This window comes from Amycolatopsis sp. NPDC004378 (genome assembly GCF_053602455.1).
In genome coordinates this window covers 53806-161564 of sequence record NZ_JBSGDR010000012.1, presented here as the reverse complement: position 1 = coordinate 161564, position 107759 = coordinate 53806, and the positions used below count along the sequence as shown (strand labels likewise).

At 73.2% G+C, this 107759-nt stretch carries 118 protein-coding genes and 2 pseudogenes (2 of these 120 only partly in view); 57 read left to right on the top strand and 63 right to left on the bottom strand.

Features of this window, described 5'->3' with window-relative positions; translation table 11 throughout:
- The 5 genes from ACWEN0_RS30695 to ACWEN0_RS30675 form a co-directional block, all read right to left on the bottom strand.
- Window positions 1-112: the 5' end (the start) of an amidohydrolase family protein gene (locus ACWEN0_RS30695; RefSeq protein WP_451981221.1), read on the bottom strand. The gene continues 755 nt to the left of window position 1, outside the view; 112 of the gene's 867 nt are visible here — the first part of the coding sequence; it begins with the start codon at window positions 110-112; the stop codon falls past the left edge of the window.
- A 22-nt stretch (window positions 113-134) separates the two neighbouring features.
- Window positions 135-1394, bottom strand: coding sequence for a hypothetical protein (locus ACWEN0_RS30690; protein ID WP_451981218.1), 1260 nt, complete (start codon window positions 1392-1394; stop codon window positions 135-137).
- Window positions 1395-1578: 184 nt separating this feature from the next.
- The gene (locus ACWEN0_RS30685) at window positions 1579-2985 is read right to left on the bottom strand and encodes an SdrD B-like domain-containing protein (protein WP_451981215.1); all 1407 of its coding nucleotides are present in this window, start codon (window positions 2983-2985) and stop codon (window positions 1579-1581) included.
- A gap of 137 nt (window positions 2986-3122) precedes the next feature.
- Window positions 3123-3998: an LLM class F420-dependent oxidoreductase gene (locus tag ACWEN0_RS30680; RefSeq protein WP_451981212.1), complete on the bottom strand. Its 876-nt coding sequence runs from the start codon at window positions 3996-3998 to the stop codon at window positions 3123-3125.
- 75 nt (window positions 3999-4073) lie between these two features.
- Window positions 4074-5132, bottom strand: a complete 1059-nt coding sequence (locus tag ACWEN0_RS30675) for an aldo/keto reductase (protein ID WP_451981209.1) — start codon at window positions 5130-5132, stop codon at window positions 4074-4076.
- Between the two features lie 115 nt (window positions 5133-5247).
- Here ACWEN0_RS30675 and ACWEN0_RS30670 point away from each other — a divergent pair, with 115 nt between their 5' ends.
- Entirely contained in the window at window positions 5248-6081 is an 834-nt protein-coding gene (locus ACWEN0_RS30670) for a helix-turn-helix domain-containing protein (protein WP_451981206.1), read from the top strand.
- A gap of 165 nt (window positions 6082-6246) precedes the next feature.
- On the opposite strand, the gene ACWEN0_RS30665 is transcribed toward ACWEN0_RS30670, so the two are convergent.
- Together ACWEN0_RS30665 and ACWEN0_RS30660 are read right to left on the bottom strand one after the other, a co-directional pair.
- The gene (locus ACWEN0_RS30665; RefSeq protein WP_451981203.1) at window positions 6247-7518 is read right to left on the bottom strand and encodes an alpha/beta hydrolase fold domain-containing protein; all 1272 of its coding nucleotides are present in this window, start codon (window positions 7516-7518) and stop codon (window positions 6247-6249) included.
- 44 nt (window positions 7519-7562) lie between these two features.
- Window positions 7563-7820: pseudogene (locus ACWEN0_RS30660) on the bottom strand (hypothetical protein); the annotation flags it as partial.
- Window positions 7821-7878: 58 nt separating this feature from the next.
- Here ACWEN0_RS30660 and ACWEN0_RS30655 point away from each other — a divergent pair.
- Window positions 7879-8457 (top strand): TetR/AcrR family transcriptional regulator C-terminal ligand-binding domain-containing protein, encoded by a 579-nt coding sequence (locus tag ACWEN0_RS30655; protein ID WP_451981200.1) that lies wholly within the window; start codon window positions 7879-7881, stop codon window positions 8455-8457.
- On the opposite strand, the gene ACWEN0_RS30650 is transcribed toward ACWEN0_RS30655, so the two are convergent.
- On the bottom strand, window positions 8433-9212 hold the full coding sequence (locus tag ACWEN0_RS30650; RefSeq protein ID WP_451981197.1) for a helix-turn-helix transcriptional regulator: 780 nt from the start codon (window positions 9210-9212) through the stop codon (window positions 8433-8435). The two genes, ACWEN0_RS30655 and ACWEN0_RS30650, sit on opposite strands and share 25 nt — an antisense overlap.
- A gap of 79 nt (window positions 9213-9291) precedes the next feature.
- Here ACWEN0_RS30650 and ACWEN0_RS30645 point away from each other — a divergent pair, with 79 nt between their 5' ends.
- The gene (locus ACWEN0_RS30645) at window positions 9292-10365 is read left to right on the top strand and encodes an alcohol dehydrogenase catalytic domain-containing protein (RefSeq protein ID WP_451981194.1); all 1074 of its coding nucleotides are present in this window, start codon (window positions 9292-9294) and stop codon (window positions 10363-10365) included.
- Window positions 10366-10378: 13 nt separating this feature from the next.
- On the top strand, window positions 10379-11332 hold the full coding sequence (locus ACWEN0_RS30640; protein WP_451981191.1) for a hypothetical protein: 954 nt from the start codon (window positions 10379-10381) through the stop codon (window positions 11330-11332).
- On the opposite strand, the gene ACWEN0_RS30635 is transcribed toward ACWEN0_RS30640, so the two are convergent.
- Window positions 11329-12867, bottom strand: a complete 1539-nt coding sequence (locus tag ACWEN0_RS30635) for a GMC oxidoreductase (protein WP_451981188.1) — start codon at window positions 12865-12867, stop codon at window positions 11329-11331. The genes ACWEN0_RS30640 and ACWEN0_RS30635 overlap by 4 nt on opposite strands.
- Window positions 12868-12969: 102 nt before the next feature.
- On the opposite strand from ACWEN0_RS30635, the gene ACWEN0_RS30630 reads away from it, so the two are divergent.
- Both ACWEN0_RS30630 and ACWEN0_RS30625 read left to right on the top strand, forming a co-directional pair.
- Window positions 12970-13575, top strand: a complete 606-nt coding sequence (locus tag ACWEN0_RS30630; RefSeq protein ID WP_451981185.1) for a TetR family transcriptional regulator — start codon at window positions 12970-12972, stop codon at window positions 13573-13575.
- 24 nt (window positions 13576-13599) lie between these two features.
- Entirely contained in the window at window positions 13600-14256 is a 657-nt protein-coding gene (locus ACWEN0_RS30625) for a hypothetical protein (RefSeq protein WP_451981182.1), read from the top strand.
- Between the two features lie 249 nt (window positions 14257-14505).
- On the opposite strand, the gene ACWEN0_RS30620 is transcribed toward ACWEN0_RS30625, so the two are convergent.
- The gene (locus tag ACWEN0_RS30620) at window positions 14506-15387 is read right to left on the bottom strand and encodes a LysR family transcriptional regulator (protein ID WP_451981179.1); all 882 of its coding nucleotides are present in this window, start codon (window positions 15385-15387) and stop codon (window positions 14506-14508) included.
- Window positions 15388-15538: 151 nt separating this feature from the next.
- Here ACWEN0_RS30620 and ACWEN0_RS30615 point away from each other — a divergent pair, with 151 nt between their 5' ends.
- The 5 genes and pseudogenes from ACWEN0_RS30615 (at window position 15539) to ACWEN0_RS30595 (ending at window position 20115) form a co-directional block, all read left to right on the top strand.
- On the top strand, window positions 15539-16432 hold the full coding sequence (locus ACWEN0_RS30615; protein WP_451981176.1) for an LLM class flavin-dependent oxidoreductase: 894 nt from the start codon (window positions 15539-15541) through the stop codon (window positions 16430-16432).
- Between the two features lie 88 nt (window positions 16433-16520).
- Window positions 16521-16865 carry a hypothetical protein gene (locus ACWEN0_RS30610; RefSeq protein ID WP_451981173.1) on the top strand — a complete coding sequence of 115 codons (345 nt, stop codon included), beginning with the start codon at window positions 16521-16523 and terminating at the stop codon, window positions 16863-16865.
- A gap of 155 nt (window positions 16866-17020) precedes the next feature.
- On the top strand, window positions 17021-18163 hold the full coding sequence (locus ACWEN0_RS30605; RefSeq protein ID WP_451981170.1) for an acyl-CoA dehydrogenase family protein: 1143 nt from the start codon (window positions 17021-17023) through the stop codon (window positions 18161-18163).
- 6 nt (window positions 18164-18169) lie between these two features.
- Window positions 18170-19324: pseudogene (locus tag ACWEN0_RS30600) on the top strand (acyl-CoA dehydrogenase family protein).
- Window positions 19321-20115 carry an FAS1-like dehydratase domain-containing protein gene (locus ACWEN0_RS30595; RefSeq protein WP_451981167.1) on the top strand — a complete coding sequence of 265 codons (795 nt, stop codon included), beginning with the start codon at window positions 19321-19323 and terminating at the stop codon, window positions 20113-20115. The pseudogene ACWEN0_RS30600 and the gene ACWEN0_RS30595 overlap by 4 nt, the downstream one beginning before the upstream one ends.
- A 6-nt stretch (window positions 20116-20121) precedes the next feature.
- Here the strand turns inward: ACWEN0_RS30595 and ACWEN0_RS30590 are convergent, their stop codons facing one another.
- From ACWEN0_RS30590 to ACWEN0_RS30580, 3 genes are all read right to left on the bottom strand, one after another.
- Window positions 20122-21183: a hypothetical protein gene (locus ACWEN0_RS30590; protein WP_451981163.1), complete on the bottom strand. Its 1062-nt coding sequence runs from the start codon at window positions 21181-21183 to the stop codon at window positions 20122-20124.
- 206 nt (window positions 21184-21389) lie between these two features.
- The gene (locus ACWEN0_RS30585) at window positions 21390-22433 is read right to left on the bottom strand and encodes an amidohydrolase family protein (protein ID WP_451981160.1); all 1044 of its coding nucleotides are present in this window, start codon (window positions 22431-22433) and stop codon (window positions 21390-21392) included.
- Between the two features lie 34 nt (window positions 22434-22467).
- The gene (locus ACWEN0_RS30580) at window positions 22468-23157 is read right to left on the bottom strand and encodes a GntR family transcriptional regulator (RefSeq protein WP_451981157.1); all 690 of its coding nucleotides are present in this window, start codon (window positions 23155-23157) and stop codon (window positions 22468-22470) included.
- A gap of 165 nt (window positions 23158-23322) precedes the next feature.
- Here ACWEN0_RS30580 and ACWEN0_RS30575 point away from each other — a divergent pair, with 165 nt between their 5' ends.
- The 6 genes from ACWEN0_RS30575 (at window position 23323) to ACWEN0_RS30550 (ending at window position 29427) form a co-directional block, all read left to right on the top strand.
- Window positions 23323-24165 (top strand): fumarylacetoacetate hydrolase family protein, encoded by an 843-nt coding sequence (locus tag ACWEN0_RS30575; protein WP_451981154.1) that lies wholly within the window; start codon window positions 23323-23325, stop codon window positions 24163-24165.
- Entirely contained in the window at window positions 24162-24683 is a 522-nt protein-coding gene (locus ACWEN0_RS30570; protein WP_451981151.1) for a flavin reductase family protein, read from the top strand. The genes ACWEN0_RS30575 and ACWEN0_RS30570 overlap by 4 nt, the downstream gene beginning before the upstream one ends.
- A 26-nt stretch (window positions 24684-24709) precedes the next feature.
- Complete coding sequence (locus ACWEN0_RS30565; RefSeq protein ID WP_451981148.1) at window positions 24710-25897, top strand: acyl-CoA dehydrogenase family protein; 1188 nt, start codon at window positions 24710-24712, stop codon at window positions 25895-25897.
- Window positions 25898-25914: 17 nt separating this feature from the next.
- Window positions 25915-26835 carry a VOC family protein gene (locus tag ACWEN0_RS30560; RefSeq protein ID WP_451981145.1) on the top strand — a complete coding sequence of 307 codons (921 nt, stop codon included), beginning with the start codon at window positions 25915-25917 and terminating at the stop codon, window positions 26833-26835.
- A gap of 82 nt (window positions 26836-26917) precedes the next feature.
- Window positions 26918-28219, top strand: a complete 1302-nt coding sequence (locus tag ACWEN0_RS30555) for a DUF1800 domain-containing protein (RefSeq protein WP_451981142.1) — start codon at window positions 26918-26920, stop codon at window positions 28217-28219.
- On the top strand, window positions 28216-29427 hold the full coding sequence (locus ACWEN0_RS30550; RefSeq protein ID WP_451981139.1) for a DUF1501 domain-containing protein: 1212 nt from the start codon (window positions 28216-28218) through the stop codon (window positions 29425-29427). Before ACWEN0_RS30555 ends, ACWEN0_RS30550 begins: the two co-directional genes overlap by 4 nt.
- Before the next feature lie 4 nt (window positions 29428-29431).
- On the opposite strand, the gene ACWEN0_RS30545 is transcribed toward ACWEN0_RS30550, so the two are convergent.
- The 7 genes from ACWEN0_RS30545 to ACWEN0_RS30515 all read right to left on the bottom strand — a co-directional run bounded on the left by ACWEN0_RS30545 (window position 29432) and on the right by ACWEN0_RS30515 (window position 35117).
- Window positions 29432-30739: a sensor histidine kinase gene (locus tag ACWEN0_RS30545; protein ID WP_451981136.1), complete on the bottom strand. Its 1308-nt coding sequence runs from the start codon at window positions 30737-30739 to the stop codon at window positions 29432-29434.
- Entirely contained in the window at window positions 30736-31416 is a 681-nt protein-coding gene (locus ACWEN0_RS30540; RefSeq protein WP_451981133.1) for a response regulator transcription factor, read from the bottom strand. The genes ACWEN0_RS30545 and ACWEN0_RS30540 overlap by 4 nt, the downstream gene beginning before the upstream one ends.
- Before the next feature lie 64 nt (window positions 31417-31480).
- Window positions 31481-31729 (bottom strand): ATP F0F1 synthase subunit C, encoded by a 249-nt coding sequence (locus tag ACWEN0_RS30535; protein ID WP_451981130.1) that lies wholly within the window; start codon window positions 31727-31729, stop codon window positions 31481-31483.
- Between the two features lie 198 nt (window positions 31730-31927).
- Complete coding sequence (locus ACWEN0_RS30530; RefSeq protein WP_451981129.1) at window positions 31928-32287, bottom strand: nuclear transport factor 2 family protein; 360 nt, start codon at window positions 32285-32287, stop codon at window positions 31928-31930.
- The gene (locus tag ACWEN0_RS30525; RefSeq protein WP_451981126.1) at window positions 32284-32727 is read right to left on the bottom strand and encodes a cupin domain-containing protein; all 444 of its coding nucleotides are present in this window, start codon (window positions 32725-32727) and stop codon (window positions 32284-32286) included. Before ACWEN0_RS30525 ends, ACWEN0_RS30530 begins: the two co-directional genes overlap by 4 nt.
- Window positions 32728-32740: 13 nt before the next feature.
- Window positions 32741-34228, bottom strand: coding sequence for a flavin-containing monooxygenase (locus ACWEN0_RS30520; RefSeq protein ID WP_451981123.1), 1488 nt, complete (start codon window positions 34226-34228; stop codon window positions 32741-32743).
- A gap of 97 nt (window positions 34229-34325) precedes the next feature.
- A complete protein-coding gene (locus ACWEN0_RS30515; protein ID WP_451981120.1) occupies window positions 34326-35117 on the bottom strand; it encodes an IclR family transcriptional regulator in 792 nt (263 codons plus the stop codon).
- A 41-nt stretch (window positions 35118-35158) separates the two neighbouring features.
- On the opposite strand from ACWEN0_RS30515, the gene ACWEN0_RS30510 reads away from it, so the two are divergent.
- The 6 genes from ACWEN0_RS30510 (at window position 35159) to ACWEN0_RS30485 (ending at window position 40008) form a co-directional block, all read left to right on the top strand.
- Complete coding sequence (locus tag ACWEN0_RS30510) at window positions 35159-35950, top strand: SDR family oxidoreductase (protein ID WP_451981117.1); 792 nt, start codon at window positions 35159-35161, stop codon at window positions 35948-35950.
- Between the two features lie 11 nt (window positions 35951-35961).
- Window positions 35962-36444 carry a cupin domain-containing protein gene (locus tag ACWEN0_RS30505; protein WP_451981114.1) on the top strand — a complete coding sequence of 161 codons (483 nt, stop codon included), beginning with the start codon at window positions 35962-35964 and terminating at the stop codon, window positions 36442-36444.
- A complete protein-coding gene (locus ACWEN0_RS30500; protein WP_451981111.1) occupies window positions 36441-37337 on the top strand; it encodes an alpha/beta fold hydrolase in 897 nt (298 codons plus the stop codon). Before ACWEN0_RS30505 ends, ACWEN0_RS30500 begins: the two co-directional genes overlap by 4 nt.
- A complete protein-coding gene (locus ACWEN0_RS30495; protein WP_451981108.1) occupies window positions 37337-38263 on the top strand; it encodes a DODA-type extradiol aromatic ring-opening family dioxygenase in 927 nt (308 codons plus the stop codon). The genes ACWEN0_RS30500 and ACWEN0_RS30495 overlap by 1 nt, the downstream gene beginning before the upstream one ends.
- A gap of 94 nt (window positions 38264-38357) precedes the next feature.
- Window positions 38358-39326, top strand: a complete 969-nt coding sequence (locus tag ACWEN0_RS30490) for a hypothetical protein (RefSeq protein WP_451981105.1) — start codon at window positions 38358-38360, stop codon at window positions 39324-39326.
- A 10-nt stretch (window positions 39327-39336) separates the two neighbouring features.
- On the top strand, window positions 39337-40008 hold the full coding sequence (locus ACWEN0_RS30485) for a glycerophosphodiester phosphodiesterase (RefSeq protein ID WP_451981102.1): 672 nt from the start codon (window positions 39337-39339) through the stop codon (window positions 40006-40008).
- Between the two features lie 5 nt (window positions 40009-40013).
- Here the strand turns inward: ACWEN0_RS30485 and ACWEN0_RS30480 are convergent, their stop codons facing one another.
- From ACWEN0_RS30480 to ACWEN0_RS30465, 4 genes are all read right to left on the bottom strand, one after another.
- The gene (locus tag ACWEN0_RS30480; RefSeq protein ID WP_451981099.1) at window positions 40014-40850 is read right to left on the bottom strand and encodes an SAM-dependent methyltransferase; all 837 of its coding nucleotides are present in this window, start codon (window positions 40848-40850) and stop codon (window positions 40014-40016) included.
- Window positions 40851-40921: 71 nt separating this feature from the next.
- The gene (locus ACWEN0_RS30475) at window positions 40922-41842 is read right to left on the bottom strand and encodes an ABC transporter substrate-binding protein (RefSeq protein WP_451981097.1); all 921 of its coding nucleotides are present in this window, start codon (window positions 41840-41842) and stop codon (window positions 40922-40924) included.
- 74 nt (window positions 41843-41916) lie between these two features.
- Window positions 41917-43206, bottom strand: coding sequence for an NtaA/DmoA family FMN-dependent monooxygenase (locus tag ACWEN0_RS30470; RefSeq protein WP_451981094.1), 1290 nt, complete (start codon window positions 43204-43206; stop codon window positions 41917-41919).
- Window positions 43203-44339: an LLM class flavin-dependent oxidoreductase gene (locus ACWEN0_RS30465; protein WP_451981091.1), complete on the bottom strand. Its 1137-nt coding sequence runs from the start codon at window positions 44337-44339 to the stop codon at window positions 43203-43205. Before ACWEN0_RS30465 ends, ACWEN0_RS30470 begins: the two co-directional genes overlap by 4 nt.
- Window positions 44340-44461: 122 nt before the next feature.
- On the opposite strand from ACWEN0_RS30465, the gene ACWEN0_RS30460 reads away from it, so the two are divergent.
- On the top strand, window positions 44462-44929 hold the full coding sequence (locus ACWEN0_RS30460) for a winged helix-turn-helix domain-containing protein (protein WP_451981088.1): 468 nt from the start codon (window positions 44462-44464) through the stop codon (window positions 44927-44929).
- 4 nt (window positions 44930-44933) lie between these two features.
- Here the strand turns inward: ACWEN0_RS30460 and ACWEN0_RS30455 are convergent, their stop codons facing one another.
- Both ACWEN0_RS30455 and ACWEN0_RS30450 read right to left on the bottom strand, forming a co-directional pair.
- Window positions 44934-45107: a hypothetical protein gene (locus ACWEN0_RS30455; protein ID WP_451981085.1), complete on the bottom strand. Its 174-nt coding sequence runs from the start codon at window positions 45105-45107 to the stop codon at window positions 44934-44936.
- Complete coding sequence (locus ACWEN0_RS30450) at window positions 45104-46303, bottom strand: MFS transporter (protein WP_451981082.1); 1200 nt, start codon at window positions 46301-46303, stop codon at window positions 45104-45106. Before ACWEN0_RS30450 ends, ACWEN0_RS30455 begins: the two co-directional genes overlap by 4 nt.
- A 71-nt stretch (window positions 46304-46374) precedes the next feature.
- Between ACWEN0_RS30450 and ACWEN0_RS30445 the strand changes: the two genes are divergently transcribed.
- Window positions 46375-46830: a winged helix-turn-helix transcriptional regulator gene (locus ACWEN0_RS30445; protein WP_451981080.1), complete on the top strand. Its 456-nt coding sequence runs from the start codon at window positions 46375-46377 to the stop codon at window positions 46828-46830.
- A gap of 22 nt (window positions 46831-46852) precedes the next feature.
- Here the strand turns inward: ACWEN0_RS30445 and ACWEN0_RS30440 are convergent, their stop codons facing one another.
- Window positions 46853-47866, bottom strand: a complete 1014-nt coding sequence (locus ACWEN0_RS30440) for an amidohydrolase family protein (RefSeq protein WP_451981077.1) — start codon at window positions 47864-47866, stop codon at window positions 46853-46855.
- Between the two features lie 151 nt (window positions 47867-48017).
- Between ACWEN0_RS30440 and ACWEN0_RS30435 the strand changes: the two genes are divergently transcribed.
- The 3 genes from ACWEN0_RS30435 to ACWEN0_RS30425 are packed head-to-tail and all read left to right on the top strand — an operon-like array spanning window position 48018 to window position 50385.
- A complete protein-coding gene (locus ACWEN0_RS30435) occupies window positions 48018-48605 on the top strand; it encodes an RNA polymerase sigma factor (protein WP_451981074.1) in 588 nt (195 codons plus the stop codon).
- The gene (locus ACWEN0_RS30430) at window positions 48598-49479 is read left to right on the top strand and encodes a CU044_5270 family protein (RefSeq protein WP_451981071.1); all 882 of its coding nucleotides are present in this window, start codon (window positions 48598-48600) and stop codon (window positions 49477-49479) included. The genes ACWEN0_RS30435 and ACWEN0_RS30430 overlap by 8 nt, the downstream gene beginning before the upstream one ends.
- Before the next feature lie 48 nt (window positions 49480-49527).
- Window positions 49528-50385, top strand: coding sequence for a S1 family peptidase (locus ACWEN0_RS30425; RefSeq protein ID WP_451981068.1), 858 nt, complete (start codon window positions 49528-49530; stop codon window positions 50383-50385).
- Window positions 50386-50551: 166 nt separating this feature from the next.
- Here the strand turns inward: ACWEN0_RS30425 and ACWEN0_RS30420 are convergent, their stop codons facing one another.
- Entirely contained in the window at window positions 50552-50932 is a 381-nt protein-coding gene (locus ACWEN0_RS30420) for an ATP-binding protein (RefSeq protein ID WP_451981065.1), read from the bottom strand.
- Between the two features lie 211 nt (window positions 50933-51143).
- Here ACWEN0_RS30420 and ACWEN0_RS30415 point away from each other — a divergent pair, with 211 nt between their 5' ends.
- Both ACWEN0_RS30415 and ACWEN0_RS30410 read left to right on the top strand, forming a co-directional pair.
- Window positions 51144-51383 (top strand): hypothetical protein, encoded by a 240-nt coding sequence (locus ACWEN0_RS30415; protein WP_451981062.1) that lies wholly within the window; start codon window positions 51144-51146, stop codon window positions 51381-51383.
- Between the two features lie 73 nt (window positions 51384-51456).
- On the top strand, window positions 51457-52602 hold the full coding sequence (locus ACWEN0_RS30410; protein WP_451981059.1) for an NAD(P)/FAD-dependent oxidoreductase: 1146 nt from the start codon (window positions 51457-51459) through the stop codon (window positions 52600-52602).
- Between the two features lie 104 nt (window positions 52603-52706).
- Here the strand turns inward: ACWEN0_RS30410 and ACWEN0_RS30405 are convergent, their stop codons facing one another.
- Window positions 52707-53489 carry an FkbM family methyltransferase gene (locus tag ACWEN0_RS30405; RefSeq protein ID WP_451981552.1) on the bottom strand — a complete coding sequence of 261 codons (783 nt, stop codon included), beginning with the start codon at window positions 53487-53489 and terminating at the stop codon, window positions 52707-52709.
- Window positions 53490-53608: 119 nt separating this feature from the next.
- Here ACWEN0_RS30405 and ACWEN0_RS30400 point away from each other — a divergent pair, with 119 nt between their 5' ends.
- From ACWEN0_RS30400 to ACWEN0_RS30380, 5 genes are all read left to right on the top strand, one after another.
- Entirely contained in the window at window positions 53609-54022 is a 414-nt protein-coding gene (locus tag ACWEN0_RS30400) for a hypothetical protein (protein ID WP_451981056.1), read from the top strand.
- A gap of 111 nt (window positions 54023-54133) precedes the next feature.
- A complete protein-coding gene (locus tag ACWEN0_RS30395) occupies window positions 54134-55324 on the top strand; it encodes a sialidase family protein (RefSeq protein WP_451981053.1) in 1191 nt (396 codons plus the stop codon).
- Between the two features lie 14 nt (window positions 55325-55338).
- A complete protein-coding gene (locus ACWEN0_RS30390; RefSeq protein WP_451981050.1) occupies window positions 55339-56232 on the top strand; it encodes an isocitrate lyase/PEP mutase family protein in 894 nt (297 codons plus the stop codon).
- A gap of 36 nt (window positions 56233-56268) precedes the next feature.
- Window positions 56269-58260 (top strand): NAD-dependent DNA ligase LigA, encoded by a 1992-nt coding sequence (gene ligA, locus ACWEN0_RS30385; RefSeq protein WP_451981047.1) that lies wholly within the window; start codon window positions 56269-56271, stop codon window positions 58258-58260.
- A gap of 58 nt (window positions 58261-58318) precedes the next feature.
- Window positions 58319-58711, top strand: coding sequence for a hypothetical protein (locus ACWEN0_RS30380; protein ID WP_451981044.1), 393 nt, complete (start codon window positions 58319-58321; stop codon window positions 58709-58711).
- Window positions 58712-58715: 4 nt separating this feature from the next.
- On the opposite strand, the gene ACWEN0_RS30375 is transcribed toward ACWEN0_RS30380, so the two are convergent.
- Window positions 58716-58856 (bottom strand): hypothetical protein, encoded by a 141-nt coding sequence (locus ACWEN0_RS30375; protein WP_451981042.1) that lies wholly within the window; start codon window positions 58854-58856, stop codon window positions 58716-58718.
- A 41-nt stretch (window positions 58857-58897) separates the two neighbouring features.
- The gene (locus ACWEN0_RS30370; protein WP_451981039.1) at window positions 58898-59725 is read right to left on the bottom strand and encodes a phytanoyl-CoA dioxygenase family protein; all 828 of its coding nucleotides are present in this window, start codon (window positions 59723-59725) and stop codon (window positions 58898-58900) included.
- 83 nt (window positions 59726-59808) lie between these two features.
- On the opposite strand from ACWEN0_RS30370, the gene ACWEN0_RS30365 reads away from it, so the two are divergent.
- Complete coding sequence (locus tag ACWEN0_RS30365; protein WP_451981037.1) at window positions 59809-60780, top strand: LacI family DNA-binding transcriptional regulator; 972 nt, start codon at window positions 59809-59811, stop codon at window positions 60778-60780.
- Window positions 60781-60783: 3 nt separating this feature from the next.
- Here ACWEN0_RS30365 and ACWEN0_RS30360 read toward each other — a convergent pair whose 3' ends face one another.
- A complete protein-coding gene (locus ACWEN0_RS30360) occupies window positions 60784-61233 on the bottom strand; it encodes a hypothetical protein (protein WP_451981034.1) in 450 nt (149 codons plus the stop codon).
- A 132-nt stretch (window positions 61234-61365) separates the two neighbouring features.
- Between ACWEN0_RS30360 and ACWEN0_RS30355 the strand changes: the two genes are divergently transcribed.
- A complete protein-coding gene (locus tag ACWEN0_RS30355; RefSeq protein ID WP_451981031.1) occupies window positions 61366-62547 on the top strand; it encodes a sensor histidine kinase in 1182 nt (393 codons plus the stop codon).
- 16 nt (window positions 62548-62563) lie between these two features.
- The gene (locus ACWEN0_RS30350) at window positions 62564-63214 is read left to right on the top strand and encodes a response regulator (RefSeq protein ID WP_451981028.1); all 651 of its coding nucleotides are present in this window, start codon (window positions 62564-62566) and stop codon (window positions 63212-63214) included.
- Here the strand turns inward: ACWEN0_RS30350 and ACWEN0_RS30345 are convergent.
- The gene (locus tag ACWEN0_RS30345; RefSeq protein WP_451981026.1) at window positions 63095-63655 is read right to left on the bottom strand and encodes an RDD family protein; all 561 of its coding nucleotides are present in this window, start codon (window positions 63653-63655) and stop codon (window positions 63095-63097) included. The genes ACWEN0_RS30350 and ACWEN0_RS30345 overlap by 120 nt on opposite strands.
- 153 nt (window positions 63656-63808) lie before the next feature.
- Between ACWEN0_RS30345 and ACWEN0_RS30340 the strand changes: the two genes are divergently transcribed.
- Both ACWEN0_RS30340 and ACWEN0_RS30335 read left to right on the top strand, forming a co-directional pair.
- On the top strand, window positions 63809-64399 hold the full coding sequence (locus ACWEN0_RS30340) for a hypothetical protein (RefSeq protein WP_451981023.1): 591 nt from the start codon (window positions 63809-63811) through the stop codon (window positions 64397-64399).
- Window positions 64390-65481 carry an alpha/beta fold hydrolase gene (locus tag ACWEN0_RS30335; protein ID WP_451981020.1) on the top strand — a complete coding sequence of 364 codons (1092 nt, stop codon included), beginning with the start codon at window positions 64390-64392 and terminating at the stop codon, window positions 65479-65481. Before ACWEN0_RS30340 ends, ACWEN0_RS30335 begins: the two co-directional genes overlap by 10 nt.
- Before the next feature lie 44 nt (window positions 65482-65525).
- Here the strand turns inward: ACWEN0_RS30335 and ACWEN0_RS30330 are convergent, their stop codons facing one another.
- From ACWEN0_RS30330 to ACWEN0_RS30315, 4 genes are all read right to left on the bottom strand, one after another.
- Window positions 65526-66143: a hypothetical protein gene (locus ACWEN0_RS30330; protein WP_451981017.1), complete on the bottom strand. Its 618-nt coding sequence runs from the start codon at window positions 66141-66143 to the stop codon at window positions 65526-65528.
- Between the two features lie 141 nt (window positions 66144-66284).
- Entirely contained in the window at window positions 66285-66854 is a 570-nt protein-coding gene (locus tag ACWEN0_RS30325; RefSeq protein ID WP_451981014.1) for a DUF5947 family protein, read from the bottom strand.
- Between the two features lie 26 nt (window positions 66855-66880).
- Window positions 66881-67321: a NifU family protein gene (locus ACWEN0_RS30320; RefSeq protein ID WP_451981011.1), complete on the bottom strand. Its 441-nt coding sequence runs from the start codon at window positions 67319-67321 to the stop codon at window positions 66881-66883.
- Window positions 67318-68319, bottom strand: coding sequence for an NADH-quinone oxidoreductase subunit B family protein (locus ACWEN0_RS30315; RefSeq protein WP_451981008.1), 1002 nt, complete (start codon window positions 68317-68319; stop codon window positions 67318-67320). Before ACWEN0_RS30315 ends, ACWEN0_RS30320 begins: the two co-directional genes overlap by 4 nt.
- A gap of 162 nt (window positions 68320-68481) precedes the next feature.
- On the opposite strand from ACWEN0_RS30315, the gene ACWEN0_RS30310 reads away from it, so the two are divergent.
- On the top strand, window positions 68482-68991 hold the full coding sequence (locus tag ACWEN0_RS30310; RefSeq protein ID WP_451981005.1) for a helix-turn-helix domain-containing protein: 510 nt from the start codon (window positions 68482-68484) through the stop codon (window positions 68989-68991).
- A 15-nt stretch (window positions 68992-69006) separates the two neighbouring features.
- Here ACWEN0_RS30310 and ACWEN0_RS30305 read toward each other — a convergent pair whose 3' ends face one another.
- From ACWEN0_RS30305 to ACWEN0_RS30290, 4 genes are all read right to left on the bottom strand, one after another.
- Window positions 69007-69927: an anti-sigma factor RsbA family regulatory protein gene (locus ACWEN0_RS30305; RefSeq protein ID WP_451981002.1), complete on the bottom strand. Its 921-nt coding sequence runs from the start codon at window positions 69925-69927 to the stop codon at window positions 69007-69009.
- A gap of 270 nt (window positions 69928-70197) precedes the next feature.
- Window positions 70198-70866, bottom strand: a complete 669-nt coding sequence (locus tag ACWEN0_RS30300; protein ID WP_451980999.1) for a hypothetical protein — start codon at window positions 70864-70866, stop codon at window positions 70198-70200.
- 20 nt (window positions 70867-70886) lie between these two features.
- Complete coding sequence (locus ACWEN0_RS30295) at window positions 70887-71252, bottom strand: hypothetical protein (protein ID WP_451981549.1); 366 nt, start codon at window positions 71250-71252, stop codon at window positions 70887-70889.
- A 39-nt stretch (window positions 71253-71291) separates the two neighbouring features.
- A complete protein-coding gene (locus ACWEN0_RS30290) occupies window positions 71292-71660 on the bottom strand; it encodes a roadblock/LC7 domain-containing protein (protein WP_451980996.1) in 369 nt (122 codons plus the stop codon).
- Between the two features lie 482 nt (window positions 71661-72142).
- Between ACWEN0_RS30290 and ACWEN0_RS30285 the strand changes: the two genes are divergently transcribed.
- The 3 genes from ACWEN0_RS30285 to ACWEN0_RS30275 all read left to right on the top strand — a co-directional run bounded on the left by ACWEN0_RS30285 (window position 72143) and on the right by ACWEN0_RS30275 (window position 76628).
- Window positions 72143-73339, top strand: coding sequence for an amidohydrolase family protein (locus ACWEN0_RS30285; RefSeq protein ID WP_451980993.1), 1197 nt, complete (start codon window positions 72143-72145; stop codon window positions 73337-73339).
- A gap of 128 nt (window positions 73340-73467) precedes the next feature.
- On the top strand, window positions 73468-76209 hold the full coding sequence (locus ACWEN0_RS30280) for a helix-turn-helix transcriptional regulator (RefSeq protein ID WP_451980990.1): 2742 nt from the start codon (window positions 73468-73470) through the stop codon (window positions 76207-76209).
- 20 nt (window positions 76210-76229) lie between these two features.
- The gene (locus ACWEN0_RS30275; RefSeq protein WP_451980987.1) at window positions 76230-76628 is read left to right on the top strand and encodes a DUF6924 domain-containing protein; all 399 of its coding nucleotides are present in this window, start codon (window positions 76230-76232) and stop codon (window positions 76626-76628) included.
- 4 nt (window positions 76629-76632) lie between these two features.
- Here the strand turns inward: ACWEN0_RS30275 and ACWEN0_RS30270 are convergent, their stop codons facing one another.
- Genes ACWEN0_RS30270 through fae form a run of 5 tightly spaced genes read right to left on the bottom strand, consistent with a single transcriptional unit; the run spans window position 76633 to window position 81817 of the window.
- A complete protein-coding gene (locus ACWEN0_RS30270) occupies window positions 76633-77769 on the bottom strand; it encodes an iron-containing alcohol dehydrogenase family protein (protein ID WP_451980984.1) in 1137 nt (378 codons plus the stop codon).
- 11 nt (window positions 77770-77780) lie between these two features.
- Window positions 77781-78698: an NAD(P)-dependent oxidoreductase gene (locus ACWEN0_RS30265; protein ID WP_451980981.1), complete on the bottom strand. Its 918-nt coding sequence runs from the start codon at window positions 78696-78698 to the stop codon at window positions 77781-77783.
- A 1-nt stretch (window position 78699) separates the two neighbouring features.
- Window positions 78700-80190, bottom strand: coding sequence for an aldehyde dehydrogenase (locus ACWEN0_RS30260; RefSeq protein ID WP_451980978.1), 1491 nt, complete (start codon window positions 80188-80190; stop codon window positions 78700-78702).
- Entirely contained in the window at window positions 80178-81287 is a 1110-nt protein-coding gene (locus ACWEN0_RS30255) for a mandelate racemase/muconate lactonizing enzyme family protein (protein WP_451980975.1), read from the bottom strand. Before ACWEN0_RS30255 ends, ACWEN0_RS30260 begins: the two co-directional genes overlap by 13 nt.
- Entirely contained in the window at window positions 81284-81817 is a 534-nt protein-coding gene (fae, locus tag ACWEN0_RS30250; RefSeq protein WP_451980972.1) for a formaldehyde-activating enzyme, read from the bottom strand. The genes ACWEN0_RS30255 and fae overlap by 4 nt, the downstream gene beginning before the upstream one ends.
- Window positions 81818-81981: 164 nt before the next feature.
- Between fae and ACWEN0_RS30245 the strand changes: the two genes are divergently transcribed.
- Window positions 81982-82785: an IclR family transcriptional regulator gene (locus ACWEN0_RS30245; RefSeq protein WP_451980969.1), complete on the top strand. Its 804-nt coding sequence runs from the start codon at window positions 81982-81984 to the stop codon at window positions 82783-82785.
- A gap of 166 nt (window positions 82786-82951) precedes the next feature.
- Here ACWEN0_RS30245 and ACWEN0_RS30240 read toward each other — a convergent pair whose 3' ends face one another.
- The gene (locus ACWEN0_RS30240; RefSeq protein ID WP_451980966.1) at window positions 82952-84064 is read right to left on the bottom strand and encodes an MFS transporter; all 1113 of its coding nucleotides are present in this window, start codon (window positions 84062-84064) and stop codon (window positions 82952-82954) included.
- A 163-nt stretch (window positions 84065-84227) separates the two neighbouring features.
- Complete coding sequence (locus tag ACWEN0_RS30235) at window positions 84228-84947, bottom strand: SDR family NAD(P)-dependent oxidoreductase (protein ID WP_451980964.1); 720 nt, start codon at window positions 84945-84947, stop codon at window positions 84228-84230.
- Window positions 84948-85003: 56 nt separating this feature from the next.
- Here ACWEN0_RS30235 and ACWEN0_RS30230 point away from each other — a divergent pair, with 56 nt between their 5' ends.
- Together ACWEN0_RS30230 and ACWEN0_RS30225 are read left to right on the top strand one after the other, a co-directional pair.
- A complete protein-coding gene (locus ACWEN0_RS30230; RefSeq protein WP_451980961.1) occupies window positions 85004-85570 on the top strand; it encodes a MarR family winged helix-turn-helix transcriptional regulator in 567 nt (188 codons plus the stop codon).
- Between the two features lie 50 nt (window positions 85571-85620).
- Window positions 85621-85779 (top strand): hypothetical protein, encoded by a 159-nt coding sequence (locus tag ACWEN0_RS30225; protein WP_451980958.1) that lies wholly within the window; start codon window positions 85621-85623, stop codon window positions 85777-85779.
- Here ACWEN0_RS30225 and ACWEN0_RS30220 read toward each other — a convergent pair.
- Entirely contained in the window at window positions 85751-86692 is a 942-nt protein-coding gene (locus ACWEN0_RS30220) for an RNA polymerase sigma-70 factor (RefSeq protein ID WP_451980955.1), read from the bottom strand. The two genes, ACWEN0_RS30225 and ACWEN0_RS30220, sit on opposite strands and share 29 nt — an antisense overlap.
- 72 nt (window positions 86693-86764) lie before the next feature.
- On the opposite strand from ACWEN0_RS30220, the gene ACWEN0_RS30215 reads away from it, so the two are divergent.
- Complete coding sequence (locus tag ACWEN0_RS30215) at window positions 86765-87517, top strand: SDR family oxidoreductase (RefSeq protein ID WP_451980953.1); 753 nt, start codon at window positions 86765-86767, stop codon at window positions 87515-87517.
- An 80-nt stretch (window positions 87518-87597) separates the two neighbouring features.
- Here ACWEN0_RS30215 and ACWEN0_RS30210 read toward each other — a convergent pair whose 3' ends face one another.
- Complete coding sequence (locus tag ACWEN0_RS30210) at window positions 87598-89256, bottom strand: TIGR04141 family sporadically distributed protein (protein ID WP_451980950.1); 1659 nt, start codon at window positions 89254-89256, stop codon at window positions 87598-87600.
- Between the two features lie 450 nt (window positions 89257-89706).
- On the opposite strand from ACWEN0_RS30210, the gene ACWEN0_RS30205 reads away from it, so the two are divergent.
- A complete protein-coding gene (locus ACWEN0_RS30205) occupies window positions 89707-90246 on the top strand; it encodes a Uma2 family endonuclease (protein ID WP_451980947.1) in 540 nt (179 codons plus the stop codon).
- Between the two features lie 7 nt (window positions 90247-90253).
- Here ACWEN0_RS30205 and ACWEN0_RS30200 read toward each other — a convergent pair whose 3' ends face one another.
- Genes ACWEN0_RS30200 through ACWEN0_RS30185 form a run of 4 tightly spaced genes read right to left on the bottom strand, consistent with a single transcriptional unit; the run spans window position 90254 to window position 92448 of the window.
- Window positions 90254-90565 carry a hypothetical protein gene (locus ACWEN0_RS30200; protein ID WP_451980944.1) on the bottom strand — a complete coding sequence of 104 codons (312 nt, stop codon included), beginning with the start codon at window positions 90563-90565 and terminating at the stop codon, window positions 90254-90256.
- 39 nt (window positions 90566-90604) lie between these two features.
- Window positions 90605-91345, bottom strand: a complete 741-nt coding sequence (surE, locus tag ACWEN0_RS30195; RefSeq protein ID WP_451980941.1) for a 5'/3'-nucleotidase SurE — start codon at window positions 91343-91345, stop codon at window positions 90605-90607.
- Window positions 91346-91364: 19 nt separating this feature from the next.
- Window positions 91365-91841, bottom strand: a complete 477-nt coding sequence (locus ACWEN0_RS30190) for a DinB family protein (protein WP_451980938.1) — start codon at window positions 91839-91841, stop codon at window positions 91365-91367.
- Between the two features lie 16 nt (window positions 91842-91857).
- Complete coding sequence (locus tag ACWEN0_RS30185; RefSeq protein WP_451980935.1) at window positions 91858-92448, bottom strand: class I SAM-dependent methyltransferase; 591 nt, start codon at window positions 92446-92448, stop codon at window positions 91858-91860.
- A gap of 67 nt (window positions 92449-92515) precedes the next feature.
- Between ACWEN0_RS30185 and ACWEN0_RS30180 the strand changes: the two genes are divergently transcribed.
- Window positions 92516-93103, top strand: coding sequence for a helix-turn-helix domain-containing protein (locus ACWEN0_RS30180; RefSeq protein WP_451980932.1), 588 nt, complete (start codon window positions 92516-92518; stop codon window positions 93101-93103).
- Window positions 93104-93201: 98 nt separating this feature from the next.
- On the top strand, window positions 93202-93972 hold the full coding sequence (locus ACWEN0_RS30175; protein WP_451980930.1) for a DUF4097 family beta strand repeat-containing protein: 771 nt from the start codon (window positions 93202-93204) through the stop codon (window positions 93970-93972).
- An 8-nt stretch (window positions 93973-93980) separates the two neighbouring features.
- On the opposite strand, the gene ACWEN0_RS30170 is transcribed toward ACWEN0_RS30175, so the two are convergent.
- The 5 genes from ACWEN0_RS30170 to ACWEN0_RS30150 form a co-directional block, all read right to left on the bottom strand.
- The gene (locus ACWEN0_RS30170) at window positions 93981-94559 is read right to left on the bottom strand and encodes a LutC/YkgG family protein (protein ID WP_451980927.1); all 579 of its coding nucleotides are present in this window, start codon (window positions 94557-94559) and stop codon (window positions 93981-93983) included.
- Window positions 94556-95962 (bottom strand): lactate utilization protein B, encoded by a 1407-nt coding sequence (locus tag ACWEN0_RS30165; protein WP_451981546.1) that lies wholly within the window; start codon window positions 95960-95962, stop codon window positions 94556-94558. Before ACWEN0_RS30165 ends, ACWEN0_RS30170 begins: the two co-directional genes overlap by 4 nt.
- A 17-nt stretch (window positions 95963-95979) precedes the next feature.
- Window positions 95980-96699, bottom strand: a complete 720-nt coding sequence (locus ACWEN0_RS30160) for a (Fe-S)-binding protein (RefSeq protein WP_451980924.1) — start codon at window positions 96697-96699, stop codon at window positions 95980-95982.
- 203 nt (window positions 96700-96902) lie between these two features.
- Window positions 96903-98813, bottom strand: a complete 1911-nt coding sequence (locus tag ACWEN0_RS30155; RefSeq protein WP_451980921.1) for a potassium transporter Kup — start codon at window positions 98811-98813, stop codon at window positions 96903-96905.
- 102 nt (window positions 98814-98915) lie between these two features.
- A complete protein-coding gene (locus ACWEN0_RS30150) occupies window positions 98916-99140 on the bottom strand; it encodes a DUF5808 domain-containing protein (RefSeq protein WP_451980918.1) in 225 nt (74 codons plus the stop codon).
- A 132-nt stretch (window positions 99141-99272) separates the two neighbouring features.
- Between ACWEN0_RS30150 and ACWEN0_RS30145 the strand changes: the two genes are divergently transcribed.
- Window positions 99273-99425 carry a hypothetical protein gene (locus tag ACWEN0_RS30145; RefSeq protein ID WP_451980915.1) on the top strand — a complete coding sequence of 51 codons (153 nt, stop codon included), beginning with the start codon at window positions 99273-99275 and terminating at the stop codon, window positions 99423-99425.
- 118 nt (window positions 99426-99543) lie between these two features.
- Complete coding sequence (locus ACWEN0_RS30140; protein WP_451980912.1) at window positions 99544-100266, top strand: SDR family NAD(P)-dependent oxidoreductase; 723 nt, start codon at window positions 99544-99546, stop codon at window positions 100264-100266.
- A 7-nt stretch (window positions 100267-100273) separates the two neighbouring features.
- On the opposite strand, the gene ACWEN0_RS30135 is transcribed toward ACWEN0_RS30140, so the two are convergent.
- Window positions 100274-100543: a helix-turn-helix transcriptional regulator gene (locus ACWEN0_RS30135; protein ID WP_451980909.1), complete on the bottom strand. Its 270-nt coding sequence runs from the start codon at window positions 100541-100543 to the stop codon at window positions 100274-100276.
- 188 nt (window positions 100544-100731) lie between these two features.
- Between ACWEN0_RS30135 and ACWEN0_RS30130 the strand changes: the two genes are divergently transcribed.
- Window positions 100732-101670 (top strand): TerC family protein, encoded by a 939-nt coding sequence (locus ACWEN0_RS30130; RefSeq protein WP_451980906.1) that lies wholly within the window; start codon window positions 100732-100734, stop codon window positions 101668-101670.
- Here ACWEN0_RS30130 and ACWEN0_RS30125 read toward each other — a convergent pair.
- Window positions 101639-102634 carry a zinc-binding alcohol dehydrogenase family protein gene (locus ACWEN0_RS30125; protein WP_451981543.1) on the bottom strand — a complete coding sequence of 332 codons (996 nt, stop codon included), beginning with the start codon at window positions 102632-102634 and terminating at the stop codon, window positions 101639-101641. The genes ACWEN0_RS30130 and ACWEN0_RS30125 overlap by 32 nt on opposite strands.
- Before the next feature lie 35 nt (window positions 102635-102669).
- Window positions 102670-103230 (bottom strand): TetR/AcrR family transcriptional regulator, encoded by a 561-nt coding sequence (locus tag ACWEN0_RS30120; protein ID WP_451980903.1) that lies wholly within the window; start codon window positions 103228-103230, stop codon window positions 102670-102672.
- Between the two features lie 37 nt (window positions 103231-103267).
- On the opposite strand from ACWEN0_RS30120, the gene ACWEN0_RS30115 reads away from it, so the two are divergent.
- Window positions 103268-104305, top strand: a complete 1038-nt coding sequence (locus ACWEN0_RS30115; RefSeq protein WP_451980900.1) for an epoxide hydrolase family protein — start codon at window positions 103268-103270, stop codon at window positions 104303-104305.
- A gap of 4 nt (window positions 104306-104309) precedes the next feature.
- Here the strand turns inward: ACWEN0_RS30115 and ACWEN0_RS30110 are convergent, their stop codons facing one another.
- Window positions 104310-105752 (bottom strand): aromatic amino acid ammonia-lyase, encoded by a 1443-nt coding sequence (locus ACWEN0_RS30110; protein WP_451980897.1) that lies wholly within the window; start codon window positions 105750-105752, stop codon window positions 104310-104312.
- 42 nt (window positions 105753-105794) lie between these two features.
- Between ACWEN0_RS30110 and ACWEN0_RS30105 the strand changes: the two genes are divergently transcribed.
- Both ACWEN0_RS30105 and ACWEN0_RS30100 read left to right on the top strand, forming a co-directional pair.
- A complete protein-coding gene (locus tag ACWEN0_RS30105) occupies window positions 105795-106655 on the top strand; it encodes a MurR/RpiR family transcriptional regulator (protein ID WP_451980894.1) in 861 nt (286 codons plus the stop codon).
- Window positions 106656-106659: 4 nt separating this feature from the next.
- On the top strand, window positions 106660-107759 hold the 5' portion of the coding sequence (locus ACWEN0_RS30100) for an MFS transporter (RefSeq protein WP_451980891.1). It continues 196 nt past the right edge of the window; only the first 1100 of its 1296 coding nucleotides appear in the window; its start codon is at window positions 106660-106662; its stop codon lies off the right edge, out of view.

The window sequence follows — 107759 nt, the reverse complement described above, 5'->3', positions numbered from 1 at the left end:
CGTGCGCGTGGGTGTCGACGGAGCCGGGCGGCACCACGACCCGGACCGGGGCGCGAGGCCGCGGGTCCGGGCCGGGGCAGCGGGCGTACTTCCGCTCGGGAGCGAATTCCACGCCGCTTATTGTGCCTGCTTGCTTACTTGGCGGCAGTGGCTGTCGCGGTGGCCGAGGCCGACGCCGCGACGCACTTGACCGCGGCCGCCGCGGCCGCGTTCTTGTCGGCCTTGCCCTTGGCTTTCTGCTGCTTCTGTTCGGTGGCCATGCCCTGCTGGCCGGCGGCCGCGTTCGGGTCGGCGGACGCCTGGGAGACGCAGTCGAGGAGGGCAGCGCAGTTCTGCTCGGCGGCCTGGTTCTGGGCCGCGTTGCCCTGGTCGGCCATGCCGTTCTGCGCCGCCATGCCGTTCTGGTCGGATGCACCGTTCTGGTTGGCCATGCCGTTCTGGTTCGCCATACCGTTCTGGTCCGCCGCGCCGTTCTGGCTGGCCATGCCGTTCTGGCTGGCCATGCCGTTCTGGTTCGCCATGCCGTTCTGGTCGGCCATGCCGTTCTGCGCCGCCATGCCGTTCTGGTCGGATGCACCGTTCTGGTTGGCCATGCCCTGCTGGTCGGCCATGCCGTTGGCGCCGGTGGCCTGGGTCAGGCATTTCTGGACCACCGCGCACGCCTGCTCGGCTACCGCATTCTGGTCGGCGGCGTTCTGGTTCGCCGCGCCGTTCTGGTCGGCGGCGCCGTTCGCGCCGGCCATGTCCTTCTGTTTGGCCTTGCCGTGGTGGGCAGCGGATCCGCCCTTGCCGGAAGCCATCCCGTTCTGATCGGCCGTGCCGTTCTGGTCCGCCATGCCGTTCTGGTCCGCCATGCCGTTCTGGTCCGCCGTGCCGTTCTGGTCCGCCATGCCGTTCTGGTCGGCCGAGCCGTTCTGGCCGGCACCCTGCTGATCGGCGCCCTGCTGGTCGGCACCCTGCTGATCGGCCGTACCGTTCCCAGCCGCGCCGTTCTTCTTGGCTCCCTGGCCGACCTTGGCCTTTCCGGCACCCATCCCCTTCTTCTCGGCTGCGGCCTGATCCGCCAGCGCCGCGCAGGACGCCACCGCCGCGTTCGCCGCCACCGCTCCTCCGCAACCCGCTGCTGCCCGGCGTTGCTGGATCTGGTTCACCACCGCCTGGCGGTTGGCGATTCGGGCCACCGATTGGGCGTCCGGGGCTTCCTGCTGGCTCTTGATGAACGTCAGGTTGTTCTGCAACGCCGTGTCCAAGCCACTGCAGTTCTCCGTCGCCGCGTTGCTCGCCGGGCCGCTCAAGGCTATTGCCGTCGCCGTTGCGGCTGCCACTCCCAGCAGCGCTGCGAGTCCGATCGTCGCCGGTTTGCGGTGTCGTCCGGCCGTGCGCTCGTGGGGCATCAGCCCCTCCTCTCGGGTCGCCACCTCACCACGGCACACGGGACGCCGCGGTCGATGGTTCACCGGAACGGAAACCGGATGTCCACAGTGGACAAATGTGCGTGACGGCACCCCGGTCCGGCGGTCTCGCCGGGTCGGGGTGCCGTGCTTACCAGGCCGCGTGTGATCCCGGTGTCAACGGACGTCAGCGAGGCGCGACCTGCACGCTCCAGTCGCCGTAGCCGTACGGCGGTGCGATCACCGGCACGCCCGCGTCGCCGACCGTCGTCCACGGGCCGACCGGCCGCAGCACGTAGCTGCCGACCGGGACCTTCGTGAACGTCGCGTAGCCGTTCGCGTCGGTCTGGGCCAGCGCGACGACGTGCGTGCCGTCCACGCTCAGGGTGACCTTCGTCTTCGCGAGCCCTTCACCGGCGTCCGGCTGCCCGTTGTGGTTGCGGTCCACCCAGAGCTGCCCCTTGGCGTCGGCCGTCATGCCCGGCACCTCGGCTTCGGCGTAGGTGTAGGGACCCGAGCCGTACGTCTTGCCGTCGTCGAAGGAGCAGTCGAGGAAGGTCCGGCCGAAGTGGGCCGCGACCTCGGGCACCTTCCCCGACACGTGCAGCACGACGCGCTGGCCCGGGGCCAGCTGCCCGGCCGGGTGCAGCGGGGAGAACGCGCCCCACTGGTCGGCGGGCACCTGCAGGCCCTGGCCGGAGCCGGCCGGGTCGCAGCCCGCGTACAGATCGGTCAGCGGGCGGTCGCCGGTGTTGGCGAGGGTGACCGTCGCGGTCCCGACTTCGCCGACGGCGTAGCTGACCTTGTCGAGGCTGATCGACGCGGTGAGGACGTCGGAGAGCGGCCGGATGGCCTGGGCCTCGAGGGCCGTGTTCGCGCCGCTGCCGTCCAGGCGCAACGCCGGGAGGGTCGGCGGCACCACCCAGCCGCCCGGCACCTTCTCGAAGTGCCAGCTGAAGCCGTTCCCGACGGGCAGGCCGTCGATCGCGAACCGGCCGGCCGCGTCGGTCGTCGCGACGACGTCGTGCGCCATCCCGGTGCCGATGACGTGGACTTCGGCGCCGGCGATGTCCTCACCGGGCGACGGCTTCCCGTCCCGGTCGCGGTCGCCGTAGAGGTGCCCGGCGATGCGGTCGGTGGTGCCCGCCGGCACGAGCGGGACGGTCACCTGCGCCGTGTTGTCGGTCCAGTCGGCGTCCCCGTCGACGTACGCGCTGAACTCCACCACCGGGTTGCCGTTGGCGGGCATGGCGACGGTCCCGTGCAGGTGGTACATGCGGGTCTCCCCCGGCGCGAACGACGCGCCACCGGCCGCGTGGAGGTCACCCCACTCCTCGTCCTTGACGGAGAAGTAGGGCCCCGACTGCGTCATGCCGGACCCGGTGACGTGCGTCGCCGCGGTGTCGCCGAGGTTGCTGATCGTCAGGTCGACCGGGATGGCGTCCCCCGGCAGCCACCGGCCCGGCAGGGCGGTGGCGGTGACCTTGAGGTTCGGCCCGGTCTCGGCGGAGGCGGGTGCGGCGGTGACGCCGGTGAAGACGAGCGCGGCGGTCAACGCGCCGCAGGCCGTCAGCGTGAATCTGCCCGTGGGCATGGTGTTCCCCCTGTTCTTCGGTTGTCCGACAGAAGTTAGGACTCCGGCCGGACAACCGGCAGGGCGGAACGTTCCGGGAACCGGGCCGGGCAACCCGGGCGGGTGGCTCGCGCGTCTTCGCCCGCCCGGGGCCCGGCCTACCCGAGGTCGGCCAGCTGCGGCACGGCCGGGGCCATGCCCTCGATCCACGCGGCGGGTGAGCCGGTGGTCGGCGTGACGATCGCGGTCTGCACGCCGAGCTTCGCGTAGTCCGCCATGGCGCGGACGAAGTCGTCGCGGGTGTCCGGCGTCGGACGCGGGTTGTTGGCCAGGATCGTCTTGCGGATCTCGTCGTAGTCGCGGCCGACGTCGTCGCAGTGGCGGCGCAGCACGTCCAGCTTGTGCGCGACGTCGTCGGGCGAGCTGCCGAACAGGTTGCACGCGTCGCCGTACTGGGCGACCAGGCGCAGCGTCTTGCGTTCCCCGCCACCGCCGACGAGGATCTTCGGGCGGCTGATCGGCTGGGGTGAGCAGAGCGTCTCGGCGAGCTGGTAGTGCTTGCCTTCGAACGGCCCGTTGTTCTCCGGGTCCCACATCTGCCCGCAGATCCGCAGCGTTTCTTCCAGCCGTTCGAACCGCTCGGCGATCGGCGGGAACGGCACGCCCATCCCCCGGTGCTCGCGTTCGAACCAGGCCGCGCCGGCGCCCAGCACGGCCCGGCCGCCCGAAAGGACGTCCAGCGTGGTGACGATCTTCGCGAGCAGGCCGGGGTGCCGGTAGGTGACGCCGGTGACGAGCAGGCCGAGGTCGATCCGGGACGTGTGCGCGGCGAGGTAGCCCAGCGTCGTGTAGCCCTCCAGCATGTTCGACTCGGCGGGCAGGCCGGTCGGCTCGATCTGGAAGTAGTGGTCCATGAAGGACAGCCAGGTCGCCCCGGCTTCCTCCGCCGCGGCGCCCACCCGGGCGAGCTCGCCGGCGATGGCGGTGGTGCCGCCTTCGATGTCGAAAATGGGGAGGTGGAAACCGAGTTCCATGGAGCTTTCTCCTGACGTGCGGTCGAAGTGCCCCCACCGTAGGACCTGGAGCGCGCTCCAGGGCAAGCCCCGGGATCAGCGCCGCGCCTCGATCGTCAGGTCTCCCCTGGTCACCGCCCGGAGGTGGGCGCCGGCGAGCTGCTCGTGCGGGTAGCCGAGGTCGATCGACGCGGCTTCGCCGAGCCGCGCCACCTGGGCGTCGGTGAAAGTCACTTCCAGCGCGCCGAGGTTGTCCTGCAACTGCGCGGGCGTGCGGGCGCCGAGGATCGGGGCCGTCACGGCCGGGTTGAGCAGCGTCCAGGCCAGCCCGACCTGGGCGGGCGTGCGTCCCAGCTCCGCGGCGACCTCCCGCACGACGTCGGCGATGCCGAGGGTGCGTTCGGTGAGCAGGCCGATTCCGGAGTTGAAGCTCTTGCGGGTGCCGTCCGCGACGTTCGCCGAGGTCAGGTCGGCGCGGCGGTACTTGCCGGTGAGCAGCCCGCCCGCCAGCGGCGAGTAGGGCGTAACGCCCAATCCCATCGCCCGCGCCATCGGGATCAGGTCGCGTTCGGCGGCGCGGTTGGCGAGGTTGTACTCGATCTGCAGCGCGACCAGCGGCGCCCAGCCGCGCAGGTCGGCGATCGCCTGCATCCGCGAGACCTCCCAGGCCGGGACGTTCGACATCGCGACGTAGAGGACCTTGCCCTGGCGGACCAGGTCGTCCAGGCCGCGCAGGATCTCCTCGACCGGCGTCGTGAAGTCCCAGACGTGCAGGTAGAGCAGGTCGAGGTAGTCCGTGTCCAGCTGCCGCAGGCTGGCTTCCACCGACGAGAACAGGCTCTTGCGGTGCGGTCCGCCGGAGTTCGGGTCGCCGGGCCGGCGCAACGTCGTGTACTTCGTCGCCAGCACCAGGCTTTCGCGCCGGTCACGGGCGAACTCGCCGAGCAGGCGCTCGGCGCTGCCGTCGGTGTAGGTGACCGCCGTGTCGACGAAGTTGCCGCCGCGCTCGACGTAGGTGTCGAACAGCTTGCGTGCGTCGTCGCGCCCGGCGCCCCAGCCCCACTCGGTGCCGAAGGTCGCGGTGCCCAGCGCCAGCGGCGAGACCCGCAGGCCGGAGCGGCCCAGCAGCCGGTAGGTGTCGAGGGTGAGCGGCATCGTGTCCTCCTGGGTCGGTGGTCCGTCGGGCTCCAGCCTCGCCCGGCCGCCGGCCGGGGGTAAGGGAAGACGCTGCCTGGGAACACGAGTCCCACCCCGGCTGTTGGAACCGGGCATGATCACCCCGACCGTGGAGCTGGCCGCGTTCCTGCGGACCCGGCGCGAGCGTCTCGACCCGCGGGACTTCGGCCTGCCGGCGCGGCGGCAGGCCCGCCGGACCCCGGGCCTGCGCCGCGAAGAGGTCGCCGAGCTGGCCGGGGTCAGCATCGACTACATCGTGCGGCTGGAGCAGGGGCGCGGGTTGCGTCCCTCGGCTGACGTCGTCGAGGCGCTCTCGCGGGCGTTGCGCCTGACGCCCGACGAACGCGGCTACCTCTTCGACCTGACCCGGCAGCGTCCGCGCACCACCGGCGAACCCGCCACCGCCGCGGAGCCGTCGCTGGCCGGGCTGGTCGCCGACCTGTCGCCGCTGCCCGCCATGCTGATGAACCACCGGTTCGACATCCTGGCCTGGAATCCGGAAATGGCCGCGCTGCTGCTGGACTTCGCCACTTTGCCGCCGCCGCGGCGCAACGCGATGTGGCTGTGCCTGCTGCACCCGGAGATCCGCGAGTGCTATGTGGACCGCGAGCGCGTCGTGCGGGAGGGTGTCGCCCACCTGCGCGCCGCGTGGGCCGCCCATTCCGACGACCGGGCGCTGAGCGGCCTCATCGCCGAATGCCTCGGCGACGAGGAGTTCGCCCGGCTGTGGGCCGAGCGGGACGTCAAGGTCAACGGCCGCGGCAGCAAGGCCTTGCGCCGCCCCGGCGCAGGCGTGCTCTCCGTGCGGTTCGAGGTGCTCGCGCCGCTCCAGGACACCGACCAGCGGGTGATGATCTGCCGCCCCGCGGACGACGGCAGCCGGTCGGCCCTGGACCGGCTGCTGGCCCAGGCGCGCGACGAGGTCTGACGCGATCCGGCTGGACCCCGGCCGGTGAGCAGCGCCCAGAGAGTCCGGGAAGACATGACTTTCCCTGCGGTTGAACGAAAACGGTACCGGAGCGGGTTCGGTCAACCGTGGAAGTCGCTGCGGTACGAGTGATCGCCGAAGATCGCCCGTCCGCTCATGCCCCACCTACCGCACGCCCGCGAGGAACTCCGCCACGTCGGCGTCGGTGGTCACCGGGATGCCCGCGGCCCGCAGGTGGCCGGCGAACTCGGCCGACTTCCGGCCGCCCTGCGCGATGAGGAACGGCGGCGCGCCCGCGGCCGGGTACGCCAGCGGGCTCGCCGAGCGGAGCGTCTCCGGCGCGCGGCCCAGCGCCGTCAGGATCGACGCGCGCGTGAGCGGATCCAGCCCGGCGAGGTCGAAGTCGGCCGGCGCCGCCAGGGCCGCGACGGCCCGGACGGCGGTGCCGGGTTCCCGGGCCACGCCGAGCAGCGACGCCAGGGTGCCGCCGGTTCCGGTGCCGACGGCGGAGACGCGCGCCGGGTCGACGTCCAGCGCGGCCGCGTTGGCCTTGAGGAACCGGACCGCGCACTTCGCGTCGTCCAGTGGCGCCGGCCACCGCGCGGCGGGCGCGAGGCGGTAGTCGATCGACGCGACGGCGAAGCCGCGGGCCGTCAGCGCGTCGCGCAGCGGACCGAGCCGGGACCCGGCGAGCAGCGCGCCCGGGCCGGTCGGCTTGCGGTTGCCGTCGAGCAGCCCACCGCCGTGCAGGAAGAGCGCCACCGGGGCGCCCCGGCTGTCCGGGCGCGGACGCGAGATGTCCATGAGCAGCGGGATCCCGTCCGGGTGGCAGTACTCGACCGTGCTGCTGTCCAGCAGCGGCGAAACCGTGGTGCCGGTCAGGTTGTCGCCGGCCGCGACCGTGCCCGCCGCGCCGGCCGCGAGCACCAGCAGCAGCACCGGGAACAGCACGATCCACGCCGAGACGCGCCGGACCGCGGACGGCCGTGGGTGCGCCCGCCGCCGCGCCACGACCAGGAACCCGAGCACGGCGATGACCTGCAAGGACGCCGCGACGTAGTCGGTGAAGCCGACGACCGTGTCGGCCGGCTGCCAGGGGTCGAGCCGCGCGAGCAGCCCGAGCGGGCGGCTGGCCACCCACAACGCGAGGCTCGCCGTGGCGACCAGCGCGCCGGCGTGCGCGGTCTTGCGCGTCGGCCAGCCGAGGACGATGACGGCGGCGACGAGCTCGACGGCGGCGAACAGGCCGAACAGCATCGCGTAGAACTGCCAGATCCGCCAGAGCGCGGCCACCGCGGCGGCCGGGATCAGGGCCCCGCCGAGCGCGGCGAACGCGGCCGTGACCAGCACCGGACCGCGTCGCAACGGCAGCGGGACGGCGTAGCGCGAGGTCGTCGACGGGCGGCGTGTGCCGGAGTGCCCGTCGACGACCTTCATAGCGCCAGTGTCACCCTGGACGCGGGCCGGCGCACCTACTTGCGCGCGAGGAGTGCCAGGACCTCGTCCTGCGTGCGGTCCCACGGGAACGGCGAGAACCACACCTCCAGTCCGAGGCCGGCCGCCTCGCGGGCGGCGGACTCGATCCGGTCCAGGTCGGTGCCGATCAGCCGCACGGCCGTGCAGTGCAGGTCGTCGCGGATGATCGTCAGCTCGCGGCGGACCAGGTCCGGGTCGAACGGCCGGTTGAACCGCCCGCCCCGCTCGAAACCCGTGTCGTAGCCGATGCCTTTGGCCCGCATGATGCCTCCGAAATTAGGGTACGGTCCGTACCGTACCCTAGTGCGGTAGAGTGGCGCCATGGCCGAGAAGACCCGGCGGCGGGGCGCCGAACTCGAGGACGCGATCCTGCGCGCCGCCGCGGAAGAACTCGCCGGCGCCGGCTACCCCGGGCTGACCGTCGAACGGGTCGCGCAGCGAGCCGGTACCAACAAGAACGCGATCTACCGCCGCTGGCCGAACCGCGCCGCGCTCGGCGTCGCCGCCTACCGCCACCTGGCCGAGGACACCCTCGAGCCGCCCGACACCGGCACCCTCCGCGAAGACGCGCTGGGCCTGCTGCGCGCGATCAACTGCGGCCAGACCTCCCCCGCCGCCCGGGTCCTGCGCGGTCTCCTGACCGGCGTCGGCGACGAGCCGGAGTTGCGGCGGCAGCTGCACGAAATGGCCGCCGAGGGCGGCGCGAAAAGCTGGCTGACCATCCTCGACCGGGCCATCGCGCGCGGCGAGGCGCGGCCCGGCGCTCGCACGCCGCGCGTCGCGACCGTGGCACTCGTGCTGCTGCGCAACGAATACCTCACGCGCGGCCTGACCACAGTGGACGAAGACGTGCTCGTCGAGATCGTCGACGACGTCTACTTGCCCTTGGCGGGCGCGTAGATCGTCACGCGCAGGGCCGGGTCCTCATTGGCCTGGAAGGTCGCGTAGTCGAAGACTCGCGGCTCCGGCAGGCACAGCGTCTTCCGGCCCGATCCACCGTGGACGACCTCGTGGTTTTCCCACCACGCCGCGAACTCCGGACAGCCGGAACGCAGCCGCGTCGCCAGTTCGGTGAACGCCGGGTCGCCGGCCCACAGGTCGTGCGCGGCGTGGAACTGCGCCACGACGTGCTCGGCCTGCCCGGCCCAGCCGGCGCCGAACAGGCGCCGCGCCCGCGCGTCGAGCAGCATGAAGACCAGGATGTTCCGGTCGGCTTCCGGCACCGCGCCGAAGTCGACGAACAGTTCGGTCACCGCCCGGTTCCAGACCAGGACGTCCCAGCGGCGGCCGGTGACGTACGCCGGCTCGGCCAAGCCCTCGACGAGCCGTCGCGTGGCTTCGGGCACTTTCTCGCGGGTGAACGCCGTGCGAGCCGGGTTGCGCGCCAGGGCCCGCAGGTGGGCGCTTTCGGTGTCGTCCAGACGCAGGGCTCGGGCAAGTGCTTCGACCGTCGAGGACGACGGGCTCACCGTGCGGCCCTGCTCGAGCCGGATGTACCAGTCGACGCCGATGCCGGCCAGCTCGGCGACCTCTTCGCGGCGCAGCCCCGGCGTCCGGCGGCGGCGCCGGTCCGGCAGCCCGAGCGCCGCCGGGCTCAGCCGCTCGCGCCGCGACCGCAGGAACTCCCCCAGCCCCGCCCGTGCCGCGTCCGGCATGACCGCCTCCCTGACCCTGGACAGTCCCAGGATAATACCAGGTCTGGATAGCCTCGCCGGATTCCCCGACGATCGGGGCATGAAAGCCGCGATCCTCGAAGAATTCGGAAAACCCCTGTCGGTGCGCGAAGTCCCCGAGCCGGTGCTCGGCACGGGCGAGGTGCTCGTCGACGTCGTCGCGGCCGGGGTGCTGCCCTACGCGGCGGAGGTGTTCCGCGGCGAGCGGAACTACGCGCTGACGCTGCCAGTCGTGCCCGGCGCGGGCGCCGTCGGCCGGGTGCGCGCGACCGGCCCGGACGCGACCCGCCTGGCTCCCGGCGACTGGGTGCTGTGCGACCCGACCATCCGCTCCCGCGACGACGCCCTCACCCCGGACATCACGCTCCAGGGCCTCAGCGCCCGCGGCGAGGGCGGGTTGTTCCTGCAACGCCACTACGGCCACGGCGCGTACGCCGAACAGCTGCTGCTCCCGACCGAGAACGCGATCCCGCTCGGGCCGATCGACCCGGCCGACGCCGGCCGGTGGACCGCGCTCGTCCTCTGTCTCGTCCCGTACGGCGGCCTGCTCGCCGCGGACCTGCGTCCTGGCGAGACGGTGCTGGTCAGCGGGGCCACCGGGAACTTCGGGAGCGCGGCCGTCGCGGTCGCGCTCGCCATGGGCGCGGCCCGGGTGGTGGCGCCGGGCCGGAACGAAGCCGCCCTGGCCGACCTCGACCGCCGGTTCGGCGACCGCGTCCGCACCGTGCGGCTCACCGGCGACGGCGACACCGCCCGCATGCGCGAGGCGGCCGGCCGGCCCGTCGACGTCGTCCTCGACCTGCTGCCGCCGTCGGCGAGCACCGCGCCGGTGCGGGCCGCCGCGATGACGGTCCGCGAGTTCGGCCGCGTCGTGCTGATGGGCGGGGTCGGCATGCTCGGCGGTGACGACCTCGCCCTGCCGTACCCGTGGCTCATGCGCAACAGCGTCACCGTCCGCGGGCAGTGGATGGCCCCGCGGACAGCGAGCGCGAGCATGATCGCGCTCGCCCACGCGGGTCTGCTCGACCTCGGCCGGTTCTCGGTGACCGAGTTCGGGCTCGACGAGATCACGGCCGCGCTGGACCACGCGGCGAGCACCTCGGCGCGGTTCGCCCTCACGGTCGTCCGGCCTTGAGTAGCTTCGAAGCATGACCCGACTCGCCCGCCACGCCACGATCGCCGCCGCCCTCGACGAGGCCGCGGACGCCCTCCTCGACACCGCACGCCCGCTCGGCACCGGGATCGGCGGATCGACCTGGCTGCTGGAGGTGGCGGCCGAGCCGGTCTTCGTCAAGCGGGTCGCCCTCACCGACGTCGAGCGGCGGCACGAAGGCTCGACCGCCGACCTGTACGGCCTGCCACCCTGGTCCCACTACGGCGTGGGTTCGGCCGGGGGCGGCGCCTGGCGGGAGCTCGCCGCCCACCGCGCGGCGAGCGAATGGGTCCACACGGGACAGTGCGAGAACTTCCCGCTGCTGCACCACTGGCTGGTCCGGCCCGGCCTGCCGCGCCCGCACACCGACATCGAGGCGGACGTCGCGTTCTGGCACGGCGACGCGGGTGTCCGGCGGCGCCTCGAAGCGCTCGCCGCAGCGACCACCGATCTCGTGCTGTTCCTCGAGTACCTGCCGCACAGCCTCGCCGACCGGGCGGACGACGACCTGCCGCTCGAGCAGGACCTGCGCCACATCACCGATTTCCTGGCCGGGCAGGGCATCCAGCACTTCGACGCGCACTTCGCCAACATCGTCACCGACGGCGCACGGCTCTACCTCACGGACTTCGGCCTCATGGTGTCACCGCGGTTCGAGCTGTCGGACGCGGAGGCGGAGTTCCTCGCCGACCACGCCGACCACGACCGGGCCTACGTCCGGACCCACCTGGTCAACCGGGTCCTGCGCGGCCTGCGCACGTGGCCGGACGCCCGCACCCGCAACACCTTCGTCCGCGAACACGCGGCGCAGTCCGGCCACCCGCTCGTGCGCCGTTACGCGCCGCTGGCCGCGGTCGTCAACGACTTCTACTTCGCGCTGCACGCCGAAAGCCGCAAGACGCCGTACCCGAAGGACGAGATCGCCCGGCAGCTGGAGCGCGTCGGTTAGAAGGCGCCGATCAGCCGGTCCATCGCGCGCTCGGCGAGGGCGGCGATCGTCATCGACGGGTTGCAGGCGGCGGTCGTCCCCGGCATCAGGGCGCCGTCGAGGACGTACAGGCCGCGGTGGCCCAGCACGCGGCCCTCGAGGTCGCAGACCGATCCCATCGCCGCGCCGCCGAGGGGGTGCCACGTGCTCGGCGAGACGGCGGTCGTGTCGAGCAGGACGCCCAGCGGGCCGGCGATGCGCGAGATGCGCTCGTGGATGCGCGCACTCAGCTTCGCGTCGGCGCCGGACGGCCAGTGCAGGACGGCGTCGTCCTTCGCGGCGTCGTAGACGAACCGGCCGCGTCCGGCGGAGATGCCGTAGCCGACGAGCATCGTGGTCCGCAGGTCCGGCAGGGGCGGCAGCGACGCCTGGATGACCGTGTTCGCCGTCGCCGGGTCGTCCCATTCCTTGCTGCCGTAGACGACCGGGCCGCCCTGCGGCGTGCCGAAGTCGCCGGCGAGGTTCGTCCAGGTGTAGATGCGGTCGCCGTTGCTGCCCCAGCCGGTGCCGAGCGCGTCGGGCAGGTCGGGGATGGCGCCCTTCGCGCCCGCGCGCATCAGCAGCCGCGTCGTGTTCGCCGTGCCGGCCGCCATGACGAGCGATTTCGCGGTGAGCACCTTCTTCTCCAGCACGGTTCCGGAAGTGTCGATGCGGTCGACGTGGATCTCCCAGCGGCCGTCCGGTGCGAGCGCGACGTCGGTGACGTTGTGCAGTGGCGCGACGGTGCAGCGGCCGGTCGCTTCGGCGGCCGCGAGGTAGGTGACGTCGACCGAGTGCTTGCCGCCGTTGTTCACGCCGAGCGCGCAGTCGCCGTTGGTGTAGGACGGTTTCATCTCGCCGCGGAGTTCACGCAGCGCGTAGTCCCAGTCGATCGGCATCGGGATCTTTTCGACGGCGTAACCCGCGTCGCGCGCGTTGCGGGCGAAGACCCGCGAAGCCTTATACGGCTTGCTTTCGACGAGAGCGTCCGGCGCGGTGGCGATCCCCAGCATCCGGGCGACGCGCGGGTAGTACTCGGCGTCCAGGCGGGCGTAGTCGAGCTGTTCGGGGAAGCAGGCGTGGAACAGCTCGGCCGTCGGCTGCAGCGTCATCCCCTGGTAGACCAACGAGCCGCCGCCGACGCCGGCCGCGCACATCATGGTCATGCCCTGGCCGCTCACCTGCTCCAGCAGCCCGGTGTAGCGCTCGAACGGCGGCAGCGACGGCAGGCCGGGCAGCGCGGGCGCGGAGCCGAGCCAGAAGATCCGCTTGTCGGGCGACGCCGTCGGGTGCGGGAACGTCTCGGCGTCCGGCCCGGTCGGCCAGCGGCGGCCGCGTTCGAGCACCAGCACCGGCACCCCGGCCCGGGCCAGCCGCAACGCCGTCACGCCGCCGCCGAACCCGGACCCGATGACGACGACCCGGTGCTCCTCCCGGGTGGTCGGGACCCGGGCCGCGCCGAGGGTCGCGAGGGCGGCCGCACCCCGGAGGACGGTCCGGCGGTTCAGGCTGGGCATCGGCGAACTCCTCGCGACGGTGACTTTGCGTCACCGTAGGAACCCGAACCGAGAGATGGAACCGATTGCCGGTCTCACTACTCACGAGTAATCTCCGGTCCCATGCGCGCTGTACGACCGTCCGCGGCCGTGCCCCGGCGCGTCGACGCCCGCCGCAACCGCGAGGCGATCCTGCGCGCGGCCGACGAAGCCTTCAGCGAGAAGGCCGACGTCGCGCTCGACGAGGTCGCGCGCCGCGCCGGCCTCGGCCGGGCCACGGTCTACCGGCACTTCCCCGACCGCACGGCGCTGGCCCTCGCCGTCGCCACGCACCACCTGAACGCGTTGAAGCACCTGGTGCGGGGCAAGGAGTCCTTCCGCGAGCTGCTGCGGATGGTGCTGGCGATGCAGGCCCGGCGGCGTCCGCTGGTCCGGCTGTTCCGCGAACTGCCGGAGCGCAGCCAGCGCCAGTACACCCAGGCGCTGGTCTCCCTGCTGCGCCCGGCGTTCGAAAAGGCGCAGCGGGAAGGCAGCGTGCGAGCGGACCTCGAGCCCGCGGATCTGGGCCTGCTGTTCGAAATGCACGAGGCCGCGCTGCTGTCGGGCCTGGCGCCGCGGGAGCCGGCGGAATCGGCGGAGCGCCTGGTGCGGGTGTTCCTCGACGGTCTCGCGGGTCACGGCCCGGTCGCGGAGGAACACCGAACCGGCGCGGCACCTTGGCGCGCCTGACACGCGTTCGGCAGGATCCGGCGGATGAACCGCCTCCGGTGGGTGCTGCTCTCCGCGTTGCTCCTCTGCGTGACCGGGTGTGACCCCGCCCAGTCGGCGGTGCCGTCGACGTGGACACCCCGGCCCGTCACCGCGACGTGGCCCCCCTCGGCGAGCGACCTCTCGTACTACCTGCCCGCCGACGCGGCCTTGGCGAAAGCGGGCTTGACGCGCCGGGGTCTCCCCGTGCCGAACCCGCGGATCGTCCTGCTGAAGCTCTGCGGCTTCACGCAACCGTGGGACGGCCTGGTGAAGCAGGGCCTCGAAGCGACCTGGCGCGTCGGCTCGACCGGGCAGGACGTCCGGCAGTACATCACCCGCTACGACCACGTGGCCGGCAAGGACGTGCTCGGGGCGATCGACGACGACCTGCTCTCGTGCGGCGCGTTTCCGTTGGACGGCAAGGAATACCACACGATCACGTCCGGGATCGGCCTGGCCGGCACCACCGCCGCCGACGAGGCCGGCACCTTCTGCGCGGAGCCGGAGCCGGGCGGCCAGCCCCGGTGTTTCCTGCTGCTGGCGAGCCGCGACCGCCTGACCGAGCTCGTCCTGCCCGGCGACGCGCCGCTGCGCGACCAGCTGGACTTCCTCGCGGCGATCGCCCCGGCGTTCTCGGTGGCGCTCGCGCGGGGCGGTTGACCGGCGGGATCCCTGGGTACTTCCGGAAAGCGCACCGGCACCCGGTCCCGCCGCCGGCCCCGCGCCCCGCCGCCCGTGACCGCGTTCACGGCACACCACTTTCGCCCACCGGAGAGCGCCATGACCAACGACTCAGGAGCCTGGCACGCCAAACTGCAGCGCCAACAGGAAGCGATCGAGCGGAAGCGGGCCGAACAGGCCTCCCGGACGCAGACCGCGCCCCGCTGACCACACTGTCCACAAAGGACGTCACGGGGTGGGTCCGGTCAGGATCGCCGCCGCGCCCTTGCGGAACGCCGCCACGAGCCGGTTGCGCTCGCCCGCACGGGTCGCCACCGCCACCTGGCTCGGCTCGACACCCTCCAGCGGTACCGTCGTCAGGTCCGGGCGGAAGCCGCTGACGACGCCCGGTCCGGCCGGGATGATCGCCACCGCCTGCCCGCTCGCCACGAGTTCGATCTTGTCTTCGATCGCGTCGATGAGCGGGCCGCCGGGCGCCGGGCGGCCGTCCGGGCGCGGGTCGACGCGCCAGAACGCGTCCCACTCCGCGTCGAGGGCGCGCGGCAGCGGCTCGTCGGCGATGTCGTCGAGGGTCACGGACTCCTTGCCCGCCAGGCGGTGGTCCCGCGGGAGCAGCAGCACGCGGGGTTCGTCGTAGAGGACCGTCACGTGCAGCTGCGCCGCGCGCAGCGGCAGCCGCACGACCGCCACGTCGACGCGGTGCTCCAGCAGCGCCGCGCGGGCGTCGTCCCAGGCGAGGTGCTGGGTGCGGACGTCGGCGTCGGGGTGGCGCCGGCGCAGGTCGCGCACGGCCGGCGTGACGATCAGGTTGCCCGTGTAGCCGATGGTGATCCGGCTGGGCCGCGCGACCGCCTGCGCGCGGGCCACCGCGTGCGCCCCCGACCGCAGCAACTCCGCGGCGAGCGGGAGGAACGCCGCGCCGGCCTCGGTGAGCCGGGTGCCCTGCGGGGTGCGGTCCAGCAGCCGGGCGCCGACCTGCTGCTCCAGCCGGATGATCTGCCGGCTCAGCGACGACTGCGTGAGGTGCAGCTCGGCGGCGGCGCGGCCGAAGTGCCGGTGCTCCGCGACGACGGCGAAGCTGCGCACCAGGCGCAGGTCGAGGTCGGACATGCTCCCAGCGTAACCCCCCGTCCTCGCGGTTGAACGCCCGCGACCTGCGGTGATGCACAAACCGCGTCACGCTTCGCGAAACGTTCATTGGACCGGGCACGCTCGGTGACGGCACGGTGGAAGCAAGCACCCCACGAAAGGGAGTTCCATGGTGACCTTGGGACCCGTCGGCGTCTACCTGCCGATCTCGTTCACCCGCACGCCCCCGGCCACGAGCCAGCGCGACGCCGTGCGACGGCTGGAGGCCGCCGGCTACCGGACGGCGTGGACGAACGAGGTCGTCGGCGGCAAGGACGCCCTGGTGCAGCTGGCGGTGCTGCTGGGCGCGACCGAGCGGCTGACGTTCGGCACCGGCATCGCCAACATCTGGGCCCGCGAACCGCAGACCCTGCACGCCGGCGCGGCCTTCCTCGCCGACGCCCACCCCGACCGGCTGGTGCTCGGCGTGGGTGTCGGCTACCCACAGCAGGCGGAGGGCACCGGCCGGGAGTTCGGCAGCCCGCTGGCGACGATGCGCGACTACGTCGGGCGGATGGACGCGGAGACGTGGCCGCCGGCACCGGACGCGAAGTACCCGCGGCTCCTGGGCGCGAACGGGCCGAAGATGCTGGCCCTGGCGGCGGAGATCGCGGACGGCGCGGTGCCGGCCAACCTGCCCCCGGCGTTCACCGCCCACGCGCGGTCGGTCCTGGGCCCGGACAAGCTGCTGGTGGTCGGCCTGGTGGTGATCCCCGACCCGGACGTCGCCCGCGCGAGGGCGGCGGCGATCGAGCGCATGACGGGAACGCTGAACCTGCCGACGTTCGCGAACGCGCTGCGCCGCTTGGACTTCGCCCTGGACGACGTGCCCCGGATCGCCGACGAGGTCGTGGCCTACGGCAGCGGCGAGGCGATCGCGGCCAAGGTGGGCGACCACCTGGCCGCGGGCGCCGACCACGTCCTGCTCATGCCCCCGACGACGGACGACTTCACCGCCGACGTCGCGGTGCTGGAGCAGCTGGCGCCGGCCTTCGCCGACTTGGGCCGGCCATCCACGACCCGGTGAGATCGGGATCACGCGTTTAGCCGGACTACCCGGGGGTAAACGCTCGTTGTTCAGGCTGTTTCAGCTTCTTCCGCCCAGGAGTAGTTTGATGACCAGCGTCCTGACCGACGGCCTCGGGAACCCCCGGCAGCTCCCCGTGCCCCGCCGCCGTCCGGTCACCCAAGACGCCCTCGCCGAGCTGGCCCGCCTCACGGCGCTGGCCGAGCTGGCCCAGAGTTCGTCACCCTCCTTGATGCACCACGCGATCCTCGGCGGCACGAGCCCGGCAACGGTCGCGGCGGCGGCGAAGATCGACGTCGCGGAGGCCCACGTCCGCTGGCACGCCTGGGCGGACACGGCGGTGGGCCTGGAGGAGTACCTCCGCGTGCACGCCGCGTTCGCCGACGCCGTCATCGCCCGTCACCGAGCCTTCGAGGAAGAACTGTGCCCGTGAAGACCGAAGAGACGACCCTCGCCGACCTGGCGGCCCTCGGCGACGCGGCCACGGAGTTGCTGAAGCAGATCAGCGAGCAGCTGGCCACGGCGGCGACGCGGCGCTGACGCCCGTCAGGACCGTGAAGGCGGGGTTCGTGGTCCATAGTGAGGGGCATGGCAGCAGCGATTACCCCCGAGGACTTCCGGCCGATCCTGGCGCTGGTGCGTGACTTCGTCCGCACGAAGGTGATCCCGCGTGAGCAGGAGATCATGGACGCCGACGCGATCCCGGACGACCTGCGCGCGCAAGCCGCCGAAATGGGCCTGTTCGGCTACGCCATCCCCGAGGAGTGGGGCGGGCTCGGCCTCGACCTGACCCAGGACGTCGAACTGGCGATGGAGTTCGGCTACACCTCGCTGGCGCTGCGGTCGATGTTCGGCACCAACAACGGCATCGCCGGGCAGGTGCTGGTCGGCTTCGGCACCGACGAGCAGAAGAAGCAGTGGCTCGAGCGCATCGCCTCCGGTGAGGTCGTCGCCTCCTTCGCGCTCACCGAGCCCGGGGCCGGCTCGAACCCGGCCGGGCTGCGCACCAGAGCCGTCCGCGACGGCGACAGCTGGGTGCTCGACGGGCAGAAGCGCTTCATCACCAATGCGCCCATCGCCGGCCTCTTCATCACCTTCGCCCGCACCGACCGCGGCATCGCCGTGTTCCTCGTGCCCGCCGGCACGCCGGGGGTCGAGGTCGGGGTCAAGGACAGGAAGATGGGCCAGGAAGGCGCTTGGACCGCCGACGTCACCTTCACCGGCGCCCGCATCCCGGTGTCGAGCCTGGTCGGGGGCGACGAGGAGGCCGGGTACCGCGCCGCGATGACGTCGCTGGCCCGCGGGCGCATCCACATCGCCGCGCTCGCCGTCGGGGCCGCGCAGCGCGCGCTCGACGAGTCCGTCGCCTACGCCGCCTCGGCCACCCAGGGCGGGACGCCGATCGGCGAGTTCCAGCTGGTCCAGGCGATGCTCGCCGACCAGCAGACCGGGGTCATGGCCGGCCGGGCGCTGGTGCGCGAGACGGCGGCCCGGTACGTCTCGGGGGAGGACCGGCGGATCGGGCCGTCCGCGGCGAAGCTGTTCTGCACGGAGATGGCCGGGCAGGTCGCCGACCTCGCGGTGCAGGTCCACGGCGGCACCGGCTACATGCGGGACGTGCCGGTCGAGCGGATCTACCGCGACATCCGGCTGCTGCGGCTCTACGAAGGCACCAGCGAGATCCAGCGGCTCATCATCGGCGGCGGGCTCGTCCGCCGGGCACGGAAGTAGGCGACGATGCTCAGCGACGACGAGAAGCAGATGGTGGCGCTGGTGGCCGAGTTCGCCGACGAGCGGGTCCGCCCGCGCGTCCGCGAGTTCGAAGCCGACGACGTCTACCCCGCCGAATTCATCGACGAGATGAAGGAACTCGGCTTCTTCGGCCTCCTGGTCCCCGCCGAGTACGGCGGTGTCGACGTCAGCACGGCGTGCTTCGCCCGCGTCACCGAAGAACTGGCCCGCGGCTGGATGAGCCTGGCCGGCGCCATCGGCGGCCACTCCGTCATCACGTACTTGATCAAGACCTTCGGCACGCCGGAGCAGCGCGCGAAGTACCTCCCGCGGATGGCCGACGGCACGGTCCGCGCGACGATGGCGCTCACCGAGCCAGGCGGCGGCAGTGACCTGCAGGCCATGCGCACCCACGCGGACCCCGCGGGCGACGGCTACGCGATCACCGGCGCCAAGACGTGGATCTCCAACGCCGCCCACTCCGGGCTCATCGGCCTGCTCTGCATCACCGACCGCGACGTGAAACCCGCCCACCGCGGGATGTCCGTCCTGCTCGTCGAACCCGGCGACGGGCTCACGATCTCCGCGAACCTGCCGAAGCTGGGCTACCGCGGCGTCGAAGCGTGCGAGCTGGTCTTCGACGACATGGCCGTGCCCGCGGACGCCGTGCTCGGCGGCACTCCGAACTAGGGCTGGGCGCAGATGATGCGCGGGCTGGAGGTCGGCCGGATCCAGGTCTCCGCGCGGGCGCTCGGCGTCGGGCAGGCCGCGCTGAACGACGCCGTCCGCTATGCGCAGGAACGGGAATCCTTCGGCAAACCCATCTGGCAGCACCAGTCCGTCGGCAACCTGCTCGCCGACATGGCCACCAAGATGCGCGCCGCCCGGCTGCTCACCCTCGACGCGGCCGAGAAGCTCGACGCCGGAGAACGGGCCGACATGGAAGCCGGGATGGCCAAGCTCTTCGCCTCCGAGACCGCGATGCAGGTCGCGCTGGACGCGATCCGTGTCCACGGCGGCTACGGCTACTCCAAGGAATACGACGTCGAGCGCTACTTCCGCGACGCGCCCCTGATGATCGTCGGCGAAGGCACCAACGAAATCCAGCGCAACGTCATCGCCGCCCAGCTGATCGCCCGCACCAAGATCTCCGGCCCGTGACGACCCTGCTGGTCGACCCGGCCCCGGTCGCGGCGCTGGCCGCACTGTTCGACAACGGCCTGCCCGCCCCGCGCCCCGGCGACGTGCTGCCGCCGCTGTGGCACTGGGTCGCCCTCCCCCGCTGGCCCGCGTCGTCGGAGCTGGGCCCGGACGGCCACCCGGCCCGCGGCGGCTTCCTGCCCGACGTCGGCCTCCCGCGGCGGATGTTCGCGGGCGGCGAAGTCGTCTTCCACCGCCCGCTGCACGTCGGTGCGCCGGTGACCCGAGAATCCACTGTGGACTCCGTGACCGAGAAGGACGGCCGGTCCGGGAGGCTCGTCATCGTCGTCGTCCGGACCACGATCACCGGACCGGACGGCCTGTGCGTCGAAGAGCGGCAGGACCTGGTCTACCGCGAGCGGGGCACGCCCGCCGCGCCGCGCCCGGCCGCCTTCGGCCCGGTGGGCGCGCCGTTCCGGCGGGTCGGGCCGGGTGCCTGGGACTTCGCCACCGACCCGGCCCTGCTCATGCGCTTCTCCGCCGCCACCGCGAACCCGCACCGCATCCACTACGACTGGCCCTACGTCACCGGCGTCGAGGGCTACCCTGGCCTCGTCGTCCACGGGCCGCTGATGACCCTCGCGCTGGCCGAGGTCCTGCGGCTCGACTTCCCCGGCACGCACGTCACGCGGCTGGCCCACCGCCACCGCGCCCCGCTGTTCTGCGGCGAGCTCGCCCGGCTGAGCGCGCAGCCGGGCGAACTCGAGCTGACCGGGCCCGACGACGAAGTCCGCACGAGCCTCGCGCACTGACGCGGGTCAGGAGCAGCGCCACAGGTACGGGTGCGAGTGGGTGGTCGCGCTGTCGTGGCGGTAGCCGCCGATCGTTCCGTCGTCGCCGACGACCGTGGGCAGGTCCGCCTTGACGTCGCCGAACTTGCCGGCGAACGTGCCCTGGTTCCAGACGCCGTAACCGGTGCCCGCCGCATCGTCGCCGCCGCCGGCCTCGTCCAGCCGGCCGACGATCAGGCCGGCCGAGTTGAGCGTGTAGCCCGGGTTGAGGTTGGCCAGGTTGTAGCTGGAGTGCGGCAGGATGTGGGCCGCGTGCTGCTGGTCCCAGTAGACGCCGACCTTCTTGCCGTCGTAGACGCCGTTGCCGACGACGCGGCCGTTCCTGATGGTGTCGGGCGACGCGTTCTGCAGGCCCGGCACCGTGCCGAGGTGGGTCAGCGTCCCGTCGCGCCAGATGTCAAGGCTGGTCAGCAGGATCGAGCCGTCGCTGTCGACCGAGACCGGGCCGATGCCGGACGACGGCGCGCCGGTCAGGAGCGTCACGGTGTCCGGCTGGGCGGCGGGCCAGCGGACCGCGGTCAGCCCGGTGCCGTTCTGCTTGCGCACCACGCCGATGACGTCGCCCGAGTCGGTGATGCCGACGGCGGCCGACCGCGTGTAGCCGGCGGGCAGCTGGCTCGACGTCGGCGACGGCAGCGCCACCAGCTTGCCGCCGGAGCTCTTGAACGCCCGTTCGAAGACGAAGCCGGAGCCGAACATCGTGCTGTACGCGGTCCCGGCGACGGCACCCGAACGGTTCTCGGCGGTCACCTTCGCGCCGGGCGACCCGGCCGTGCCGAGGTCGGCGTACGTCCCGTTCGTCCAGGAGGCCGCCCGGGTGGTGTCGCCGAACTCGTCGGTCGGCAGCGCCCAGCCCGTGAAGCCGCCCTTGTCGTCGGTCGCGGTCACGCTCGCGCTCACGGCCGTGCCCGCGCCGAGCGCGGTGGGCGTCCAGGTGCACGCGGCCGCCGTCGTGGCGGCGGCCGCGACCTGGCCCGGGCCCAGCAGGCCCGCCGCGAGCAGCACGCAGCCCAGCGATCTGAAGTTCATCGTCTCCCCTTCGTCCGCGGCGGCCGGCAGCCGCCCCCGGCCGAACCTAGGGAAGGAACGATCACCGGCCCTGGCTCAGGACCGGGGACTGGGGAAACTCCCCGACCGGCGGCGTCCGGCCGAAGCCGCAGCCGGTCCGTGCCGAACGCCGGGACCTGGTGCGGGGAACGGCACTCCGTCCACAGTGGAGTAAAGCGGGTCGCCGGTCACGCGACCACCGTGCCCGCGGCCCAGACCCGGCGGATCTTCGCGGTCGCCGTGATGTCCCGGGTCGGGTCGCCGTCGACGAGCACCAGGTCCGCGCGCAGGCCTTCGCGGACCGCCCCGCGGTCGGGGAGGCCGAAGTACCGGGCGGGCAGGTCGGTCGCCGCGCGCAGGGCGTCGCGTTCGGACAGCCCGGCCGCGACCAGCAGCGCGAGCTCGTGGTGCAGGCTCGCGCCCTGGACGACCGGGAACGGCAGCATCGGCGCGGAGAACGCGTCGGTGCCCGCGAGGACCGGCACGCCGGCCGCGTGCAGCGCCGCCACCGAATCGCGGCTGAACGCGTAGCCGTCCGCGCCGAGCTTGGTCGTCAGCGCTTCCATCATCGCCAGCGTCGGCACGGCGACCTGGCCCTGCTCGACCATCCTCGACGTCGTCCCGGCGTCCAGGACACCGTCGCGCGGGACGTGGGTGACGACGTCCGCCCCGGCCCGGACGGCCCGCCGGTAGGCGTCGACGGACGAGGCGTGGGCGACCGTGAGCTTGCCGTGGCCCTTGCCCGCGGCGACCACGGCGTCGATCGTGGCCTGGTCGAGCAGGTCGCCTTCGATGACGACCTTGACGTAGTCGGCCCCCTCCGCGACGCGGCGGGCGACGAAGCCCGCGGCCTGGCCGGGCGCGGTGAGGATCGCCTCCGCGGGCATGCCGGGCATCTTCGCGTGGGTGCCGCCGGGGCCGATGGCGGGCACGCCGGCGCTGCGGATGTCGGGCACCCGGCCGCGGAAGGAGTCGACGCGCTCGCGGGGCCAGCACGCCATGTCGAGCGCCGTCGTGACGCCGTGGGCGGCCAGCGCCCGCAGGTCGTCCGGGGTGAGCAGGTGGACGTGGGCGTCGAAGAGCCCCGGCAGCAGGGTCGCGCCGGCGCCGTCGACGACCTCGGCGCCGGCCGGGTCGGTGCCGATCAGCGGGCCGTCCAGCACGACGGTGGCCGGTTCGGTCAAGCCGGTGCCGTCGAAGACGCGGACGCCGGTCAGGGCGGTCTTGGTCATGAAGCCTTCCCGGGAAGCGGAGGTGCGGTGGCCGTCAGGACGCGGGCTCGGCGCTGAAGCTGGTCTCCATCAGGATCTCCCGCGTGCGGTTGACGTGTGCCTCGAACCGGGCGACGGCCAGCTCGGGGTCGTGCGCCAGCGCGGCGTCGACCAGGCCTTGGTGCTCGCCCGCGACGTCGCGGTGGAGTTGCTCGCCGCCGGGTCCGGACCAGGCGCGGTACAGCTCCGCAGCGTCGGACAGCCGGGTGCAGATGTCGAGCAGGACGGCGTTGCCGCACGCCTTGATCAGCGTGTGGTGGAACTCCAGGTGCGCGCGGGCCCACTCCTCGTTGCGCCGCATCGACGGCCTGGGCAGGAGCATCGGCCGGCCGGCGAGCCGGTGGTGCGCGGCCAGGACTTCCGACTCCCACGTGACGCCCCCGCGCAGCACGGAAAGCCGCAGCGCCGAACCTTCGTTGACCACGCGGGCCTCGGTCAGGTCGGTGAGGGCCTGCATCGACAGCGGGGTGATCCGGAAGCCGCGGTTGCGGTCGACCTGCACGAGGTCCTGGGCGGCGAGCAGGCCGAGCGCCTCGCGCACGACGCTGAGGCTGACCTCGAACTCCGCGCTCAGCTCACCGGGCTTGACGCGCTCGCCCGGGGCCAGTTCTCCGTTGAGGATCGCCAGCCGCAGCCGGTGGTACACCGACACGGCCAGGCTCTCGCCGCCCGCTCTCTTCGCCATGCCGAAACGGTAACACACTCTCCGCGCAAGAATCGATTCTTCTCTTGACAGTCGCTTATCACCGGCAGAGTATGAGGTGACCGGCGCACCTCGCCGCCCCGGCCGGCCCGGGGGCGCGACCGAGTGGACCACGGCGCCGGGTTTCCTCGACCGAAAGGCACTCCGATGCGGATCGCCACCCTCGCCGGCCGGCTCGTCCTCCTCACCGAAGGCGGCGCGGTCGACGTCGAGCGTGCCAGCGACCGGCGCTTCTCCGCCGACCCCCACGCCGCCTACGCCCGCTGGGACGAGTTCACGGCCTGGGCTTCCGACGCCGGACCCGACGGCGCCGAGGCGTTCGACGAAGCCGGCCTCGGCGCGCCCTCCCCCACCCCGGCGCAGGTCTTCGGCGTCGGGCTCAACTACCGCGACCACGCGGCCGAGTCCGGGCTCGGCCTGCCGGACTCCCCCGCCGTGTTCACCAAGTTCCCCAGCTGCCTCACCGGGCCGACCGGGGAGATCGCGCTGACCGGGTCCACAGTGGACTGGGAGGTCGAGCTGGTCGCGGTCGTCGGCCGCGAGGCGCGCAACGTCGCGGCCGAGCACGGCTGGGACCACATCGCCGGGCTCACCGCCGGCCAGGACCTCTCCGACCGCACCGTGCAACTGGCCGGGCCCGCCCCGCAGTTCAGCCTCGGCAAGTCCGCGCCCGGCTTCGGGCCCACCGGGCCGTGGCTGGTCACGCCGGACGAGTTCGCCGACCGCGACGACCTCGCGCTCGGCTGCGAGCTCAACGGCGAACCCGTGCAGAAGGGACGCACCAGCGACCTGATCTTCCCGGTGCCCGAGATCGTCGCGCGGCTGTCGGCGATCCTGCCGCTGCGGCCCGGCGACGTGATCTTCACCGGCACCCCGGCCGGCGTCGGCATGGCCCGCTCCCCGCAACGGTTCCTGGCCGCCGGGGACGAGCTGGTGACGACCGTCGAGGGCATCGGCTCGATGCGCCACCGGTTCACGGAGCCGTCATGACCACTGTGGACGGACGCCGGTTCCGCGCGGTGATGGCGGCGGTCTGCGCACCGGTCACCGTCGTCACCGCACCGGGGCCGCACGGCGCGACGGTCAGTTCGTTCACGTCCCTGTCGCTCGACCCGCCGCTGGTGAGCGTCGCCTTCGACCGCCGTTCGGCGCTGCTGGCCGAGATCCTCGGCGCGGGCCAGTTCGGCGTCAACCTGCTCGGCGAGGGCCAGGACGACCTCGCCGTCCGGTTCGCCACGCGCGGCGCCGACCGGTTCGGCGGCGAGACCGCGTGGTTCACCGACCGCGGGCTGCCCCGGCTGCGCGACGCCGCCGGCTGGGTGGCCTGCGACCTGGACCGGGTCGTCGAAGCCGGCGACCACCTGCTGCTGTTCGGCCTGGTCACCGACCTGGGCCGGACCGACGTGCCGCCGCTCGTGTACGCCCACCGCACGTTCGGCACCCACTCGCGGTTCGCCGAGCGGCCCCGCCCGCGCATCACCGACCAGATCGCCGCCTGCGCCCGCTGACCCCGCCAGGAAAGGACACCGCCGTCATGACCCTCGCGACCGAACGCCCCACGGCCGAGCAGGTGCTCGCCCGCATCGCCGACCTCCGGCCCCTGCTCGCGAAGAACGCCGCCCAGGGCGAAGCCGACCGGCGGGTCGTCGAAGAGAGCATCGCCGCGCTGACCGACGCCGGCGCGTTCAAGATCGCCCAGCCGCGGCGCTACGGCGGGTACGGGCTGCCGGTGCGCGCGATGCTCGACGTGTCGGCCGCGGTCGGCGAAGCGGACGGCGGCACGGCCTGGGTGGTCGCGCTCAGCAACGTCTGCGGGTGGCTCGCCGGGTTGTTCAGCCCGCAGGCGCAGGACGACGTCTGGGGCGCGAACCCGGACGCGAAGGTGTCCGGTGTCCTGTCCCCGACCGCCGAGACGACCAAAGTGGACGGTGGCTGGCGCGTCACCGGGCGCTGGTACTACAACTCCGGCTCGTGGCACGCCGACTGGGCGGCCCTGGGCGTCCCGTTGACCGACGAGCGCGGCGAGGTCGTCGACCAGGGCACGGCGCTGCTCCCCCGCACGGACCTCGGCTTCGAGGACACCTGGTTCGTCGCCGGGATGCGCTCGTCGGGGTCCAACTGCCTGATCGCCGACGACGTCTTCGTGCCCGCACACCGGGTGCTGTCGGTGCCGCCGGCCATCGGCGGGCAGTACGCGAACGGCGAGCCCGAAGAAGACCTGTTCCGGGCCGCGCTCGTTCCGGTGCTGACGCTGGTACTGGCCGGGCCGCAGCTCGGGCTCGGCCGCAAGGCACTGCAGATCGTCCGCGAGAAGGCCGCGCGGAAGCCGATCTCCTACACGAACTACGCGACGCAGGCGGACTCCGTCGCCTTCCAGCTCCAGCTCGCCGAGGCCGCGATGCGGATCGACACCGCCCACCTGCACGCCTACCGCGCGGCCGACGACATCGACGCAGGCTCGGCCGGTGCCTACCCCGATCTCGAAGCCCGCGCCCGGACCCGCGCCGACACGGGCTGGGCCGTCGAGAACATCACCCGCGCCATCGACATCCTGCTCTCGGCGCACGGCGCGGGCAGCTTCGCCGAGGTCAACCCGCTGCAGCGGATCTGGCGCGACTCCGCGGTCGCCGCGCGGCACGCGATCGTGCTGCCCGCGGTCAACTACGAGGTCTACGGCAAGGCCCTGCTCGGGCGCGACGACCAGATCACCCCGCTCATCTGACTCCGGAAGGACCCGTCATGAGCCTGCACCGCCTGACCAAGATCGCCATCGGCGTCCCGGACGTCGACGAAACCGCCAAGTACTACACGGAGTTCGGCCTGACGCCGACCGCGTCCGGCTTCGCCACCGCCGACGGCGGCGAGCAGCTGGAGCTCAAGCAGACCCCGCACCGCCGGCTGCTCACCCTCGGCATCGGCGCCGACGACCCGGACGACCTCGGCCGCATCACCGCGTCCCTGGCCCGCCTCGACGTCGAGAGCCGCATCGACGGCGACGCACTGCACACAAAGGACCCGACGACCGGGCTCGACGTCGTCGTGTCGGTCGCTGCGCGGCTGAAGCAGGAACCGCCGGAACCCGTGGTGTACAACGGGCCCGGGGCCATCCGGCGGGCGAACACCCGCGCGCCCGGCATCGACCGGGAACCGGCGGTGCGGCCGCGCAAGCTCGGCCACGTCGTGTTCGGCTCGACCGACCAGGCCGCCACCCAGCGGTTCTTCACCGAAGGCCTCGGCTTCAAGGTCAGCGACGAGGCGCCGGGCCTGGCCGCGTTCATGCGCTGCTCCACCGACCACCACAACGTGCTCGTGCAGCAGGCGCCGGTGAGCTTCCTGCACCACACGTCGTGGGAGGTCGACGACGTCGACGAGGTCGGCCGCGGCGCCACCGCCATGCTCCGGGGCCACCCGGAACGCCACACCTGGGGGCTGGGCCGGCACTACATCGGCTCGAACTTCTTCTGGTACCTGCGCGACCCGGCGGGCAACTTCTCCGAGTACTACTCCGACATCGACTGCATCCTCGAAGACCAGCTCTGGGAACCGCGGGTCGTCGCGGGCGAGAAGAGCCTGTACGCGTGGGGCCCGCCGCCCCCGCCGTCGTTCCTCGCGCCGGAGGACCTGGCGGACCTGATGACCGACGCCCACGACGGTGCTTGAACCGGCCGCGTAGCTGTGGATCGCCTTAAGGAACGCGCCCGGCGGTCGCGGGCGCTCGTGCCCGGGCAGCACCATCGGAGGCATGGTGGTGCTTTCCGAACGCGCGGCCGTCCGGCGGCTGCACGACCGCCTCGGCTTCGGGCCGCGGCCCGGCGACCTCGACCGCGGGTTCGCCGAGACCCGTGACCGGCTGCTGGGCGGCGGGCCGGACGCCGGGGCGGCCGCGACGCCGATGCCCGACCCGGGCCCGCCGCCGGACAAGCCCGGCAAGCAGGCCGACCAGGCGGCGAAGCAGCAGGCCCGCAAACAGACCCAGGCCCAGGCGACGCAAGCCGTCGGCTGGTGGCTCGACCGGATGGTGGCCGCCGACCTTGCGTCCGTCGAACGGCTGACCTGGTTCTGGCACGGCCACTTCGCCACCGGTGAGCAGAAGGTGCGCAGCCCGCGGCTGATGCTCGCGCAGAACCAGGCCCAGCGGGAGCACGCGCTCGGCAGCTTCACCGACCTGGCCCGGGCGATGGTCGTCGACCCCGCGATGCTGCTGTGGCTCGACGGCAACAGCAACAAGAAGGGCAAGCCGAACGAGAACCTCTCCCGCGAGTTCATGGAGCTGTTCACCCTCGGCGTCGGGCACTACACCGAAGACGACGTCCGCGAGGCCGCGCGGGCCCTCACCGGCTGGACCGCCAAGCGCGAGGCCACCGGTTCCCAGTTCGTCGCGAAGCGGCACGACGACGGCGTGAAGCGGATCCTCGGCGCCAGTGGCGACTTCGACGCGCAGTCCTTCGTGGACCTCGTGCTGGGCCGGCCGGAGTCGGCGCCGTTCGTGACCGGGCGCGTCTGGTCCCGGCTGGTGTCCTCGGCCCCGCCGGCGCCGGACGTGCTCAACCGGCTCGTCGCGGCCTACGGGAGCCGCCGCGACATCACGGCGCTGCTGCGCGCGATCACCGACGAACCGGCGTTCCGCGACAGCGCGACGTCGCTGGTCAAGCAGCCGGTCGAGTGGCTGGCCGGGCTGATGCGGGCCCTCGGCGTCCGGCCCGGGAAGCTCGACGAGAAGACGCAGGCGCAGCTGCTGGCCGCGTTGCGCGGGATGGGCCAGGTGCCCTTCCAGCCGCCGAGCGTCGGGGGCTGGGCGGCGGGCGGTGCCTGGCTGACGACGTCGGCGGGCGTGGCGCGCCTGCACGCGGCGCAGCTGGTCGCCGCGCACGCGGACCTCGGCGCGGTCGGGCAGGCGCGCGACAAGGTCGCCGCGATCGGTGACGCGCTCGGCGTCGACGCCTGGTCGGACCGGACGCGCACCGCGTTGTCCGGCGTCGCCGGCAACGTCCGTCAACTGTCCACAGTGGCCGCTTGTGCCCCCGAGTACGCAGTGAGCGGGTGACGACCGTGCAGAAGGTGAACCGGCGCAGGTTCCTCACGGCGACCGGCGTGACCGCCGCGGCGGCGCTGGCCGCCGGCGCCACCCAGGTCGACTGGACGCGGCTGATGTCGGCCGCGCAGGAGAACCCGCTCGACCCGGACGCGGGCGTTATCGTGGTCGTCACGCTCTACGGCGGCAACGACGGGCTCAACACCGTCGTCCCGGCGAGCGACCCGGCCTACCAGAACGCCCGCGCCGAGCTGGCCTACAAGCCGGAAGAGGTGCTCGACCTCGGCGAAGGTCTCGGGCTGAACCCGGGCATGAAGGGGTTCAAGGGGCTGTGGGACGGCGGTCAGCTCGCCGTCCTGCGCGGGGTCGGCTACCCGAAGCCGGACCACAGCCACTTCCGGTCGATGGCGATCTGGCAGACGGCGTCCCCGGAGACGGCGGTCCCGACCGGCTGGCTCGGCCGCTGGCTGGACGCGACCGGCGACGACCCGCTGCGCGCGGTGTCCGTCGACCCGGTGCTGCCGCCCCTGCTCGCCGGCGAGAAGACGGCCGCGGCGTCCCTGCCGGTGGGCGGGCTCAAGCTCCCCGAGGGCGCGCTGGGCAAGGCGTTCCAGGACCTCGGCGCGGTACAGCCGGGTGAGGGGTTCTGGCAGGCGCGGGCGGCGCGGTCGGTGACCGACCTGCACCGGGCCGTCCAGACGCTGGGCGGGCCGTCTTCGCACGAGGGCAAGAAGGCCAAGGGTGAGCTGTCGGCCCAGCTCGACGTCGTCGCCGGGCTGATCGAAGCGGGGGTGCCGACGCGGGCGTATTCGGTGTCGCTGGGCGGGTTCGACACGCACGCCGACGAACGCGGTACCCAGCAGCGGCTGCTGACCGAGCTGGACGGCGCGCTGACGCCGTTCGTGCAGCGGCTGGCCAAGTCCGACCGCGGCAAGCAGGCCACCGTGCTGGTGTACTCGGAGTTCGGCCGCCGCGTGACGGCGAACGCGAGCCAGGGCACCGACCACGGCACGGCGGGCCCGGTGTTCGTCCTGGGCCCCCGGGTGAAGGGCGGGTTCCACGGCGCGGAGCCGAGCCTGACCGACCTGGACGACGGCGACCTCAAGCTGACCACGGACTTCCGCGACGTCTACGCGACGCTGGTCCAGGACGTCCTGGGCACCGATCCCGGCAAGGTGCTGGCCGGTCACAGCGGCCGGATGGACGGCCTGTTCGCCTGACCACTCACGACGGGTGCGGCAGACCGGCCAGCCGGAAGCGTGCTCCCCCGCCCGGTGCGGCCTCGCACCACAGGTCGCCGCCGTGGGCGCGGGCGAAGCCGCGGGCGATCGGCAGGCCCAGGCCCGAGCCGCCCTGGCCGCGGGCCGCGTCGAGCCGGACCAGGCGGTCGAAGATCCGTTCGCGCTCCGGTCCCGGCACACCCGGGCCGGTGTCCGTGACCGTCATGCCGTCGGGGGTGGTCTCCAGGGTGAGGGTGCCGCGGCCGGCCATCGCGCGGACCGCGTTGCCGCTGAGGTTGGCCAGGATCTGCGTGAGCCGCGCCCGGTCGCCGAGGACGACCGTGTCCGGGCCGGTGACCTCGACCGTGACGTCCGGGGCGGTCAGCCGCAGCTGCTCGGCCTGCGCGGAAGCCAGCTCCCGCAACGGAACCGGCGTCCGCTCCAGCTCGGCACCGGCGTCGAGGCGGGCCAGGTCCAGCAGGTCGGCGACGAGCCGGCCGGCCCGCTGCGACTCGCGGACCACCAGCAGTTGCAACTGCTCCCGCTGCTCGTGCGGCGTCTCCGGCGGCTGCTGCAGCAGCGCCTCGGCCGCCGCCTGCACGCCCGCCAACGGCGTCCGCAGCTCGTGGGCCGCGTCGGCGACGAACTGCCGGGTCCGTTCTTCGGACGCCCGGGCCGCCCGCTCCGCGCCCTCGAGGGCGTCGAGCGCGGAGTCGAACGCCTCCGCCGCGCGGCCCAGCTCGGTGCCGGGGCGTTCCGGGGCGAGCCGGCCGCCGCGCTTGCCGGAGACGATCGAACGCGCCAGCCGCGTCATCGCGTCCAGGGGCGCGAGCGCGAACCGGACGGCGAGCAGCAGCGCGACCGCGGCGACGACCAGCGCGGCGACCCCGGTGGCCAGCAGGACCCACCGCAGGCTCTGCTCGGCGGCGGCGATCAGGGACTCGTCCGCGGTCAGGGTCAGCTTGGCGCCGTTGATCCGCGCCGGTCCGGACAGCGTCGCGTGCACCTGGCGGATCCGGGCGTCCGGCGGCAGGTCGCCCGCGCCGAAGAACGAGCCGTCCGGCAGGGAAAGCGCGCCCTGCACCCCGCGCGTCTCGACGCGCCGCACCAGGTTCTGCGGCGCCACGTTCTGCTTGGCCAGCTGCTGCGCCAGCTGGACGCGGGCGGTGAGCACCGCGTTGACGTCCTTTTCGGCCTGGGCGCGGAACACCGTGTCGACGACGAAGCCGACCGCGACCAGCACGACGGCCAGCACCACCAGCACGGTGACCGTGACGCGGCGGCGCAGCGACACGGTCCGCAGCCCGGTCACGGCTCGCCGCGCAGGACGTACCCCTGCCCGCGCACCGTGTGCAGCACGCGCGGGCCGTGCGCTTCGAGCTTGCGGCGCAACGTGCTGACGTTGACCTCCACGAGGTTCGGCGCGTAGTCGCCGTAGCCCCACACGGCCGTGAGGATCTGCGTCTTGGAGACCACGCGGTCGCGGTGCTGGGCGAAGTACAGCAGCACGTTCCACTCGGTGGTGGTCAGCTCGACGTCGGCGGTGCCGTAGCGGGCCCGCCCGCCCTCGACGTCGATCACCAGGTCGCCGACCTCCACGGCCGGGCGGGTGCGCCCGGTCCGGCGCAGCACCGCGGTCACCCGCGCGACCAGCTCGGCGAGGACGAACGGCTTCACCACGTAGTCGTCGGCGCCTTCGCCGAGGCCGCGCAGGCGGTCCTCGACGCCGTCGCGCGCCGTCAGCATCACGACCCCGGCCGCCGACACCCGGCGGATGACGCGCAGCAGCTCGAACCCGTCCCGGCCGGGCAGCATCACGTCCAGCACCACCAGGTCCGGGCGGGCGCGGGCCAGTTCCGCCTCGAGCCCGGTGCCGTCCGGGCGGGCACGCACGGAGAACCCCGCGGTGGTCAGCGCGGACTCGACCGGGACACGGATGGCGTCCGCGTCCTCGATGACCAGGATGCGCGGCGGGGTCGGCTCGTCCACGGGACCAGCCTAGTGAAAACCGCCGCCCGTGCCCGGCGGAAGCCGGGCACGGGCGGCGGCGGTCTCACGTGGACCGCGAAGCGATGAAGTAGATCACAATGCCGATCAGGGCGAGAACTTCGGTCAGGACGAAGGTCGAGTACCCGATCGTCTGCAATTTTCCCCGAGCTTCGGGCTGCCGCGCGGAACCGTTGATGACGGCTGCGAAGATGAGTCCCACGCCGATTCCCGGGCCGATCGCGCCGAGCCCGTAGCCGATGGCGGCGAGGCCCTGGTTGATGGAGGCGGTTTCGGCCAGAACGATGTCCCTCATGGGCATTCCCCTTTACGTCGGTGCGCTGAAGCAAGGACAGGGTCGTGCGGAGGCGCCGAGAATCGACAGCTGTCGTCGGGTGAACGGAATTCACCGGGCGGAACACTCGAAGGGATTCCCCCGGAACCGAGCGGTTCCGTACCCCGAGGATATCACGGAATACGGACGTCCCGCCCGAAAGCGAAATGCGCGGGTGAATCAGGCGAGCGCCGGGGTCAGGTCCATGTGAACGCGGTAGTCGCGCACGCGGTCCCCGGCGAGCCGGATGACCGTGACGCACGGCAGGGCCAGCGGCGTGCCGTCGGGGGCCGCCGTCTCGACGGTGAAGCGGCAGAACAGCTGGTCGCCGACCGCCGCGACCTGGTCGACGACGTGGCGCACCCACGGCAGGGCTCCCGCCGCGCCGGCCGTCGCCGCGGTGATCGCGGCCCGGCCGGTCAGCGGCGGGTTGTTGCCGAACACGTACGTCGCGTCGTCGGTGAACCACGACGCGAACGACTCCGCGTCGCCCGCGTCGACCGCCGCGCACAGGGCGCGGACCAGCTCCTCGTGGCTCACTGCTGCAGCGCCAGGCCGTAGCGCGTCATCACCTCGGCGACGAGCTTCATGTCGCGCCCGGGCGGCAGCTGGGAGAGCTCCTCGTAGTAGTTCTCCAGCCCCGGCGGCGAAACCACGGCGATGACGCGCGTCTCCTCGTCGAACGGGTTGCGGAACACGTGCGGCACGCCGCGCGGCATGAGCAGCGAGTCGCCTTGGCCGAGTACGTGCCGGACGCCGTCCAGCTCCACCTCGACCCGGCCCTGGACGCAGGTGAACAGCTCGTCCTCGCGGGTGTGGACGTGGGTCGGCGGGCCGCCGAGGCCCGGCGGCACGACGTACTCGAACAGCGAGTACGCGCCGCCGGTGTCGGCGCCGGTGAGCCGGGCGTGGATGCCCAGGCCGATCGCGCCGAGGTTCGTGCCGTCGCCGGGGCGGATCACGCCGGTCGCGGTGTCCATTCGGGACTCCTTTCTACAGCGGGGCTTTCGCGGGTTCGGGGGTGTTTTCCAGCCGGGCCAGCACCTTCGGCCCGAGCGAGCGGTAGGCGGCCGGCGACACCGGGTTCAGCCAGTGCGTGAAGCGGGTGAACCGGCCGAGCTGGACGCCGAGGTCGCCGAGCACCTCGTCGACGTTGTGGATGGAGAACGGGATGATCTTCGTGCCGTGGCAGTGGTGCCCGCCCGTCGCGACGTCGAGGAAGGCGAGCTGGGCGACGACGTCCTCGCGCCGGGCCGGTTCGTCCGGCAGGGTCAGCGCGCCGCCGAGGTCCGCCGCGATCCACAGTGCCGCCATCTCGGCGTTGAGCGGGCTGAAGAACGAGGAGTTGTAGCCGTTGAAGTACAGGCCGGGCACGCCGATCGGCTGGATCTGGCGGTACAGCAGGAAGTTCCCGCGGTCGTCGAAGAGCCGGTCCCGGACCGGCGCGGGCAGGAACGGCACGCCCTGGCTGAAGCCGGTCGCGCAGACGACCAGGTCGGCGGGCAACGCGGTGCCGTCGGCCAGCTCCGCACCCGTCCGGCCGTCGGCGGTCAGCCGCGCGATCACCGTGTCGCGGTGGACGCGGATCGACCCGTCCGCGACGCCTTCGAAGAACCCTTCGGTCGCGAGGCCGATCGCGTTCTTGACGATGTCCTCCATCCGGCCGCGCGGGACGAGGTCGTGCTTCGCGAGCCCGAACTGCCGCACCGACACCGTGCCGATGGAGTTCAGCATCGAGCGCCGCAGCCGGTTTCCGGGGCCGTGCAGGAACTTCTCGAAGCCGCGCAGCCACCGGTAGCGGAACAGGGCCTCGCCCAGCCGGGTCAGCAGCAGCACCTTGAAGTTGAGCACGCCCGCGACCTTGCGCGGCACCTTCCACAGCAGCTGGCGGGCGATGACGTCGGTGCTCGCGGCGACCTCGCTGATCGCGACCGTCACGTCGCAGGCGGACTTGCCGTAGCCCACGACGAGCACGTGCCTGTCCCGCGCGGCTTCGACGTCGTGGAAGTCCGAGCCGGCCAGCAGCCGCCCGCCCGCGGACTCGAACTCCGCGCGGCCGGGGAACTCCGGGAGCGCGGGCTCGCAGAACACGCCGTTGGCGACGACGACCCGGTCGTAGGCCGCGGCCCCCTGCGCCGCGGTCGTCACCACCCAGCGGCCGCCGTCGGGCACCGCCGACGTCACCTCGGTGCCGAGCCGCAGGTGCGGGGTGACGCCGAACTCGCAGGCGTAGGCGGCGAGGTACTCCTGGATCTGCGCGCCCGTGGGCCATTCCGGGAACTCCCGCGGCATCGGGAAGTCCGAAAAGGAGTACTGCGCCTTGGGGCTCTGCGTGGTCAGCCCGGGGTAGCGCCGGGTGCGGCTCCACACACCGCCGACGTCCGGGGCCTTCTCGAACACCTCGATGTCGTGGCCGGCCTGCAGCAGCACCTTGGCCGTGGTCAGCCCGGCGAGCCCGGCCCCGATGATCGCGACGCGCATGCCTGGTCCTCCTCGTCGAGCACCCGTGCCGGTGACCCGGCTCGGCGTGCGCCACAGCCTGGATCAGCCGCCGCGGCGGACCAACGGCGAGTCCTGTTCACTGGGACGGCAGGTCGGGCCGGGGCACCGCCCACCGCCGCGCGGCGTAGGCGCGGCTCGCCGCGGCGGCCGCCATCCGCACGGCCGGCCCGATCCGGTCGGGCTGCACGGCGGCGGTGGGCCCGGTGACCGACAGGGCGGCGGTGACGTTGCCGGTGAAGTCGAAGATCGGGGCCGCGACGCAGCTGATGCCGGCGATGCCCTCCTCGCGGTCGTGGGCCCAGCCCTGCTCGTGCACGACGGCCAGTTCGCGTGCCAGCGCTTCGGCGCCGGTGATGGTCCGCGCGGTGCGCCGGGTGAGCCCGCCGGCGACGACCGCGCCGACCGTTTCGGCGTCCGACCAGGCGAGGATCGCCCGGCCCAGCCCGGAGCAGTGCGCCGGGACGAACCCGCCGACCTGGTCGAGCATCGGCAGCTGCCGGTGCCCGCTGATCTTCTCGACGACCAGCACCCGGGTGCCTTCGAGAACGCCGAGCTGCACGGTCGTCTTCGCCGCCGCGTAGAGGTCCTGCAGGTACGGCAGGACGGCCTCCCGCAGCTCGTGGCGCACCGGGACCAGGCCGGACAGCTCGAACAGGCGGTTGCCGATCCGGTACTTCTCCCCCGGCTTGTCCAGCCAGCCCAACTCGATCATCCGGGCCGCGGTGCGGTGCACGGTCGAGCGCGGCAGGCCGGAGCGCTCGACGAGCCGGGACAGCGTCAGCTCGCGGTGCGCCATGTCGAACGCGCCCAGCAACGCCGCGGCTCGTTCGAGCGCGCCGTCGTGGGAGTCCCGGGCAGTGGGACTCATCCTTGGTCACCGGGGGTCATGGCCCGAATGTAGGACACATCATGGAGACCAACCAGTCCTTCGCGAAACGCCGCCGCGTCGCGCTCGTCGGCGGCGGTGCCGGTGGCATCGGCTCGGCCTGCGCGGCCGCCCTGCACGCGAGCGGGCACGACGTCGTGCTCGCGGGCCGCACGGAGGCCACGCTCGCCGAAACGGCGATCGAGCTCGGACCCGGCGCCGGCTACGTCGTCTGCGACCTCGCGGACCCGGCCGCGGCGGCCGGCGCGGTGGCGCAGGTGCACGAGCGGCACGGTTCGCTCGACGTCGTCGTGGCCACCGCGGGCGGCCCGGCGCCGGGTGGCGTGTTCGACGTCCCCGCCGAGCAGTGGCACCACGACCTCGACCTGCTCGTCCTCGGCCCGCTGGCCCTGATGCGGGCCGCGTTGCCCGCGATGGCCGAGCGCGGGTTCGGTCGCGTCGTCGTGCTCACCTCGACCGCGGTGCGGCAGCCGCAGCCGGGGCTCGCCGCCTCGACGGTCCTGCGGTCGGCGACGACGGCCGCGGCGAAGCTGGCCGCGCTCGAGTACGCCGACCGCGGCGTCACGGTGAACTGCGTCGCCGTCGGCGCGACGCTCACCGCGCGGCGCCTCGAAGTCGTGCGCAGCCGGGCCGGCGCGGCGGGGGTCGACGTCGCGACCGCGCTGGCCGAGGACCTCGCCGCCATCCCCGCCGGCCGGGCCGCCGCACCGCGCGAAGTCGCGGCCGCGGTGGCGTTCCTGGCCTCGCCCGAAGCAGGGTATGTCACCGGATCCGTGCTGACCGTCGACGGCGGCCGCACGGAATGCCCAGCCTGAGAGGTGCGTTCATGACCGGCTTCGTCCTGACCGACTTCCTCGCGAGCCTCAGCCACACCGTCCGCCCCGGCCGGCAGCGGCCGCTCGTCGTGCACGACGGCGAACTCGAGCAGCTCCCGCCCGGCGCGGTGCCGAACCCGACGTCGCTGCGGATCGCCGGGAAGCTGCCGACCACGACGTTCGAGCTGTTCCGGCAGGTGATCCCGGCCGGCGAGAGCTCGGACATGCAGCGCCACCACCACGAGACCGTCCACTTCGTCCTGAGCGGCGACGGCCACAGCGAGATCGAAGACGAAACCGTCGGGTGGACGGCCGGCTCGTTCGTCTACACCCCGCCGTGGACCTGGCACCGCCACTTCAACGACTCGGCCGAGCACCCGGTCGAGTTCCTGACCATCGAAAACTCGCGGCTGCTGGACCTGTTCGGGCTCGGCCGCCGCCAGAGCGCGGGCCTCGCGACCATGGCCGAGGCCCGGCACCAGGAGGACCGATGACGACTTCGCCGATCCCCGGCCACGTCGGGATCTGGGGCGAGCTGGGCGAGCTCGAGCACACGCTGCGCTACGTGGACGTGCCGCTGGACGGCCGTCCGGTGCGGACGCGGGTCCTGCGGGCGGGCGCCGGGCCGGACCTGGTGCTGCTGCACGGCACCGGCGGGCACCTCGAGGCCTACGCCCGCGACCTGGCCGGGCTGGCGCGCGACTTCCGCGTCACGGTCTACGACATGGTCGGCCACGGCTGGTCGGACCTGCCCGACCGGCCGTACACGATCGACGTCCTCGCCGGGCACCTCGTGTCCCTTTTGGACGTTCTCGGCATCGACCGGGCCCACCTGTCGGGCGAGTCGCTCGGCGGCTGGGTGGCCGCCTGGACCGCCGCGCACCACCCGGACCGCGTGGACCGCCTGGTGCTCAACACCCCGGGCAACATCGCGAACAAGCCCGCGGTGATGGCCCGGATGCGCGACAGCACGATGGCCGCGGTGCTCGACCCCAGCGACGAGACCGTGCGCCGCCGCGTCGAGTTCCTGTTCCACCACAAGGAGATGGTCACCGACGAGCTGGTGAACCTGCGCCGCCGGGTCTACTCGCGGCCGGGGTTCGTCCGGGCGATCACCAACACGCTGGTGCTGCAGGACCCGGCGGTGCGCAAGGACTTCGCGTGGGACCCGGCGTGGGTGTCGCGAGTGAAGGCGCCGACGTTGCTGCTGTGGACGAGCCACGACCCCACGGGCGGGCTCGACGAGGCCGAACTGCTGCTCGGCTGGCTGCCCGACGCGCGGCTGCACGTCATCGACGACGCCGGGCACTGGCCGCAGTGGGAGCAGGTCGGGGAGTTCCTCGACGTCCACCGCACCTGGCTGCTGTCCGGAGAGGACCCGTCCTGATGGCCGGGATCGCCGGGTTCGCCGGGATGTCCCACAGCCCGTTCGCGACGTTGCTGCCGCCGCCGGCCGCGGGCGGGCCGGGCGCGAAGTTCCTCGCCGACGCTTCGCTGGCGCGCCGCGCGGTGGAAGCGCTGGCCCCGGACGCGATCGTCGTGATCGGGCCCGACCACTTCCACGGCAATTTCTACGACGTGATGCCGCCGTTCGTGCTGGGCGTCGAGCACGCGGTCGGGTTCGGGGACTTCGGCAGCACCGAAGGCCCGCTTCCGGTCGCGGGTGCCCTGGCGTGGTCCGTCCACAACGGACTGACCGAGGCCGGGTTCGACGTGTCGCTGTCGTATTCGCTGACGGTCGACCACGGAATCGCGCAGACCTACGAGATGCTCACCGGGTCCGGGGTGCCGATGGTGCCGCTGGTCGTCAACACCGCGGCGCCGCCGTTGCCTTCGCTGCGTCGGTGCGTCGCCCTGGGCGAGGCGCTGGGCGCGGCGCTGCGGTCGGCCGACGTCGCCGGGCGTGTCCTGGTGGCGGCGAGCGGCGGGCTGTCGCACTGGCTGCCCTCCAACGACCCGCGCGAAGTGGCGGGTGAACGCCGGGAGTCCCTGATCCACGGCCGCGCGGACGTCCGGGCGTTCGCCGCGGCGCGCGAACCCCGCGTCCGCGCGATGGGCGGCGACCCGGCCGCCCGGGTCAACACGGAGTGGGACCGGTGGTTCCTCGACCGCCTGTCCGAGAACGATGCCGGTTCGGTCGCCGACCTCGGCCACGAGAAGCTGGAAGACCTGGCGGGCAGCGGCGGCCACGAGGTGCGCTGCTGGCTGATCGGCCAGGTCGCCACCGGGGCACCGCTTTCGTGGACGAGCTACGAGCCGGTGCCGGAGTGGATCACCGGGATGGGCATCGGCACGACGTTCCCGGTCACCTGACCACGGCGCGGGCACGCCGAAAGAGGCCTGCGAACGGCACCGATCCTGCTACGCTGGGCAACCGACCGGTTCGGCCCGGGGGGAGGATCGTCAGGTGGTGTCCCAGGTCCTCGCGAGTACTTCGGCGCTCGACGCGGGCAGCTGGACCGACATCCTCGGCGCGGCGATCACGGTCCTCCTGGCCGCCAGCGGTCTTCTCGTCTGGGTCTTTTCGAAACGAGCCCGCGCCCGGTCCGCCCTGCGCCGCCTCGGGGTCGAGGTCTCCGACAGCTCGTTGAGCCGGCGGATCGCCGACGACGACCGGAAGGCGGTCCGGCTGCTGCTGCGGGCCGGAGTCCGCGCCGACGCCCGGGTCGACGGCCGGACACCGCTGCAGACGGCGGTCGAATCCGGTGACAAGCAGCTGATCGGCCTGCTCCTGCGGCACGCTCCCGGCGAAGCCGTCGTCGACGAGCTGCTGCGCCGCTCCCCCGGCCCGGCCGCGGCTGCCGGACCGGGCCTCACCGTGCTCGCCGGCGTCCAGGAGGTCCTCGACCACATCCAGGGGCTGATCGCGACCGACGTGGTGCCCGCCGAGCGGACGGAGGTGCTGAACCTCGGTCTCGACCTCGAAGTCGTGCAGACCTTCCTGCTCTACCGGCTGATCTTCCAGAAGAACCTCCAGAACCTCGACTACCACGGGATGCTGATCGACGGGACCGCCGAGCGGATCCGCCCGATCGTCGACGGCGGCAGCTCGATCCACACCGGGACCGCGGCCGCGGTCGTCGAGAAGGTCGGCAACCAGATCGCCGAGAACGCGGCCTTCCTCCGGCGCAGCAACATCTCGATCGAGATCCGGTCCTACGACCTGCCTCCGGTGCTGCACGGTTTCCTCGTGGACGACCGCCACCTGTACCTCGGCTTCACCGAGTTCGCGCAGGGCAAGCTGCACGGCGGTGAGTTCGGCTACCTCTACTTCGACAGCAAGGGCGCGGACCCCATGACCGCCCACCTCTTCCGGGTGTACCGCTCGTGGTTCGAACACCACTGGAAGCACGGCACTCGGCTGTGCGCCTCCTGAAAGGACGGCAATGCTGGTCATCGGGCACCGCGGGGCGGCAGGCCACGCACCGGAGAACACCCTGGTGTCGGTCGAGAAGGCGATCGGGCTCGGCGTGGACATGGTCGAGATCGACGTCCAGCCCACGCGCGACGGCCGGCTCGTGGTGTTCCACGACAAGCTCCTCGACCGCGTGACCGACGAATCCGGCTACCTCTGGGACCTCGACCACGACGAGCTGCGCGCCCGGGTCCGGGTCGGCGGCGAGCCGGTACCGCTGCTCGCCGAGGTGTGCGAACTGCTGCGCGGAACCGCGGTCCGGCTGATGGCGGAGGTCCTCACCCCCGGGACGGTCGACGCGGTGCTCAAGACGGTCCTCGAGAGCCTCCCGGCGGACCAGTGCGCGATCGCTTCGTTCCACCACGACGTGGTCCGCGAAGCCGCCGCCGGGCACCCCTACGTGGACACGATCGCCCTCGTCGAGGCGGCCCCGATCGACCCGGTGCGCATGGCCCGGGAAGCCGGCGCCCGCTGCGCCGGGCTGGGCTTCGAGTCGATCCGCCCGGAGCAGGTCACGGCGCTGCAGGAGGCGGCGATCCCGGTCTACGCCTGGACGGTCAACGACCCGCGTGAAATCGCGCGCGCGGTGCGGCTCGGCGTTGACGGCATCATCACCGACCACCCCGACCGCGTGCCCCGCTGAACCGCTCAGGGTTTGCGGGCGACGACGCCGGCGATGAGGCGCTGGGCGGTGTTGAGGGGCTTGAGGTTCGGGCCGTCCGACCACCAGTTCGCCAGCAGCACGATGCCCGGGTCCACCAGCTCCAGGCCGGGCAGCAATTCCTTGATCTCGGCCTCGGTGCGGGCGGTGGCGCCGCCCAGGGAGCCGCGGGCGATGGCGTCCTGGAAGGCCGCCATCGTGTCGTGGTCGCCGCCCTCGCCCGGGTCGAACAGGTGCGAGATCGCGACGTAGGAGCCCGAAGGCAGCGCGTCGACGTACTCGCGCATGATCTCGGCCGGGCGGTGCCGGTCGCCCTTGTGGTGGTGCAGGGTGGCCACGAACATCAGGGCGATCGGCCGCGTCCAGTCGAGGTGCTCGCGCACGACCTCGTGCCCGAGGATCGACTTGGGCTCGAAGATGTCGCCGGCGACGAACCGGGTCCGCTCGTTCTCCTCCAGCAGCGCCTGGCCGTGCGCGACCACGACCGGGTCGTTGTCGACGTAGACGACCTTCGCCAGCTTGTCCACGCGCTGCACGACCTGGTGCACGTTCTCCGTGGTCGGCAGGCCCGACCCGCAGTCGAGGTACTGGTCGACCCCGGCCCGCTCGGCGAGGAACCGGCAGACCCGGATCAGGTACCGGCGGTTCTCCAGGGCCAGGTCGGCGACCTCGGGCATGACCTGCCGCAGCCGGGCCAGCTCGTCCCGGTCGACCTGGTAGTGGTCCTTGCCGCCCAGCACGTAGTCGTACATGCGCGCGATGCTCGCCCGGCTCGGATCGACCCCGACCGGCGTGTTCGGGCCGGTCCCCACCTCGGATGCCACAACCAGCTCCCTGTCGTGCCGACGAAGACGGCACCCAGGGTAGTCGAATCACTCTATTCCGTGAAACGGGGTCACCCGGCGAGTCCTTGCTGGGAGAGCCAGTCCTTTGCTACGTCGGCGGCCTTCTCGCCGTCGGAGTCGACGCGCTTGTTCAGTTCCCGCATGCCTTCCGTCGTCAGCTTCGCGCTCACCGCGTTGACCACGGCCGTGAAGTCCGCGCCCCGCTCGTCGAGCACCTTCTTGTTCACCGCCGGGACGACGTTCTCCGTCGGCACCATGGCCAGGTCGTCCTTCAGCGCCACGTACTTGGCGTCGCCGGCCAGCGGGCTCACCGAGTCGACCGGGATGACCGTGACGGCCCCGGAGTCGAGCTGCTGGACCCGCGGCCCGAGCTCCTGGACGGTCTGGAACGTCGCGTTCGTCAGCTTGTAGACGTCCGTGAAGCCCTTGAAGCAGGTCAGCCGCTTCTCGCACTCCGGGCCGCCGGCGAGGACGACCTTGTCGAGCTTCTTGAGGTCGCCGATCGACGTGAGGCCCTCGGACTTCGCCAGGTCGGCCTTCACGATGTAGGTGTTCTTGTCCTCCGCCGCCGCGTAGTCCAGCAGCGAGACGCCGCTGGGCTCGAGCAGCTTCGCCAGCTGTTCGTGCTCGCCCTTGGCGTCCTTCACCGGGTCCTTGCCGAAGCCGGCGGCGATCGCCGAGCCCTGGTACTCCGGGATGAACTGCAGCTCGCCGCTCTTGAGCGACGGGTAGATCAGCTCCCGCGAACCGAGGTTCAGCTTGCGCGTGACCGGGTAGCCCTTGGCCTCCAGCGCGCCCGCGTAGATCTCGGCCAGGATCTGGCTGTCGGTGAAGTTGAAGGACGCGACGACGATCGGCGCCCCGCCCTTGCCCGCCGCGGCGGGTTTGCCGTCCCCGCCGCCGCACGCCGTCAGGCCCAGCGCGGCCACCGCCACCAGTGCGGCCACTCGGATGTTCCGGGTCCAGCCCACGTCCCACGCTCCTCAGTCAAGATCGGACGTGAGGACCCTAACCAGCACCACCGACAGAAACCACATGCTGGGAATCACCCGGCGAGGTGCCCACGCAACGTCGAGCCGGTGTATCCGGTCCGGTACCGGCCCTTGGCCTGCAGGATCGGCACGACGTGGTCGACGAACGCGGTCAGCTCGTAGGGCAGCGTGGATCCCATGATGGTGAACCCGTCGACGGCCCCGGCGTCCTGCCAGGTGAGCACGTGGTCGGCGAGCTGCTCCGGCGTGCCGACGAAGTGCGTCTGCCCCGCTCCCCCGGTGATCCGGGCGGCGATTTCGCGCAGCGGGGCGCCGGGACGTTCGCGGGCCGCCGCGGCCAGCTGCTGCAGGCGGCTCGACCCGCCTTCGGCCCGCAGCTCCGCGGGCAGCGGGGCGTCGGGGTCGAACGCGTCCGGGTCGAGGCCGGCGGTGTAGAGCGCGTTCTGCCAGCGGAACTCCGGGCTGGCCAGCTCTTCGAGCCGCTCGGCCCGGGCCTTCGCCTCGGCCTCGGTGCCGCCGAGGGTCACCATCAGGGCGGGCAGCACCCGCACGTCCGCCGGGTTCCGGCCCGCCGCGACGACCTGGGCGTCCAGCTCGGCGCGGAACTTCACCGCGGCTTCCAGCGACGGCGGCCCGGAGAACACCAGCTCGGCGTACCGCGCGGCGAGCCCGATGCCGGCGGCCGACTGTCCCGCCTGGACGAGCACCGGCCGCCCCTGCGGCGACCGCGGGAACGGCAGCACGCCTTCGACGTCGTAGAACTTCCCGTGGAAGCGCGGCGCGTGCAGCTTGGCGCGGTCGGCCCAGACGCCCTTTTCGCGGTCGCCCACGATCGCGTCCTCGTCCCAGCTGTCCCACACGCGGGTGACGACGTCCACGAACTCGTGGGCGCGCTCGTACCGGTCGGCGTGGTCGGGGTGGGCCTTCTCGCCGAAGTTCGCCGCGGCCAGCGACGTGATGGTGGTGACGATGTTCCAGCCGGCGCGGCCGCCGCTGAGGTGGTCGAGCGTGGCGAACCGGCGGGCGAGCTCCCACGGCTTGTTGTAGGTCGTCGAGCCCGTGCCGATCAGGCCGATGTCCGTGGTGACCGCGGCCAGGGCCGAGAGCACCGAAACCGGGTCGAACTGCGTCTGCGGCAGGTGCGTGACGCGGTATTCGGCGATCGCGATGTTGTCGGCCAGGAAGATCGAGTCCATCAGCCCGCGCTCGGCGGTGCGCGCGATGTCCGCGTAGTACGGCAGGCCGAGCACGCCGCGGACGTCGTCGCCGACGACCCGCCACGCGGACTCGTGGTAGCCGTTGGGCCAGATGAAGGCGGTGAAGTGCAGTTGGTTCGCGCTCACGGAGCGGCTCCTTCGACGGTGCTCGCGGCGTCGGCGACGCTCCGCCCGTGGACGGCGGGACGCCCGCCGTACGGGTCCTGGTCACTCCACAATGCCGTGGGCGCGGCCGCGCGCACCACCGGGACGACCTCCGAGGCGAAGCGCTCGAGCATGGCGAGCTGCTGCTCGTGCGGGATCATGGTGGGCAGGCTGAACGACTGCAGGTCGTGCCCGAACGCCTCGTGCCACCACAGGATCTTCTCGGCGATCTGCTGGGGGCTGCCGACGAGGACGGGCCCGCGCGCGATCGCGTCGTCGATCGTCGGGAACTCCATCGCGTTGCCCGGGGTGTGGTTGCCGGGCTGGTTGAAGAAGGCGACGATCTTCTCGTACGTCGGGCCGAACGCGTCCCGGGCTTCCTGGGTGGTGTCGGCCAGGTACAGGAAGCCGGCGCCCGCGCCGACGAAGGCGAAGCGCGGGTCGTGGCCGTGTTCGGCGTACAGCTTGCGGTAGTGCTCGATCAGCACGGTGTAGTTGTCGCGCGGCTGGATCGCGTTGGCGGAGAAGAGCGGGTCGCCCCACCGGGCCGCCAGCTCGGCCGAGGTCCGCGTGGTCGCCGAGCCGTGCCAGACGCGGGGCGCGCCGGCGAACGGGCGCGGCAGGCTGGTCACCTCGCGCAGCGGACCGCGGAAGCGCCCTTCCCAGGTGACGTCCTCTTCGCGCCAGAGGCGGCGCAGCAGCTCGTACTTCTCGGCGAGCGCGTCCCACTGGTCGCCGTTGCCGATGCCGAACATCGGCAGCTGGCGCAGCTCGTTGCCCTTGCCGATGACCAGCTCGAGCCGGCCGCGGGAGAGCTGGTCGACGGTGGCGTAGTCCTCGGCGACGCGCAGCGGGTCGTGGATCGACAGGACCGACACGCCGGTCTGGATCCGGACCCGGCTGGTCGTCGCGGCGATCGCGCCGAGCAGCACGGTCACGCCGCTGCTCAGGAAGTGCCCGGCGTGCCGTTCGCCGAGCGCGACGGCGTCGAAGCCGAACTCTTCGGCGTAGCGCGCGGAGGTGAGCGCCTGGGCGAAGCGCTCGTCGGTGCGGATCCGGCGACCGGTCACCGGGTTCGTCAAGTGGGGCAGGATGTCCAGCACCTGGAATCTCATCGCGGGCTCCGTCCGGCTCGTGGGACACGATCATCGTGCCGACAAGGGACACCCGTCCGTCAAGCCGTTCCAGCCACCGGGCGGACTTCGCGCGGCGGCGGTCACGGCCCAGACTCGCGGCCATGACGAGCACTGCGACGTCCGAGGTGCTGCAGGTCAGCATCCGCATCGACCTCACGGGCCCGGCCGGTGACGCGGCCCTCGTCGCCGCCCGGCTGGCCACGGCGCTGGACGGCCTGGCGAGCGTCGACGTCACCACGATCCGCCGGCCGCCGCGCCTGCGGCTGGTGTCGGATCCGGTGCTGCGCATCGAGACCGGCGCCCGGCGCGCGCTCTTGCTCGGCGCGCCGCTCGCGCTGACGCGGCTCGAGTTCGACCTGCTGCGCTTCCTGCGCGCGCACCCGGACCGCGTCTTCACCCGCGCCGCGCTGAAGACCGCGTTGTGGCCGCGGCAGGACGGCAACGACCGGACCGTCGACGTCCACGTCCGGAAGCTGCGAGCGAAGCTCGAACCGCACCTCGACCCGATCACGACGGTCCGCGGGATCGGCTACCGCTTCGAAGGTTCGGCGCCGGTGGCCCTGGACTGAGTCCTCAGTGGACGATCCGCCGGAACGCCTCGCGCTCCCGCCGTGACAACGGGACCGTCGGCGCGTCCGGCCGCGGCACCGGCACCACCGACGCGGGTTCGAACGGCGGGACCGGCGGCACGAGCACCCAGCCGATCCCGGTGAACGCCCAGCCGAGCGCGCGCACCATCCGCTTCATCGGGCACTCCTCTCGCCGTCGGGACATTCTCGGCGCACCGGCGCCGCCGCCCCAGTGCGTCCACATCCTGAAAAGACGAGCAGGGCGCAGAAGGCGAGCGCCGCCCCGAGGATCGCCGAGCCGGTCCAGCCCGCGACGTCGTACAGCGCGGTCGTCGCGGCGGCGCCGAGGGCGGAACCGACCGAGTAGAACACCATGTAGCCGCCGATCGCGCTGCTCGTGCGGTCGGCGTAGCGGTTCGTGAGGACGTGCTGGTTGCCGACGTGCACGACCTGGACGGCGAAGTCGAGCACCACCACGCCGGCGATCGGCACGAGCAGCGACCACTCGAGCTGCCCGATCGCGAGCCACGAGCCGAGCAGGAGGACGAGCGCGACGCCGGTGATCCGCCGGCCGTGCCCCGCGTCGTTCCCGCGGCCGGCCCGGGCCGCCCCCAGCGCGCCCGCCAGCCCGGCGACGCCGAAGAGCCCGATGTGCGTTTCGCTCAGGTGCCACGGATCTCCGGCCAGCGGTAGTGCCACGCCGCTCCAGAACGTGCCGAAGGAGGCGAAGAGGAAGAACGCGATCAGCCCGCGGCCGAGGAACACCCGCTGGGTGAACATCCCGCCCAGGGAACGGAGAACCCGCCCGTAGCCTCCGGTCCCGGAGCGAGCGTCGGCGGGCAGTGCGACCAGGCAGAGCACGCACAGGGCGGCGGCGAGGACCGCCAGGACGACGTACGCGCCGCGCCAGCCCCACAGATCGGCCAGGACGCCGGTGACCGTCCGCGCGCCGAGGATGCCGATCACCACGCCGGACGTGACGACGCCGAGGTTGCGTCCCCGCTCGCCGGGCGGGGACAGCGCGGCCGCGTAGGCGACGGCGGTCTGCACGACCACCGCGAAGAGTCCCGCGAGCGCGAGACCGCCGAACGCCACCCAGCCGGCGGGCGCGGTCGCCGTGACCGCCAGGCCGGCCGCCACCAGCCCGAGGTGGGCCGCGATCAGCCGGCCGCGGTCGAGCAGGTCGCCCAGCGGCACCAGCAGCACCAGCCCGACGAGGTAGCCGAGCTGCCCGGCGGCCACGAACCAGCCGACCGCGTCCCGGGCCACGCCCAGGTCGTCGCCCATCGGGCCGAGCACGGGCTGCCCCGCGTAGACGCCCGCGACCGCCACCCCGCACACGACCGCCAGCAGCAGCCTCGTCCCGCGCCCCACCACGACCTCCCGATTGGTTGCAATTTGCAACTCATCGGAGCGTAGGTGAGAATGGTTTCAAAACGCAACTCATGGGAGGGCTCGTGACGGCGTGGACGGACCCGGACTGCCCGGTCGCCCGGGCGGCCGACCTGGTCGGCGACCGGTGGAGCCTGCTGATCCTGCGCGACGCGATGGACGGCGCCCGCTCGTTCACGGACTTCCAGCAGCGCACGGGCATCGCGCGCAACATCCTCACCGACCGGCTCCGCAAGCTGACCGCGCACGGCCTGATCGCGCCGGCCGAAGCGGCGTCAGGCAAACGCCGCGGGTACGAGCTCACCCAGGCGGGCAAGGACTTCTTCCCGGTGATCGTCACGCTGCGCCAGTGGGGCGAGCGGCACGCTTTCGCGGCGGGGGAACCCCATTCGGTCCTGGTCGACGAGCACGGCGTCGTCGTCCCGCCACTCGTCCCCGCGGCTCCCGGCGGACGACCACTGACCAGCGAGACGACGACGGTGCGGAAAAGCCGTCAGCGACCCGGCTGACGCGAACGGTGTCCGCGGGGCGTCACCCGAGCTCGATGCCGAACAGCGCGGCGGCGTTGCCGTGCGCGATCTTGCGGCGGTCCAGCTCGCTGATCGGGGCGCGCTCGATCCACTCGGCGGCCCCGGCGTTCTCCGAATAGGGGTAGTCCACGGAGAACATGATGTGGTCGGCGCCGACCGTCAGCACCGCGTTGATCAGCGCGTGGTCGGAAAAGGCGCCGCTGGTGGTGATCCAGACGTTGTCCGCGACGTACTCGGGCAGCGTCCGGCGCGGCCGGTTGCCGAACGGGTTGGCCTCGAACATGGTCTGCGTGCGCCACAGCAGTGCGGGCAGCGCCTCCCCCAGGTGCCCGAGGATCAGCTTCGCCGCCGGGAAGCGGTCGAAGTGCCCGCCCAGCAGCAGCCGCACCGCGTGTGCCGCCGTTTCGGTGCCGAAGCCCCAGGTGGCGCCCTTCATCTCCGGGTGCCCGGCGTAGAGCGCCTGCCCGCCCGGCAGCGACGGCCGCGGGTGCAGGTACAGGGGCACGTCGAGCTCGCAGAGCGTCTCCCAGAAGCCGTGGTAGCGCGGCTCGTCGAGGTAGCTGCCGTGGTCTTCGTCGCCGACGTTCGTGTAGCCGTTGACGAGCACACCCTTGAAGCCGAGCTCGGTGACCGCGCGGCGCAGCTCGGCCGCCGCGTTGTCCGGCTCCTGCACCGCGACCGCGGCGAACGCCGAGTACCGGTCCGGGTGCTTCGCCACCTGCCCGGCGAGGAAGTCGTTCTGCCGCCGCGCTTCCGCCGTCGCCGCCGCGGGGTCGACGATGCCCTGGATGCCCGGCGCGGTGAGCGACAGGATCGTGTGGGCGATGCCCGCCCGGTCCATGCTGCCGAGCCGGACGTCGTCGAACTCGCGCAGCTTCTCCATCACCGGCCGGTAGAACTCGGGCGTCACACCGCCGCGGTGCGACGCGTCGGCGAGCGCTTCCTCGTCGGCCAGCAGCCGGGCGACGCGGTCCGGGTGCTCGTAGGCCTCTTCGAGCGCGATCTTCGGCAGCACCGCCCCACCCCCTTCGTGATCTTCGGCTTCGACCGTACCGCCGTCCGGACGTGAACCGGGTCACTTTTCCCGCCGGTGCCCCGGAGTCCGAGAACCCGTTCCGGGGTTCGTGCGAAGAGCAGGTGAAACTGACCGCGGCGAAAGGCGGGCGATGACCCCGGAAGAACCCGAAGACGACGACGCGAGTGTGATCGCGCGGTCGCAGCAGGAACCGAGCCTGTTCGCGGTGATCTTCGACCGCCACGCCCGGCACATCCACCGCTACCTGGCCCGGCGCCTCGGCGCGGCGGCCGCGGACGACGTCCTCGCCGACACGTTCCTGGTGGCGTTCGACAAGCGGGCCAAATTCGACCTCGCGCGGCCGGACGCGCGCCCGTGGCTCTACGGCATCGCGACGAACCTCGTGTCGCGCCACCGGCGGGCCGAGGTGCGCGAACTCAAGCTCCGCCTCGCCGTCGGACCGCAGGCGCCCGAAGAGGGCCACGCCGACCGGGTCGCCGACCGCGTCTCCGCCCAGGCCCTCGGCGCGGACCTGGACCGCGCCCTCGCCGCGCTGGGCCCGCGCGAGCGGGACGTCCTGCTGCTCGTCGCCGCCGAAGGGCTGGGCTACCAGGAGGTCGCCGAAGCCCTCGCCATTCCCGTCGGCACCGTCAAGTCGCGGCTCAGCCGCGCCCGCGGCCGCGTCCGCGCCGAGCTCGGCGCCCTCGACCCCGTGAAGGAGACCTCGAGCCATGGATGACCTCGACCTGATCCGCGAACGCGCGGAAGCCGTCGGCTTCGCGCCCGCCGAACGGCTCGCCCCGGCCCGGGACCGGCTGCTGGCCGCCGCGCGCGGCGAACGGCCGCACCGCTCCCGGCGCTGGTTCTGGGCCGCCGGCGCCTCGATCGGCCTGGCCGCGGCGATCACCGCGGTCGTCTCGTTCGCCCCGGCCGAGCAGGTGGGCATCGGTCCCGCCGTCGCGAACGCCGACCCGGTGCGGGTGCTGGCCGAAGCGGCGAGTGCGGCCCTCCAAGCGCCCGCGAAGCCCCCGCGCCCGGACCAGTTCCTCTACGTGAAGACGGAGTACCGGGACCACAGCACGCGCGAGATCTGGCTGTCGGTCGATGGCACCCGCGACGGCCTGCTCGGCAAGGACACGAAGTTCCCCGGCTGCCGCGACGGCAAAACGCCCGTCTGGGGCGCCAACGACCCGCGCAGGAACGGCACGCTGGAGGACTGTGCGCCGTCGCCCGCCTACCGGACCGACCTGCCGACGACGGCCGACGCGATGCTCGCCTACCTGAACGCCCACCACAGCGGCGAAAAGGGCGACACCAACGCGATGGGCAAGGACGTGCTCACCATGGCGAACGAGCAGGCCCTGCCCCCCGCGTCCTACGCGGCCCTGTTCCAGGCGGCGGCGAAGGTGCCGGGGCTGCGGGCCCTCGACCACGTCACGGACGCCGCCGGCCGCCCGGGCGTCGGGATCACCTGGCCCAACCCGCCGGGCTCGGCCCCGGAGGCGAAGCCGCTCGTCATCGTCTTCGACGCCACCACGCACCAGTACCTCGGCACCGAGGACAGCGCGGTGACGGTGAAGACGTTCGTCGACGAAGCCGGGCAGCGCCCCTGACGGGCCGGGTTCGCAACCATCCGGCGCTCTCATCCGTGCATTGAAGGTGTGAGGACGACTTCGGATCGACGGCGGCGGTTCCGCGCCCGCGCGGTGACCGTCGCGGTGCTGGTGGGGGCGGGTGCCGCGTTCGCCCACGCCGCGACGGGCACGCTGATCGCCGTGCCCGCCCTGGCCGCTTCGGCCGTCGGGCACAGCCTGCCCGACGCGAGCGCGCTGGGCCGCGCCCCGGCACCACCACCCCCGGCTCCGATCCTCCCGTTCAACGCGAAACTGACGTCCCGGGACATCCCGGTCCCGGGCGGCGGCGTGCGCGACGGCGCGTGCAGCGGCGCACTCGTGGCGCCGCGGTGGGTCGTCACGGCCGGGCACTGCTTCCACGACCTGCAGGACGCCCGGATCGGCGGCCGGCCGCCGTACACGATGACGGTGACGGTCGGGCGGGTGAAGGACAGCGACCCGGGCGGGCACACGGCCCAGGTCGTCGACGTCCGCCAGTCGCCGGTCAACGACCTGGCCGTGGCCGAGCTCAGCGCGCCGGTGGACGACATCACCCCGGTCGCGCTGGCCTCGACCCGCCCGGCGGTCGGCGAGGAGCTGCAGTTCGCGGGCTGGGGCTCGCACTCGGCGACCGTGCTCGGCCCGTCCGACCACCTCAAGCGCGGGCGCTTCCGGGTGTCGGGCATCGGCGGGTCCACGTTGGAGGCCCTGCCGGTGGGCACGCGCACGGTGGACAACGGCCCCTGCCCGGAGGACTCGGGCGGCCCGTTCTTCGTCTCCGGCGACGACCACACCGGGCGGCTGGTGGCCATCGTGAACACCGGGCCGCCGTGCCCGCAGCCGGGCCCCGAGACGATCGCCCGGGTGGACGTCGTCGCGGGCTGGATCCGCGAGCAGACCGGCTGACGTACTGGGACCCGCGTGCGCCGGCCGCAGCGGCCAGCCCGGCGACCCGTGCGACGCGGGCTCCGGCGCGCGGGCCGGCGCCATCGAGCGACTCGCCGACCCGTGCGACGCGGGCTCTGGCGCGCGGCCGCCGAGGGCTCCGGCGCCGCAGGACCGGCGGGCGGCTTCAGGAGGCGAGCGGGATCTCAGCCCAGACGGTCTTGCCGCCGTCGTCGCGGTGGAAGTGGCCGCGGCGGCCCGCACAGGCCGCGACCAGCGTCAGCCCCGTGCCCCTCGGGGCCGCGTCGGGGGCCGCCGGGTCGAACCACGCCGAGCCGCCCGCGTCCTCCACGCCGATCCACACCGCGTCGTCGGTGCAGACCAGCACCGCCCGCAGGGGCCCGGCCGCGTGCCGGACCGCGTTGCCCGCCAGTTCGCCCGAGATCAGCACCACGTCGGCGGCCACGTCGTCCGGGACGGCGCCCGCCGCCAGCCGGTCGCGCACCCACGACCGCACCAGCCTGACCTGCGCCGCCTCCGCCGTGAACCCGAAACTTTCGCGTGTCATCCCTCGCCACCCCCAGATCGCTTCGGGTGCCGGATTCCCGGCGGCGCGGTTTTCACACCCGGGTTAGCACGAACGGACGCACCCGATCGCCGCTCAACCACCATTTACCGGGCGATTCCGGCCGTTCACCGCAGACCTCGGCGCCAAGCTGTTACACCGCACGCCCGGCGCGCGACAACACCGTGGAACATCCGAGGGGAAAGCGGGGTCGATGACGGGCGAACGAAAGGTGCGGTTGCAGCTGGGCACCCGCGCGGTCTCGGTCCCCGCCGGGCACGGCCACGAAGTGCTGGAGTACGCCGGGGTGACGGTGCTGCGCGTCGAAGACGGCGAACCGGTCGGGCAGGCGTGGATCCCGGTCGGGCAGTGCCCGAGCTTCGCCGACGACGAAGCGCTGATCGCCGCGTGGCACGAAGCCGTGGTGTGGAGCCGCTCCCCCAGTGACGCGTGAGGCCGCTCACAGCTGTCACAGCGTCCGGGCACGCGGTGTCTCTGGGCCGAACCCGTTCAGCTGAGGAGACACCATGGCCGTGCCCACCGAAGTGGTCGTGATCGGCGGCGGATACGCCGGCGTCATGGCCGCCAACCGCCTGACCCGTCGCGACGACGTCGCCGTGACCCTGGTCAACCCGCGTCCGCACTTCGTCGAGCGGATCCGCCTGCACCAGCTCGCCGCCGGCACCCACGACGCCGTCACCGGCTTCCGCGACGTCCTGGCCGAGCGCGTCCGGCTGGTCGTCGGCACCGTGACGACGATCGACCCGGCCGCGCGCGAGGTCCGGCTGTCCGAGGCGGACGTCCTCGGCTACGACTACCTCGTCTACGCGGTCGGCAGCGGCCGCCCGGACGTGCCCCGATTCGCCTATCCCGTCACGACGTTCGAAGAGGCCCGGCGACTGCGGCCGGTCGTCGCGGCCGCCGCCACCGTGACGGTCGTCGGCGCCGGCCCGGCCGGGATCGAGACCGCGGCGGAACTGGCGGAGACGGGCCGTGACGTCACGCTCGTGTGCGGCGGCGAACTGGGGCCGTACCTGCACCCGAAGGGGCGCCGCGCCGTGGCCGCGCGGCTCGCTTCGCTGGGTGTCACGGTGCTCGCCGACGCCGTGGCGAGCGAGGTGACGCGCGACGCCGTGCGGCTCGCCGACGGCCGCGAGCTGCCGAGCGAGGTGACCGTCTGGACCACCGGGTTCGGCGTGCCGGACCTGGCCGCGCGCAGCGGGTTGAGCACCGACGCGCTGGGCCGCCTCCGCACCGACGAGACGCTGACCAGCGTCGACGACGACCGGGTCGTCGCGGCCGGCGACGCGGCGGCGCCGTCGGACCTGCCGTACCGGATGGGCTGCCAGTCCGCGGTCCAGCTGGGCCCGCAGGCGGCCGAAACCGTGCTCAGCCGGATCGCGGGCACCCGGCCCGCGCCCGCCGACGTCGGGTTCGCCGGAGTCTGCCTGAGCCTGGGCCGGCGCGCCGGGGTCTTCCAGTTCGCCCGCCGCGACGACACCGCGGTCCGCTTCCACCTCGGCGGCCGGCTGGGCGCGAAGGTGAAGGAGCTCGTCTGCCGCGGCACGGTCAAGCAGCTGGCGGGCGAGGCCCGCAAGCCCGGCGCCCGCAACGTCTGGCTCAAGGACACCCGGCGCCGGGAACTGCTGCGAACGCCCTCGGTCGACGCCTGACGGCCCGGGGTGCCGAGGCGCGCGCCTCGGCACCTCGCGCCGCGACTCCGGACTTTTCACCCGATCGACCCAAGTCCATTGTGGACACAAAGGTCAGGCGGCGCTCACCGCAGCGCGAACACCATGCCGATGTCGGCCGCCTGCTGGACCGGGTCCTGCACGGCCTCGACCGCGAACCCGCGCTCGCCGAACACCTCGCGGACGCGGTCGCGGTTCTCCGTCCAGCGTTCCACCTCGACGACCGCCTGCCGGACCAGTGGCCAGTGCCGGTCCTCGATGCCGCGCAGGACCTCCAGCTCGGCACCCTCGACGTCGACCTTGAGCAGGTCGACGCGGTCGATGCCCTCCTCGTCGAGCACCGGGGACAGCGGCCGGACGCGGACCCGGTGCGTCTCGAGCTGCCGCATCACCTTCAGCTTGCGGCCGACGAGCCCCCGCAGCACGGGGGCGGGGACACGGCGTGCCGCCGGGCCGAGGCCGCCCTGCCGGATCATCTCGACGATGCTGGCGGTGACCCGCCGCCGTTCCGCTTCGACGTTGCCCGAGTCCCGCCACGACGACGAGAAGATCGTCGCGCCCGGGAAGTAGCTGAAGTCGAGCTCGTCCTCACCGGACGCCAGCCCGAAAGGCAGCGCTTTCAGCTTGCCCGCGAAGAAGTCGCGGCCGTTGCGGTCGAGCTTCTCGTGGAGCGGGGGCAGCGGCTCGAAGGCGTAGATCCGCACGTCGCCGTCCAGCCGTTCGTACACCGCCGCGGAGAAGACGCCGACGTTGGCCCCGACGTCCAGGACGGTCGCGCCGGGCGTGAGCTCGATGCCGTGCGCGAAGTAGCCGCCGACCTCTTCGCGCAGGAACGACACTTCCCACGGGTTGATGCTGTGCAGGTCCATCGTCACGGGCAGAGGCTTATCAGCCCTCGCACCGGAGGTCCAGACCCATTGGTAGGTCGCTCGATCGTGGCGCGGCCGCTCCGGCCACACTGGGAGCCCGCCGATCCGAAGGGACGCCCATGACCGCGACGCCGATCTCCCGGGTGCACGACCTGCTGTTGGCGCGCGGCTGGCGGCTCGACGGCGAAACCCCGCCGGCGGACGCCGGGTTCCTCGACGACCCGGCCGCGGGCTGGTCCTACCCCGCCAGCTTCGGCGGCGAACGGACGAACGAGGTCGCGGACGCGACGCCGACCCCGCTGCGGTGCCACTTCACCTTCGGCGACGACGGCGAAGTCGTGTTCGCGGTCGTCCCGGCGGGCAACCCGCGCGGCAGCGGCTGCGCGAAGCACGACACCGCCGAGCGGCAGTTCGCGGGCCCGATCGATCTCGGCGCGCTCACCGCGTTGCTCGACGAGCTGGAGTCCCGGGCGCGGGCGCACGACGTCCGCGCGCTGGTGGAGTGCCTCTACTTCGGGCCCTGCGCGGCCTGACCGGACAGACCCCGGCGCGTTCCTTGACGAACGGGCCCGGCCTCCTTAGGTTGTCGAGACATAGGACGTCAGACATCCCATGTCCTACCTCGACGAGGAGGTCGAACCCCGGTGTCCCCCCTGCGCAGGTTCAGCACGATCTTCCTGGCGGCGGCCACGACCGCCGTGTCCCTCACCCCCGCGGCCCTCGCCGGCCCGGCGCACGGCTGCACGTCCTCCGTCGCGTTCACCTCCGGCACCGAGGGCTACGACACCTTCCGCATCCCCGCGGTGGTCCGCGCCGCGAACGGGTCGCTGGTCGCGTTCGCCGAGGGGAGACGGGATTCCGCCGGCGACTCCGGAGCCATCCGGACCGTGTCGCGCACCTCGGCCGACGGCGGCTGCACCTGGGGTCCGCTGTCCGTGGTGGACAGCAACGGCGACGCCACCGCCGGCAACCCGGCACCCGTGGTCACGCGCGACGGTGAGCTCGTTCTGCTGACTGTCCACAACGGACTCGTCTCGGAGAGGCAGATCATGTTCGGGCAGGCGTCCGCTCGGGACACCCGCCGCGTGTTCGTCCTGCGCAGCCGCGACAACGGGCGCACCTGGAGCCCCGCGCGCGACATCACGGCCGGCACCAAGCTGCCCGGCTGGCGGTGGTACGCCACCGGGCCCGGGCACGCCACGCTGCTGCGGCACGGCCCGCACGCGGGCCGGATCGTCGTGCCCGCCAACCACTCCGGCTCGCCGCCCGCGGGCTCGGCCGACGTCGGCACCGAGGCGAAGTACTACGGCGGCCACGACCTCTACAGCGACGACGACGGCCGCACCTGGCACCTCGGCTTCACCGACGACCGCACCGACGGCGTCGTCGCCGCGAACGAGACGTCGGCGACCGAGCTGCCCGACGGCACGCTGTACTTCTCCAGCCGCAACCAGGGTTCGGCCGCCGCGCACCGCGTCGACGGCTACAGCACCGACGGCGGGAAGACCCTCGTCGAGCCGTACCGGGTGCAGCCGTCGCTGTCCGGGACGAAGGTCGAGGGCAGCGTGCTGCAGACGACGATCCCGTGGCTGCTGCTGTACTCCGGACCGGCGGACCCGGCGACGCGCGCGGTGATGCGGCTGCGGCTGAGCACCGACCGCGGGCGCACGTGGCGCCCGGGCCCCACGCTGACCGGTGGCCCGGCGGCCTACTCCGACCTGGTGCAGACTGACCCCGGCACGGTCGGGCTGCTGTACGAGACGGGCACGGCCGGCCCGTACGAGAAGATCGTGTTCGAGCGGCTCTCCCTGGGGAGCCTCGCCTCGGACCACTGACGGAGGTGAGCGCCGTGGCCGACCTGCTGGCACCGCGGGTACCCGGACCGGCACGGCTGCGGGAACTGCTGGCCGGGGACGACCTGGTGGTCGCCCCCGGCGCGTACGACGCGCTGAGCGCCCGGCTGGTCGAGGCCGCCGGGTTCCCGGCGGTGTACATGACGGGCTTCGGCACGACGGCGTCGCTGCTCGGCCGCCCCGACGTCGGGCTGCTGACGATGACGGAGATGGTCCAGGCGGCGGGCCGCATCCGGTCGGCGGTGGAGGTCCCGGTCATCGCCGACGCCGACACGGGGTACGGCAACGCGCTCAACGTGATCCGCACGGTCCGCGAGTACGAAGCGGCGGGCGTCGCGGCCATCCACCTGGAGGACCAGGTCGCGCCGAAGCGCTGCGGCCACCTCGAAGGCAAGCGCGTCGTCCCGGCGGAGACGATGACCGACCGCGTCCGGGCGGCCGTCGCGGCCCGCACCGACCCGGACTTCGTCCTGATCGCCCGGACCGACGCCCGGGCCGTGGAGGGCCTCGACGCGGCGATCGACCGGGGCCACCGGTACCGCGACGCGGGCGCGGACATGCTGTTCGTCGAAGCCCTGCAGTCGGAAGCGGAGATCGAACGGGTGGCGGCGGAGTTCCGCGACGTGCCGCTGCTGTTCAACTGGGCCGAGGGCGGGAAGACGCCGCCCCTGGGCCGGGACCGCCTGCGCGCACTCGGGTTCCGCCTGGTGATCTGTCCGATCTCGACGTTGCTGGCGGCCACCGAGGCGATGCGCGCGGTCCTCGGCCGGATCGCCGCCGACGGCACGCCGGTGCGGGCGGTCCGCGACCTGCCGGGCCTGACCGACTTCGCGGACCTGGCCGGGCTGCCGGAGATCGAGGCGATCGGCGACCGGTTCGGCGACGGCTGAGCGGTTTTGTCGGTGCTGCCCGGTAATGTCCTGGCCGTGGAAGCACCGGAACGCATTCAGGAACTCGCCGATCGCATCGTGGCGCTGCGCGACGCCTACTACCAGGGCTCCCCCTTGGTGGCCGACGCCGAGTACGACGCGGTCGAAGACGAGCTGCGCGCCCTGGTCGAGGCGAACCCGGAGCTCGCCCCGGACCCGAACCCGCTCGAGCAGGTGGGCGCGCCCGCGGTGCTGCACGCGCCGATCCGGCACTCGCGGCCGATGCTCTCCCTGGAGAAGGCGACCAAGCCCGAGCAGGTCGAGGCCTTCTTCGACCGCTTCCCCGGCCAGCCGGTCGTCGTCATGCCGAAGCTGGACGGCCTTTCGCTGGCCGTCGTCTACGAGAACGGCCGGCTGAGCCGGGCCGTCACGCGCGGGGACGGGACGACCGGCGACGACGTCACGATCCTCGCGCGCGCCCTCATCGACGGCATGCCGGACCGGCTCGACGCCCCGGGGCGCGTCGAGGTGCGCGGGGAGGCCGTCATGCTGCGGTCCACCTTCGCCGCCTACAACACCGCACACCCGGACAAGCCGCTGATCAACCCGCGCAACGCGGCCGCCGGCACGCTGCGCGCCAAGGACCCGGCCACGGTCGCCGAGCGGCGGCTCCGGTTCTTCGCCTTCGACCTCGACACCGACCCCGACAGCGCGGAGACCGACCTGGGCAGCGCGCTGCACACCCTCGGCTTCACCGCGGCCGACATGCGCCGCTGCGCCGGCGCCGCGGCCGCGCAGGCGGTGATCGCCGAGATCGAGCAGCAGCGCAACACCTTGGACTACGACCTCGACGGCGCGGTCCTGCGGCTCGCCGACCGCGACGCGTACGCCGCCGCCGGCACCCGGTCGAGCTCGCCGCGCGGCGCGCTCGCCTACAAGTTCGCCGCCGAGGAGAAGACCACCGTGCTGGCCGACGTCGTCTGGGACGTGGGCAAGACCGGCAAGATCGCCCCGGTCGCCTGGCTGGAACCCGTGTTCGTCGGCGGGACCACCGTCACCCGCGCGACGCTGGCCAACCAGGAGGTCATCAAGGCGCGCGGCATCAAGATCGGCGACACCGTGCTGGTGCGCCGCGCCGGCGACGTCATCCCGTTCGTGGCCGGTGTGCTCGACGCCTCGAAGCGCACCGGGGACGAGCGGGAGATCGTGCCGCCCAGCGCGTGCCCGTCCTGCGGGCAGCCGCTGACCGAGCAGGGCAACAGCCGCGAACTGTTCTGCACCAACGTCTCCTGCCCGGCGCAGACCGTGCGGCGGCTGATCCACTGGGCGTCGCGGGCCGCGGCCGACATCGACGCCATCGGCGGCGTCTGGATCGAGCGGCTCGCCGAGTCCGGCGACCTGGAGCACCCCTCCGACTTCTACCGGCTGACCAAGGAGCGGCTGCTGGAGTTCGACCGCATCGGGGACGTCTCGGCCACGCGCATGATCGAGTCGATCGACGGGAGCCGGGCGGTCGGGCTGCGCCGGGCGCTGATCGGGCTCGCCATCCCGATGGCGTCCGAGGGCACCGCCGCCCGCCTGTGCCGGGCCGGGTTCGGCTCGCTGGAAGCGGTCGCCGACGCGGGGGTCGACGGGCTGGTCGCCGTGGAGGACATCGGGCCGAAGGTCGCCGCTTCGCTGATCGAGCACCTCACGAGGCTGCGGCCCGAGCTCGAGCGGCTGCGGGAGCGGGGCGTGTCGCTGGACGTCCGCGAGGAGGACCTGCCGCCGGTCGTCGCGTCCGGGGCGCCCCTGGCCGGCAAGACCGTGGTGGTCACCGGTTCGATCAGCGACCCGCGCTCGGGCGAGAAGGTCCCGCGGCCGACCTTCCAGCGGCTGTGCGAGCGAGCCGGTGCGACCATTGCGTCCTCGGTCTCGGCGAGCACGGACCTGCTCATCACGGGCGCCGACGTCGGCGCCGCGAAGCTGACGAAGGCCGAGAAGCACGGCGTCGAGGTCGTCGACCAGAGCGAAATCTGGCCCCGGCTGATCGAAGCCGGAATCATCTGACGCAGCGGGGCGTGAGATGCTGCGACCGCGCAGCAGGCCCGAGGGAGAGGCGGAGCGGGTGACCACCTGGACCGATGTGATCAACTATGTCCGGACGCGGTACGAGGTCCTGGAGGACACCGACGGCTGGCTCCGGTTCCGCCTGCAGGGCCCGGACGGCCGGACGCAGCAGGTGACCGTGCACCACGTCGCGGAGCTGCACGGCGGCTCGTGGGTCGAAATCTCCTCGCCGGTCGGCTGGGCCGACAAGCTCGACCTGCGGCGCCTGCTCGACCTCGCCGGGACCTCGGCCGTCGGCGGGGCCGCGGTGGTCGACGGCGTCGCGCTGCTCAAGCACACCGTGCCGCTGGAGGACCTCAGCATCGAGCACGAGTTCGAGCGCCCGCTCAAGGCGGTCGTCGCCCGGGCGGACGCGCTCGAGCACGAACTGACCCAGTCGGACGAGTTCTAGCCGGCTACACGTGCATCGCGAGCCACAACGCCATCCAGGCGAGGCACGCGAGCGCTCCGCCGACTCCGAACGCCAGCAGCACGCGCCGCAGTCCCGCGACGATCCCGGCCCGGCCCGACACCTCGGTGATCCCTGCTTCGACCATGCCGATGTGTTGCCGCGCCCGGGGTCCGGCAAACATCGGGATCAGGATTCGCCCATCACCAGTCCCTCGATGGTGTGCTTCTGGGTGATGGGCACCAGGGTCTCGACGACCGGGCAGTGCAGGTGTGCGCGCACGGATTCCGGCAGTGACGCCCAGAACTCACGTGTCACGGCGGTGTCGTGGCGTTCGTCGTTCCCCGCGCCCGGCGCGTCGAGGCCCAGGACCAGGACCGGGCGGGACTTCGCCGAGTGGTTCGCGGTGCCGCGGTGGACGGTCAGCGCCGAGCGGATCGAGATGTCGCCCATCCGCGGGAACTTGCGCACGGCCAGCGAGCGGTAGCGCGGGTACGCCGAACGCGGCGGGAACATGCCGTGCTCGAACGCGCCGCCGTCGTCCCAGTGCGTGCCGGGCGCGATCTCGAACGGCCCCATGTCGGGCTCGGTGTCGACGGCGGTCACGTTGACGGCGAGCGAGTTGAGCCGGCGGTGGCGCGCGGTTTCCCCGGGCATCGGGAAGTCGCGGTGCCACGGCTGGTCGACCGCGCCGGCGAGCGGGACGTCGAAGCCGACCTCGACGATCCGGTAGTCCGGCCCCAGCACCGCTTCGGCGACCGCGGTGATCCACGGGTGCGCGGCCAGGTCGGCGAAGCCGCGCAGCTGCTCGGGGTGGATCTCGACGTAGAAGCGGTGGGGCCCGCGGCCGACGGCGCCACCCGGGCGGGCGCGGGCCTCGGCGAACGCCGCGTCGATGTCTTCGCCGAGCTGCCGGACCCAGTCACGGGAAAACGCTCCGGGCAGGCCGATGATGCCGTCCTCGTACAGGCGTCCGGTCAGCGTTTCGACCTCGGTGGTCTCGAGCAGTGCGGTCATTTCCGGTCCTCCGGTGGTCACGACGGCGTGGCGCCTTCAGTTTGCAACGTGGCATGCCACGTTGCAAGAGGTACGCTGCGGACGTGAACCCGAAACTGCGGGACGTGGCCGAGCACGCCGGCGTGTCGGTGCGGACGGTGTCCAACGTGGTCAACGGCTTCCGCTACGTGGCCCCGGCGACCCGGGAGCGGGTGCAGGCGAGCATCGACGAGCTGGGCTACCGGCCCAACATGGCCGCCCGCACGCTGCGCCGCGGCCGGACCGGGCTGGTCGCCCTGGTCATCCCGGAGATCGATTCGCCCTACTTCGCCGAGCTCGCCGCGCGGACCGTGCGCGTCGCCGAACGCCGGGGCTTGACCGTCCTCATCGACCAGACCGACGGCGACGCCGAACGCGAAAAGCAGCTGCTGCACGGCAACCGCAGCCAGCTCGTCGACGGCGTGCTGTTCAGCCCCTGGGCCGTCGCGCCCGCGGAGCTGACCGCCCGCACCGACACCGTCCCGCTGGTGCTGCTCGGCGAGCACGACGGCACGGCCGGCGTCGACCACGTCGCGATCGACAACGTCGCCGCCGCGCGCGAGGCGACCGGGCACCTGCTGGCCAAGGGACGCCGGCGCATCGCGGCGCTCGGCGTCCAGCCGCGGTCGCTGAACGCGACAGCCCGCCAGCGGCTCGCCGGGTACCGCGACGCGCTGGCGGACCTCCCCCGGCGGGAGGTCCCGGTCCGGCGCCTGCACCGGGCCGACGGCCACCGGGCGATGCTGGACCTGCTGAACCTGGCCGAGCCGCCCGACGCCGTCTTCTGCTTCACCGACGAACTGGCCCTCGGCGCCCTGCGCGCCGCCGCCGACCGCGGGGTGTCCGTGCCGGAAGACGTGGCGCTGGTGGGGTTCGACGACATCGAGGACGGCCGGTTCAGCGTCCCGGCCCTGACGACGGTGTCACCGGACAAGGACCGCATCGCCGAGCTCGCCCTCGACTGCCTGGCGGACGGAGCCGGGCCGCCGCGGTCGATCGTCGCGCCGCACCGGCTCGTCGTGCGCGGCTCCAGCTGACGCTCACGCGTCCCGGTTCACCACGCGCAGGATGAGCCACTGGTCGAACCACGCGCCGGCCGTGGTCACGACGAGCATGACCAGCCCCAGGATCAGGTGCGTGTAGCTGTGCAGCGGCGCGGCGCTGTCGGTGAGCTTCGTCAGGCCGAACTGGAGGCCCAGCCGCAGCACGAAGAGCACGGCGACCAGGCCGAGCGCCTGCTTGCTGCGCCACACCGCGCGCAGGTACTTGCGGCGCCGCGACAGGAGCGTGAACCACAGCGTCAGGTGCACCGCGACGAGCGCGAGCGGCAGGTACACGACCCACGGGTACCGGTCCGCGAACTGCAGGCTGAGGTCGTTGCTGGCCACCAGGAGCCCGACGAGCACGAAGTACCAGCCCGGCAGGCCTTCGATCTTCCCGGGCCGGGTCTCGGCCGCCACATCGGCCTCCCGCATCAGAAATCGGTCCATGCGCCGAGCGTGCCCGCACCGGCGGCGCGGGCGATCAGCCGGCGGTACGAGTTTTCGCCGCGGCCTCCTACCCAGGTACGAACTCCCGGCGTGCGCGGAGCGCGGCGGCGCCGGGTGCGGCACGATCGGCAGATGACCTTCGAAGGCCGCCCGGGCATCCCGTGGACCGGCCGCCGCGGCCCGCTGGTGGCCGAAGCGGTCGTCCTCGGTGTGCTGGTCGTGGTCGACATGGTCGTGGCGGCGCGGGCCGGGGCGGGCCGGGGTGAGCTGACGACCGTCGCCGTCGAGTTCGCGCCGGGCGTCGGGCCGGTCGTGGCGCTGCTGGCCGTGCTCCGCCGCCGGTTCCCCGACCACATCGCCGTGCTGGCGAGTGTCGTCTCCGGGCTTTCGCTGCTGGGCACGGCCGTCGCGGCGGCACTGGCGATCGCGGGGGCGCGGCTCCCGCCGCAGCCCGGGGCGGCCGAGTCCCTCGCGCTCGCGCTGATGGTCGGGGCGTGCTGCCACCGGCTCTCGCCGCGGGCGGCCACCGTCCAAGCGGTGCTCGGCGGCGCGGCCGCGACCCTGGCCCCGATCCTGCGCTACGGCACCGGCTCCCCCGCCGCGCTCTACGCCGCCGGGGCCGCGGTGCTGTGGGGCGGCGCGCTGGCCGGCGGGCTCGCGCTGCGCGACGCGGAGGTCCGCCACCGGGTGGACGTCCTCGAGCTCCGCTCGGCCGAACGGCTCCGGCTGGCCCGGGAGCTGCACGACCTGGTGGCCCACCAGATCACCGGCATCGTCGTGCGGGTGCAGGCCGCGCACCGCGTCGCCGAGCGCAGTGGCGGCGACACCGCGACGTTCGCCGAGCTCGAAACCGCCGGCGCGGCCGCGCTCGGGGCGATGCGCCGGCTGGTCGGCGCCCTGCGGACCGGCGAAGAAGACCTCTTCGTCCCGCCCGCCGACCTCGCCACCGCCGTCGACCGCGCGGTGCCCGACGACGACCGCATCCACCTCGACGTCAGCCCGGACCTCGCGACCTTGGCGGTCGCGCCGGAGGTGGTGACGACGGCGCACCGGCTGCTCACCGAGTCGCTGACCAACGTCCGGCGGCACGCACCCGACGCCGCCGAAGTCCGGGTGTTCGTCCACCACGAACCCCGCGGCGCGCTGCGCGTCGAGGTGGTCAACGACGGCGCCGGGCGGCCCGCCCGCCGGGGTGGCTACGGCCTGCTCGGGATGGCGGAGCGGGTGGCGGCGGTGGGCGGTACGGTGCAGGCGGGACCGGCGGACGGCCGGCGCTGGCGCGTCGTCGCGCAGCTGCCGCTCGAACCGGGCTGAGGCGAGGGGAGACCGGGTGCCGACGCGAGTGCTGATCGCCGACGACCAGGCGATGGTCCGCGCGGGGTTCCGGCTGATCCTCGAGGGCGAGCCGGACATCGAAGTCGTCGGCGAGGCCGCCGACGGCGACCAGGCGGTGCGCCTGGCCCGCGAACTGCGCCCCGACGTCACGCTGATGGACATCCGGATGCCCGGCGTCGACGGCCTGCGCGCGACGGAACTCCTGGCCGGCGCGGGCGTCCCGGACCCGCTGCACGTCGTGATGGTGACGACGTTCGGGCTCGACGAGAACGTGCACGCGGCGCTGCGGGCGGGGGCCTGCGGGTTCCTGCTCAAGGACGCCGGGCCGAACCTGCTCGTCGAAGCCGTGCACGCGGCCGCCCACGGCGAAGCGCTCGTCTCCCCCGCGATCACCACGCGGCTGCTGGCGCACTTCTCGCGCCGCGACACCCGGCGGGCCCCGGCCCCCGAAAGCCCGCTGACCCCGCGCGAACTCGACGTCGTGAAGGCCGTGGCCAGTGGTGCGACGAACGACGAGATCTGCCGGTCACTCGTGGTTTCGCTGCCCACGGTCAAAACCCACATCGGCGCGGCCAAGCGCAAGCTGGGCGCCCGCAACCGCACCGAGATCGCCATCTGGGCGTGGGAAAGCGGCCTGGTCCGCTGACCGCGGGACGCGCACGACGACCGTCCGCGCGACGACGTCGCCGAACCGCTGCCGGCGGCGCGTCGCCAGCATGACGACGACCCCGGCCAGGCCCCACGCGAAGCCGTCGACGAGCATCAGCAGATCCCGCACGACGAACGCGCCCAGCGTCGGGTGCCCGCCCTCGAGCGTCTGGACCCGCAGGCGCAGCCAGCGCATCGCCGGCGTCTGGCCGCCGTGCCGGTAGGGCCACCACACGAGGACGAAGCACAGCCCCGCGAAATCGAGGGCCAGCATCGTGTAGACGACGACTTCGAGGAACGGCAGCAGCGCCCGGCCGTGCGGGTGGAACAGCCAGACGACGGCGATGGCGAGCACCAGCATGGGCACGAAGACGAGCATCTCGTCCAGGAGGAACTGCACGACCCGGCGCCCGACGACCCCGATCCCCGTACCGGTCATGGGCCCATGATCGCGGCCCCGGCGGCCGGGCGCGCGCTGAACGCCTCATACCCCGGGCCGAGACGGGCCCCGGGAGTTCGTTCCCCGGGCTGATCACCGGAGCCCGCGGCCGGGCCAGGCTCGGGCGCACCCACTGCCGACGAAGGAGCCCCGGTGCGCATCTCCCGGACAGGACTGGCGGCCGCGACAGCCGCCCTCTTCGCGGCCGCGGTCCCCGCCGCGGCCGCCGACCCGCTCGCGCCGTACACGACGCAACAGCTCCACTGGGGTGACTGCCCGTTCAAACCCGCCGCGAACGACCAGCCCGTGCGGTGCGCGCTCGTCACGGTGCCGCGGGACTGGGCGAACCCCGCCTCCGGCACCGACTTGCGGGTGTCGATCAGCCGGGCCGCCGCGACCGGCGAACGGCGCGGCGCGCTCCTGCTCAACCCCGGCGGCCCGGGCGGTCAGGGCACGCCGCTGGCGGGCACGCTCGCCGGGCTCGAGCCGACGGTGCACGAGCTCTACGACTTCGTCGGCATGGACCCGCGCGGCACCGGCCACGCCGGCACCGACGATGCCGGCGTGGCCGGTGCCAGGTCCCCGTCGGACGGCTGCCCCAGGGTTCCCTCGACGCCCGCGACCGGTCGGCGGCGAGCGTCGCGGCCCACCAGCAGCTCCCGCGCGCCATCGCCGAAGCGTGCCAGAGCGACGCGCTCGCGCCGTACGTCACGACGTGGCAGACGGCCCACGACATGGACCTGATCCGCGCGCTGCTGGGCGACGAGAAGCTGAACTACCTCGGCTACTCCTACGGCACCTGGCTCGGCGCCAAGTACGCGTCCCTGTTCCCGGCGCACACGGGGAAGACCGTGCTCGACTCCAGCGTCGACTTCGACGGCCGGCTGCAGGCGGACTTCGAAGCGTTCCCGGTGATCGACCAGCGGCAGTTCGACGACGTCTACCTGCCGTGGCTGGCCCGGAACTTCCCCGCGCAGCTGGGCGGGACGGCCGCCGAGGTCAAGTCGAAGTGGGAGCGCGTCCGCGCCTACTACGGCGGCCACGGCGTCTCCCCCGACACCTTCGACGGCATCTTCGTCGGCAACGGCAGCGAGCTCCGGTGGCTGCTCGGCGCGCTGGTGTTCCTCCAGGGCGCGGCCGCGCTCGACGGGACGTCCGCCACGCCCCCGCCGGCGCTGGCGGACTCGATGGATGCCGCGTCCCGCAAGGCGTTCGGCGTCCCGGCCGCGGCGGTGACGCCGGATCGGGTGGCCGCGGCGGCGCCGGACTACACGCAGCGGCCCGGCACGCGGTACGCGGTCGCGTGCGGCGACCAGCCGACGCGGTCCGCCGCCTGGTACAAGCGGCTCAGCGACCGGCAGGGCCCGCGGTACCCGCTGTTCGGCTGGGCGTACGGGCTCGGTGAGACCTGCGGCTTCTGGTCCGAGGAGCCGCAGCACGAACTCCCGGACGTGCCGCCCGCCGTGGCGGCGGACATCCTGGTCGTGCAGGGCGAATTCGACCCGCAGACCGGCTACGAGGAGGCTTCGGCCGGCGCGCGCTCGGCCGGCGTCCCGCTGGTGTCGGTGGACGACTCGCCGTTCCACGGTCAGTACGCGCTGGCGGGCAACCCGTGTGTCGACGGGCTGGTGAACGTCTTCCTCACCAAGAACTCCCGGCCCGGCACCACGACCTGCCCCGGCGTGCCGCTGCCGGGTGAAGACCGGGTGTACCCGGTCGCCGGGCCGGTGCGGAGCACGCCGCCATCGGCCCGCACGAGCCTCGCGCCCGACGCGGCGGACGTGCGCACCCGGGTCCGGGACGAGGTCAGTGCCGTGAACCGCTAGCGGTCGCCGGGAAAGGCCGGTCGCTCGGCGGCCCCGACGGCAAGTCAGCGGGTACGGGACGGCCTGAGCACGATCGCGGCGACGACCGTCCACACCATCGACAGCACCCGGCCCACCGGGAGGAACGCGCTCGCGTAGGCGAAGGCCAGGGACAGCACCGAAAGCATCGCCAGACCGCCGGCGACGTACCCGAACCACCGGGCCGGTCCGGCGAACCCCCTCGCGGCTGCGAAGACGAAGATGCCCAGCGTGACGACGGTGACGACCCCTCCGGAGTAGAAGGTGCCCAGCCGCAAGGCCTGCACGGCGTCGAGCGATACCGAACCGGCGACGAGCGTCAGGGCGACGGAGAGGGCGCTCGAGACGAGCATGGCCAGCACGGAAACGACGGCGACCCCGGTCAGGGCGGGCTTGCGCGGGAGGGCCCGGGCGAAGACGGCGAAGCCGAGAACGGACACGGCCTGCAGCACGGCGGCGACGACCGCCGCGGCGGGGTTGGCGGTGTAGTAGGCCGCGACGTCGGCGGCCGGCGCGCCGGGCAGGGGCAGGCTGCGGTCGCCGAGCGCGCTGCCGGCGACCATCACCGCCAGGAAAGCGAGCAGGAAGACGGCCGCTCCGGCGATCGCCGGAGCGCGGCCGGGAGGTGCGGTGGTGGTGGACACGATGCGTGCTCCTCGGGGGACGGCGTGCGGACGGCCCGACCATCCCGCACGGGCGCCCGTGTCCGCGTCGGCGCAGAAGCGGCATCTCCGATACGTACGCCGACGTACGCCGGATTCCCGTGTCCAGCCGGGGTGACAAGCTCAGAGCGGCCGCGCGCGCTGGGTGATCTCCTCGAACAGCTCGCCCACCCGCCGGTGCATCTCGCAGCCGCCGTCGAGGCCCGTCCAGAACCGGCGCACCGCTCCGACCAGGCGGTAGCAGACGTCCACCGGGACCAGGTAGCAGCCGGTGCCGTGCTCGGTGCCGCGGAACACGATCGCCTCCACGTCCGGTTCCGCCGCGCCCAGCAGGGGGTGGGTCGCGGCCAGGTCGGTCCAGAGGTCGGGGGGCAGGACCGTTTCCGCGGCGCCCGCCGGGCCGGGCTGGAACGCCGTGACCCGGGTGCCGCGGTGCAGGACGAACGCGAAGCCCGCCGGGACGCCGAGTCCGCGCCAGTCCAGGCAGGCCACCGGGTGCGCGGGGTCCCACAGGTAGCGCTCCGGCACCGCGCGGTAGCGCGCGTCGCCGCTTTGGGTGAACAGGAGGAAGCACGCGCGGCAGGCGCACATCAGGCCGCGGCGGCCGGTGTCCACCACGTGCCCGTGGTGCGCGGCTACCGGCGTCCCGCACAGCTCACAGCGTTCGGGCCGGGCCGGGCTCCGTTCCCGCACCGCGGCGGGAACTCCACTGTGGACACTCATGACGCGCGGCCCGCCGGCGGTCCCATGCCGATCTGGTGCAGGGCGGTGACGAACTCGACGCCCTCGATCTCCGGTGCGGCATCGCGGACCGTGGCTTCTACCGTCGCCCGCGCCGCGCAGCCGCCGGTGTGCCACACCCGCACCACCGCGCCGTCGGTGCCCAGGTAGCCGGCCTCGCCGCCCATCCCCGCGAGCGCCCGCCGGACGCGCGCGGGCACGTCGAGGGGGTGCAGGTCGTGCAGGGTCAGCGGCCCCGAAACCCGCTCGTCGGCGGCGATCGCCTCGACCAGCGCCGGGTCGTCCGCGCGCAGCAGGGCGACGACCCGCGCGAGGCCCTCGCCGTGGAGATCCGTCAGCAGCCGGACGATTTCTTCGGTGCGCCAACGGTTTTCCCCGGCCAGCAGCGCGCCCAGAAGCGTTTCGAGGTCGGGCGTCACCGCTCCCCCGCCGTCCGGATCTCGCGCAGGATGCGGATCGCGGATCCGGACACGCTGCTCGTCGCCCCGGGGACACCGGCGCCGGCCGGGTCCTCCATGAACGGCATGAACTTGTCCGGGAACCCGGGCATGGTGCAGCCGATGCAGATCCCGCCGACGTTCGGGCAGCCGCCGACGCCGTTGATCCAGCCGCGCTTGGGCACGTTGCACTTGACCACCTGGCCCCAGCACCCCAGCTTCACCAGGCACCGCGGCGATCCGTGCCGGTCGGCGAACTCGTCCTGCTCGTAGTACCCGGCGCGGTCGCAGCCCTCGTGGACGGTGTTGCCGAACAGCCACTTCGGCCGCAGCGCCTCGTCGACGTCGATCTCCGGTGCCCGCCCGGACGCCTGGAACAGCAGGTGCAGGATGGTTTCGGAGAGGTTGTCGGGCTGGACCGGGCACCCGGGCACGCAGACGATCGGCAGCCCGGTCCGCGACCGCCAGTCGCGGCCGAGGTATTCGGGCACGCCCATGGCGCCGGTCGGGTTGCCCGCCATCGCGTGCACACCGCCGTAGCTGGCGCAGGTGCCGACGGCCAGGACCGCCATCGCCTTCGGGGCCAGCCGGTCGAGCCACTCCGCCGCCGTGACGGGCTGGCCCGTTCCGGGATCGGTGCCGAACCCCGACCAGTAGCCTTCGGCCTTGTTCGTCTCGTCGGCGATCGAGCCTTCGACGATCAGGATGAACGGGTCGAGTTCCCCGCGGTGCGCGCGGTGCCACCATTCGATGAAGCTGTCGGAGCCGCCGTCGGGGCCGCTGTGGAAATCGAGGAACGGCCAGTGCATGGCGATCTCCGGAAGGCCGGGAAGGCCGCCGAGAACGATCTCTTCGATACTCGGCTGGGTGGCCGCGGTGAGGGCCACGGATTCCCCGTCACAGCTCAGCCCGCCATTCATCCAGAGAATGTGGACGACCGGGGGCGGATTGCCGTCGCCGGCTTCGGTGGCGCTGACCATCGTCGACCCCTTCCTCGCGGGCGCGCGAGGAAGCCCACCGTAGCCCCGTCGGCCAGGCGCGGCAAGGGCACCGGACCTGCGGCGGGGACACATGTGATCGCCCGGCGGCCACCCCCGCCGCACCTTTTCCCGACTACACTGAAAATCCCAGCGAAAGGGGCAATGATCGTCATGGAATCGGCGGGCCGCACGCAGGGGGAGTCGATCGAGGTCGTCCCGGTCGAAATCGTCACGAAGATCTTTCCGGCGCGGCCGTCCGCCGTTCCGGGAATCCGGGAATTCGTCCAGGACTGCCTCGACGGCTCGCCGCTCGGGGAGGCCGAGGAGCGCGAGGTGGGCAACACGATCCTGCGCGCCCTGCTGACCGCGGCCGGACCGGCCGGCGTGCTCGAGGTCTCCTGCCGGAAGTACCCCCAGCGCGTCGAGTTCGACGTGCTGCCCTCCCGGATCCCGCAGCCGGGCCCGGTCGTCCCGCCGCCGGCCGCGGCCGCCAGCTTCGCGGAGTGGCTGGCGGAAGCGTTGCGCGGCAAGGGGATCACGAAGGAGACCGCGGCCGTGCAGCTGGGAGTGTCCGCGAAGACGCTGGGCCGGTGGCTGAGCGGCCAGACCGAGCCCCGGCTGCGCGACCTGCGCCGGATCGAGGACCGGTTCGGGGACGTGCGGCTGCGGTGAGGGACACAAGTGTCCTCAGCCGGCGGCGGGCATCGCCAGCTCGATGGTGCAGCCCGCCGCGTCGGAGCTGATGTCGAGCCACTCGCAGAGCTGGTCGGACATCCAGAGGCTGGTCCCCGGCCCGTAGAAGGCGGGGCCCGCGACCGGCCGGTCGCTGTGCAGCGTGCACACGATCCGGCCGGCCGCAGGCCGCACCCAGACGGCCGCCCGGTCGATGCCGCGCTCGAGCAGGTAGGCGATCGCCTCGCCGACGGCGACACCGAACAGCGTCGCGGCGTTCTCGGACCGAAGCAGAGCGCTCGCCCTGTCGAGCACGTGCCGCCGGACGGCGACCAGGTCCCCCTCGAAGCGGAAGAGGTCGGCGGCCAGGCCCGGCTGCTGGTCCGCGCCGGCCCCGCCGACGTCCTCGGGCGCGGCGAACTGCGCGGACGGCCGGACCTGCCCGTCGACGAGGCACTCGGGGTGCGTGCGGCGGGCGTCGGCGACCACGGTCGCGTCGACGGTCCTGGTGTCGTACGGGCAGATCATCCAGATCCGGGTGCCGGCCAGGACCACGTTGAACCCCGCCTCGGTGCGCTGCCACGTCGCTTCGTCGCGCGGCACGCCGGACCGCGCGGGCTCGGCGAGGATGCGCACGGTGCCGGTCGGCGTGGTGTCCCGGTGCCGGGTCCAGTACCGGTGCAGGGCCCCGGCCAGCTTCGCCGGCGCCCGGCCGAAGTAGGCCGATTCGGCGACCGCGATCCGGCCGGCTTCGGCGCCCATCACCGCGTGCAGCAGCTCGAGGTTGGCCGCCGTCGTGGTGACCAGGACCGGCTCGCCGCGGCGCAACCCGTCCTGGGCGAACGGCACGGCCATCGCGAGGAACTCGATGTCGCTCCCGTAGAGGCACCCTTGGTGGCGGAAGCCGGCCTCCCGCGGGCTGCCCGGGGTCGTCATGCGTACCGAGCCCGCTCAGGCCGTGCTTCGTCGCTCTTCATATCGATCGCCTTTCCCCGGGAAGCCCCTCGGATCGCTGGGAGCGTACTCGCCGGCGCCGATTCGGCCCGTGTCCGGGGAATTGATTACACTCGTTCAGAGCAATTGCGATCAATCACCGCCACCCGGGGACACCATTGACATTCCGGCTGGGCAGAGCGCCGGACACTTCTGTCCACGCTACTTCGGAGAAATTCCGACGACCAGGTGTTCGAAACCATTTCGGCCGGGTCAGGGGGAAACTTCCGTCTCCAGTCCCAGGATCCGGGTGGTGCGACGGCGGCGGAGCCAGCCGTGGGCCGAGGAGCCGTCCGGCAGCTCGTCGAGGAACGCCTTGCGCTGCGCCGACGTCATCGAGCGCCAGCGCACCGCCAGCACCGGCCGGACCGGCGGGATGAAGGCGCGCACCCGCTCGTGCGCGCCGGCCACGCGGATGTCGTACTCCCGGTCCGGCCGGTACGACAGCTCGAGGTCGATCAGGGGCTCCGCGCCGCCGGCCCGGTGCCGGCACCGCGAGAGGATCCGGGCGAGCTCGTCGATCGCGAGCTGCACGAGGCAGGGCATCTGGTCCTGCCAGCGGCCGAGGCGCGGGGCGTGCACCGCCGCCGCGGTCGCCTCGTCCGCCAGCACGATCAGCGCGCGGACCGCGGTGCCGGCCAGCTCGACGCGGATCCGCCGCCGGTCCGCGTCGACGGCGAACCGCAGCACGCGGCCGGCCACGACGGTTCCCGAGCGCAGCCCGACCCACTCCTCGACGGCGTCGGGCGAAGGGCAGGACGACACGAAGGTGAACGCCAGTTCGTCGCCGGCGAGGTGCATCGCCACCGGGAACAACGAACCGAGGTCGTGCATGAACGCCGAGCCGATGACGAGTGCGGCCCGCGAGCCGCCTCCGGTCATCGCCTCCTCCCTCCCGTGCGCTACACCTGCAGATCGGCTTCGATGCGTTTGAGGTAGTGCCGCGCCAGCGCCAGGTTCGCCCGTTCGCGGTCCAGCACCAGGTAGAGGAACAGCGAGTTCCGGTTCGTGTTCAGCAGCCGGATCAGGTGGTACTGGCGGTGCAGCGTGATCAGGATGTCCTCGATGCTGTCGTTCAGCGCGAGCGAGGACATCACCCGCATCTTCGACCGCACGACCTCCGTGTTGCCGGCCGCCGCGACCTCCAGGTCCAGCCATTCGCCGCCCCCGCTGGTGCCGAGCGACATCCCGCTGTCGTAGTCGACCAGGGCGACCCCGACGGCACCGGTGATGGACATTGCTTCCTTGAGCGCCGTGTCGATGTTCATCATCATGCTGCTTTCCTTCCGTTGAACGGCAACGTTGCGCTACGCGGCCAGGATCGCGCCGATCCGTTCGATCACCGGCCGGGCCTCGAACAGGAGGCGCCCGACATTGAGCCCCTTGTCCCCGAGGACGACCATCAACGCCAGCCGTCCGACGGCGTACACGGCCATGTAGCCGTCGCTGCCGAACACCACGGTCTGGCTCAGCGTGCCCTTCCCGGTCATTTCCGCCGCCTGGCGCGCGATCCCGAGGTCGGCCGCGGCGAGCGCGGAGATCTTGGCCGGGTCGATGTAGTCGTCCGCGTCGGCGATGATCGGGATCCCGTCGACGGCGGCCAGCACCGAGCCGGTCACTCCGGCAACGGTTTCCCGCAGGTCGCGCAGCTCGGCGGCCAGTGCTTCGAAGTCCAAGACTCTTTTCTTTCTGCTTCACGCCGAATGCGCGCAGGGAAAATCGCACAAGCGCACAGCTGGTGAATTCAATCAACCGTTCGGGTAGCTCTCGCCGCGGAACCCTACCGCCATCATTACTGGCCGCCAATCAACCCCGGCACACTCAGTCGAGTATTACACGATCGGGTGAAACACTCTTAGTTTCTGAAACGGGACACCATTTGCCCCCGCTGCCCGTTGTCCATTGATCACCGTCGCATGATTCTTTTCTGTTTCAAGATCTCAGAACGCCGCCGGCGGGCCCGTGAACTGCCCGGATGACGACCGCCGCACGACGGCTTCCGGCGGCGCCGCTGCCCGCGGGACGGTGGCGGCGCGTCCGGTCCCGGGCGGGAAGATCGTCCGTGTGCCGGCGCGGGCTCCGGGTCGGCCGACCTCCGTACCGCGTCTCCGTAGTTGCCCCGACGCGCCCGGCGGCCGCGGCGGCGATCGTGGGCCGCATGACGAAACAGCTTGTGGTGACCGAGCGGCGCCGGCTCACGGCGGTCCGTGCGGCTCGGTTGTTCGACGGTGTGGGCGCGGCCGCGGTGCCGGACCCGCTGGTGGTGCTCGACGGCGCCACGATCCTGGGCGTCGAGTCCGGCGGGACCGCGCCGGACGGCGCCGACGTCGTGGACCTGGCCGGCACGACGCTGCTGCCCGGCCTGGTCGACACGCACGTCCACCTGGCCTTCGACGCCAGTTCCGACCCGGTCGCCCGGCTCGCCGCGCGCGACGACGACCAGGCCCTGGCCGCGATGGCCGAGGCCGGGAGCGCGTCGCTGCGCGCGGGCGTCACGACCGTGCGGGACCTCGGCGACCGCGGCTACCTCTCCCTGGCCCTGCGCGAGCGGGCCGACCAGCCGACGGTCGTCGCCGCCGGGCCGCCGATCACCAGCCCCGGCGGGCACTGCCACTTCCTCGGCGGGGTCGCGGAGGCGAGCGAGGCCGGGGTGCGGCGGGCGGTGCGCGAGCACGTCGACCGCGGGACCGACGTCATCAAGATCATGGCCAGCGGCGGGACGATGACGCCGGGCACGCGCCAGGAAGACGCGCAGTTCGACCGGGCCGTCCTGCGGGCCGCCGTCGACGAGGCGCACCGCCACGGGCTGCCGGTGACCGCCCACGCGCACGGCACCCCGGCCATCGCCGACGCCCTCGCGGCGGGCGTGGACGGCATGGAACACGTGTCGTTCTGGACCGCCACCGGCGTCGACCACGACGAGGAGCTGCTGCGCGCCCTCGTGGACCGGGGCGTGGCGGTCGGCGCGACCGTCGGCATGGTGCCGGTCGAGGGCCTGGCCCCGCCCGAGGAGATCGCCCGGCGGCTGCCGGGAGTCGCCGCGAACTACCGGCGGCTGCACCGGCTCGGGGCGCGCGTGGTCGCGGGGACCGACGCCGGCATCGCGCCGGTGAAACCGCACGGCGTGCTGCCGTGGGCGCCGCTGATGCTGCGCCAGCTCGGCCTTTCGCCGGCCGAGACGCTGCGGGCGATCACCTCGGTCGCGGCGGGCGTGTGCGGGCTCGCGCACCGCAAGGGCCGCGTCGCGCCGGGCTTCGACGCCGACCTGCTGGCCGTCGACGGTGATCCGCTGGCCGACCCGCGCGCGCTGCGCCGGGTCCGGGCCGTGTGCGCGCGGGGGACGTGGATCGCATGAGGACGTTCCTGAGGGCACTCGTCGCGGGACTGGCCCGGGCCGCGTGGTTCCCGGCGCCGGTGTGGCCGCGGTTCCGGTGGCCCGGAGAACCACGCTGAGCGGGCCCGGGCGCCGTATCGTACTGGCGCATGGAGCTCGGTCGGGGGTTCGTCGGCCGGACCGGCGAGCTGGACCTGCTGCGCGCCGGTCTCGAGGGGGCGCGGGCCGGGCGCGGCCGTCTGGTGCTCGTCGTCGGGGAGCCGGGCATCGGCAAGACGAGCCTGGCCCGCGAGCTGGCCCGGCACGCCGAGGGGGCGGGCGTGCCGGCCGGCTGGGGCCGCGCGAGCGACGACGAAGGCAGCCCGCCGTACTGGGTCTTCCGGCAGCTGGCCCGCTCGCTCGGGCGGCCGTTCCCGATCGACGGCGCCGGCGGCTCGGCCGAGGCGCGGTTCGCCGCCTTCGAAGCCTTCGCCGACGCCCTGCGCGAGGCGGCCACCCCGCACGGCCTGCTCGCGGTGCTGGACGACCTGCAGTGGGCCGACGCGGCTTCCCTCGCGTTGCTGGTGCACCTCGCCCGCGACCTCGACCGCGCGCCGGTCATGCTCGTGGTGACCTACCGCGACACCGAAACCACCGGCCGGGAGGCGCTCACCACGGCGCTGGCGGCGCTGGCCCGCGAGCCGGTCCTGACCCGGATCCGGCTGGCCGGCCTCACCGAGGCCGAGGTCGTCGAGCAGCTGGGGCACGCCGACGTCTCCCCCGCCGTCGCGGCACTGGTGAGCCGCCGGTCGGGGGGCAACCCGTTCTTCGTGGCGGAACTGGCCCGGCTGGCCCGCACCGACGGGGACGCGCTGCCGGACGGCGTGGTCGACACCGTCCGGGCGCGCCTGGCCCGGCTGAGCGAGCCGTGCCGCCGGCTCGTCGCGACCGCCGCCGTGCTCGGCCGCGACCTCGACCCCGCCGCCCTGGCCGAAGTCACCGGCCGGGCGACGGCCGACGTCCTCACCGATCTCGACGAGGCCGCCGACGCCGGCATCGTCACCGCGCACAGCTTCAAGCACGACCTCATCCGCGAATCCGCGGCGACCGGCCTGCCGACGGCGGCTCGGCTGACGGCGCACGCCCGGCTGGCGGCGTGGCTCGGGGACCGGGACCCGGCCCGGGTCTCCGAGATCGCCCACCACTGGCTGGAGTCGCTGCCCGTCGGTGACGCGGCGCGGGCCGCGGAGTGGGCCGAGCGCGCCGGCGACCAGGCCCTGGCCCAGCTCGCCTGGGAACGCGCGGCGGTCCTCTACCGGCGCGCGCTCGAAGCCGCCCCGGCGTCCGCCGCCTGCCGGGCCCGGCTGCGGCGGCAGGAGGGCATCGCGCACCTGCGCGGCGGGGAGATCGAGCGGGGTTCCCGGATCCTCGAACTCGCCGCCGAGGCGGCCCGGGAAGCCGGTGACCCCGCCCTGCTCGGCGAAACGGCCCTGGCGATGGAAGGCCTGTCCGACCCGTGGGGCAGCTTCAGCGGCGCCAAGATCGCCGGCGAAGCCCTCGCCGGACTGCCCGCCGGCCACGATCCGCTGCGGGCCCGGCTGCTCGCCCTGCACGCGGGGGAAGCCGGGTTCCTCGGCAGCGATGAGGCCGAGACGGCGTCCGCCGAGGCGCTGACGATCGCCGACCGGCTCGGCGACCCGGTCGTGCTGCGGTCGGCGTTGCGCGCCCGGCAGATGGTGCGGTCGGCCCCCGGCGGCGTTCAGGAGCGGCTGGCCCTCGCCCACCGGATGATCGCCCTCGGCGAGGACAACGGCGACGCCGACGCGGCGCAGTGGGGCCGGTTGTGGCGGTTCGACGCGCTCCTCATGCTCGGCCGGTTCGGCGAAGCCGAGCACGAGCTGACCGCGATCCGGCAGCTGGCCGACCGGCTGCGGCGGCCGCTCGCGCGCTGGCACCACCTGCGCAGCCTCGCCACGATCGCGGTCGCCCGCGGCCGGTTCGACGAAGCCGTCGAGGCCCTGCAGCAGAGTTTCGCGATCGTCGCCGACCGGGCGCACATGTCCCTGCAGGGCGTGCCGATCACCGTGCTGGCCGCCATCGCCGGGCTCACCGGCCGGGCCGACCTGGTGACCCCGGCGATGGAGCGCATCTTCGCCGAGAACGCGCCGCCGTTCGTCACGCTGCTGCACGCCGCGTGGACGCTGCAGCTGGGCGACCGCGCCGGAGCGGGCGAGCTCTACCGCCGGGCGGCCGCACCCGACCCGGTTCCGGTGCCGGCCATCCTGCCCGTGGCCGCGGTGACCGTCGAGGTCGGCGCGGAGTTCGGGCCGCCCGACGCCGTCGAGCGGGCGGCCGCGATCCTGCGTCCGCACGCGTCGTTGTTCGTCACCGGCGGCGCCGGATCGATCCTCGTCACGGGTTCGGCGCACCGGTACCTCGGGCTCGCGGCGGCGGCTCTCGGCCGGCTCGACGAGGCGGTCCGGGAGTTCCGGCTCGCGATCGCGGCCAACGACGAAGCCGGGACCCCGCCCTACGCGGCGCTGGCCCGCTTCGAACTGGCGAAGGTCCTGGCGCGGCGAGCGCGTCCGGGTGACGTCGCGGAAGCACTGGGCCTGGCGGCGTCGGTGTCCGCGACGGCCACGCGGCTCGGGATGTCCGTGCTGCGACGCGACACCGACGCCTTCGCCGCCACCCTGCGCGGCGACACCCCGGGCCCGCTGACCCGGCGTGAACGGGAGGTCGCCACCCACGTGGCCGACGGCCTGACGAACAGGCAGATCGCCGCGCTGCTGCACATTTCCGAGCGGACGGCGGAAAGCCACGTGCAGCACATCCTGACCAAGCTGGGGTTCACGAACCGCGCGCAGATCGCGACCTGGCGGACCGCGAACCCCGAGCGCGGGACGACCTGACCGCCGCCAGGGTGCGAACCATGACGTTGCCGAGCAGCCCGGTCCTGGTCCGCACGTGGTTCGGCGACGACGGCGCCTGGGCCGCCCTCGCGGCGGAAGTCGCGACTCCCAGCGAAGACGGTTTCCTCGCCCACCTCACGCTGGTCGACGACCCGGCGTTCGAAGGCCTGACGCCGGAAGCGCTGCGGGGCAAGCAGACCGCGGGCCCGGCCGTCTCCTTCCTCGCGGACGAGACGACCTTGACCGGCACCGAGCACCCCGTCCTCGCGGTCCAGGTCCTCCCCCGCCAGGACGGCGCGCCCTTCCGGGTGCTGCCCGCGCATCTGTGGAGCGTGGAGAACAACATCAACCTGGCCAACATGGACTGGGCCGACTTCACCGGCTCGACGGGCGAGGACGGCGTCTTCCGCGGCTTCTGAACGCTCAGAACACCGAGCGCAGCAGGTCCGCCACGTCCGCTTCCGACGGCAGCCGCGGGGCGTTCTTCGTGACCGCGTCGGCCACCGCGGCCGCCGCGATCGACGGGATGTCCTCGGTGGTGACGCCGAGGTCGCGCAGCGGGCGCTTGATCTCGATCGCCCCCGAGATTTCGCGGACCGCCTCGATCGCCGCGGCCGCCCAGTCCGGGGACGGCGGGACGCGCAACGCCCGCGCCGCCGTTTCGTAGGCCGGGTCCGCCGCCGGGGTGCTGAACGCCATCACCTCTTCCAGGACCGCCGCCAGCGCGACGCCGTGCGGGGTGCCCGTGTGCGCGGTCAGCGCGTGGCCGATGCCGTGGACCAGGCCGAGTCCCGACAGCGTCAGCGCGTGCCCGGCCAGGTGCGCGCCGAGCATGAGCCCCGACCGGGCAGCCAGGTCGCCGCCGTCGCGGTAGGCCACCGGGAGCCAGCGGCCGACCAGGGTCACCGCCTGCGTGGCGTAGGCCGCCGAGAACGGGGTCGATCCGCGTGAGGCCAGCGACTCGATGCCGTGGACCAGCGCGTCCAGGCCGGTGGCGGCGGTGACCCGGGCGGGCAGGCCGAGCGTCAGTTCCGGGTCCAGCACGGCGATCCGCGGCTTCACCGACGAGTGTCCGATGTAGACCTTCCGGCGGGCGCACGTGTCCTCGGTGACGCCGAACCCGTTGGTCTCGGCGCCGGTGCCCGCGGTCGTGGGCACGGCGATCAGCGGCAGGCCGCCGGCCGCGTCCCACAGCCGGTCCGCGTCCGCCGCCGCGGCACCCGGGTTGCCCGCGAGCAGCGAAATGCCCTTCGCCGCGTCCAACGCGGACCCGCCGCCGAGGGCGAGCACGACCGCCGTCCCGAAGGAACGCAGCCGCGCGGCGCCGCGGTCGAGCTCGGCCGTCGAGGGGTTCGGGCCGACGTCCTCGTGCACGGTGTACTCGACGCCGGCGCGCGCGAGGATCTTCTCGACCCGGGAAACGATCCCGGTGGCCCGCAGGCCGCGGTCGGTGACCACGAACACCCGGGAGTGGCCGAGGGTTTCGACGAAGCCGGGCAGCTCGGCGACGACGCCGGGGCCGTACTCGGTGCGGCCGGTCGGCTCGACGGACAGGCGCATGCGGGTCTCCTTCAGACGACCGGAACGGTGGGCATCGGCAGGCGGAAGGTCCGGCCCGCCCACGTTTCGTACAACCGGACGGGGCTCATTTCGCCGGCGAGGTCACCGTAGGCCGCCTTCGCCCGGCGGAAGATCTGCTCGACGAGCGCGGACAGCTCGGCCGGCACCCCGACGTCGCGGCCGAGGTCGACGGCCAGGCCCAAGTCCTTGCAGGCCAGCACCATCGCGAACGAGTCGTCGTAGTCGCCGTCGACCAGGATGGACAGCACGTCCTCCTCGAGGAAGTGCGAAGCGGCCGGGCTGGCCAGCAGGGCCGAGCGCAGCACGCCGAGGTCGACGCCGGCCTTGACGCCCATCGCGAGCACCTCCGACGTCGCAACGACGTGGCAGAACCACAGGAGGTTGATCATCAGCTTGACGGTGTAGCCGTGCCCGGCCGCGCCGACGTGCAGCACCTTCTCGGGCTCGCCGAGCACCTCCAGCAGCGGCAGCGCCGCCCGGAAGTCGCCCGCGTCGCCGCCCGCGAAGATCTGCAGCGTGCCGGCCTCGGCCCCGCGCGCCATGCCGCTGACCGGGGCGTCGAGCCGCCGGACGCCGCGGGCGTCGAGCACTTCTTCGGCTACGCGCCGGGCCACCGCGGGCGTCGAAGTGGACATGTCGATCCAGAGCGCGCCGGGGGCGAGCGCTTCGGCCGCGCCGCCGCGCAGGAGGACGTCCTCGACCACGCGCGGCGTCGGCAGCATGGTGATGAGCACGTCGACGCCGTCGGCGCAGGTGGCGGGGCTGTCGACCCAGCGCGCGCCGAGCGCGAGGTGCTCGAGCGCGGCTTCGGAGCGCGCGTCGTGCACCGTGAGGTCGTGGCCGGCGAGGATCAGGTGCCGGGCCATGGGACGGCCCATGGTGCCGAGGCCGATGAAACCGATCTTCATGCTAGGTCTCCGGGAGGTTGAGCCAGGTGGTCTTGAGGGCGGTGTAGGCGTCGAGGGCGTGCAGGGACTTGTCGCGACCGGCGCCGGTCGCCTTGAAGCCGCCGAACGGGGTGATCACGTCGCTCGCGTCGAAGGTGTTGATCCACACCGTGCCGGCGCGCAACCGTTTCGCGACGCGATGGGCGGTGGTGACGTCGCGCGTCCAGACCGACGCCACCAGGCCGAAGTCGGTGTCGTTGGCCAGGCGGACGCCTTCGTCCGGCGAGCCGTCGTAGGTGAGCACCGAAAGCACCGGGCCGAAGACCTCTTCGCGCTCGATGGTCGTGCCAGGGCGGACGTCGTCGACGATGGTCGGGTCGAGGGTCAGGCCGTCGTGGGTCCCGCCGTGCACGATCGTGCCGCCCTCGGCGCGGGCGGTGTCGAGGTAGCCGAGGACGCGGTCGAGCTGGACGGCGTCGACGAGCGGACCGAGCACGGTCGCCGGGTCCAGCGGGTCGCCCGGCCGGAACGTCTCCTCGGTGATCTTGACGACCTCGGCGAGCAGCCGGTCCTTCAGCGCGGCGGGCACGATCACCCGCGAACCGGCGTTGCAGGTCTGGCCGGCGTTGTAGAAGATGCCCCACGCCACCGCGGAAGCGGCGGCGGAGAGGTCGGCTTCGGGCAGGATCAGCTGCGGCGACTTGCCGCCTGCCTCCACCGCGACCTGCTTGCCGTTGGACTCCCCGGCGTAGACCTGGAAGAGCCGCGCGACCTCGGCCGAGCCGGTGAAGGCGATCTTGTCGACCTCCGGGTGGCGCCCGAGGGCCTGGCCGACGACTTCGCCGCGGCCGGGGACGACGTTGAGCACGCCGTCCGGCAGCCCGGCTTCGCTCGCCAGCCGGGCCAGGAGCAGCGCGGCCAGCGACGTCTGTTCGGCGGGCTTGAGCACCACCGAGTTGCCGGTCGCCAGGGCCGGGCCGAGCTTCCAGGACGCGATGAGCAGGGCGTAGTTCCACGGCACGACCGCGCCGACCACGCCGAGGGGCTCGCGGGTGATCCAGGCGAGGGCGTCGCCGCCGGTCGGGGCGACCTCGTCGTAGGTCTTGTCGATCGCCTCGGCGTACCAGGCGATCGTCTCGGCCGTCTTGGCGACGTCGACGCGCTGGGACTCGCTGATCGGCTTGCCCATTTCGAGGGTGTCGAGCAGGGCGAGCTCGGCCGTGTGCGCGGTGACGGCGTCGGCCCAGCGCAGCAGGATCGCCTTGCGCTCGCGGGGTGGCAGCTCGCGCCAGCGTCCGTCCTCGAAGGACTCGCGGGCCGCGCGGACCGCCCGGTCGACGTCTTCCTCGCTGCCCGCGGGGATGCGGGCGATCTCCCGGCCGTCGCGCGGCGAGATGCTGGGGAAGGTTTCGTCCGAAGTGGACCGCACGTGCCTGCCGCCGATGAACGGCCGCGTCTCGGGGGCCAGTTTTTCCGCCGCCGCCAGCCAGTCCTGGTGGGTCAGATCCGCCACCGGTCCACCGCCTCCTCGTCCAGGTCGATGCCGAGCCCGGGCCGCTGCGGGACCTCGAGCTCGCCCGCCGCGGTGATCATCACGGGCTCGGCCAGCATGAAGTCCCGGCGCTCGGGCGTCCACCCCGGCGGATCCCACGGGAACTCGAAGTACGGGCCGCCGCCGACGCCGGCCGAGACGTGCAGGTTGGCCAGCACGCCGATGCCGTTGGTCCAGCTGTGCGGGGTGAACGCGCGGTGCTTGAGCTGCGCGAGCTCGGCCAGCGTCCGGGCGCGGTGCATGCCGACCGCGAGCACGACGTCCATCTGGTAGACGTCGAGGACGTTTTCTTCGAGGTAGCGCACCAGTTCCGGCACCGAGTGGTGCATCTCCCCCGCCGCGATCCGCACGCCGGGGTTCTCCGCGCGGAGCGTCTTGAAGCCGTCGAGGTCGTGGTACGGCAAGGGTTCTTCGACCCAGAAGACGTCCAGCTCGGCGAGCCGGCGGACCAGCTTGCGGGTCTTGGCCAGATCGGACGCGGGCGCGGTGTCGCCCGCCATCCGCCAGGACTGGTTGAGGTCGACCATGATCTCGAAGTCCGGCCCCAAGGCCTCGCGCACGGCGGCCACCGCGGCGACACCGTCGTCCACCCGGTCGCGGTCGATGCGGATCTTCATGGCGCGGAAGCCGGCCTCACGGGCCCGCAGCGCCGTCTCGACGCGCTCCTCGGGCGACTTCAGCTCGGCCGAAGAGGCGTACGCGGGCAGTGCACGGGCGGAGTTCCCGAACAGCGTCGCGACGGGCAGGCCCGCGACCTGGCCGATGATGTCCCAGAGCGCGACTTCGAGCGGCCAGAAGCAGCCGCCGTGGAAGTTGGCCGTCTCGATCGCCTTGACGTGCCGGACGATGTCGAGGGGATCTTCGCCGAGGAACAGGTGCTCGACGGCGGCGAAGCCGGCCATGGTGTCGCCGGAGCCGATGCCGGTGACGCCGTCGTCGGTGTGGACGCGCACGATCGTGGCGTCGAAGTGGCGCCGCGGGTCGGGGTCCCAGGCCGCGCGCAGCGGCGGGTCCAGCTCCAGCCGCAGGTGGTCGAGCGTGATGCCGGTGATCTTCATCGGGCCACCGCCTCCCGGGACGGCGTGTAGAAGGGGTTGGCGGCGCCCGCGCGGGCCGCTTCGAGCACGTCGGCGGCCGTGGGGACGCCTGCGACGGCGGCGCGGACCGCCCGGGCGGCGGCTTCGCGCTGGTTGGCGAAGGCCTCGTCGAGGTCGTCGACCTCGGGGTTCACCCAGATGGCGGCGATGAGCAGCAGGGCGCCGGTCTCGTCGGCGGGGATGTCCCCGGCCTCGACGGCGTCGACGACGCCCTGCGCGAGCCCGGCCTGCGCGGCACCCCAGGTGGCGCGGCGGTGCAGGTCCGTCTCGGCGGCGGCCTTGGGCACGAACAGCGTCGGCGGCTGGACCGGCACGGACGGGCGCAGCACGGTCACGAAGGGCACGTGACCGGCGCTGGGGGTGGCGAGGGCGGTGGCCCACGCGGCTTCCACCGGTCCGCCCCGGCGGCCCAGCACGACGTTCGTGTGGGCGGCGTTGGCGCCCTCGCCGACGAAGGCCTCGCCGATGAGCGCGGTGGACGCGAAAGTCATGGGTGCTCCAGGTCGATGGGGTGGGCGGCGGGATCGACGGTAAGAGCGCCCGGAAACGGCGGGCAAGGCCCGGCGGGACATCGCAACGCGGGTTGCGCTGGCGCCAACCCCGGCCTTGGCCGGTGGTCACCTCGCCGGCGGACCACAGAGGTACCTTTCCCGGCATGGACGACACCCGGCACCAGGGGCACGGCCTGCGCCGCGACCTGGACCTCCTCGAGGCGCTCGCCTCGCCCGAGGCGCAGCGCGCCGGAGAGCTGGGCGTCGTCCGCCTCGCGCAGCTCACGGGGCGGGAGAAGAGCCAGGTGTCGCGGGCGCTCAAGGCACTCGCCGAGGAGGGCATCGTCGAACGGGACCCGGACACGCTCGGCTACCGGCTCGGGTGGCGGCTGTTCTCGCTGGTCGCCCGGACGGTCGAGGACCGGCTCGTGCGCGCGGCCGAGCCCGTGATGCGGGAGCTGTCGGCCGAGCTCGAAGAGACCAACCACCTGTGCGTGCTGCGCGACCAGGAGGTGCTGACGCTGCTCTCGGTGTCCGGGCACTCCTTCCGGGTGCACGGCTGGGAAGGCCGCGGCGTGCCGGCGTACTGCACGTCGGCGGGGCGCGTGCTGCTCCTCGACGCCACGCCCGACGACCTGTACGTCCGCTTCCCCGCACTGGCCGCCGACCACCCACTGTCCGAAGTGCACACTCTGCCCGAGCTGTGGGCGAAGATCCAGCAGGCCCGCCGCGACGGCTACGCCCGGGTCCGCGAGGAGTTCGAGGCCGGCCTGGTCGGCGTTTCCGCGCCGATCCGGGACTTCCGCGGCCGGGTCGTCGCCGCGCTGAACGTCTCGGCGCCCGCCGGACGGCTCGGCGAGGGCCTCGACGCCGCGGGCCTCGTCACGGCGAAGGCCGCCGCGCGGGTCTCCGCGCACCTCGGCTGGGAGGCGCGCCCGAAACCGCCGCCCACCGCCCGGCTGACCTGAGTGGCCCGCCGCGCGGCGCACAGGCTGTCGTGAGTGTTCAGAGCGGTGGGAGCCGCCCCTGAACACTCACGACGCCTTGCGCGGGCACTCGGTCCGGACGCCCGGTTCCGGACCGGCGGGGCCCGGACTCGGCCCCGCCGCCCGCGGACCGGGCCGCCTGTGCGGGTCAGGCGGCCCGGTGCTCGAGGAACACCGGCGCCGGGGTCCGGTGGGCGACCGTGAGGTGCCCGCTGACGACCTGGGCGAGCAGGATCGCCAGCACCAGGAGCAGCGGCACCTGCCACGATCCGGTCCGGGTGTAGAGCCAGCCGCAGGCCAGCACGCCGAACCCGGCCATCAGGTAGCCCGCGCCCTGGACCACCGCGGACAACGCGGGCGAGCCGTTCTTGCTGCGCAACGAGATCGTGGTCAGGGCGAACGCGAGCGACCCCATGCCCAGGCCGGTGGCCCCGGCCCACACCCAGGGCGCGGCCGCGGGGGCGGCGAGCAGGCCGGTGATGCCGACGACGTTGGGCACGGCCAGCGCGACCACCAGCAGCGTCTGGTTCTCCCACTTCCGCGTCCAGCCCGGGACCAGCCACATCATCGGCAGGCCCAGTGCCATCGACAGGGCCAGGCACGCACCCGCGGTCGCCGGCGAAACGCCCGCCTCGCGCAGGATGCCGGGGAGCCGGCCCATGACCAGGAACGTCACCGTCGAAACCAGCCCGAAGTAGATCGTCAAGGCGTAGGGGCGCACGGCTTCCGTCGCCGCCCGCGGCGACCGGAAGTCACCGGGGGTGTGCCGCCACAGCTGGTGGGCCGCCACGGCCGCGACCGCCCAGACGCCCAGGCCGATCCGCCACGACGACGAGGTCACCGCCGCCGGGGTCAGCAGCGCGCCGACCGTGCTGCCCAGGCCGAGCCCGAGCGGGTAGGCGGCGGACCCGCCGGCCAGCAGCGGCAGCATCGTGCCGAGCACGGCGAGCGACAGGCACGCCAGCGCCGTCCCGACCAGCAGCAGCGCCGAGCCGCCGAGCACCCGCCCGGCCAGCGAGGACGCCAGCCCGATCAGGGACACGGTGACGGTCCGGTGCGAACCGACACGGCCGCACAGCCACGGCGCCGCCCAGCCGCCGAGACCGATCGCCCACAACGGCAGCGCGACCAGCACCGCGGCGGTCAGCCCCCCGACGACGGAGACGTCCGGCAGGGCGGCACCCAGGCTCGTCACCGCCGGCCTCAGGTTGAGCGCCAGCGCGAACACCACGAGCGTGGAAATGGCGGTACTGCGGGACATGGCTCCTCCTCGCGACGAGGGTCCGGAGCTCCGGGCTCCGGGGAGCAATGCTCCGCAACACACGTACGTCAGACATCCGTCAGCTGACGTATACGCGAAGTTAACCTGCTGTCCATGCAGGTGCGAGTGCACGTGCGGAAGCGCTTACATCCCTTGTGGACGGTCAGCGCGTGGTGTGCGCACCCCCGTTGACGTGCAGCGTTTGCCCGGTGATGTGCCGTGCCCCCGCGGAAGCCAGGAAGTGCGTCGTCTCGGCGACGTCACGCGGGTGCCCGGCGCGCCCGTTGTGCGTCCTCGCGATGAGCGCCGCCCGCCGCTGCTCGGTGAGCCTCCCGCGGAAGAACTCCGTCTCGGCGATGTAGCCGGGTGAGATCAGGTTGGCGGTAAGCCCTTTCGGACCGACTTCCGCCGACAGGCCCGCGGTCCACGCCGCGAGCGCCGCTTTCGCCGCACCGTAGGACGATGACGCGTATTCGGCGCCGATCGACCCGACGTTGACGATCGTCCCGCCCGGGCGCAGCTTGCCGAGCACGGCGGACGTCGTCAGCACGGCGCTGAGCAGGTTGGCGTCCAGATTGGCCCGCCACGCCGAAAGCACGCCCTCGAGCCCCGGAGCCCGGTCCGCGCCGAAGTCGGTGTTGCCGCCGGCCGTGTTGACGACCACGTCGAGGTCGGCGCCCAGCTCGTCGGCCAGCCGCGCCACCTGCGCGGGATCGGTGGCGTCGCACGGGATCGGCCGGACGTCGAGCTCGCCCGCCGTGCGCGCGAGCCGGCCGGCGTCGCGGCCGGTGACGACCACCGTGTCGCCATCCTCGCGGAAGCGCGCGGCGACCGCCTTGCCCAGCCCGGTCCCACCCCCGGTGACCAGCACGATGCGACTCACAGAGAACTCCTCCTCCTGCTATGTTTAGCTCTAAACGTAGCAACGGGGAGGCCCGGGTGTCCAACGACAGCTACCCGATGGAAGCGATCCTGCGCTGGCCCGCGGCGGACATCGCGTCGTCGTGGCACCGGGAACTGCCCGGCGTGCGGACCGAGTCCATCGAGGTCATCACGCCCGCGTGGCGCATCGCGAAGCTGCTGGCCGACGACCGGCGCCGGACGCTGGCCGTGCTCGGGATCGACCCGTCGACCCTGGACCTGCTCAGCGTGATCCGGCGGGCGGGCCCGCCCTACGAGCTGACCACCCGCGAGATCACGCGCCGCACGCTGGTCACGGCGGGCGCGGTCTCGCAGCGGGTCGCCCGCGCCGAGCAGGCGGGTCTGGTCGAGCGGTCACCGTCATCGGCCTCGCGCCGCGCGGTCGCGGTCCGGCTCACCGACGCCGGGCACAGCCTGGTCGAAGCGACCGTACGCCGGCTCCTGGAGCACGAGGCGGACCTGATCGGCGGCCTCACCCGCGACGAACGCACGACCCTCACCGGGCTCCTGGCCAAGCTGGAGGCGTCGCTGCACGAGCGCACGTCCGCCTCGGGAGGGGAAGGCCGAGAACTCCGCGGGGTGTAGCGCGCCGCCCGGCGGGGTATCACTCCGGCCACATCCCGGAGGGAGCCGACATGGGACTCATCATCGGACTGCTGGTGGTCTGGGCCGTTCTCGTGGTGCTCGGCATCGCGATCAAGGGCCTCTTCTGGCTGATCATCGTGGGCGCGGTGCTGTTCGTGGCCACCGGCGCGATCGGCTTCGTCAAGCGCAAGACCCTCGGCCGGGGCTGACCCGGCGGGCGCGGTTCGTCTCGCGGGCCACCGTCCAGGCGTCCGCGACCGGGCCCAGGTGCGCGAGCTTGTCCGGGTTCAGCACCGCGCGGATCGTCTGGACGCGCCCGTCGAGGACGTCGAGCACCAGTGTGGTGACGACCTTGCCGTCGCGGTCGCGGAACAGCGCGCCCGGCTGGCCGTTGACCTCGCGGGGTTCCACGGCGCCACCGATCCGGGCGAACGGCGCGGCGAACGCGGTCAGCAGCCGGGCCACCGGCTCGGCGCCGAAAACGCCCTCGCCCCACAGTGGTGCTTTGCCGCCGCTGTCGCCGACCAGCTCGACGTCGGCGGCGAGCAGCTCGCGGAGGCCGTCGAGGTCGCCATCGCGGAAGGCGCCGAAGAACCGTTCGGCCAGCCGCGCGCGCTCTTGGCGGTCCGCCGCGAACCGGGCGCGGCCCGCGTCCATGTGCCGGCGGGCCCGGACCGCGAGCTGGCGGCACGCCGCTTCGGAGCGGCCCACCGCCGACGCGACGTCGGCGAAGCCGAAGCCGAACACCTCCCGCAGCACGAACACCGCCCGTTCGAGCGGGCTCAGCCGTTCCAGCAGCAGCAACGCCGCCATCGACACCGAGTCGGCCAGCTCGGCCGAGCGTGCCGGGTCCTCGTACGGGTCGGCCAGCAGCGGCTCGGGGAACCACTGCCCGACGTACTCCTCCCGCCGGACCCGCGCCGAGCGCAGGACGTCGATGGCGATCCGCGACACCGTGGCCGACAGGAACGCCTTCGCCGACGTGGGCCGCGACGTGGACACCTCGTAGCGCAGCCACGTCTCCTGGACCGCGTCCTCGGCCTCGCCCACGCTGCCGAGAATCCGGTAGGCGATGGAGAACAGCAGCGGGCGCAGGTCTTCGAACTCCTCGGCTTTCGTCACGTGCCCGAGACGAGACAGGCCCGCCGGTTGTGACATGTCACGGATCGGCGGGCCTGTCTCGTCTCGGGAGGCATGAACGAAACCACGACACGGATCGCACTGGTCACCGGCGCGAACAAGGGCATCGGCCGCGCGACCGCGGAGCAGCTCGCCGCACTGGGCATGACGGTGCTCGTCGGCGCGCGGGACTGGCAGCGCGGTGCGGCGGCGGCCGCGGAGATGAGCGGGGACGTGCACCCGATCGTCCTGGACGTCACCGACGCGGCCACCATCGACGAAGCGGCGAAGGAAGTCGAAGAGCGCTTCGGGCGTCTCGACGTGCTCGTCAACAACGCGGGCATCACGGGGTCCGGGCCGGTTTCGCCGGTGGACGCCCTCGACCAGGTGCCGAGCACGGTCGACCTCGCCATGGTCCGGGCGGTCTTCGAGACGAACGTCTTCGGCGTGATCGCGGTGACCAACGCCCTGCTCCCCCTGCTGCGGCGGGCACCGGCCCCGCGCATCGTCAACGTCAGCAGCGGCGCCGGTTCCCTGACGATCGCGAGCGACCCCGGCGGCCCGCTCGCCGCGCTCCCGGCGTCGGCCGCGTACTCGCCGTCCAAGAGCGCGGTGAACGCGCTGACCGTGCAGTACGCGAACGAGCTGCGCAAGGACGGCATCCTGGTCAACGCGGCCGACCCGGGCTACGTCGACACGGACATCAACAACCACACGGGATTCCTCACGACGGCCCAGGGCGCGGCGGCGGTGGTCCGGCTCGCGACCCTCGGCGCGGACGGCCCGACCGGCGGCTTCTTCTGCGCGGACGGCGCGGTGCCCTGGTAGCGGTCACCGCGGCCGGGCGCGCGCAGCGCCACCACGCCCCACACCACGGTCCCCGGTCGTGGCGGCGACGTCGAGGAAGGCTAGCCGCGGCGACGGCGGACCGGCTGGGCGCGTCGGCGGGACTTCGGCTCGTACGGGATGTCGGCGAACCGCAACGTCGCCTGCAGCGCCCGCACCGAGCGGTCCAGCCGCAGCAACGCGACCTGCGACAGCGTGAACAGTTCGTCGACGTTCCACGAGCGGCCCGCCGCGGCGAGCACGACCGTGCGCGGGACCCGGGTGATCGCGCGGCCGGGCGCCTTCGCGGCGAGCTGGGCCAGCGCCTCGGGCTCGTAGGCCAGGGCGTCGGCCGAGACGAGCGCCTGCGTGCACAGGTGGCTGGCCGCCGTCGCGCGGCCGAGCCACTTGACGTGGATGAGCTCGCCGGCGGGCCCGAGCAGGTCGCACAGCTCGAACCGCGGGTGCCGGGGCGTGGTGGCGAAATCCCGGTCCAGGCACAGGAAACCCGGCTCGCGGGCCACCTCCCGGCAGTACCGGTTCTCGTCGTCGGGCGCCCCGGTCGGGACCCACGTGACCGCGGGCCACGCGAAGCGGCGCGCCAGCATCGCGGCGACCTGCTCGCGCATCTGGCGCACGTAGGTCTCGCCGATCCGGTACCACCGCCCCTGGTGGAAGACGTACCGGACGTGGTCGATCGAGGTCTCGAACACCAGCCAACGCCCGACCGGGATCGACGCGCCGGCCTCCTCCTCGCCCGCGTCGTCGGCGCACGCGACGATCCGCCCGGCGCGCACCGCCTTCAGCCGGTCGGCGACCGGGATTTCCGCGAGGCGGTCGGTCAGGTGCCCGGCCTCCAGCCGGCCCGGCACGGCGAACGGCCCGCCGGGACCGAGGCCGCTGACGCGGAACGAGCCCGCGCGCTCGGCGTCCTGCACCGCCGTCGCGGGCCAGGCGATGCCCAGCCGGTCTTCCTCGTCGCCCGCAAGGCTTTCCGCCAGCCGGCGCTCCAGGACCGGGGCGACCCGGTCGTGGCGGTCCATCGGCCGGGTCTGGGCGACGAACCGCAGCGACGAGTGCGCGTCCGGCCCGTCGACCACCGCGCCGACGGCGTCGAGGTCGGCCAGGAACGCCGCGGGGTCCTTGGCCAGGGGCAGCCACACGGCGGTGCCGGCGCGGATGCGGTGCCGGCGCCCGGTCACCCGGCCGTAGGTGAGGTCGGCGAGGTCGGCCGTCCCGGCCAGCCGGTTGACCAGCTCGCCGTACGGTTCCAGGCGGAACGCCGAAAGGTCGCCGCCACCGGGGATCGACGTCTGCGTCGCGCGCGCGGAGGTGTCCAGGGCCGCGCTGGCGATCAGGCCGAGGTCGAACGGGTCGAGCCGCCGGATCCCGAACAGCAGGCCGAAACCCTGTTCGACGTGCTCGTCGTTGAGGGTGAGGTGGCCCGCGCCCCAGGTGACCGCGTAGGTCCACGCCGCGCGCGGGACGAGCAGCACCGCGAACGGCAGTTCGGACGACAGCGCGAGTTCGGTCCCGGTCAGGGCAGCGGCGTGCGGGAGCCACTGCGGGGCCTCGGTGCGGAACCTGCCCGCGACCAGCCGCGCTCGCGTGCCGGAGAGGTCGACCTCGGTGTCGGTGGTGACCTGCCCGTCCTTCAGCGGCACCAGCAGCTCGTCCGGGGCCGCGGTGCCGTCGAGCCGGAACAGCGACACGGGCTTGCTCGGAGCGGACGTCGAAGCCATGCGATCACCGGCCTCCCGTAAAACTGCGTCCGTTCAGGATAACGTCCGCCCGTGCCCATCCGGTTAATTCGGCTTGAACACCGAAATCTTGCCGACAGGAAGCGCTCGCGATACGCTCCTTCGCGTCCTCACCGTGACATCAAGGCTGGTCAGAAGTCCGGCAGATGATCGGGACGTGACCGGGGGAAGGCCGGTAAACGGCCACCGCAAGAATTGTTCCAGTGCACTCGTTCGGCCGCATTTACCGGCTATTCTGCGCTGTTCGGGCACCGCCGGAAGAATGGCCGCACGCACCGTGACCATCCACACCGGACAGCCGGGCCGCGGACTGGGCCGGCCGGGCGGGGGCGGTCACGGAGCGGCGGTTCGCGCTGCGCCGTGTACCCCACTAACCTGGGCTGGTCGATTCCCGTCCGGCCCGACGCTGGGGGCAGCATGGAGACAGTCCCGATGTTCGCACACGGAGACCGTCTCACCCGCCGGGACCTGGAGCTGATCACCGATGAACGCCGCCGTTACGAACTGGTGGACGGGACCCTCCTAGTGAGCCCGTCCCCGCGTCCGCTGCACCAGAGGGTGGTCGCGCGCCTGCTCGCCGCGCTCACCCCGCTTTGCCCTGCGGACTGCGAGGTTCTCCCCGCTCCACTCGACGTCGTGCTCGACGAGCACACGGTGCTCATCCCGGACGTCGTCGTCGGCCGCCGCGACACGTTCACCGACCGCGCGCTCGTCGGGGTCCCCGTCCTCGCCGTCGAAGTCGTCTCCCCGTCCAGCCGCCACATCGACCTGCACCTCAAACCGGCCCGGCTCGCCGCGGCGGGCTGCCCGTTCTACTGGGTCGTCGACCCGCGCGTGCCCAGCATGAGCTGCTTCCGGCTCGAGGGAGACGCCTACGTCCTCGACGCCGAGGGCCGGGACGACGAGCCCGTGGCGCTCACGACGCCGTACGAGCTGACCCTGCGCGCGGCGGACCTCGTCTCGCCGCACTGAACCCCGGTCAGCGGCCGTCCCACGGGCGGCCGGACAGCAGGTTCGTGATCCACCGCAGCGCGAGGTCGCACAGCGCCGCCTCGGGGCCGCGGCGGTGGGCGACGATGTCGTCGTCGCGCCACAGCATCAGGGCCGTCGCGCCGCCCGCGGTCGGGGTCAGCCCGACCACCCAGCGGCGGTTCCCGAGCGCCACGACGCGCTCGGCGGTGGTCCAGTGCCCGCGCGAGCCGGTCACCGTCCACGCCGACATCCGCGCGAGGTCCGCGACCGACCTCGCGCCGTTCTCGGGGCCACCGGGCCTCCCCGTCCGGCCGTGCATCCCGCTACCTTCGCACATCCGCCGCGTAAGTCCGGGAGATCAGAGCCGCACGTCGGGGTCTTCGGCCACCGAACGCAGGGCCGTCACGGTCGGGTGGCCCTCGGCGAGCAGCCGCGCGTCGCTCCCGGGCGGCAGTTCGCCTTCGACGACCACGGCGGTGAGGCTGATCGAGCCGTCGCCGTCGTGCCCGACGCGGCCGCGGACCGCACCGGACTCGGCCAGCCCGGCCCGGCGCGGCTCGCCGGCCTCGGCCCGGTCGGGGACGTTGAGGTTCAGCACGGTGCCGGCGGGCAAGGCGGCGAGCCGGTCGAACAGCGTCGCCGCGACCGCGACGGCGGTGTCCCAGTGCGGGTCCGGCCCGGGTTCCAGCCCGGCGTCGAGCGACACCGCGAGCGCACGCGCCCCGTGGAGCGACGCCGTCAGGGCCGCGCCGACGGTGCCCGAATGCAGTACCGCGCGGCCGATGTTCGCCCCGAGGTTCACCCCGGACAGCACCACGTCCGGGGGCTCGCCGAAGGCGCCTTGCGAGGCGGCCAGCGCGATGAGCCCGGGGTGGGCGGCCACGGCGTACGCGGGCACGTCCGGCAGGCCGCGCAGCTCCCGCCGCTCGACGGCGATCCGCCCGTCGTCCCCGGTGGCACTCAGGCCGGCGCTGGTCCCGCTGGCCTCCCCCGCCGGCGCGGCGACGGTGACGGTCCAGCCGTGCGCCACCGCACCGCGGGCCAGGGCGAGCAGGCCCGGGGACGCGATGCCGTCGTCGTTGGTGATCAGTGCCCGCACACCGGAAACGTACCCGGCTTCACCGGCCGGTGCTGCCGTCGATCAGTTCGCGGAGGATGTCGGCGTGCCCGGCGTGACGGCCGGTCTCCTCGATCATGTGCACCAGTGCCCAGCGCATCGACGGCGGCGTGCCGCCCGGGCGGGGTACCGGCTCGGTCAGGTCGGTGCAGGCGTCGATGACGGCGTTGGCCTCCTCGACCGCGGTGCGGTAGCCGGTCAGCAGGGCCGCGGCCGTCTCGTCCGGCCGCGGCCGGAACGTGCCGGGCCAGTCCTTCGGGCGCTCGCCGAGGAAGGTGAAGCGCTCGACGTGGGTCAGGTGCCGGACCAGGCCCAGCAGCGACGTGCCCGAGGGCACGCCGGGCGTCCGCGCCTGTGGTTCCGGCACGCCTTCGGCCTTCGCGGCGACGGCGGCGCGCAGCTGGTCGAGAAAGCCGCGCAGCACGTCCTTCTCGCCGGGTCCGGTCCGCGGCGGCGGGGTGTCGTTGCGACGGGGCATCGGTTCTCCTCGGCAGTCAGCGGGTGCGGCGGATCAGCAACAGGTGATCGACGACGTCGGCGGCCTGCCCGCCGGGGCCGGTGGCGTGGCGGGAAAGCGCTTCCGCCCGCTCGACCGCCCACACCGCGGGGTCGAGGTCGAGCGACCGGGCGACCTCGAACGGCGACGGAAAGTCCGCGTCCGGGTGCCACGACCACGGCGCGACCGAACCGTGGTCGACGACCAGCAGCCGTCCGCCGGGCGTCAGTGCCCCCGCGGCCTTCCGCAGGACCTGCGCGCGGGGCAGGGCGAAGGACGTGTGCAGGTAGTGCGCCGAGACGAGGTCGAAGCGGCCGGAGGGGAACGTCTCGGCCAGGTCGTGGCGCTCGGCGGAGACCCGGGCGTGGCCGGCCAGGCGGGCGATCGCCACGCCGGAGATGTCGGCCGCGGTCACGCGCCAGCCGCGGCGGGCGAGCCACAGCGCGTCACCGCCGGCCCCGCAGCCGAGGTCGAGTGCGGTGCCGGGGTCGAGGCCGGCCACGACTTCGGTGAGCCGGACGTTGGCGCGGGGTTCGGCCCGCCGGGTCGCGTGGTGGTCGTCCCAGAAGCGGGTGGCGTCTTCGGTCATGGCCCCACCCTGGCGCCGGACGTGCCGAGGTGGCACGCGTTCTTGCGGTTTCGGCAAGATGGCCGGGGTGAGCGACGACTTCGAAGACGTCCTGCACGCGGTCGGCCCCCGGCTGCGGGCCCTGCGCCGCGCCCGCGGGCTGACGCTGGCCGAGCTGGCCGGCACCACCGGCGTGTCCGAGAGCACGCTGTCCCGGCTGGAAAGCGGGCAGCGGCGCGCCGGCCTGGAACTGCTGCTCCCGCTGGCGCGCGCCTACCAGGTCCCGCTGGACGACCTCGTCGGCGCGCCCCGCACCGGCGACCCCCGCGTCCACCTGACGCCGATCCACCGCCGCGGCATGACGTTCGTGCCGCTGTCGCGCCGGCCGGGTGGCATGCAGGCGTACAAGATGATCATCCCGAGCAGCGACCGTCCCCTCGAACCGGCACACCAGACCCACGACGGCTACGAGTGGCTCTACGTCCTGCACGGGCGGCTGCGGCTGGTGCTCGGCGAGCACGACCTGGTGCTGCCCGCGGGCGAGGCCGCGGAGTTCGACACGACGCTCCCCCACTGGCTGGGCAGCGCCGACGGGAAGGCCGTCGAGCTGCTCATCCTCTTCGGACAGCAGGGCGAACGCGCCCACCTGCGGGCCCGGGCGGCGCGCGAACGGTGACCGCGGGGGTGTCCGCGCGGTGTCAGGTGCGTGTCAGGCCGGTCGGCGAACGTGGTCCCACCACACCACGGAACACGGACACCGCAAGGGGAACCGCCATGACCGCCTACACCACGCCGCGGCCGATCACCGCCACGCTGACCACCGCCGGCGCCCGGGTGCGCGTCGCCGCGAGCGACCGCCGGGACACGGTGGTGCGGGTCGAGCCCGTCGACCGCGCGAGCAAGTCGGACGTGAAGGTCGCCGAGCGCACGGAAGTCGCCTTCGCCGACGGCGAGCTGTCGATCAAGACGGCGAAGCCGGGCGCGAAGCACGGCTCGGTCGCCATCACGGTCGAGCTGCCCGCCGGTTCCCGGCTGGTCCTCGACACCGCGTGGACCGACGTGCGGACCGGCGGCCCGCTGGGTGACTGCGAGCTGAACTCGGCGTCGGGCACCGTGCGGCTCGAGCACGTCGCCGCGCTGCGCGGGCAGGTCGCCTCCGGCGAGATCACGGTCGAGCGGGTCACCGGGCCCGCCGCCATCGACGCCGGCACGGCCGCGGTCCGGATCGGCCACGCGCACGCCGACGTCGGCTTCACCGGCTCGAGCGGCCGCCTCGAGATCGACCGCGCCGACGGCGGTGTCGTCGCGAAGGCGGCGGACTGCCCGATCCGGATCGGCCGCCTGACGCGCGGTCACGCCGACCTCGCGAACGCCTCCGGTGGCATCGAGGTGGGCGTCGCCGAGGGCACCACGGTCCGGGTGGACGCCGACAGCACGAAGGGCTCGGTCCGCACCTCGCTGCCCGTCCACGACGGCACGGCGGAGCTGAAGATCCTCGCCCGCACGCGGCGCGACGACATCGTCGTCCGCCGCGCCGCCGGGTGAGCCCGGCCTCAGCCGGTCAGGATGACGTGCAGGGTCCGCGGCCCGTGCACGCCCTCCACCCGGGTCAGCTCGATGTCGCTCGTGGCGCTGGGGCCGCTGATCCAGGTCTGCGGGCGCGCCGGGTCCAGCGCCGCGACGGCGTCCGGGACGCCGGGCACGATGCGGTCTTCGCGCAGCACGCAGACGTGGACGTCCGGCACCAGGCTCAGCGCGCGGCGGCCCTGGCCGGGTCCGTGGTCGAGCACGAGGGTCCCGGTGGTCGCGATGCCGAGCGCGGCGGTGGTGACGACGGCGTCGAAGGCGTCCAGGTCTGCCGCGTCCGCGACGGCACCCTCGACCTCCACCGGAAATCCCTGCGGCACCAGCACTTTCCGGGCCGGCCCGAGGGCCGCGCGGACCGCGCCGGGCAGTTCGGCGGCCCGGCAGCGGGTCAGGGAGGCGCGGTAGTCGACGACGCGTTCGGCGAACAGCTCCACGACGTCCGGCACCGCGACCGACCGGTAGCCCCGGGGAACGGCCGCCTCGGTCCGGTCCGCGTCCCGCAAGGCATTCCGGACCCTGGCCAGGATTTCCTCCCGCGCCGTCATCGACGCCACCACGAGCGGAACGACTCCCGGGGCGGGACGGGCAGGTCCCGCGCGTTCGTCCACAGTGAACCCGGCCAGGGCAACCGGGAGAGCGTGCGGCGGCCGAGGCGGGTCAACACCCGGTTCGCGACGCCCAAGCCGCGTTCGGCGAGCCCGAGCCGGCGGGCGTCGGAGAGCAGCCACGCGGCCGTTTTCATCGCCACCGCTTCGGGTTTCGGCGGTCCGGCCCGGTGCGCGTCCACGACCTGGGCACGCAGGTGGACGAGGACCTCCGGGATGTCGATGCGCACCGGGCACGCCTCGAAGCACGCGCCGCACAGACTCGACGCGTAGGGCAGCGAATCGGTCTGCTCGTCGACGCCGACGCCCTTGAGCAGCGGGTTGAGGATCGCGCCGATCGGACCGGGGTACACCGAGCCGTACGCGTGGCCGCCGGTCCGCTCGTAGACCGGGCAGACGTTGAGGCACGCCGAACACCGGATGCAGCGCAGTGCCTGACGGCCGACCTCGTCGGCGAGCGCCCGGGTGCGGCCGTTGTCGAGCAGCACCACGTGCGTCTCGCGCGGCCCGTCCCCGGGCGCGCGGCCCGACCACGTCGAGGTGTACGGGTTCATCCGCTCCCCCGTGCTCGAGCGCGGCAGGAGCTGGAGGAAGACGTCCAGGTCGGCCCACGTCGGCACGAGCTTTTCGATCCCCACCACGGAAACGAGCACCTCGGGCAGCGTCAGGCACATGCGGCCGTTGCCCTCGGACTCGACGACCACGAGGGTGCCGCTCTCCGCGACGGCGAAGTTCGCCCCGGAGACGGCCATCTTGGCGCGCAGGAACTTCTCCCGCAGGTGCGCCCGGGCCGCGCCGGCGAGTTCGGCCGGGTCGTCGGTCAGGTCCTCGGGCGCCCCGCTCATCCGGCGGCGGAAGATCTCCCGGATTTCCGCGCGGTTGCGGTGGATGGCCGGCACCAGGATGTGGCTGGGCAGGTCGTCGCCGAGCTGCACGATCAGTTCGGCGAGGTCGGTTTCCCAGGCCGTGACGCCGTGTTCGGCCAGCGCTTCGGTGAGGCCGATCTCCTGGGTCGCCATCGACTTGACCTTGACGACCTCGTCGACGTCGTGGTCCCGCGCGATCCGGGCGACGATGTCGCAGGCTTCGCGCGCGTCGCGCGCCCAGTGGACGGTCGCGCCGCGCTCCTGGAGGGCCGCTTCGAGGGTCAGCAGGTGCTCGTCGAGACGGCGCAGGGTGTTGTCCTTGATCGCCGCGCCCGCGAGCCGCAGCTCCTCCCACTCGGCCACCTCGCCGACGACGGCCGCGCGCTTGGCGCGGATCGTGCCGGTGGCGTGGGCCAGGTTGCGGCGCAACTGGGTGTCGGCCAGGGCTTTCCGGGCCGCGGCCGGGAAAGCGGGCATGCCGACGAACGTGGCGCTCACGCGTCCTCCTCGGTCGAAGCCAGCACGTCGGCGAGGTGCAGCACGCGGACGCCGGAGCGCTGCCGCGACAGCAGCCCGCCGATGTGCAGCAGGCACGAGTTGTCGCCCGCGACGAGCACTTCCGCGCCGGTTTCCGCGACGTGCCGGGCCTTGTCGGCGCCCATCGCGGTGGATGTACCGGCGTTCTTGAGCGCGAAGGTGCCGCCGAAGCCGCAGCATTCCCCGGCGGCGGGCAGTTCGACGAGATCGAGCCCGCGGACCGCGCGCAGCAGCCGCAGCGGCCGGTCGCCGACCCCGAGCATGCGCAGGGAATGGCAGGTCGGGTGGTAGGTGACGCGGTGCGGGAAGTAGGCGTCCACATCGGTCACGCCGAGCACGTCGACGAGGAACTCGCTCAGCTCGTAGACCTTCGGGCCGGCGGCCGGGAGGTCACCGGCCCGCCGCGCGACGAGGGCGTGCTGGTGCCGCGCCGAGCCCGCGCAGGAGCCGGACGGCGTCACGACGGCGTCGTACCCGGCGAAGGCGCGGGTGAACGCGCGCACGACCGGCACGGCCTCGTCGAGGTAGCCGGTGTTGATCATCGGCTGGCCGCAGCAGGTCTGGGCGGCCGGGAAGTCGGCGTCCACGCCGAGCCGGCGCAGCAGCCGGAAGACGGCCTTGCCGGTCTCCGGGAAGAGGGCGTCGTTGATGCACGTGACCAGCACGGCGACCTTCATGCGCCCCCGCCTTTGGGTTGAAAGGTTTCACATCTTCGGTGCCCCGACGCTACTACGAGCCGTTATTTCGTTTCAACCCCACGGCCGCGAAGGGCCGCTTTGCCGAGATGTGCCGAGATGGTGCCGACCGCTCCCGCGCACGGCGGCGCCGTCGAGGGCGATCGTGCGGCAGCGGCGGGGCCTGCGCCTACGCCCGCGCACGACTAAACGTCGATGTGGGAGCCCATGATCACCGTGCGGTCGCGGGGCAGGCCGAAGTACTCCGCGGCGTCCGCGGTGATGTACGACGTCGCGATGAACAGGCGCTTGCGCCAGCTCGCCATGGTCGGTTCCGGGCCGCGCTGCAGCTCGATCTTCGACAGGAAATACGACGCTTCGTCCACGTTCAGCCGGCCCTCGGTCTCCGCCGGGTCCAGGCGCGCCAGTGCGCCCGGGACGTCCGGCGTCTCCATGTAGCCGTAGCGGGCCGTGACGAAGACGATCCCGTCGTCGCTGTGGCCCAGGTCCTCCACCGTCACGCGCTGGCCGGGCGGCACTCGCGGGACCGGCTCGGTTTCCAGGGACATGATGACGACCTGCTCGTGCCGGACGTGGTTGTGCTCGGCGTTGGCGCGCAGGGCCAGCGGCGCCGTCGCGCCGCCGCGGTTGAGGAAGACCGCCGTGCCCGGGACGCGCCGGGTCGGGGTGTCCCGGTCGGCCAGTTCGTCGATGAACTCCCGGAGCGGGCCTTCGCGGCGTTCGCGCTCGGCGGTGACGATCTGCCGGCCGCGCTGCCAGGTCGTCATGATCGTGAACGCCGTGAGGCCGATCAGCAGCGGCAGCCACGCGCCGTGCACGAGCTTGGTCAGGTTGGCCGCGACGAACAGCAGGTCCACGACCAGCAGGACGGTCGCGCCGATGCCGATCAGCCAGCGCGGCGTCCCCCACTTCTGCCGGGCGATGTAGAAGAACAGCAGGGTGGTGATGGTGATCGTGCCGGTGACCGCCATGCCGAACGCGAACGCCAGCGCCGTCGAGCTGCGGAACGCGAACACCAGCGTCAGCACCGAAACCATCAGCAGCCAGTTGATCCACGGGACGTAGATCTGGCCGCGCTCGGTCTCCGAGGTGTGCGCGATCCGCAGCCGCGGCAGGTAGCCGAGCTGGGCCGCCTGCGCCGCGACCGAGTACGCGCCCGTGATGACCGCCTGGGACGCGATCACCGTCGCGGCCGTGGCCAGCACCACCATCAGCAGCCGGCCCCAGCCCGGCACCAGCAGGAAGAACGGGCTGCTGACGTTCGCCGGGTCCTCGAGGATCAGCGCGCCCTGGCCGAGGTAGCTGAGCACGCACGCGGGCAGCACCAGCAGCAGCCAGCCGCGGGTGATCGCCCGCCGGCCGAAGTGGCCCATGTCGGCGTACAGGGCTTCGGCGCCGGTCACCGACAGCACGACCGCCGCCAGCGCGAAGAACGCGATGTCGAAGTGCCCGGTCATGAACCCGATCGCGTACGTCGGCGAGAGCGCCTTCAGGATCTCCGGGTGCCCGGCGATCCCGGCGATGCCGCACACGCCGATCACCGTGAACCAGGCGATCATGACCGGCCCGAACACCCGCCCGACCGCGGCCGTCCCGCGCCGCTGCACCAGGAACAGCCCGATGATGATGACCGCGGTGATCGGCACGACCCAGTCGCCGAGGCCGTCCGAGACGACCTTGAGGCCCTCGACCGCGGAGAGCACGGAGATCGCCGGGGTGATCATGCTGTCGCCGAAGAACAGGGCGGCGCCGAAGATCCCGAGCCCGGCCAGCGCCACCGCGGCGCGCCTGCCCCGCTGGCCGCTCCAGCGCCGCAGCAGCGTGATGAGGGCCATGATGCCGCCCTCGCCGTCGTTGTCGGCGCGCATCGCCAGCAACACGTACGTGACGGTGACGATGATCATCACCGACCAGAAGATCAGCGACACCACGCCGAACACGTTGTCCGGGGTCACCGGGACGGGGTGCGGGTCGGCGGGGTTGAAGACGGTCTGGAGCGTGTAGATCGGGCTCGTGCCGATGTCGCCGAACACCACGCCGAGCGCGCCGATCACCAGCCCCAGCCGGACGGTGTCGCGCTTGGTCGTCCCGCTCACGTGGTCCCTCTCCGCATAGGGTGCGACCCTAGTGGCCCGCACCCGCAGGACGTCGTTCCCCCACGACGGGCCGAAGGGCGTTTCCCCCGTCTTTACGAAATTTTAGCGCCGGCGCGCACGCAGGTAGCGCCGCGGATGCACGAGCCAGTACAGGTTCAGGTCGTAGCCCCACCCGAACGCCTTCGGGGTCCAGAGGCGCGGCTCGTCCGGGTTCCACACCCGGGCCCGCACGCGGTCGGCGGTCGGGCGGCGCCAGTCGTAGGGCATCCCGGCGGCGCGGCCCTGGGGTTCGATCGGCCGCTTGCGGTCTTCTTCGGATCCGGCCATGCCCGCACCATCGCACGTCCGCGCCCGGCGCGCGATCCGTGGTCAAGACGGCGTCAAGCCCACGGGATCCGCGGTCAAGGTCCCGTTGGCGGGTCTCGCCCGGCCCGGCCGCGCGGCCGCATCCTCGAAGCCATGAGTGATCTGTCCTGGGCGCTGGTCCTGATCGGCGGGTTCGTGGTGGTGACCGTGCTCCTGCACGTGACCGGCAAGTGGCTCGCGAGCCACGACGAGAACCCCGAGGCGGCCGGGCTGGAGGTCGCCCCGCCGGGCGACCGCCTGCCGTGAGCCGTTCGCACCGCGAAATCCCGGCGATCGGCCGTCTCCGCACCCGCCGGAGCGCGCTACGGTGGCCTTACACCGGCCAAGGGGACGCCGCGCGACGGGCGGGAACGGAGCTGCCGGCATGAAGGACCTCGACGGGCAGACGGTGGTGCTGGTCGGCGGCAGCGCCGGCATCGGGTTCGAGACGGCGCGGCTGGCGCGTGCCGAAGGCGCCGAGGTCGTGCTCACCGGCCGGGATCCGGCCAAGCTCGAGCGGGCGGCCGAGACGCTGGGCGCCCGCAGCACCGCCGCGTTCGACGCCGCCGACGCGCGGTCCGTCGCGCAGTTCTTCGGGACCCTGCCCGGCCCGATCGACCACGTGCTCGTCACCGCGGGCGGCCCGCGCTACGGGCCGCTGCTGGGGATGACCGCCGAGGAAGTGCGGACGGCGGTCAGCGACCACATCGTCGTCTCGCTCGAGGTCGCGCGGCACGCCGCGCCGAAGATGCGGGCCGGCGGCACGCTGCTGCTGATGGGCGGCACCGGCGGCCGGCGGATCGGGCACGGGCTCGGCATCGTCTCGGCGGCGACCGCCGCGCTGCCGCCGTTCACCGCGGCCCTCGCGCTCGAACTCGCGCCCGTGCGCGTCAACCTGATCGCCGCCGGCTTCGTCGACACGCCGCTTTCGGCGTCGCTGCTCGGCGACAAGCTCGACGAACGCCGGGCCGAGCTGCGCGCCACGCTGCCGATCGGCCGCGTGGTCGGGCCCGCCGACGTCGCCGCGCTGGCGGTCCACCTCATGACCAACACGGCGCTCACGGGTGCGACGTACGACATCGACGGCGGCCAGCAGTTCGTCTCCTGAGCGCGCCTCAGCCGAGGGCCGCGACCAGGTCGGCCACCCGGTGGTGCGCTTCGAGCGGGTGCCGCAGCCGTCCTTCCGGGTGGATCGTGTAGTGGTTGCGCCGGCCCACGCGCTCGCGTTCGACGTAGCCGCCCGCGATCAGGTCCGCGAGGATCAGCTGCACGCCGCGCTCGGTGATGCCGACGCGCTCGGCGATGTCGTGCAGCTTCCGGTCCGGGTCGGCGGCCAGGCACAGCAGGACGTGCGCGTGGTTGCTCAGGAACGTCCACGAAGCCATGCGGGCAGCCTAGCCGTCCACACTTGACAGACGAAGCGCAGTTCGTCATTCTGGAGTGGACGGAGGGGAGTACCCGCCCGGTCCGGCATCGTCAATCCGGCTGCCCTGGCGCAGACCCGGTGCCGGCGCCACCTGTCCCAGGTGGCCGGGAAGACCTCCGGTTCGCCACCGAACCGGAGGACTGTGCTGTGACCGTCCCGATCTGGGCCTGGGCCGCTGTGCTCGGCGTCATCCTGCTCATGCTCGCGGTCGACCTCGTCGCCCACCGCAAGGCCCACGTCGTCGGCGTCCGCGAGGCGCTGGCGTGGTCCGGTGTCTGGGTCGCCCTGGGCGTCGCGTTCGGCGTCGTCGTCTGGTGGGTCTGGGGCGCGGAGTTCGCGGGCCAGTACTTCGCCGGGTACGTGATCGAGAAGTCCTTGGCCGTCGACAACGTCTTCGTGTTCGCGATCATCTTCGGCTACTTCGCCGTGCCGCGGGAACACCAGCACCGCGTCCTGTTCTACGGCGTCATCGGCGCTCTCGTGTTCCGGGCGGTGTTCATCGCCGCCGGCTCCGCGCTGCTCGCGAGCTTCGCCTGGGTCCTCTACGTGTTCGGCGCTTTCCTGGTGCTGACCGGGATCCGGATGGCGCTGCACCGCTCGGAGGCGGTGGACTACGACCGGAACGTCGTCCTGCGCGTGTTCCGCAAGGTCCCGTCGACCGACGTCCACCACGGCAAGAAGTTCCTCGTCCGCGAAGCCGGCCGCTGGGTGGCGACGCCCCTGCTCGCGGTGCTGGTGCTGATCGAGGTCACCGACGTCGTCTTCGCGGTCGACTCGATCCCGGCGATCTTCGCCGTGACGCAGGAACCGTTCCTGGTGTTCACGTCGAACGCCTTCGCCATCCTCGGCCTGCGGGCGCTGTACTTCCTGCTCGCCGACCTCATGCACCGCTTCGTCCACCTCAAGCTCGGCCTGGCGCTGGTGCTGGTCTGGGTCGGCGTGAAGATGCTGCTGCTGGAGGTCTGGAAGATCCCGACGGCGCTGTCGCTGGGCGTGGTCGGCCTGATCCTCGCGACGGCCGTGGCCGCGAGCCTGCTCCGGACGCGCGCGGACGTCACGTCGCGCGCAGCACCGCCGCGCCGGTGACGAGGTCGGCCGCCAGGTCCGCCAGCGCTCGCCGGCCGGCGGCGAGCGCGTACGGCACCGTGCGCACGCTTAGGTGGTGCTCGCCCGCGAAGGCCAGGAACTCCCGCGCGTCTTCGCGGGTGTTCGCCGTGACGCTGCGGATCTGGCGTTCCTGGAACAGGTGCCTCTGGTAGTTCAGGGCGGGCACGTCGGAGAGGTGGATGCCCGCGACGGCGAGCGTGCCGCCGCGGTCGAGCGCCGCCAGCGCGGGCGGCACCAGGGCACCGGCCGGGGCGAACAGGATCGCCGAGTCCAGCGGCTCCGGCGGCGGCCCGTCCTGGGCGGACGCCGCCCCGAGGTCGAGCGCCAGCTGCCGGGCTTCGGCGCTGCGGGTGACCACGTGCACCGTCGCCCCGCGCGCGATCGCCACCTGGGCCGTCAGGTGCGCGCTGCCGCCGAAGCCGTAGATGCCGAGCCTCCCGCCCTCGGGCAGCCCGGCCCGCACGAGCGCGCGGTAGCCGATCAGCCCGGCGCACAGCAGCGGCGCGAGCTCGTCGTCGGAATAGCCGCCCGGCAACGAAAGCGCGTACGCGGCCGGGACGACGGCGTACTCGGCGTACCCGCCGTCCGCGTCCCAGCCCGTGTAGCGCGAGTCCGGGCACAGGTTTTCCCGTCCCCGCAGGCAATACCGGCACTTCCCGCACGTGGATCGCAGCCACGCGATGCCGGCCCGATCGCCCACGGCGAACCCGGTGACGTCGTCGCCCAGCGCGACCACCTCGCCGACGACCTCGTGCCCCGGCGTCACCCCGGGCCGGTGCACGGGCAGGTCGCCTTCGGTCACGTGCAGGTCCGTCCGGCACACCCCGCACACCAGGACCCGCACCAGCAGCTCGCCGGCGCCGGGCCGCGGCACGGGCACGCGCGCCCACTCGAGCGGGCCCGAAGCGATCGGCCCGGGCCGGGTGACGCGCCAAGCGTGCATTTCCGTCGCGGTCATGCGGCCAGCATCCCGCACGATCAGCCGTCGGCAAGGCGCTGGATGGTGGCGGCCAGCCAGGCCTCGAGCGCCGCGGGATCGCCGAGTTCGGCCCGCAGGACGCGGCGCCGGGTCGAGACGCCGAGCACGAAGGCGTCGATCGCGGCCGCCCGGTCGCGGGCTTCCGCGTCGTCCAGACCGCTTTCGCACAGGTACCGGTGCAGGGGTTCCAGCGAGTTCGTGTCGAGGAAGGCGGCGAGGGCCTCGGCCGCCTCGGGGCGTTCCCCGGACGCGCGTTGCAGCACCAGCAACGGGTCCTCCCCCGGCTCGCCGGTCCAGCGCCGGACGATGCTCGCCGCGAGCCGGGCGCCCAGCGCGGACCGGTCGCCGTCGAAGGAGTCCGCGACCGGGATCTCGACCCGGGCCGCGGCCAGGAAAAGCCCGTCCTTGCCGCCGAAGTAGCGCGTGATGAGGTTGGGCGACACCCCGGCCGCGTCGGCCACGCCCTTGACCGTGATCGCCGTGTACCCGTGCCGGGCGAACTGGCGTTTCGCCTGCTCCAGGATCCGCTGCCGGGTGGCCGCCGCGTCGCGCGCAATCATGTGTACGAGCATACACATGATGTGTATCGTCGTACACATGACGGACGGACTACGGGAACGACTCCGGCGGACCAGACGGGTCGCGCTCCCCTGGAGCGACGACGCGACCCGCGGCATCACCGGCACCCGCCTCGACGAGCTCCTCGACCACTGGGCCGGCGGCTACGACTGGGCCACCCACGAATGCCGGATCGGCGCGCTTCCCTGGGCGACCGTGCCGGTGGGCGGCACCGAACTACGCGTGATCCACCAGCGATCCAGGGATCCCCGGGCTCCGGTCGTCGTGCTGCTGCACGGCTGGCCGGACTCGGTGCTGCGGTTCGAGCGCGTCCTGCCGCTGCTCACGGACCTGCACGTGGTCGTGCCCGCACTGCCGGGCTTCCCGTTCGCGGCACCACTGACCGCGCCCGGCATGTCGGCCGGCCGGATCGCGGAGCTCGTCGCCGGCGCGCTCGCCGAACTCGGCTACCCGCGCTACACGCTGTCGGGCGGTGACGTGGGCGGCACCGTCGCGGAAGTCCTCGCCGGCGCCCACCCCGAGCGGGTGGTGGCCCTGCACCTGACCAACGTCGCTCCGCAGCGCGCGCTCACGGCCGACCCGGCGGCGCTCACCCCCGACGCCGCGGCCTACCTGGCCCGGTCGGCGCAGTGGTTCCGGGCAGAGGGCGGGTACATCGCCGCGCAGTCGACGCGGCCGAACACCCTCGCCGTCGCGCTCGGCGACTCCCCCGCGGGCCTCGCCGCGTGGCTCGCCGAGAAGCTCGATTCCTGGTCCGACGGACCGGCGTTCACCCCGGACGAACTGCTCACCTGGATCACCGCCTACTGGGTCAGCGGCACGATCGGCACGTCGTTCACCACCTACACCGAGCCGGTCACCCTCCCCGCCCGGATCGGCACGCCGACCGTGCTTTCCGTGTTCCCGCACGACCTCAAGCCCGAACCGCGGAGCTACGCCGAGGCGTTCCTGAACCTCCGCGACTACGTGACGCACCCGGCCGGCGGCCACTTCGCCGCCTGGGAACAACCCGAGGCCTACGCCGCCGACGTCCACCGCGCGGTCGAGCTCGGCTGAAGCCTCACAGCACCGCGAGCCGGTCCAGCAGGCGCTCGGCCTCCTTGATCTCCGCGCTGAGCGGGTGGTCTTCCCGGATGTGCGGCAGGCCGCCGTCGGCGAGGCGGAACGCTTCCCGCAGTGGCGTGTCCGGCAGCCTCGCGTCCGCCATCCGCAGGGCGCGCACCGCGCCGAGCAGCTCGCACGCCAGCACCGTCCGGTACGCGGCGGTGGCCACGACGGTGCTGCGGACCGCGTGCGTCGAGAAGCTCGCGTGGTCCTCCAGACCGCGGGAGATCACGGCCGTGCCGAGCGTGACCGGGGCGGCCGCGTGGCGCAGCGTGCCCAGGGCGTCGTGCGCGACGTACTCGAGGATCATGATGCCCGAGCTGCCCGCCGGGCCCTCGGCCAGGAACGGCGGCAGGCCGCTCAGGTCCGGCTCCACGAGGTCGCCGAGCCGCGCGGTCGACAGCTCCGCGACGTGGTGCAGCGCCGCGCGCAGCTGGTCGAACGCCAGCGCGACGTGGGCCGTCGAGAACTGGCCGTGGTGGTAGGCCTGCTCGGTCCCGACGTCGATCAGCGGGTTCTCCGCGGCGGCGTTGAGGTCGATGGCCAGCACCCGTTCGACGGCCGCCGCCGCGTCCAGTGCCGGGCCCTGCACCTGGGGAAAAGCCCGCAGCCCGAACGGATCCTGCAGCCGGCGCCCCTCCGCGACACCGGTGAGCAGGCGGCGCAGTTCCGCGGCGCACCGGACGGCGCCCGGGTGCGGCCGCGCGGCGTGGACGCGCTCCGAGTACGCCTCGGCCGAGCCGCCGAGCGCGCAGAACGTCAGCGCGGTGACGACGTGGCTCGCGGCGAGCAGCCGGCTCAGGTCGTGCCAGGCCAGCACGGCCTCGCCGAGGGTGGCGGCGTTGCTGGAGATGAACGCGAGCGCGTCGCCCGGGCTGATCGCGACCGGGTCGAGGTCGCCCGCCGCCCACGGCAGCTCGCCCGCGAGGGTCAGGGCGATCTCGGCGAGCTGGGCGAGGTCGCCGGTGCCGATGGCCCCGCGCGCGTGGACGTGCGGGAGCGCGCCGACGCGCAACGCCGTCTGCAGCACTTCCAGCAGCCGCGGGTGCACGCCGCTGCCGCCGGCGGCGAGCTGGTTGAGGCGGATCGCCATGATCGCGCGCACGGCGTCGTCGGGCAGTGGCTCGCCGGTCCCGCCCGCGTGGCTGCGCAGCAGGCGCAGGCCGTGGTGGTCGGCCGACTCCGGGTCGACGACGGTGTGCCGGTTCGCGCCGACCCCGGTCGTCCGGCCGTAGACCGCGCGCTTGGCGCCCAGCTCCACGGCCAGCTGGTAGCTCGACTCGGCCCGCTTCACCGCGTCGGGGCCGAGTTCGGTCGACGCGCTGCGCCGGGCCACGCGCACCACGTCGGCGCACCGGAGCCCGGTCCCGGTGATCTCGATGCGGTTCGTGTCGGTCATCGCCACCTCTCTTGACAAGTTTTCATTCATTCCTAAGGTGACATGAAACTGCTCATTCACACAAGGACGGAGGCCCGGGTGTCCCGGTCGCTGCACGAACTGCTCACCGCCCACCGGCTGACCCCGGCGCAGCGGCGCATCGCCAGCTACCTGACCGACCACGCGGCCGAGGCCGCGGCGCTCACCAGCGCCGAGCTCGCCGAGTACGCCCAGGTCAGCCAGCCGTCGGTCACCCGGTTCGTCGCGTTGCTCGGCTTCGACGGGTACGCCGGGTTCCGCCGCTACCTGCGCGAGGCGGCGGCCGAACCCGAACCCGAGTGCGGCGGCAACAAGTTCCAGGACGCCATCGACGCCGACGTCCGGAACCTGACGGCGCTGCGGGCGCAGCTGGCCGACGACACCCGGCTGCGGACGATCGCGGCCGGGCTGATGGACTCCGTTCCGCTCGTCGTGACCGGCTACCGCGTCTCCTCGGCGCAGGCGGCGTCCTTTGCTTACCTGGCCACGAAAATCCACCCGGACGTCCGGCTGCTGGCCGACTCCGGCAGCGTCTTCGGCGACTCCCTGCGCCACGCCCACCGGTGCGGCGCGCGGTCCCTGGTCCTGGTCGCACTCCCCCGCTACCCACGGGAGAGCCTGGCCGCCCTCGAAGACGCCCGCGCGCTGGGGCTGCGCACGCTCCTCATCACGGACCGGCCCGTCTCGGCGTTGACCCCCCGCGCCGACGACGTGCTGAGCGCGGGTGTCGCGTCGGAGTTCGTGTTCGACTCCCACGCCGCGGTCGTTTCCCTGACCGTGGCACTGGTCGAGGCGATGGCCGACGCGGCCGGCGCCACGGCCCGGCAACGACTGGAAGGCTTCGAAGACTATGCCGCAGAGCACGACCTCTTCGTCCCCGAGTGAGGCGGTGACGGCGTTCGACGACGTCCCGCTCAACCGGTTCCACCTGCGCATCACGGCGTTGACGTTCTGCGCCAACTACTCCGACGGTTACGAGCTGGGCATCATCAGCATCGCCCTGCCGGTGATCGCCTCTTCGCTGGGCTTCGGCGCGGTCTGGGAAGGCCTGCTCGGCGCGTCGGCACTGATCGGGATCTTCCTCGGCAGCGTGCTCGTCGGCTGGGCGGCGGACAAGATCGGCCGCCAGCGGCTCTACACTTGGGACTTCCTGCTGATCGCCGTCGCGTCGGCCGCGGAGTTCTTCGTCCAGGATCCGGTGCAGCTCTTCGTGTTGCGGCTGTTGATCGGCATCGGCATCGGCGCGGACTACGCGCTCGGGCCGACGCTCGTGGCCGAGTTCGTCCCGCGCAGGTATCGCGGCGGGCTGCTCGCGTCCCTGACGGTGTTGTGGACGGTCGGGTACGTCGCGGCGTTCTTCCTGGGCAACTACCTCGTTTCCCTCGGCGGCGACTCGTGGCGCTGGCTGCTGGCGACGAGCTGCGTCCCGGCGATCGCCGTGGTGCTGCTGCGCATCGGCGTCCCGGAGTCCCCGCGCTGGCTGCTCACCCAGGGCCGCCTCGACGAGGCCCGCGCCGTGGTACGGCGGCTGCGCGGCGACGAAACGGCGTTCGGCCGGCTGGTCGCCACGCACCGCCCGGAGCGGCGCGCCCGCTACCGGGAGCTGTTCGGCCGGAAGTACCGGCGTGCCACGGCGTTCGGCGCGATCTTCTACAACGCGCAGGTCATCCCGTACTTCGCGATCTACACGTTCCTGCCGCTGGTGCTGCTCAAGATCGGCATCGGCGAGGAGGACACGACCAGCGACGGCCTGCTGAACCTGTTCCTGCTCCTGGGCAGCCTCGGTGGCCTGTGGCTGGTCGCGAAGATGACCCGCCGCGGCCTGACGATCTGGTCGTTCGCGGTGCTGATCGCGTCGATGGCCCCGATGGCGGTCTGGCCGGACGCCCCGACGGCCCTGCTGTTCCCGCTGTTCCTGGTCTTCACGTTCACCATGTCGGCGGCGGTCAACCTCGACCAGGTGTACCCGCCGGAGCTGTTCCCGACGGA

Bases quoted from the DNA above. Each gene is read 5' to 3' on its own strand.
- ACWEN0_RS30690 (WP_451981218.1), bottom strand. From the start codon at position 1,394: ATGCCCCACGAGCGCACGGCCGGACGACACCGCAAACCGGCGACGATC.
- ACWEN0_RS30685 (WP_451981215.1), bottom strand. From the start codon at position 2,985: ATGCCCACGGGCAGATTCACGCTGACGGCCTGCGGCGCGTTGACCGCC.
- ACWEN0_RS30680 (WP_451981212.1), bottom strand. From the start codon at position 3,998: ATGGAACTCGGTTTCCACCTCCCCATTTTCGACATCGAAGGCGGCACC.
- ACWEN0_RS30675 (WP_451981209.1), bottom strand. From the start codon at position 5,132: ATGCCGCTCACCCTCGACACCTACCGGCTGCTGGGCCGCTCCGGCCTG.
- ACWEN0_RS30670 (WP_451981206.1), top strand. From the start codon at position 5,248: ATGATCACCCCGACCGTGGAGCTGGCCGCGTTCCTGCGGACCCGGCGC.
- ACWEN0_RS30665 (WP_451981203.1), bottom strand. From the start codon at position 7,518: ATGAAGGTCGTCGACGGGCACTCCGGCACACGCCGCCCGTCGACGACC.
- ACWEN0_RS30655 (WP_451981200.1), top strand. From the start codon at position 7,879: ATGGCCGAGAAGACCCGGCGGCGGGGCGCCGAACTCGAGGACGCGATC.
- ACWEN0_RS30650 (WP_451981197.1), bottom strand. From the start codon at position 9,212: ATGCCGGACGCGGCACGGGCGGGGCTGGGGGAGTTCCTGCGGTCGCGG.
- ACWEN0_RS30645 (WP_451981194.1), top strand. From the start codon at position 9,292: ATGAAAGCCGCGATCCTCGAAGAATTCGGAAAACCCCTGTCGGTGCGC.
- ACWEN0_RS30640 (WP_451981191.1), top strand. From the start codon at position 10,379: ATGACCCGACTCGCCCGCCACGCCACGATCGCCGCCGCCCTCGACGAG.
- ACWEN0_RS30635 (WP_451981188.1), bottom strand. From the start codon at position 12,867: ATGCCCAGCCTGAACCGCCGGACCGTCCTCCGGGGTGCGGCCGCCCTC.
- ACWEN0_RS30630 (WP_451981185.1), top strand. From the start codon at position 12,970: ATGCGCGCTGTACGACCGTCCGCGGCCGTGCCCCGGCGCGTCGACGCC.
- ACWEN0_RS30625 (WP_451981182.1), top strand. From the start codon at position 13,600: ATGAACCGCCTCCGGTGGGTGCTGCTCTCCGCGTTGCTCCTCTGCGTG.
- ACWEN0_RS30620 (WP_451981179.1), bottom strand. From the start codon at position 15,387: ATGTCCGACCTCGACCTGCGCCTGGTGCGCAGCTTCGCCGTCGTCGCG.
- ACWEN0_RS30610 (WP_451981173.1), top strand. From the start codon at position 16,521: ATGACCAGCGTCCTGACCGACGGCCTCGGGAACCCCCGGCAGCTCCCC.
- ACWEN0_RS30605 (WP_451981170.1), top strand. From the start codon at position 17,021: ATGGCAGCAGCGATTACCCCCGAGGACTTCCGGCCGATCCTGGCGCTG.
- ACWEN0_RS30590 (WP_451981163.1), bottom strand. From the start codon at position 21,183: ATGAACTTCAGATCGCTGGGCTGCGTGCTGCTCGCGGCGGGCCTGCTG.
- ACWEN0_RS30585 (WP_451981160.1), bottom strand. From the start codon at position 22,433: ATGACCAAGACCGCCCTGACCGGCGTCCGCGTCTTCGACGGCACCGGC.
- ACWEN0_RS30580 (WP_451981157.1), bottom strand. From the start codon at position 23,157: ATGGCGAAGAGAGCGGGCGGCGAGAGCCTGGCCGTGTCGGTGTACCAC.
- ACWEN0_RS30575 (WP_451981154.1), top strand. From the start codon at position 23,323: ATGCGGATCGCCACCCTCGCCGGCCGGCTCGTCCTCCTCACCGAAGGC.
- ACWEN0_RS30570 (WP_451981151.1), top strand. From the start codon at position 24,162: ATGACCACTGTGGACGGACGCCGGTTCCGCGCGGTGATGGCGGCGGTC.
- ACWEN0_RS30565 (WP_451981148.1), top strand. From the start codon at position 24,710: ATGACCCTCGCGACCGAACGCCCCACGGCCGAGCAGGTGCTCGCCCGC.
- ACWEN0_RS30560 (WP_451981145.1), top strand. From the start codon at position 25,915: ATGAGCCTGCACCGCCTGACCAAGATCGCCATCGGCGTCCCGGACGTC.
- ACWEN0_RS30555 (WP_451981142.1), top strand. From the start codon at position 26,918: ATGGTGGTGCTTTCCGAACGCGCGGCCGTCCGGCGGCTGCACGACCGC.
- ACWEN0_RS30535 (WP_451981130.1), bottom strand. From the start codon at position 31,729: ATGAGGGACATCGTTCTGGCCGAAACCGCCTCCATCAACCAGGGCCTC.
- ACWEN0_RS30525 (WP_451981126.1), bottom strand. From the start codon at position 32,727: ATGGACACCGCGACCGGCGTGATCCGCCCCGGCGACGGCACGAACCTC.
- ACWEN0_RS30520 (WP_451981123.1), bottom strand. From the start codon at position 34,228: ATGCGCGTCGCGATCATCGGGGCCGGGCTCGCCGGGCTGACCACGGCC.
- ACWEN0_RS30515 (WP_451981120.1), bottom strand. From the start codon at position 35,117: ATGAGTCCCACTGCCCGGGACTCCCACGACGGCGCGCTCGAACGAGCC.
- ACWEN0_RS30510 (WP_451981117.1), top strand. From the start codon at position 35,159: ATGGAGACCAACCAGTCCTTCGCGAAACGCCGCCGCGTCGCGCTCGTC.
- ACWEN0_RS30505 (WP_451981114.1), top strand. From the start codon at position 35,962: ATGACCGGCTTCGTCCTGACCGACTTCCTCGCGAGCCTCAGCCACACC.
- ACWEN0_RS30500 (WP_451981111.1), top strand. From the start codon at position 36,441: ATGACGACTTCGCCGATCCCCGGCCACGTCGGGATCTGGGGCGAGCTG.
- ACWEN0_RS30495 (WP_451981108.1), top strand. From the start codon at position 37,337: ATGGCCGGGATCGCCGGGTTCGCCGGGATGTCCCACAGCCCGTTCGCG.
- ACWEN0_RS30485 (WP_451981102.1), top strand. From the start codon at position 39,337: ATGCTGGTCATCGGGCACCGCGGGGCGGCAGGCCACGCACCGGAGAAC.
- ACWEN0_RS30465 (WP_451981091.1), bottom strand. From the start codon at position 44,339: ATGAGATTCCAGGTGCTGGACATCCTGCCCCACTTGACGAACCCGGTG.
- ACWEN0_RS30460 (WP_451981088.1), top strand. From the start codon at position 44,462: ATGACGAGCACTGCGACGTCCGAGGTGCTGCAGGTCAGCATCCGCATC.
- ACWEN0_RS30455 (WP_451981085.1), bottom strand. From the start codon at position 45,107: ATGAAGCGGATGGTGCGCGCGCTCGGCTGGGCGTTCACCGGGATCGGC.
- ACWEN0_RS30445 (WP_451981080.1), top strand. From the start codon at position 46,375: ATGGGAGGGCTCGTGACGGCGTGGACGGACCCGGACTGCCCGGTCGCC.
- ACWEN0_RS30435 (WP_451981074.1), top strand. From the start codon at position 48,018: ATGACCCCGGAAGAACCCGAAGACGACGACGCGAGTGTGATCGCGCGG.
- ACWEN0_RS30430 (WP_451981071.1), top strand. From the start codon at position 48,598: ATGGATGACCTCGACCTGATCCGCGAACGCGCGGAAGCCGTCGGCTTC.
- ACWEN0_RS30420 (WP_451981065.1), bottom strand. From the start codon at position 50,932: ATGACACGCGAAAGTTTCGGGTTCACGGCGGAGGCGGCGCAGGTCAGG.
- ACWEN0_RS30415 (WP_451981062.1), top strand. From the start codon at position 51,144: ATGACGGGCGAACGAAAGGTGCGGTTGCAGCTGGGCACCCGCGCGGTC.
- ACWEN0_RS30410 (WP_451981059.1), top strand. From the start codon at position 51,457: ATGGCCGTGCCCACCGAAGTGGTCGTGATCGGCGGCGGATACGCCGGC.
- ACWEN0_RS30405 (WP_451981552.1), bottom strand. From the start codon at position 53,489: ATGGACCTGCACAGCATCAACCCGTGGGAAGTGTCGTTCCTGCGCGAA.
- ACWEN0_RS30400 (WP_451981056.1), top strand. From the start codon at position 53,609: ATGACCGCGACGCCGATCTCCCGGGTGCACGACCTGCTGTTGGCGCGC.
- ACWEN0_RS30375 (WP_451981042.1), bottom strand. From the start codon at position 58,856: ATGGTCGAAGCAGGGATCACCGAGGTGTCGGGCCGGGCCGGGATCGTC.
- ACWEN0_RS30370 (WP_451981039.1), bottom strand. From the start codon at position 59,725: ATGACCGCACTGCTCGAGACCACCGAGGTCGAAACGCTGACCGGACGC.
- ACWEN0_RS30360 (WP_451981034.1), bottom strand. From the start codon at position 61,233: ATGGACCGATTTCTGATGCGGGAGGCCGATGTGGCGGCCGAGACCCGG.
- ACWEN0_RS30355 (WP_451981031.1), top strand. From the start codon at position 61,366: ATGACCTTCGAAGGCCGCCCGGGCATCCCGTGGACCGGCCGCCGCGGC.
- ACWEN0_RS30345 (WP_451981026.1), bottom strand. From the start codon at position 63,655: ATGACCGGTACGGGGATCGGGGTCGTCGGGCGCCGGGTCGTGCAGTTC.
- ACWEN0_RS30335 (WP_451981020.1), top strand. From the start codon at position 64,390: ATGGACCTGATCCGCGCGCTGCTGGGCGACGAGAAGCTGAACTACCTC.
- ACWEN0_RS30315 (WP_451981008.1), bottom strand. From the start codon at position 68,319: ATGGTCAGCGCCACCGAAGCCGGCGACGGCAATCCGCCCCCGGTCGTC.
- ACWEN0_RS30310 (WP_451981005.1), top strand. From the start codon at position 68,482: ATGATCGTCATGGAATCGGCGGGCCGCACGCAGGGGGAGTCGATCGAG.
- ACWEN0_RS30305 (WP_451981002.1), bottom strand. From the start codon at position 69,927: ATGACGACCCCGGGCAGCCCGCGGGAGGCCGGCTTCCGCCACCAAGGG.
- ACWEN0_RS30300 (WP_451980999.1), bottom strand. From the start codon at position 70,866: ATGACCGGAGGCGGCTCGCGGGCCGCACTCGTCATCGGCTCGGCGTTC.
- ACWEN0_RS30295 (WP_451981549.1), bottom strand. From the start codon at position 71,252: ATGAACATCGACACGGCGCTCAAGGAAGCAATGTCCATCACCGGTGCC.
- ACWEN0_RS30285 (WP_451980993.1), top strand. From the start codon at position 72,143: ATGACGAAACAGCTTGTGGTGACCGAGCGGCGCCGGCTCACGGCGGTC.
- ACWEN0_RS30280 (WP_451980990.1), top strand. From the start codon at position 73,468: ATGGAGCTCGGTCGGGGGTTCGTCGGCCGGACCGGCGAGCTGGACCTG.
- ACWEN0_RS30275 (WP_451980987.1), top strand. From the start codon at position 76,230: ATGACGTTGCCGAGCAGCCCGGTCCTGGTCCGCACGTGGTTCGGCGAC.
- ACWEN0_RS30270 (WP_451980984.1), bottom strand. From the start codon at position 77,769: ATGCGCCTGTCCGTCGAGCCGACCGGCCGCACCGAGTACGGCCCCGGC.
- ACWEN0_RS30265 (WP_451980981.1), bottom strand. From the start codon at position 78,698: ATGAAGATCGGTTTCATCGGCCTCGGCACCATGGGCCGTCCCATGGCC.
- ACWEN0_RS30255 (WP_451980975.1), bottom strand. From the start codon at position 81,287: ATGAAGATCACCGGCATCACGCTCGACCACCTGCGGCTGGAGCTGGAC.
- fae (WP_451980972.1), bottom strand. From the start codon at position 81,817: ATGACTTTCGCGTCCACCGCGCTCATCGGCGAGGCCTTCGTCGGCGAG.
- ACWEN0_RS30245 (WP_451980969.1), top strand. From the start codon at position 81,982: ATGGACGACACCCGGCACCAGGGGCACGGCCTGCGCCGCGACCTGGAC.
- ACWEN0_RS30240 (WP_451980966.1), bottom strand. From the start codon at position 84,064: ATGTCCCGCAGTACCGCCATTTCCACGCTCGTGGTGTTCGCGCTGGCG.
- ACWEN0_RS30225 (WP_451980958.1), top strand. From the start codon at position 85,621: ATGGGACTCATCATCGGACTGCTGGTGGTCTGGGCCGTTCTCGTGGTG.
- ACWEN0_RS30215 (WP_451980953.1), top strand. From the start codon at position 86,765: ATGAACGAAACCACGACACGGATCGCACTGGTCACCGGCGCGAACAAG.
- ACWEN0_RS30210 (WP_451980950.1), bottom strand. From the start codon at position 89,256: ATGGCTTCGACGTCCGCTCCGAGCAAGCCCGTGTCGCTGTTCCGGCTC.
- ACWEN0_RS30205 (WP_451980947.1), top strand. From the start codon at position 89,707: ATGTTCGCACACGGAGACCGTCTCACCCGCCGGGACCTGGAGCTGATC.
- ACWEN0_RS30200 (WP_451980944.1), bottom strand. From the start codon at position 90,565: ATGCACGGCCGGACGGGGAGGCCCGGTGGCCCCGAGAACGGCGCGAGG.
- ACWEN0_RS30190 (WP_451980938.1), bottom strand. From the start codon at position 91,841: ATGCCCCGTCGCAACGACACCCCGCCGCCGCGGACCGGACCCGGCGAG.
- ACWEN0_RS30185 (WP_451980935.1), bottom strand. From the start codon at position 92,448: ATGACCGAAGACGCCACCCGCTTCTGGGACGACCACCACGCGACCCGG.
- ACWEN0_RS30175 (WP_451980930.1), top strand. From the start codon at position 93,202: ATGACCGCCTACACCACGCCGCGGCCGATCACCGCCACGCTGACCACC.
- ACWEN0_RS30170 (WP_451980927.1), bottom strand. From the start codon at position 94,559: ATGACGGCGCGGGAGGAAATCCTGGCCAGGGTCCGGAATGCCTTGCGG.
- ACWEN0_RS30165 (WP_451981546.1), bottom strand. From the start codon at position 95,962: ATGCCCGCTTTCCCGGCCGCGGCCCGGAAAGCCCTGGCCGACACCCAG.
- ACWEN0_RS30160 (WP_451980924.1), bottom strand. From the start codon at position 96,699: ATGAAGGTCGCCGTGCTGGTCACGTGCATCAACGACGCCCTCTTCCCG.
- ACWEN0_RS30150 (WP_451980918.1), bottom strand. From the start codon at position 99,140: ATGGCCGGATCCGAAGAAGACCGCAAGCGGCCGATCGAACCCCAGGGC.
- ACWEN0_RS30145 (WP_451980915.1), top strand. From the start codon at position 99,273: ATGAGTGATCTGTCCTGGGCGCTGGTCCTGATCGGCGGGTTCGTGGTG.
- ACWEN0_RS30140 (WP_451980912.1), top strand. From the start codon at position 99,544: ATGAAGGACCTCGACGGGCAGACGGTGGTGCTGGTCGGCGGCAGCGCC.
- ACWEN0_RS30135 (WP_451980909.1), bottom strand. From the start codon at position 100,543: ATGGCTTCGTGGACGTTCCTGAGCAACCACGCGCACGTCCTGCTGTGC.
- ACWEN0_RS30125 (WP_451981543.1), bottom strand. From the start codon at position 102,634: ATGCACGCTTGGCGCGTCACCCGGCCCGGGCCGATCGCTTCGGGCCCG.
- ACWEN0_RS30120 (WP_451980903.1), bottom strand. From the start codon at position 103,230: ATGATTGCGCGCGACGCGGCGGCCACCCGGCAGCGGATCCTGGAGCAG.
- ACWEN0_RS30115 (WP_451980900.1), top strand. From the start codon at position 103,268: ATGACGGACGGACTACGGGAACGACTCCGGCGGACCAGACGGGTCGCG.
- ACWEN0_RS30110 (WP_451980897.1), bottom strand. From the start codon at position 105,752: ATGACCGACACGAACCGCATCGAGATCACCGGGACCGGGCTCCGGTGC.
- ACWEN0_RS30105 (WP_451980894.1), top strand. From the start codon at position 105,795: ATGAAACTGCTCATTCACACAAGGACGGAGGCCCGGGTGTCCCGGTCG.